Source organism: Streptomyces sp. NPDC047079 (assembly GCF_040643755.1).
Lineage (GTDB): Bacteria > Actinomycetota > Actinomycetes > Streptomycetales > Streptomycetaceae > Streptomyces.
Genome location: NZ_JBEYUZ010000011.1, coordinates 1 through 115343, shown reverse-complemented (window position 1 = coordinate 115343; position 115343 = coordinate 1). Strand labels below are relative to the sequence as shown.

At 71.3% G+C, this 115343-nt stretch carries 100 protein-coding genes, 2 tRNA genes, 2 pseudogenes and 1 riboswitch (1 of these 105 running past the window's edge); of the genes and pseudogenes, 43 read left to right on the top strand and 61 right to left on the bottom strand.

Going from position 1 to position 115343, the window contains the following annotated elements:
• From ABZ823_RS17090 to ABZ823_RS17035, 12 genes are all read right to left on the bottom strand, one after another.
• Positions 1-680, bottom strand: the 5' portion of a protein-coding gene (locus ABZ823_RS17090) for a Ppx/GppA phosphatase family protein (RefSeq protein WP_361660143.1). 262 nt of this gene lie to the left of the window's left edge; 680 of the gene's 942 nt are visible here — the first part of the coding sequence; its start codon is at positions 678-680; its stop codon lies off the left edge, out of view.
• The gene (locus tag ABZ823_RS17085) at positions 677-1375 is read right to left on the bottom strand and encodes a DUF501 domain-containing protein (protein ID WP_361660140.1); all 699 of its coding nucleotides are present in this window, start codon (positions 1373-1375) and stop codon (positions 677-679) included. The genes ABZ823_RS17090 and ABZ823_RS17085 overlap by 4 nt, the downstream gene beginning before the upstream one ends.
• Positions 1376-1409: 34 nt before the next feature.
• Entirely contained in the window at positions 1410-1886 is a 477-nt protein-coding gene (locus tag ABZ823_RS17080) for a septum formation initiator family protein (RefSeq protein WP_361660138.1), read from the bottom strand.
• A gap of 97 nt (positions 1887-1983) precedes the next feature.
• Positions 1984-3270 (bottom strand): phosphopyruvate hydratase, encoded by a 1287-nt coding sequence (gene eno / locus ABZ823_RS17075; RefSeq protein ID WP_361660136.1) that lies wholly within the window; start codon positions 3268-3270, stop codon positions 1984-1986.
• A gap of 299 nt (positions 3271-3569) precedes the next feature.
• The gene (locus ABZ823_RS17070) at positions 3570-4268 is read right to left on the bottom strand and encodes a transglycosylase family protein (RefSeq protein ID WP_361660133.1); all 699 of its coding nucleotides are present in this window, start codon (positions 4266-4268) and stop codon (positions 3570-3572) included.
• 4 nt (positions 4269-4272) lie between these two features.
• Positions 4273-4439: riboswitch (cyclic di-AMP (ydaO/yuaA leader) on the bottom strand.
• 198 nt (positions 4440-4637) lie between these two features.
• Complete coding sequence (locus tag ABZ823_RS17065) at positions 4638-5657, bottom strand: transglycosylase family protein (RefSeq protein ID WP_361660131.1); 1020 nt, start codon at positions 5655-5657, stop codon at positions 4638-4640.
• Between the two features lie 178 nt (positions 5658-5835).
• A complete protein-coding gene (locus tag ABZ823_RS17060; RefSeq protein ID WP_361660128.1) occupies positions 5836-7155 on the bottom strand; it encodes a cytochrome P450 in 1320 nt (439 codons plus the stop codon).
• A gap of 57 nt (positions 7156-7212) precedes the next feature.
• Positions 7213-8250, bottom strand: coding sequence for a nucleoside triphosphate pyrophosphohydrolase (locus ABZ823_RS17055; protein WP_361660126.1), 1038 nt, complete (start codon positions 8248-8250; stop codon positions 7213-7215).
• A 91-nt stretch (positions 8251-8341) separates the two neighbouring features.
• Positions 8342-8995 carry a SurA N-terminal domain-containing protein gene (locus ABZ823_RS17050; protein WP_361660124.1) on the bottom strand — a complete coding sequence of 218 codons (654 nt, stop codon included), beginning with the start codon at positions 8993-8995 and terminating at the stop codon, positions 8342-8344.
• A gap of 137 nt (positions 8996-9132) precedes the next feature.
• Complete coding sequence (locus ABZ823_RS17045) at positions 9133-9960, bottom strand: glycoside hydrolase domain-containing protein (protein ID WP_361660122.1); 828 nt, start codon at positions 9958-9960, stop codon at positions 9133-9135.
• 272 nt (positions 9961-10232) lie between these two features.
• On the bottom strand, positions 10233-11975 hold the full coding sequence (locus tag ABZ823_RS17040; RefSeq protein ID WP_361660119.1) for an insulinase family protein: 1743 nt from the start codon (positions 11973-11975) through the stop codon (positions 10233-10235).
• Positions 11976-12012: 37 nt separating this feature from the next.
• On the bottom strand, positions 12013-12969 hold the full coding sequence (locus ABZ823_RS17035; RefSeq protein ID WP_361660116.1) for a hypothetical protein: 957 nt from the start codon (positions 12967-12969) through the stop codon (positions 12013-12015).
• 271 nt (positions 12970-13240) lie between these two features.
• On the opposite strand from ABZ823_RS17035, the gene ABZ823_RS17030 reads away from it, so the two are divergent.
• A complete protein-coding gene (locus ABZ823_RS17030; RefSeq protein ID WP_361660113.1) occupies positions 13241-13684 on the top strand; it encodes a hypothetical protein in 444 nt (147 codons plus the stop codon).
• A 15-nt stretch (positions 13685-13699) separates the two neighbouring features.
• Here ABZ823_RS17030 and ABZ823_RS17025 read toward each other — a convergent pair whose 3' ends face one another.
• The 3 genes from ABZ823_RS17025 to ABZ823_RS17015 all read right to left on the bottom strand — a co-directional run bounded on the left by ABZ823_RS17025 (position 13700) and on the right by ABZ823_RS17015 (position 17997).
• The gene (locus ABZ823_RS17025) at positions 13700-15223 is read right to left on the bottom strand and encodes a protein kinase (RefSeq protein ID WP_361660110.1); all 1524 of its coding nucleotides are present in this window, start codon (positions 15221-15223) and stop codon (positions 13700-13702) included.
• A complete protein-coding gene (locus ABZ823_RS17020) occupies positions 15220-15801 on the bottom strand; it encodes a hypothetical protein (RefSeq protein ID WP_361660107.1) in 582 nt (193 codons plus the stop codon). The genes ABZ823_RS17025 and ABZ823_RS17020 overlap by 4 nt, the downstream gene beginning before the upstream one ends.
• Before the next feature lie 171 nt (positions 15802-15972).
• Positions 15973-17997 (bottom strand): N-6 DNA methylase, encoded by a 2025-nt coding sequence (locus ABZ823_RS17015; protein ID WP_361660104.1) that lies wholly within the window; start codon positions 17995-17997, stop codon positions 15973-15975.
• Between the two features lie 201 nt (positions 17998-18198).
• Here ABZ823_RS17015 and ABZ823_RS17010 point away from each other — a divergent pair, with 201 nt between their 5' ends.
• Together ABZ823_RS17010 and ABZ823_RS17005 are read left to right on the top strand one after the other, a co-directional pair.
• Positions 18199-18411 carry a hypothetical protein gene (locus ABZ823_RS17010; protein ID WP_361660101.1) on the top strand — a complete coding sequence of 71 codons (213 nt, stop codon included), beginning with the start codon at positions 18199-18201 and terminating at the stop codon, positions 18409-18411.
• A gap of 98 nt (positions 18412-18509) precedes the next feature.
• Entirely contained in the window at positions 18510-19259 is a 750-nt protein-coding gene (locus ABZ823_RS17005; RefSeq protein ID WP_361660098.1) for a hypothetical protein, read from the top strand.
• A gap of 33 nt (positions 19260-19292) precedes the next feature.
• Here the strand turns inward: ABZ823_RS17005 and ABZ823_RS17000 are convergent, their stop codons facing one another.
• The 4 genes from ABZ823_RS17000 to ABZ823_RS16985 form a co-directional block, all read right to left on the bottom strand.
• On the bottom strand, positions 19293-20057 hold the full coding sequence (locus ABZ823_RS17000; protein ID WP_361660096.1) for an HNH endonuclease family protein: 765 nt from the start codon (positions 20055-20057) through the stop codon (positions 19293-19295).
• 164 nt (positions 20058-20221) lie between these two features.
• A complete protein-coding gene (mfd, locus tag ABZ823_RS16995) occupies positions 20222-23767 on the bottom strand; it encodes a transcription-repair coupling factor (protein ID WP_361660093.1) in 3546 nt (1181 codons plus the stop codon).
• Between the two features lie 409 nt (positions 23768-24176).
• Entirely contained in the window at positions 24177-26756 is a 2580-nt protein-coding gene (locus ABZ823_RS16990) for an FtsX-like permease family protein (RefSeq protein WP_361660090.1), read from the bottom strand.
• Positions 26753-27541, bottom strand: a complete 789-nt coding sequence (locus tag ABZ823_RS16985; protein ID WP_361660087.1) for an ABC transporter ATP-binding protein — start codon at positions 27539-27541, stop codon at positions 26753-26755. The genes ABZ823_RS16990 and ABZ823_RS16985 overlap by 4 nt, the downstream gene beginning before the upstream one ends.
• A 457-nt stretch (positions 27542-27998) precedes the next feature.
• Between ABZ823_RS16985 and ABZ823_RS16980 the strand changes: the two genes are divergently transcribed.
• Positions 27999-29501 (top strand): MFS transporter, encoded by a 1503-nt coding sequence (locus ABZ823_RS16980; RefSeq protein WP_361660084.1) that lies wholly within the window; start codon positions 27999-28001, stop codon positions 29499-29501.
• 282 nt (positions 29502-29783) lie between these two features.
• Here ABZ823_RS16980 and ABZ823_RS16975 read toward each other — a convergent pair whose 3' ends face one another.
• The 3 genes from ABZ823_RS16975 to ABZ823_RS16965 all read right to left on the bottom strand — a co-directional run bounded on the left by ABZ823_RS16975 (position 29784) and on the right by ABZ823_RS16965 (position 34550).
• Positions 29784-30668 (bottom strand): cellulose-binding protein, encoded by an 885-nt coding sequence (locus tag ABZ823_RS16975; RefSeq protein WP_361660082.1) that lies wholly within the window; start codon positions 30666-30668, stop codon positions 29784-29786.
• Positions 30669-30950: 282 nt separating this feature from the next.
• Complete coding sequence (locus ABZ823_RS16970; protein ID WP_361660079.1) at positions 30951-33512, bottom strand: SUKH-4 family immunity protein; 2562 nt, start codon at positions 33510-33512, stop codon at positions 30951-30953.
• A gap of 9 nt (positions 33513-33521) precedes the next feature.
• On the bottom strand, positions 33522-34550 hold the full coding sequence (locus ABZ823_RS16965; RefSeq protein ID WP_361660076.1) for an SMI1/KNR4 family protein: 1029 nt from the start codon (positions 34548-34550) through the stop codon (positions 33522-33524).
• Between the two features lie 254 nt (positions 34551-34804).
• Between ABZ823_RS16965 and ABZ823_RS16960 the strand changes: the two genes are divergently transcribed.
• A complete protein-coding gene (locus tag ABZ823_RS16960) occupies positions 34805-35305 on the top strand; it encodes a YwqJ-related putative deaminase (protein ID WP_361660074.1) in 501 nt (166 codons plus the stop codon).
• A gap of 78 nt (positions 35306-35383) precedes the next feature.
• Positions 35384-35917 carry an SUKH-3 domain-containing protein gene (locus tag ABZ823_RS16955; protein ID WP_361660071.1) on the top strand — a complete coding sequence of 178 codons (534 nt, stop codon included), beginning with the start codon at positions 35384-35386 and terminating at the stop codon, positions 35915-35917.
• A 43-nt stretch (positions 35918-35960) separates the two neighbouring features.
• Here ABZ823_RS16955 and ABZ823_RS16950 read toward each other — a convergent pair whose 3' ends face one another.
• Positions 35961-37277, bottom strand: coding sequence for a histidine kinase (locus tag ABZ823_RS16950; protein ID WP_361660068.1), 1317 nt, complete (start codon positions 37275-37277; stop codon positions 35961-35963).
• A gap of 166 nt (positions 37278-37443) precedes the next feature.
• On the opposite strand from ABZ823_RS16950, the gene ABZ823_RS16945 reads away from it, so the two are divergent.
• The 7 genes from ABZ823_RS16945 to ABZ823_RS16915 all read left to right on the top strand — a co-directional run bounded on the left by ABZ823_RS16945 (position 37444) and on the right by ABZ823_RS16915 (position 43119).
• Positions 37444-38304, top strand: a complete 861-nt coding sequence (locus ABZ823_RS16945) for a hypothetical protein (RefSeq protein WP_361660066.1) — start codon at positions 37444-37446, stop codon at positions 38302-38304.
• 14 nt (positions 38305-38318) lie between these two features.
• Positions 38319-38394: transfer RNA gene (locus ABZ823_RS16940), tRNA-Gln, on the top strand.
• A gap of 122 nt (positions 38395-38516) precedes the next feature.
• Positions 38517-39962: a bifunctional UDP-N-acetylglucosamine diphosphorylase/glucosamine-1-phosphate N-acetyltransferase GlmU gene (gene glmU, locus ABZ823_RS16935; protein WP_361660063.1), complete on the top strand. Its 1446-nt coding sequence runs from the start codon at positions 38517-38519 to the stop codon at positions 39960-39962.
• A 147-nt stretch (positions 39963-40109) separates the two neighbouring features.
• Positions 40110-41084 carry a ribose-phosphate diphosphokinase gene (locus tag ABZ823_RS16930; protein WP_361660060.1) on the top strand — a complete coding sequence of 325 codons (975 nt, stop codon included), beginning with the start codon at positions 40110-40112 and terminating at the stop codon, positions 41082-41084.
• A gap of 210 nt (positions 41085-41294) precedes the next feature.
• Complete coding sequence (locus tag ABZ823_RS16925; RefSeq protein WP_361660057.1) at positions 41295-41891, top strand: 50S ribosomal protein L25/general stress protein Ctc; 597 nt, start codon at positions 41295-41297, stop codon at positions 41889-41891.
• Positions 41892-41960: 69 nt separating this feature from the next.
• Positions 41961-42563: an aminoacyl-tRNA hydrolase gene (gene pth, locus ABZ823_RS16920; RefSeq protein WP_361660054.1), complete on the top strand. Its 603-nt coding sequence runs from the start codon at positions 41961-41963 to the stop codon at positions 42561-42563.
• Positions 42564-42627: 64 nt separating this feature from the next.
• A complete protein-coding gene (locus ABZ823_RS16915; protein WP_361660051.1) occupies positions 42628-43119 on the top strand; it encodes a hypothetical protein in 492 nt (163 codons plus the stop codon).
• Between the two features lie 99 nt (positions 43120-43218).
• Here ABZ823_RS16915 and ppc read toward each other — a convergent pair whose 3' ends face one another.
• Positions 43219-45951: a phosphoenolpyruvate carboxylase gene (ppc, locus tag ABZ823_RS16910; protein ID WP_361660048.1), complete on the bottom strand. Its 2733-nt coding sequence runs from the start codon at positions 45949-45951 to the stop codon at positions 43219-43221.
• 359 nt (positions 45952-46310) lie between these two features.
• Here ppc and ABZ823_RS16905 point away from each other — a divergent pair, with 359 nt between their 5' ends.
• Positions 46311-47321, top strand: a complete 1011-nt coding sequence (locus tag ABZ823_RS16905; RefSeq protein ID WP_361660045.1) for an acyl-CoA desaturase — start codon at positions 46311-46313, stop codon at positions 47319-47321.
• Positions 47318-47995: a TetR/AcrR family transcriptional regulator gene (locus tag ABZ823_RS16900; RefSeq protein WP_361660042.1), complete on the top strand. Its 678-nt coding sequence runs from the start codon at positions 47318-47320 to the stop codon at positions 47993-47995. The genes ABZ823_RS16905 and ABZ823_RS16900 overlap by 4 nt, the downstream gene beginning before the upstream one ends.
• A gap of 112 nt (positions 47996-48107) precedes the next feature.
• On the opposite strand, the gene ABZ823_RS16895 is transcribed toward ABZ823_RS16900, so the two are convergent.
• Together ABZ823_RS16895 and ABZ823_RS16890 are read right to left on the bottom strand one after the other, a co-directional pair.
• A complete protein-coding gene (locus tag ABZ823_RS16895) occupies positions 48108-48479 on the bottom strand; it encodes a VOC family protein (RefSeq protein WP_361660040.1) in 372 nt (123 codons plus the stop codon).
• Positions 48480-48482: 3 nt separating this feature from the next.
• Positions 48483-49289: a trans-aconitate 2-methyltransferase gene (locus ABZ823_RS16890; protein WP_361660037.1), complete on the bottom strand. Its 807-nt coding sequence runs from the start codon at positions 49287-49289 to the stop codon at positions 48483-48485.
• Positions 49290-49455: 166 nt separating this feature from the next.
• Between ABZ823_RS16890 and tamR the strand changes: the two genes are divergently transcribed.
• Entirely contained in the window at positions 49456-49953 is a 498-nt protein-coding gene (gene tamR / locus ABZ823_RS16885; protein WP_234511630.1) for a MarR family transcriptional regulator TamR, read from the top strand.
• Here tamR and ABZ823_RS16880 read toward each other — a convergent pair.
• Positions 49912-50700, bottom strand: coding sequence for a response regulator transcription factor (locus ABZ823_RS16880; protein WP_361660033.1), 789 nt, complete (start codon positions 50698-50700; stop codon positions 49912-49914). The two genes, tamR and ABZ823_RS16880, sit on opposite strands and share 42 nt — an antisense overlap.
• 250 nt (positions 50701-50950) lie before the next feature.
• On the opposite strand from ABZ823_RS16880, the gene ABZ823_RS16875 reads away from it, so the two are divergent.
• The gene (locus tag ABZ823_RS16875; RefSeq protein WP_361660341.1) at positions 50951-51457 is read left to right on the top strand and encodes a bifunctional GNAT family N-acetyltransferase/serine/threonine-protein kinase; all 507 of its coding nucleotides are present in this window, start codon (positions 50951-50953) and stop codon (positions 51455-51457) included.
• On the opposite strand, the gene galK is transcribed toward ABZ823_RS16875, so the two are convergent.
• From galK to galT, 3 genes are read right to left on the bottom strand one after another with little or no spacing between them, the layout of a single operon-like run.
• Entirely contained in the window at positions 51399-52541 is a 1143-nt protein-coding gene (galK, locus tag ABZ823_RS16870; protein WP_361660030.1) for a galactokinase, read from the bottom strand. The genes ABZ823_RS16875 and galK overlap by 59 nt on opposite strands.
• A complete protein-coding gene (galE, locus tag ABZ823_RS16865) occupies positions 52542-53510 on the bottom strand; it encodes a UDP-glucose 4-epimerase GalE (protein WP_361660027.1) in 969 nt (322 codons plus the stop codon).
• Positions 53507-54577 (bottom strand): galactose-1-phosphate uridylyltransferase, encoded by a 1071-nt coding sequence (gene galT, locus ABZ823_RS16860; RefSeq protein WP_361660024.1) that lies wholly within the window; start codon positions 54575-54577, stop codon positions 53507-53509. The genes galE and galT overlap by 4 nt, the downstream gene beginning before the upstream one ends.
• A gap of 202 nt (positions 54578-54779) precedes the next feature.
• On the opposite strand from galT, the gene ABZ823_RS16855 reads away from it, so the two are divergent.
• Both ABZ823_RS16855 and ABZ823_RS16850 read left to right on the top strand, forming a co-directional pair.
• The gene (locus tag ABZ823_RS16855) at positions 54780-56516 is read left to right on the top strand and encodes a sodium:solute symporter family protein (RefSeq protein WP_361660021.1); all 1737 of its coding nucleotides are present in this window, start codon (positions 54780-54782) and stop codon (positions 56514-56516) included.
• A 21-nt stretch (positions 56517-56537) separates the two neighbouring features.
• On the top strand, positions 56538-56846 hold the full coding sequence (locus ABZ823_RS16850) for a hypothetical protein (protein ID WP_361660018.1): 309 nt from the start codon (positions 56538-56540) through the stop codon (positions 56844-56846).
• A gap of 65 nt (positions 56847-56911) precedes the next feature.
• On the opposite strand, the gene ABZ823_RS16845 is transcribed toward ABZ823_RS16850, so the two are convergent.
• The 8 genes from ABZ823_RS16845 to rsmI form a co-directional block, all read right to left on the bottom strand.
• Positions 56912-57619 (bottom strand): LuxR C-terminal-related transcriptional regulator, encoded by a 708-nt coding sequence (locus ABZ823_RS16845; protein ID WP_361660015.1) that lies wholly within the window; start codon positions 57617-57619, stop codon positions 56912-56914.
• 271 nt (positions 57620-57890) lie between these two features.
• Positions 57891-59693 (bottom strand): ABC-F family ATP-binding cassette domain-containing protein, encoded by a 1803-nt coding sequence (locus ABZ823_RS16840; RefSeq protein ID WP_361660013.1) that lies wholly within the window; start codon positions 59691-59693, stop codon positions 57891-57893.
• 156 nt (positions 59694-59849) lie between these two features.
• The gene (locus tag ABZ823_RS16835) at positions 59850-60743 is read right to left on the bottom strand and encodes a 4-(cytidine 5'-diphospho)-2-C-methyl-D-erythritol kinase (protein ID WP_361660010.1); all 894 of its coding nucleotides are present in this window, start codon (positions 60741-60743) and stop codon (positions 59850-59852) included.
• Positions 60744-61670: a 16S rRNA (adenine(1518)-N(6)/adenine(1519)-N(6))-dimethyltransferase RsmA gene (gene rsmA / locus ABZ823_RS16830; protein ID WP_361660007.1), complete on the bottom strand. Its 927-nt coding sequence runs from the start codon at positions 61668-61670 to the stop codon at positions 60744-60746.
• A 60-nt stretch (positions 61671-61730) separates the two neighbouring features.
• A complete protein-coding gene (locus tag ABZ823_RS16825) occupies positions 61731-63098 on the bottom strand; it encodes a ubiquitin-like domain-containing protein (RefSeq protein ID WP_361660004.1) in 1368 nt (455 codons plus the stop codon).
• A 148-nt stretch (positions 63099-63246) separates the two neighbouring features.
• Positions 63247-64158, bottom strand: a complete 912-nt coding sequence (locus ABZ823_RS16820; RefSeq protein WP_361660001.1) for a TatD family hydrolase — start codon at positions 64156-64158, stop codon at positions 63247-63249.
• A 76-nt stretch (positions 64159-64234) separates the two neighbouring features.
• The gene (locus ABZ823_RS16815; RefSeq protein WP_361659999.1) at positions 64235-64693 is read right to left on the bottom strand and encodes a hypothetical protein; all 459 of its coding nucleotides are present in this window, start codon (positions 64691-64693) and stop codon (positions 64235-64237) included.
• 326 nt (positions 64694-65019) lie between these two features.
• Positions 65020-65892 carry a 16S rRNA (cytidine(1402)-2'-O)-methyltransferase gene (rsmI, locus tag ABZ823_RS16810; protein ID WP_361659996.1) on the bottom strand — a complete coding sequence of 291 codons (873 nt, stop codon included), beginning with the start codon at positions 65890-65892 and terminating at the stop codon, positions 65020-65022.
• 62 nt (positions 65893-65954) lie between these two features.
• Between rsmI and ABZ823_RS16805 the strand changes: the two genes are divergently transcribed.
• Together ABZ823_RS16805 and ABZ823_RS16800 are read left to right on the top strand one after the other, a co-directional pair.
• A complete protein-coding gene (locus ABZ823_RS16805; protein ID WP_361659993.1) occupies positions 65955-67694 on the top strand; it encodes a phospholipid carrier-dependent glycosyltransferase in 1740 nt (579 codons plus the stop codon).
• A gap of 326 nt (positions 67695-68020) precedes the next feature.
• Positions 68021-68213, top strand: a pseudogene (locus tag ABZ823_RS16800) (IS1380 family transposase); the annotation flags it as partial.
• Positions 68214-68365: 152 nt separating this feature from the next.
• Here the strand turns inward: ABZ823_RS16800 and ABZ823_RS16795 are convergent.
• Positions 68366-68491 carry a hypothetical protein gene (locus ABZ823_RS16795; RefSeq protein ID WP_361659990.1) on the bottom strand — a complete coding sequence of 42 codons (126 nt, stop codon included), beginning with the start codon at positions 68489-68491 and terminating at the stop codon, positions 68366-68368.
• 77 nt (positions 68492-68568) lie between these two features.
• Between ABZ823_RS16795 and ABZ823_RS16790 the strand changes: the two genes are divergently transcribed.
• From ABZ823_RS16790 to ABZ823_RS16770, 5 genes are all read left to right on the top strand, one after another.
• Positions 68569-69036, top strand: a complete 468-nt coding sequence (locus tag ABZ823_RS16790) for a hypothetical protein (RefSeq protein WP_361659987.1) — start codon at positions 68569-68571, stop codon at positions 69034-69036.
• Entirely contained in the window at positions 69033-69644 is a 612-nt protein-coding gene (locus tag ABZ823_RS16785; RefSeq protein WP_361659984.1) for a hypothetical protein, read from the top strand. The genes ABZ823_RS16790 and ABZ823_RS16785 overlap by 4 nt, the downstream gene beginning before the upstream one ends.
• Before the next feature lie 192 nt (positions 69645-69836).
• On the top strand, positions 69837-71471 hold the full coding sequence (locus ABZ823_RS16780) for a penicillin-binding transpeptidase domain-containing protein (RefSeq protein WP_361659981.1): 1635 nt from the start codon (positions 69837-69839) through the stop codon (positions 71469-71471).
• A 95-nt stretch (positions 71472-71566) separates the two neighbouring features.
• A complete protein-coding gene (locus tag ABZ823_RS16775) occupies positions 71567-73234 on the top strand; it encodes a penicillin-binding transpeptidase domain-containing protein (RefSeq protein ID WP_361659977.1) in 1668 nt (555 codons plus the stop codon).
• Between the two features lie 72 nt (positions 73235-73306).
• Positions 73307-73849 carry a YbaK/EbsC family protein gene (locus ABZ823_RS16770; protein WP_361659974.1) on the top strand — a complete coding sequence of 181 codons (543 nt, stop codon included), beginning with the start codon at positions 73307-73309 and terminating at the stop codon, positions 73847-73849.
• 341 nt (positions 73850-74190) lie between these two features.
• Here ABZ823_RS16770 and ABZ823_RS16765 read toward each other — a convergent pair whose 3' ends face one another.
• Positions 74191-75342: a hypothetical protein gene (locus ABZ823_RS16765; protein ID WP_361659971.1), complete on the bottom strand. Its 1152-nt coding sequence runs from the start codon at positions 75340-75342 to the stop codon at positions 74191-74193.
• Positions 75343-75774: 432 nt separating this feature from the next.
• Here ABZ823_RS16765 and ABZ823_RS16760 point away from each other — a divergent pair, with 432 nt between their 5' ends.
• The 3 genes from ABZ823_RS16760 to ABZ823_RS16750 all read left to right on the top strand — a co-directional run bounded on the left by ABZ823_RS16760 (position 75775) and on the right by ABZ823_RS16750 (position 77490).
• Positions 75775-76665 carry an NAD(P)-dependent oxidoreductase gene (locus ABZ823_RS16760; RefSeq protein WP_361659968.1) on the top strand — a complete coding sequence of 297 codons (891 nt, stop codon included), beginning with the start codon at positions 75775-75777 and terminating at the stop codon, positions 76663-76665.
• 31 nt (positions 76666-76696) lie between these two features.
• Positions 76697-77113 carry a PPOX class F420-dependent oxidoreductase gene (locus ABZ823_RS16755; RefSeq protein ID WP_361659965.1) on the top strand — a complete coding sequence of 139 codons (417 nt, stop codon included), beginning with the start codon at positions 76697-76699 and terminating at the stop codon, positions 77111-77113.
• Positions 77114-77214: 101 nt separating this feature from the next.
• A complete protein-coding gene (locus tag ABZ823_RS16750; protein ID WP_361659962.1) occupies positions 77215-77490 on the top strand; it encodes a DUF1876 domain-containing protein in 276 nt (91 codons plus the stop codon).
• Positions 77491-77569: 79 nt separating this feature from the next.
• Here ABZ823_RS16750 and ABZ823_RS16745 read toward each other — a convergent pair whose 3' ends face one another.
• From ABZ823_RS16745 to ABZ823_RS16725, 5 genes and pseudogenes are all read right to left on the bottom strand, one after another.
• Positions 77570-78727 (bottom strand): serine hydrolase domain-containing protein, encoded by a 1158-nt coding sequence (locus ABZ823_RS16745; protein WP_361659959.1) that lies wholly within the window; start codon positions 78725-78727, stop codon positions 77570-77572.
• A 77-nt stretch (positions 78728-78804) separates the two neighbouring features.
• Positions 78805-79056 (bottom strand): annotated as a pseudogene (locus ABZ823_RS16740) (OsmC family protein); the annotation flags it as partial.
• A 42-nt stretch (positions 79057-79098) separates the two neighbouring features.
• Positions 79099-79866 carry an ABC transporter ATP-binding protein gene (locus tag ABZ823_RS16735; protein WP_361659956.1) on the bottom strand — a complete coding sequence of 256 codons (768 nt, stop codon included), beginning with the start codon at positions 79864-79866 and terminating at the stop codon, positions 79099-79101.
• On the bottom strand, positions 79854-80615 hold the full coding sequence (gene cbiQ, locus ABZ823_RS16730) for a cobalt ECF transporter T component CbiQ (RefSeq protein WP_361659953.1): 762 nt from the start codon (positions 80613-80615) through the stop codon (positions 79854-79856). Before cbiQ ends, ABZ823_RS16735 begins: the two co-directional genes overlap by 13 nt.
• Before the next feature lies 1 nt (position 80616).
• Positions 80617-81690 carry an energy-coupling factor ABC transporter permease gene (locus tag ABZ823_RS16725; RefSeq protein WP_361659950.1) on the bottom strand — a complete coding sequence of 358 codons (1074 nt, stop codon included), beginning with the start codon at positions 81688-81690 and terminating at the stop codon, positions 80617-80619.
• Positions 81691-81850: 160 nt separating this feature from the next.
• Between ABZ823_RS16725 and ABZ823_RS16720 the strand changes: the two genes are divergently transcribed.
• Positions 81851-82195 carry an SsgA family sporulation/cell division regulator gene (locus tag ABZ823_RS16720; RefSeq protein WP_361659947.1) on the top strand — a complete coding sequence of 115 codons (345 nt, stop codon included), beginning with the start codon at positions 81851-81853 and terminating at the stop codon, positions 82193-82195.
• Between the two features lie 82 nt (positions 82196-82277).
• Here the strand turns inward: ABZ823_RS16720 and ABZ823_RS16715 are convergent, their stop codons facing one another.
• Complete coding sequence (locus ABZ823_RS16715; protein ID WP_361659944.1) at positions 82278-84500, bottom strand: MMPL family transporter; 2223 nt, start codon at positions 84498-84500, stop codon at positions 82278-82280.
• A gap of 101 nt (positions 84501-84601) precedes the next feature.
• The gene (locus ABZ823_RS16710; RefSeq protein ID WP_361659941.1) at positions 84602-85201 is read right to left on the bottom strand and encodes a TetR/AcrR family transcriptional regulator; all 600 of its coding nucleotides are present in this window, start codon (positions 85199-85201) and stop codon (positions 84602-84604) included.
• Between the two features lie 261 nt (positions 85202-85462).
• Between ABZ823_RS16710 and ABZ823_RS16705 the strand changes: the two genes are divergently transcribed.
• Positions 85463-88927, top strand: coding sequence for a S41 family peptidase (locus ABZ823_RS16705; protein WP_361659939.1), 3465 nt, complete (start codon positions 85463-85465; stop codon positions 88925-88927).
• Positions 88928-89032: 105 nt separating this feature from the next.
• Here ABZ823_RS16705 and ABZ823_RS16700 read toward each other — a convergent pair whose 3' ends face one another.
• From ABZ823_RS16700 to ABZ823_RS16685, 4 genes are all read right to left on the bottom strand, one after another.
• A complete protein-coding gene (locus tag ABZ823_RS16700) occupies positions 89033-89284 on the bottom strand; it encodes a hypothetical protein (protein WP_361659937.1) in 252 nt (83 codons plus the stop codon).
• Positions 89285-89361: 77 nt separating this feature from the next.
• Positions 89362-90246: an SDR family oxidoreductase gene (locus ABZ823_RS16695; protein ID WP_361659934.1), complete on the bottom strand. Its 885-nt coding sequence runs from the start codon at positions 90244-90246 to the stop codon at positions 89362-89364.
• On the bottom strand, positions 90243-91169 hold the full coding sequence (locus ABZ823_RS16690) for an alpha/beta hydrolase (protein ID WP_361659931.1): 927 nt from the start codon (positions 91167-91169) through the stop codon (positions 90243-90245). The genes ABZ823_RS16695 and ABZ823_RS16690 overlap by 4 nt, the downstream gene beginning before the upstream one ends.
• Positions 91166-92701 carry an NAD(P)/FAD-dependent oxidoreductase gene (locus tag ABZ823_RS16685; protein ID WP_361659928.1) on the bottom strand — a complete coding sequence of 512 codons (1536 nt, stop codon included), beginning with the start codon at positions 92699-92701 and terminating at the stop codon, positions 91166-91168. Before ABZ823_RS16685 ends, ABZ823_RS16690 begins: the two co-directional genes overlap by 4 nt.
• A 169-nt stretch (positions 92702-92870) precedes the next feature.
• Here ABZ823_RS16685 and ABZ823_RS16680 point away from each other — a divergent pair, with 169 nt between their 5' ends.
• Positions 92871-93524, top strand: a complete 654-nt coding sequence (locus ABZ823_RS16680) for a MerR family transcriptional regulator (protein ID WP_361659925.1) — start codon at positions 92871-92873, stop codon at positions 93522-93524.
• Positions 93525-93556: 32 nt separating this feature from the next.
• Here ABZ823_RS16680 and ABZ823_RS16675 read toward each other — a convergent pair whose 3' ends face one another.
• Positions 93557-94348, bottom strand: coding sequence for an exodeoxyribonuclease III (locus ABZ823_RS16675; RefSeq protein WP_361660338.1), 792 nt, complete (start codon positions 94346-94348; stop codon positions 93557-93559).
• A gap of 76 nt (positions 94349-94424) precedes the next feature.
• Here ABZ823_RS16675 and ABZ823_RS16670 point away from each other — a divergent pair, with 76 nt between their 5' ends.
• Positions 94425-94901, top strand: coding sequence for a GNAT family N-acetyltransferase (locus tag ABZ823_RS16670; protein ID WP_361659922.1), 477 nt, complete (start codon positions 94425-94427; stop codon positions 94899-94901).
• Positions 94902-95232: 331 nt separating this feature from the next.
• Here ABZ823_RS16670 and ABZ823_RS16665 read toward each other — a convergent pair.
• The 7 genes from ABZ823_RS16665 to galU form a co-directional block, all read right to left on the bottom strand.
• A tRNA-Ala gene (locus ABZ823_RS16665) sits at positions 95233-95306 on the bottom strand.
• Positions 95307-95406: 100 nt separating this feature from the next.
• Positions 95407-96636: a gephyrin-like molybdotransferase receptor GlpR gene (gene glpR, locus ABZ823_RS16660; protein ID WP_361659919.1), complete on the bottom strand. Its 1230-nt coding sequence runs from the start codon at positions 96634-96636 to the stop codon at positions 95407-95409.
• Positions 96637-96808: 172 nt separating this feature from the next.
• Entirely contained in the window at positions 96809-97441 is a 633-nt protein-coding gene (locus ABZ823_RS16655) for a GNAT family protein (RefSeq protein ID WP_361660335.1), read from the bottom strand.
• Positions 97438-98079 (bottom strand): MogA/MoaB family molybdenum cofactor biosynthesis protein, encoded by a 642-nt coding sequence (locus ABZ823_RS16650; RefSeq protein WP_361659916.1) that lies wholly within the window; start codon positions 98077-98079, stop codon positions 97438-97440. The genes ABZ823_RS16655 and ABZ823_RS16650 overlap by 4 nt, the downstream gene beginning before the upstream one ends.
• Positions 98076-98555, bottom strand: a complete 480-nt coding sequence (moaC, locus tag ABZ823_RS16645; protein WP_361659913.1) for a cyclic pyranopterin monophosphate synthase MoaC — start codon at positions 98553-98555, stop codon at positions 98076-98078. Before moaC ends, ABZ823_RS16650 begins: the two co-directional genes overlap by 4 nt.
• Before the next feature lie 175 nt (positions 98556-98730).
• Positions 98731-100053, bottom strand: a complete 1323-nt coding sequence (gene glp / locus ABZ823_RS16640; protein ID WP_361659910.1) for a gephyrin-like molybdotransferase Glp — start codon at positions 100051-100053, stop codon at positions 98731-98733.
• A 4-nt stretch (positions 100054-100057) separates the two neighbouring features.
• Positions 100058-100960: a UTP--glucose-1-phosphate uridylyltransferase GalU gene (gene galU, locus ABZ823_RS16635; protein ID WP_361659907.1), complete on the bottom strand. Its 903-nt coding sequence runs from the start codon at positions 100958-100960 to the stop codon at positions 100058-100060.
• A gap of 104 nt (positions 100961-101064) precedes the next feature.
• Here galU and ABZ823_RS16630 point away from each other — a divergent pair, with 104 nt between their 5' ends.
• Complete coding sequence (locus ABZ823_RS16630; protein WP_361659904.1) at positions 101065-101670, top strand: 5-formyltetrahydrofolate cyclo-ligase; 606 nt, start codon at positions 101065-101067, stop codon at positions 101668-101670.
• Between the two features lie 97 nt (positions 101671-101767).
• On the opposite strand, the gene ABZ823_RS16625 is transcribed toward ABZ823_RS16630, so the two are convergent.
• A complete protein-coding gene (locus tag ABZ823_RS16625; RefSeq protein ID WP_361659901.1) occupies positions 101768-104593 on the bottom strand; it encodes a penicillin acylase family protein in 2826 nt (941 codons plus the stop codon).
• A gap of 256 nt (positions 104594-104849) precedes the next feature.
• Between ABZ823_RS16625 and ABZ823_RS16620 the strand changes: the two genes are divergently transcribed.
• The 6 genes from ABZ823_RS16620 to ABZ823_RS16595 all read left to right on the top strand — a co-directional run bounded on the left by ABZ823_RS16620 (position 104850) and on the right by ABZ823_RS16595 (position 110832).
• The gene (locus ABZ823_RS16620) at positions 104850-106376 is read left to right on the top strand and encodes a potassium/proton antiporter (protein WP_361659898.1); all 1527 of its coding nucleotides are present in this window, start codon (positions 104850-104852) and stop codon (positions 106374-106376) included.
• Between the two features lie 309 nt (positions 106377-106685).
• Positions 106686-107954, top strand: coding sequence for an MFS transporter (locus ABZ823_RS16615; protein WP_361659894.1), 1269 nt, complete (start codon positions 106686-106688; stop codon positions 107952-107954).
• 68 nt (positions 107955-108022) lie between these two features.
• Positions 108023-108307 (top strand): FmdB family zinc ribbon protein, encoded by a 285-nt coding sequence (locus ABZ823_RS16610; protein WP_361659890.1) that lies wholly within the window; start codon positions 108023-108025, stop codon positions 108305-108307.
• Between the two features lie 174 nt (positions 108308-108481).
• Entirely contained in the window at positions 108482-109315 is an 834-nt protein-coding gene (locus ABZ823_RS16605; protein ID WP_361659887.1) for an S-methyl-5'-thioadenosine phosphorylase, read from the top strand.
• Between the two features lie 403 nt (positions 109316-109718).
• Positions 109719-110225 carry a hypothetical protein gene (locus tag ABZ823_RS16600; RefSeq protein WP_361660332.1) on the top strand — a complete coding sequence of 169 codons (507 nt, stop codon included), beginning with the start codon at positions 109719-109721 and terminating at the stop codon, positions 110223-110225.
• Positions 110226-110361: 136 nt separating this feature from the next.
• Positions 110362-110832: an MscL family protein gene (locus ABZ823_RS16595; RefSeq protein WP_361659884.1), complete on the top strand. Its 471-nt coding sequence runs from the start codon at positions 110362-110364 to the stop codon at positions 110830-110832.
• A gap of 57 nt (positions 110833-110889) precedes the next feature.
• Here the strand turns inward: ABZ823_RS16595 and ABZ823_RS16590 are convergent, their stop codons facing one another.
• Complete coding sequence (locus tag ABZ823_RS16590) at positions 110890-111084, bottom strand: hypothetical protein (RefSeq protein ID WP_361659881.1); 195 nt, start codon at positions 111082-111084, stop codon at positions 110890-110892.
• Positions 111085-111665: 581 nt separating this feature from the next.
• On the opposite strand from ABZ823_RS16590, the gene ABZ823_RS16585 reads away from it, so the two are divergent.
• From ABZ823_RS16585 to ABZ823_RS16575, 3 genes are all read left to right on the top strand, one after another.
• Entirely contained in the window at positions 111666-112721 is a 1056-nt protein-coding gene (locus ABZ823_RS16585; RefSeq protein ID WP_361659878.1) for a P1 family peptidase, read from the top strand.
• A 164-nt stretch (positions 112722-112885) separates the two neighbouring features.
• A complete protein-coding gene (locus ABZ823_RS16580; protein ID WP_361659875.1) occupies positions 112886-114106 on the top strand; it encodes an Ig-like domain-containing protein in 1221 nt (406 codons plus the stop codon).
• Positions 114107-114263: 157 nt separating this feature from the next.
• Positions 114264-115022 (top strand): DUF6227 family protein, encoded by a 759-nt coding sequence (locus ABZ823_RS16575; protein WP_361659872.1) that lies wholly within the window; start codon positions 114264-114266, stop codon positions 115020-115022.
• Positions 115023-115343 lie beyond the last annotated feature (321 nt).

Here is a 115343-nt window from a genome sequence, read left to right as displayed (position 1 = left end):
ATCGCCGAGACGGTGGTGACGGAGCCTGCGAGGCCGACCAGCGTGTGCGCCTCGTGCAGCGGCACCGTCTGCTCCACCAGGTCCAGCGCCGCCTCGACGTCGGCCCGTATGGCGGCGATCCGGTCCTCGGTGGGCGGGTCGCCGACCACCCCGTGGTGCACGAGGTGACGCTCCGTCATACGGACGCAGCCGATGTCGACGGACCGGGCACCGCGCACCCGGTCGTCACCGACGACGAACTCCGTGGAGCCGCCGCCGATGTCCACGACCAGATAGGGCCGGGTGAGGTCCTCCCGGCCGGCCAGCTCCTTGGTCGCGCCGGTGAAGGAGAACTCCGCCTCCTGGTCGCCCGAGATGACCTCGGGCTCGACGCCGAGGATGTCGAGCACCCCGCGCACGAACTCGTCCCTGTTCTCGGCGTCCCGGGAGGCGGACGTGGCGACGAAACGCAGCCGCTCGGCGCCGTATCCCTTGATGATCTCCGCGTACTGACGGCAGGCGGCGAAGGTGCGCTCGAGTGCCTCCGGGGCGAGGCGCCCGGTCCGGTCCACGCCCTGCCCGAGCCGGACGATGGTCATCCGGCGTTCCAGCTCGACGAGTTCACCGGTGCGGGGGTCGGCGTCCGCGACCAGGAGCCGGATGGAGTTCGTACCGCAGTCGACGGCGGCGACGCGTGTCACTTGCCCTGCTCCTTCCGCCCGGACTCCTGCTCCCCGGACTCCTGCTCCCCGGACTCCTGCTCCCCGGACTCCTGCTTGCCGGACCGCTTCTCCCCGGAGTCGGCGAGGTGGACGGGGTTGACGGCGAACCAGCCGGTGTCGGTCGTCTCCACCACCTCCCACTCCTCGTCCGGCGGCGGCCCCGCGGATGTCACGCACGACCCCTTGCGCCACCACTCCGGCAGCATCGCGAGGGCCTCGTCGCCGAGCGGGTTGACGCCCGGGCCGGCGGCCAGCGAGTGGGCCACGAGCACATGCAGGCACTTCACCCGGTCCGGCATGCCACCCGCGCTCGGGAAGCCCTCCAGGACCTCGATGGCGTCGCGGCGGGCGATGTAGTCCTCGTGCGCGGCACGGTAGGCGGCGGCCAGCTCCGGGTCGGTCGCCAGGCGCTCCGTCATCTCCTTCATGACGCCGTTGGCCTCCAGCGTGCCGATCGCGGAGGCGGCCCGCGGACACGTCAGGTAGTACGTCGTCGGGAACGGGGTGCCGTCGGGGAGCCGCGGCGCCGTCTCCACGACGTCCGGCTGCCCGCACGGGCAGCGGTGCGCGATCGCGCGCAGCCCGCGCGGCGCGCGGCCGAGCTGCTGCTGGACGGCCTCGACGTCCGCGTCCGTGGGCTCGGTGGGCGGGGTGGGCGGCGGGGGCGTTTCCATGCGGTACGAAGTCTCTCCTGTGTCTCTGTTCTGTTCACTGCTCGGACGCGTCCGACCTGTCCACCCCGTCCCAGACGCCCGCGTACCAGGGGCGGGTGGACGTCGTCCGGTTCACGCGGGACTGCCTGGCCGGGTCCGGGTCGACCACGATGTACCCGGTCTCCCCCGGCATCACGTAGTGCAGCCGCTGCCGGATCTGCTGCTTCGCGTACGCGTCGTCCTGCCAGCGCGCCTTGAGGTCGCGCAGCTGCTCGACCCGGTTGCGGGCCTCCTGCCGCTGCCGCTCCATCTCGGCGATCTCGGCGCGCTGCGAGACGTACTGCCTTATCGGGTACGCGAGCGCCACGATCAGCGAGCAGAGGACGAGCGCGAGCAGGGCGGCCCGGCCCGTGAGCCGGGAACGGCGGGCCTGCCGTCTGGTCTGGGAGCGGTACACCCGGGCCGCCGTCTGCTCCCCGAGCAGCCGCAGCCTGGTCGCGGTGGAGAACCGGTCACGGTCCTTCACTGCCATGTCTCCCGCCTCCCCTGCACACGTGCGTACGTCCCCGCACACGGTACGGGACCGCGTACGGGGACGTACGGACGACTGGCTCGGCGGCCCTTGGCGCTCAGCCCTTGAAACGCGGGAACGCGCTGCGGCCGGCGTACACCGCGGCGTCGTCGAGGATCTCCTCGATGCGCAGCAGCTGGTTGTACTTGGCGACACGCTCGGAGCGGGCCGGGGCACCGGTCTTGATCTGGCCGCAGTTGGTGGCGACGGCCAGGTCGGCGATGGTGACGTCCTCGGTCTCGCCGGAGCGGTGGGACATCATGCACTTGAAGCCGTTGCGCTGGGCCAGCTCGACGGCGTCCAGGGTCTCGGTCAGCGAGCCGATCTGGTTGACCTTGACCAGCAGGGCGTTGGCGGCGCCCTCCTCGATGCCGCGGGCGAGGCGCTCGGGGTTGGTGACGAACAGGTCGTCGCCGACCAGCTGGACCTTGTCGCCGAGCTTGTCGGTGATGACCTTCCAGCCTGCCCAGTCGTCCTCGAACAGCGGGTCCTCGATGGAGACGAGCGGGTAGGCCGCGACGAGCTCCTCGTAGTACTCCGTCATCTCGGCGGCGGAGCGCTCCTTGCCCTCGAAGAGGTACTTGCCGTCCTTGTAGAACTCGGAGGCGGCGACGTCGAGGGCGAGGGCGATCTGCTCGCCGGGGACGTACCCGGCCTGCTTGATGGCCTCGAGGATGAGGTCGAGCGCCTCGCGGTTGGAGCCGAGGTTCGGGGCGAAGCCGCCCTCGTCGCCGAGGCCGGTGGACAGGCCCTTGCCCTTCAGCACCTTCTTGAGGGTGTGGTAGACCTCGGTGCCCCAGCGCAGGGCCTCGGAGAAGGACTCCGCACCGATCGGGGCGATCATGAACTCCTGGATGTCCACATTGGAGTCGGCGTGCGAGCCGCCGTTCAGGATGTTCATCATCGGCACCGGCAGCAGGTGCGCGTTCGGGCCGCCCAGGTAGCGGAAGAGCGGGAGGTCGCTGGCCTCGGAGGCGGCGTGGGCGACGGCGAGGGAGACGCCGAGGATGGCGTTGGCGCCGAGGGAGCCCTTGTTGTCGGTGGCGTCCAGGTCGAACATCGCCTGGTCGATCAGGCGCTGCTCGGTGGCGTCGTAACCGACCAGCTCCGGGCCGATCTGCTCGATGACCGCGAGGACGGCCTTCTCGACACCCTTGCCCTGGTAGCGGTTCGGGTCTCCGTCACGGAGCTCGATGGCCTCGAAGGCGCCGGTGGAGGCGCCGGACGGAACGGCGGCACGACCCGTGCTGCCGTCGTCGAGGCCGACCTCGACCTCGACCGTGGGGTTGCCTCGGGAGTCCAGGATTTCCCGGGCTACGACGACGTCGATGGACGGCACGAGCATCTCCTTCTTGGATGTGACGCTGGAAGTGCGGGGCTGGTGTGCCTTGCGACTAGAGCCTAACCGTCCCGGGGCATCGGCCAGCCGACCGACCGTCCCGTGGACAGGGTGACGGCACACATTGTTCCAGCACGGAACAAAGGGCGGATGGCCAAGAAACGGCGCGGAAGCAAAAAGCCCCGCTCCGGCGCGTACGGGGGAACACGCACCGGAGCGGGGAGCCCGTGGGGACGGGGGCGGCCCTCAGGCGGCCCCCACCAGGAGGGCCACGGCCGTGAGGAGACTCAGGGCCGGCCGCCGGGTCACTTCAGGTGCAGCTGCTGGCCCGGGTAGATGAGGTCGGCGTCCTCGACGATGTCCTTGTTCAGCTCGAACAGCTTCTCCCAGCCGCCCCGGACGTGGTGCCGCTCGGCGATCGAGCCGAGGGTGTCGCCCTTGACCACCTTGTACTCGCCGTCGCCCTTCTTGACCTTCTTGCCGGTCGGGGTGGTGACGGTCTTCCGGGGGGCCGGGCGGTGGGTGGAGCGGGTGGCCGCCTGCTGCTCGGTCGAGCGGGTGGTGGTGGTGCTCTTCGCGGAGCCGCCGGAGCTGCCGGAGCCGCCCGCGGAGGCCGGGGCGCCGTTGTAGGCGGCGCCGGACAGGCCCTTGCCGCAGACCGGCCAGGCACCCTTGCCCTGGCCCGCGAGGACCTTCTCGGCCACGGCGATCTGCTGCCCCTTGGAGGCCATGTCGGCCCGCGAGGCGTAGGCGGTGCCGCCGTACGCGGCCCAGGTGGAGTTGGTGAACTGAAGACCGCCGTAGAAGCCGTTGCCCGTGTTGATGGACCAGTTGCCGCCGGACTCGCACTGGGCGACGGCGTCCCACTCGGAGGCGGTGGCGGCGGAGGCGTTGCCGGCCGCCATCAGCGGGGCGGCGACGGCGGCGCCGGTGACACCGGCGAGCGCGATGGCGCGGACGGCCTTGGACGGACGGCGGTGCTTGCCCTTGCCGGAACACAGCATGGTTCGATCCCCTCACCGACGCCTGCGAGGTGAGCTGTCGGGTTCGGGCCGGTTGAGTTGCCCGGCCGCGCACCTCTCGGCGCGCGGCTCCACCCCAAGCCGCTCCCGGGCAACTCCCGGGCGCGGCACCTACCTTGGGTCCCCCGCTCCTGCCTACGGCGCTTGACGCGACGACTGTTCCCGTACGGCCGCTGGCAGGATTCGGCGTTGCGACCGTCGGGGCCCGCTGTGGCGAGCGATCACGACCGTAAGCAGTCGATCCGCCGAATTTCAAAGACGATCAGGGCTTATGAGACTCATATCTCACTCTCGCCAAACCGGACATTCGACGCGAAGCGGGGCGTGAAGTGGCCGTGTTCGGGCGGTAGTTCAGGACTCGTCCCCGGACGGCTCGGTCCGGAGCTCAAGGCTCTGACCGGGGAGGATGAGGTCCGGGTCGGCGCCGACCGTCTCCTTGTTCGCGTCATAGAGGGCGGCCCATCCGCCGCGCAGGTCAAGGGAGTCGGCGATGGACGACAGATTGTCTCCGGGGCGGACGGTGTACGAGCCGCCGGCGGTGTCGCGGGCGGCGGCGGAGCCGCGCGAGGCATGACGGCCGGCGGAGCCGTCGTCGCCACCGTCCGCGACGCTCTCGTCGGCACTGCCGCCACGGTGGCGGCCGGCACCCGAGACCTCCTCCGCACCCGCAGCCGAAAGCACTCCACTCTGCCCGGACTTGTCCGACTCGTCGCTCTTCGCCGTACCCCTGGGCGCGTCGGCCGAGCCGGCGTCGGCACGAACCCCGGCCGAGTCGGTGCCCGCCGCGGATGAAGGGGAAGAGGAGGGCGAGGGGGACGCGGAGGAAGGCGCCGAAGAGGGCGACGACGCACCCGGGTCGGAAGACCCGGACGAGCGCCATGAATCGGAAGAGCTGGACGAGTCGGACAGTCCCAAGTCCATACCGGAGCCCCGGGAGGAGGCGGATCCGCCGGAGGAGTCGCCGGCCACGCCCGTGTCGACGTTCGCGGCACTCGAGTCCTTGCTCAGACCGGAGACCAGGCCGCAGGCGCTCCAGGTGGACACGCCCCGCTGGTCGAGGATCCTCTCGGCGACGGCGATCTGCTGCGAGCGGCTCGCCTGGTCCGGGCTCGGGGCGTAGTCGAGACCGCCGTACCTCTCCCAGTCCTGCTGCGTCAACTGGAGTCCGCCGTAGCGCCCGTTGCCGGTGTCGGCGCTCCAGGATCCGCCACTCTCGCACTCCGCGACCCGGTCCCAGGTCGTACCGTCGGCCGCGCTCGCACCGGTGGCACCGAGGAGAGGGATCGCGATCGCCGACCCGGTCACGCCTGCCGCGACGAGGAGGGCCGGAGCCTGGCGGGGGCGACGGTGACGGCCGGTCCCGGAGAGCATGCGATTGCCTTTCACACGACAGCAGTGACCAACGCGGCGGCTGTGGCGTACCGCCGCGTTGCTGCGTGAACGTATAACCAGTCGATCACTTGTCACAAGTTAATGCAGCGCAGATCACGTGAAGATCACGGAGTTGAGAAAATGTCACCTCCCTGTGACGGTCGGCGTGTCCGCCACCTCACTCCGCGGCGCCGGCGGTACCGCGGTGATCTTTCTTCGGAACCGGGGCGAACTCCACGGGAAGCGTGCGCAATCCGCGCATAATGAGCCCTCCACGCCAGCGTAAATCCGCTGAATCCACCGCGAGTCGCAGGTCCGGAAGACGGGTGAGAAGGGTGGCGAGCGCGGTCTGCCCCTCCAGCCGAGCAAGGGGGGCACCGAGGCAGTAGTGGATGCCGTGGCCGTAGCCGAGGTGCTGGTTGTCGCGGCGGGAGAGGTCGAGGACATCGGGGTCGGCGAACCGCTCGGGATCCCGGTCCGCGGCGGCGAGCACCACGAGGACCGGGTCACCGGCGGCGATGTCCTGCCCGCCGATGGTGAGCGGCCGGGTGGCGAACCGCCAGGTGGCCAGCTCGACCGGGCCGTCGTAGCGCAGGAGTTCCTCGACACCGGTCTCGAGGAGATCGCTCTCGCCGCGAGCGAGGGAGGTCTTCAGGCGCGCCCGCTGGTCGGGGTGGGTGAGCAGGGCGTACATGCCGTTGCCGATGAGGTTGACGGTGGTCTCGAACCCGGCGAAGAGCAGGATGAACGCCATGGCGGCGGCCTCGTTCTCGGTGAGGTGCTCACCGTGGTCGGAGGCGCGGATGAGCCCGGAGATGAGATCCTCGCCGGGACCGGGCACGTCGGTCAGGGCCTCGCGCTTGCGGTGGATGAGGTCGGCGAGGTACCCCCGCATCTTCTTCACGGACCGCGCGACCCCGCCCCGGGGCCCTCCCCCGTGCCGGATCATCATGCCCGCCCAGTCCCGGAAGTCGTCCTGGTCCTCGCGGGGGACGCCGAGCATGTCGCAGATCGCGTAGATGGGGAGCGGGAAGGCGAACTCGTGGATGAGGTCGGCCGAGCCGCGCTCCGCGAACCCGTCGATGAGCTGATCGGCCAGCTCCCGCACGCGGGGCGCGAACTCGGCGACGCGGCGGGGCGTGAACGCCTTGGAGACCAGCCGGCGCAGCCGGGTGTGGTCCGGCGGGTCGATGTTGAGCAGGTGCGTCATCAGCTCGGCCTTGCGCTCGCCGGGGATGCCGGTCTTCCCCTTGGCGTGCGCGGGCTCGTCGTGATGCGCCGGGTTCTTGCTGAGCCGCTGGTCGGCGAGGGCCTCTTTGGCGTCGGCGTAACGGGTGACCAGCCAGGCCTCCACACCGCTCGGCAGCTTCGTCCGGTGCACGGGGGCGTGCTCGCGGAGCCAGGCGTACGCGGGGTAGGGGTCGGCGGCGAACTCCCAGGTGAAGAGTTCCGGTGCGGGTGTGGAGGCGGGGCGGGCGGGCTGGTGCTGGTCGGTCACTCCTCGACCGTATCCACGGCTGCGCCCTACCGCCCCGCCAGGTCCCAGAACCCTCTCTCAGTCCGTCCCGGGCCCCTCGTCGTCCGGCCCGAGCCCCTCGGCGGCCCGTACGGCGTCGCGGTAGGCCCGGGCGGCGGCTCTCAGGGCCGCCTCCGGGTCCACTCCCGCCGCCTCCGCGCGCGCGGCCAGCGCAAGCAGTTCGTAGCCGATCCCCTCGCCCTGGGGGAGCGGCACGTCGAGGCCGGCCGAGCGCACCCGGGACGACAGCTTCGCCGCCAGGGCCAGGCCCGGCTGCCCCAGAGGGACGCCTTCCGTCACCGACGTGCGCTGCTTCTCGATCGCCTTGGTGCGCAGCCAGTGCTCCTTGACCTCCTCCGGCGTCGTCGCGGTCTCGTCGCCGAAGACGTGCGGGTGGCGGTGGATCAGCTTGGCGACGATGCCGCCCGCCACATCGTCGATGGAGAAGGGGGCGTCCGGATCCTCCTCGGCTATCCGGGAGTGGAAGACGACCTGGAGCAGGACGTCGCCCAGTTCCTCGCGCAGTTCCTCCCGGTCGCCCGCCTCGATCGCCTCGACCAGCTCGTACGCCTCCTCGATGCCGTACTTGGCGAGGCCCTGGTGGGTCTGCTGCGAGGACCACGGGCACTCGGCGCGGATGCGGTCCATGACCTGCACCAGGTCCAGGAAGCGGGAGCCCGGGAGGTCGTACGACGCGGGGAGCAGCTCCAGCTCCGGCATCCGCACCCGTCCCGAGCCCGCCAGGCGGGCCAGTCCGTCGGTGAGCTGCGGCTCGCCCTCGCCCGTCGCGACGACCACCACCGTACGGCCGCCGGCACAGGCGTCGACCAGCTGCTGCGCGGTCGGGACGCCCTCCTCCACGGTGACGCCCGCCTGACGCAGATACGGCAGCTGCGGGTGCGCGCCGTCCGCGCACAGGACCCGGTCGGCGTCGCGCAGCGCCTGCCACGCGGGCCAGGACAGCAGCCCGGGCGCGACCCGGTGGCTGGTGGTGAGCAGGACGACCCGGCCGGGAGCGGCGGATGCCTCCGCGTCCCGGGGCCGGTCGGGGGCGCCTTCGAAGCTGGTTGCGTTCACCCTTCGAACGTAACCCACGGCGCCCACGCTCCCGAGGTTTTCCACAGGCCGGTGGAAGGGCCTGCCGGGCTCCGGCTCCGCGCGACCCCCGCTATGCCGCCTGGCGCGCTCCGGCCGCCGTGACCTCCTTGACCCAGGGCGTCTTCGCGTCCACCCGGCTGCTCTTCTGCACGTCCCAGCTGCCGTAGCGCGGATTGAGGTCGACGTTCAGTTCCTTGGACGCCTGCGCCATCGCCTTCCAGAACACGGCCTTGCCCTCGGTCGTGTTCATGTCTGCGCCGAGCGCGGCGGCCAGCTTCTGGGCCTCGACCTCCGTGCGGAGGTTGTCGTCGATGCGCCGGGGAGCCACCCCGTACTGGTCCAGCCACGCCGACTGGAGCGCCTTCGCGCCGCCCGCCTGCTGCTCGAGGCCGATCCGCAGCCGGCCGACGTCGCGGCGGGTGACGGACACGCCCGCGTCCTTGGCGGCGCGGTCCAGGACCCGGTCCAGGACCATGCTGTGGAGCGTGTCGCGGGTGAGGCTGCTGGTGCGGGCGATCGTCTGCTGGTACTGGGCGTCGTCCGGGATGGCGGCGCGCTGGGCCGCGCGCACCTCCTTCACCCGGCCCTCCAGCTGGGCGACCGTGATCCGGTCCGCACCGACGACGGCGGCGGTACCCGGGTGCTCGGTGCCACCGCACGCGGTGAGTACAGGGGCCGCGACGAGGGCGGCGCTGACGGCGATCGCGGTGCGACGGCGGTGCAAGGTGGCCTCCCGAGGAGATTGTGCGACGGTGCACAAGGTCTTGCGATGATCGATGGTAGGCAGTGGCCCAGCTCTGGCCAACCCGTACGACCAACGATTCACCGGGACTTCGGGCACCGTCGCACGCCCGCCCCTCGTCAGCCGGTGATGGCGACCGGTGCGTCCCAGGCGTCGCGGTCCACGGTGAGCGTGTAACCGCCGCGTGTCTCCTTGCTGTTGACCATGTACTGGTGACCGCGGCTGTGGCTGGTGTACTGGGTGGAGCCGAACGGCCAGTCCGTGGTGGTGGTGTACTTCTTGTCCCACAGGGCGTACCAGAGGTTGCCCGGCAGGTCCGTCTTGTTCGTCGCGTTCGCGATGGCCTTGGCGCTGGAGCTGGTGAAGCCGTAGTAGCCGGCCCGGTACGTCTTGGCGCGCAGCTGCTTGTCGAAGGCGCGCACGTACGCCAGCACGGCGTCGTTGCACGACTTGTCGGCGATGTCGTACGGCTCCATGTCGAGGTAGATCGGGCTGCCGGCCTTGAGGCCGAGCGCCGACGCCTTGGCCACCGCGTCCGAGGCGTCGCTCGTGCCGAGGGAGGTGGCGGTGGAGGCGGTGAGCTTCTCGGGGTTGGATCCGGTCTGGCAGGGCGGCTGGGCGCCGACGTAGATCGGGATCAGCTTCCAGCCGACGGAGCTGACCGACTTCACCCAGGAGGCGGTCAGGTTGGGCTGAGCGCAGCCTCGGTTCTTGCCGCCGACGTACACGGCGGCGGCACCGTAGAAGCCGTCGTGCCAGGCCTTCATGGCGGCGAGCGACGGCGCGGTGCAGGTGTCGAAGGCGTGTCCGGTGAACGTCTTCTGCGCGGGCCAGGTCGTCGCGGCCATGGAGCTCTGCGCCGCGATCCCGGCGCCCGCCACCACGGCGGCACCGGCCACCGCCCACGAGATGTACCTGACCTTCTTGGACTGCCGATGACCGGCCATCCCCACCCCTGATTCACGACAGGCGGCACGCGCGGGCGTCCGCCGGAAGAGAGTTCCTAGGCCCCGGAGGCGGTGCGCGACCGGCCCGCCCTGTCCGTGACGGCGTCCGCACGGATGTCCGAGGATGACTGAAACCTACACCTGGGCGCGAAGCTTCGGCACCCGGGCCCGGCGCTTCCGCACGCAACGGAGGGCGCCGGCGCACCGGGCGGCCGGCGTCCAGCGGCATATGCCCGAAGTGCCTCAGGCCCGCCGGGCCCTCCGGGTCCGCCTCACGCCCGCCGGGTGCGTCGCAGGATCCGAGCGGCGGGCCAGGCCAGCAGAGCGGCGACGCCCCACAGGAAACCCGCGATGGCCGCCCATTCGCCGGTGCTGGTCTCCGGATCGCCGGCGCCGAACACCGTGAACATCAGGGCGACGAAGGCGAAGAAGCCGCCGAGGACCCCGAAAACGACGACCGCGGCCGTCTGCCGCCCGGTGCGCCGGGCGGGGGCGGGGGCGGTCCGCGCGGACGTCCCGGCCCCGGCGTCTTCCCCGGGCGCCCCGGCCGTCTGCGGTGCCGGCCGCTGCTGCCTCGGCGGCAGCCACACCACCGCGTTCGGCGGGACGGCGGCGTCGACGGCCGCCATGGTGTGCGCGTCCACGCCGTACGCTCCCGGCTCCACCTCGACGACCAGGCCGTCGGTGCCGACCAGCCGACGGCCGCCGTCGGGCCAGCTCAGCATCGCGGCGCAGGCACGGTAGAGCACGGTGGCAGCGCTCTGGGTCCCGTCCTTCGCCCGGGCCGTCACGCTGATTCCGTCCTGCCCCACCACGAGCGCCGTCCCGTCACCGCCCACCGAGTCGAACCGGCGCCCGGTCACCGCATACGACGAACTGGTGGGGGCCTCCGTGTACCCGGCCCAGTCCGCGCGGTGGCCCGCGGGCACCTGCATCAGGGCCGTCTCGGCCGCCTCCAGAGCCACCGCGTGCAGATCGCGAGGCGTCACCGCCCACAGCTCGGACCTGAGTTCGTCCAGGCCGCGCACCGGCCGCCCGGCGAGCAGGTCCTCCGCCGCACCGGGCAGCCGTCGCGCGGCCGCGTCGGGCGCGGTCAGCCCCCCGTCGGCCCGAGTGCGCACCGCCTCCAGGTCGGCCTGGCCGATCCGGCCCACCTGGAGCCCGGCGAGGACGTCGACGAAGCCGCCGAGCACCGCGTCCTGCTTGGCGGGCAGGGCATCCGCGAAGGCGGTCACCAGGGCCATGCCGTCGCGGCGGGAGGCGTAGTCGGTGGCCGCCGTGTAGGAGTAGCCGCCCTCCTGGCGCAGCGCTCGGGAGAGTTCGCGCTCCAGGACGCCCGCGTACACCCGTGCGGCGGTGGTGTCCCTGACCACGGCGTCCAGCAGAACGCCCCCCTTGCCGTCGGAGAAGTAGGCGGGGCCGCCGGGCAGCGCGGAGGTGACGGCGGGCATGGGGCGTCGCGCCCCGGCGGGCAGCTTGAGGGACAGCCCGGCCGGCAGGCGTTCCCCGGCGACCCACAGCACGGCGTTGCCCTGCGTGAACCAGGTCCCCGCCCACGCCCGCACGTCGTCCGGGCCGAGGTTCCTGACGCCCCACTCCGGATAGCTGACCAGGCCGTATCCCTGGGCCCCGTAGCGCCACAGCGGAAGCCCGCCGACATCGCGCCGGGCCTCCTCGGTGCGCAGGATCTCCTTCTCGGTCTCCAGGCGCTCCATGGGCAGGTCGGCCAGGGAGGCGCAGACACCCTGGAGGTAGGCGACGACCTCGTGCTCCGCGCCCTCCACGTGGAAGTGGGTGAATGCGGCCTTGGTCGCGCCGTTGAAGTGGTAGTCGGCCAGGCCCTGGCGGTGCAGGGCGAGGTGCTCGACGAGGTGGGTGACCCCGGCACGGCCGAGCGTCTCGTCGGCGACCCCGACGCGGAAGACGAGTCCGGCGCGCACGGGTCCGTTGGCGTACGCGAAGAGGGTGGGGATGCCGTCGACCTCGGTGGGGTGGATGGCGGCCTGGGGGTTCATCTTCGGCCTCTGTTCGGCGGGTTCGTCGTCATGGCGGTCATCCTCGGGCGAGGGCGGCGTCGCGGTGTTCGGCGTAGGCCGCCGCGGCGTCGCCGCCCAGATAGGCCCACGGGTACTCGGAGGCGAGGTTGCCGAGCGCGCGGAAGCAGGCGGCGGCCCGTGCCAGGTCTCCCATGAGGGAGAACATCGCGGCGAAATGGCCCTGGACGGTGACCCAGCCGTAGTCGCGCCGGAAGCCGGGATGCAGCGCGGACCGCTCGGCGGCCTCGAGGAGTTCGGCCCGCACATGGCCCTGGCGCAGGTACTCCTCGCGCTCGCGGCCCCGCAGGGCGAGCCAGTGCTCCATGTGCACCTCGGCCACGAGTCCGCCGTTCAGGGCGCCTTCGGGGGCGCCCAGCAGACATTCCCGGGCGAAGGCGTGGGCCGCCTCCCAGCTCCCGCCCCACTTGGGGCACAGCTGCTGGAGCAGCCGGCCCTGGGCACTGAAGTGGTGCGGATGGTGCGCGGCCAGCCGGTCGTACCGGCGCCGCGCCTCGTTCTGCCCGAGTTGCAGCCCCCTGGCAGTGGTGAGGCGTTCGGCCCAGGCGGCGTCGGACGACGGGTCGAGCGCGGTGGCCCGGATCAGCAGTTGCTCGGCCTGGCGCAGATGCGCGTGCAGCCCGGCGAACTGCTCCCGGCTGACCTGCCGGGCGGGCGCCGCGGTCCTGATCTCCCAGCCGATGCGCACCTCGCGGCTGCCGAGGACGGTGAGGGCGAGCACGTCGTCGGGCGCGGCGGCGAGGATCTCGCGCATCCACCCCTCCACTCCGGCCACCTCGGAGAGCACACCGACGGCGAAGCTGCGGTTCGTCTCCCGCGGCAGCCCGTCGACGTACTGCCGTAGGGACGCCCAGTCCCACGCGGTGGCCGCCTGCCGCAGCCAGGTGACCTCGGGGAAGGCGGAGGCGAGCTCGAAGTCGGGAGGCGGCGGGGAGGAGGTGGAGACTTGCGACATGCGGCGGATCCTAGGCGAGGCCCCGAAGCCCGCCTGCCGCGGGGGAAACCCCGCCGCGAGCAGGGCGAATCACAACCGTGCCTTGACCGTCTCCCTATCACTCGTTCACTGTTCGTTAACTGTTCATCCATAGCGTCCGCCCGTCTCGATCACGTGTCGTGATCCGCGCGCCGCTCTCGTCAGCCCTGCTACCGATGCCCCGCCGAGCGCCCTCGCGCGCGCCCGGGCAGCCCGCGCGACCCCACGTCTCCACTCACACCCGGGAGTCCTCATGGCCCTCAACGCCCGCCGTGCCAGGCAGCTTCAGGAAGCCGCCGCCCCCCTGCTGCTCCAGGACGAGCAGGTGCAGATGACGACCCTCGCGGGTGTCGGCTCGGTCTCCGTGCGCAAGCAGGCACTCACCGCGGCCGTGGTCGGTGTGCTCAGCGCGGGTACGGTGATGGCCACGGTCACGCCCCGCCCGATGTACGTCGTTCTGACCGACCAGCGCCTGCTCTTCTTCGACGGCAACCGCGGCGGCAAGCCCGGCCGGCTCGTCCTCAACCTGCCGCGCCCGTACGTCTCCGCGGGCGGCTCGAAGAAGGCGTTCCTGGGCCTGCAGTACGTCACCCATCTGTCCTTGGCCGGGCAGGACAAGGGCCTGAAGGTGACGTTCCCGGTGCAGCACCGCTCGGACGGGCCGCGGTTCGTGTCGGAGCTGCCGGTCACGCGCTGAGGGACCCCGGCGGCCTCAGCCGCGGACCTGTCCCAGCCACTGGAGGGTCCGCCGGATGTCCACGGCCAGCGGATGCCCCGGGCCGCGCAGGCGGTCGACGTCATGCAGCAGCCGTACGAGGGTGTCGTGGGCGGCGGCGCGGTCGCCGAGGGCCAGCAGCAGGTGGCCGATGCGGCGGCGGACGTCGTGGGCGAGTTCAGGGTCGCCCGCGACGTACTGGTTCTCGTAGTAGGGCAGCAGCGCCCGGTACTCGGCGAGCGCTGCCGTCGGTTCACCGAGTTGCTCCAGGCACTGCGCGACCTCGTAGCGGAAGCGCAGGGCCTGGGGGTCGGCCTGGCCGGCCTCGGCCGCGCGTTCGTCGGCGAGACGGCGCAGTTCGGGCAGCGCACGCCGGTACTGGCCGTCGTCCATGAGGGTGGCCGCGTACTGCTTGCGCAGGGTGCGGACGACCGGTGAGTGCTCGCCGTGGCGGGCGGCCGCCGCCGGGAGGATCGCGCCGAGGATGTCCACCGCCTGGGTGATGCGGCCCTCGCCGAGGAGGCGCTTGACCTCGTCCACGGCGCCCGCGACATCGGATTGCCCGACCGCCGGCGCGGCCTGCGGCTGGGACGCCGGAGTGCGCGCCCGGTCCGGCCACGGGGCATGCGGGCGCAGAAAGGGGCGCGTGGGGTCGAGGGGGGCTCCCGAGGGCATGCCGCGTGCCGGGAGAAGCGGGAGCAGCTGCTCGTAGGTCTCCTGCGCCGAGGCCGGGCGGTGCTGCGGGTCCTTGGCGAGCAGACGCAGGACGAGCGCCTCGAGCGCCTCCGGCACTTCGGGGCGCAGTCGGCGTACCGGCAGCGGGGGCTCGTAGAGATGGCGGTGCAGCACGCCGAGCGCGGTCGAGCCCGCGAACGGCACGTCACCGCTGAGGAGTTCGTGCATGAGCACGCCGAGCGCGTAGAGATCGGTGTACGGGCCGACCGTGCCGCCCATCGCCTGCTCGGGTGCCATATAGGCGGGCGAGCCGATCGGGGAGCCGGTGTGGGTGAGGCGGGTCGTGTCCGTGTCCATCACCGATGCCACACCGAGGTCGAGGACGGTGACCGTGCCGTCCTGCTTGACCATGACGTTGCGCGGCTTCAGATCACGGTGGACGATCGGCACCGCGTGCACGGCGGACAGCACGGCGCACAGCTGCGCGGCGACGGCCACCACCCACGGCCAGGGATACGGGTCGTGCTCGGCGAGGTGGTCGGCCAGGTCGGCCCCGTCGACGTACTGCATCACGAGGTACAGCTCCTCGCCCTCGCTGCCCGCGTCGTGGACCGTGACCAGACCGGGGTGGTCGACCTGGGCCGTGACACGGCACTCGCGCAGGAACCGGCGGCGCAGTTCGTCGGCCTCCTGGCCCGCGACCTTGTCCGGCCGCAGCAGTTTGACGGCCACACGCCTGTCCAGGCGCTGGTCGTACGCCGTCCAGACCTGGCCCATGCCGCCCTGGCCGATGAGCGTGGACAACTCGTAGCGGTGGGCGACGATGCATCCGGTCGTCGCGCTCATCGGCCGTCCTCCTGCTTACGCAGGTAGTCGCTCAACTCGTCGAGCTCGGCCCGGACCTGGTCGATACGGGCGGGCGCGGGGCGCTGGGGCTGCGGGGGCGGAGGCGCCGGTGTGTACGGAGGTGGCGACGCCGGCGTGTACGGAGGTGGCGGGGTCTGCGACGGTGGGGTGGCGGGGTAGGGATGGACGGCGGGGTAGCCGTAGCCCGGCGGCACATAGGCGGAGGGTCCCGGGGGCGTCGGGCCGGTGGGCGGCAGGCCGCGGTGGTGACGTATGTCGAACACCAGGAAGTACGCCCCGCTGACGGCGCCGAGGACGAGCACGGCGGCGAGCGCGATGTCGCTCCGGTGGTCGCCTTCCGGGACCGAGCCGACGACCGCGAGGCACCCGATGGACACGGGGATGCTCATCCAGGCCAGGAGCCAGTCGACCCACCGGCCCCGCAGCAGCGCGACCCGGAACAGCGGGAGGCACGCGAGCAGTCCGCAGCTGAGGAAGCCGGCGATGGGGAACAGCACCCGCAGGGTGATGACCATGCCCGAACTGCGGGTGGGTGGCGCCGCGCCGTGGCCGTACATGACTGCTCCTGGGACCGGATGAGGACGGACGTACGAGTGTCGAGGTCCGAGCGTATAGCCCGACCCCGACAGACGGTTTCGGGTTGTGCGGAACCGTAGTCGTACCGGGTCCGAGCAGCGGGCGGGGGCCTCGCGACGGCGGCGACGCGGCGGCCTGGGCTTCTGGTGCCGTCAGTCCGGTGCCACCGTGCCGTCCGTCAGTCCGTCGTACAGGCCGCGGACGAATTGCTCGCCGAGGCGGCCGGCGAGGCGCAGGGCGTCCTCGAACCCGGCGAGCGCCCGGAAGCGCTCACCGTAGTGGCGTTGCTGCTCCAGCGGGAGCCGGGGCAGCTGGAGACGGCGTACGTCGAGCCGGGTCGCGGTGGAGGCATAGCTGCTGGCCTGGCGGTTGTTGGCGGTGCCGCGCAGGAAGCCGGCGAGGAACCAGGGGTCGAGCGCCGCCGGGTCCGGGCGCAGCAACGTCAGATTGCGTCCGAGCGCGGCTCCCGCGGTCGCCGCGTCGATCACGCGCGCGACCGCGCCGCCACCGAGGACGGGCACGACCACATCGCCCTCCGCGACGAGGACCGGTTCCTCCCCGGCTCCGGGCAGGGTTCCGGAGGGTGCGGTGCCGGCGAGCACGTCGTGGTCGGTGAGCACGCGCGCGTGGGGGCCGTTTCCCCCGGTGCGCATCACCAGGGCGCCGCCCCGGGCGAGTTCACCGACGGTCGTCAGGGGCCAGCGGGTCCGGTCGGCGGTGTCGTGCGCGCGCGGGTTGAGGTCGACGGTGAGCCGGAGGGTCTCGTCGAGACGTGCGCGCAGGGCCGTGAGCTCCTGGGGGCCGCCGCCGGCAGCGGGCGGCGGGAGATGGCGGGCGGGGGCCAGGTCGACGTCGTCGTCGAGGAGTTCGATGACCGGTACGGACCGGCTCACCCCCGGCACCTCCGGCGCGGTTCCGGTCCGCGCGAACAGGCGCCAGGCCCCGAGAACGGCGTCGCGCACGGCCGCCCAGTCCGGGCCGCCGCGGTCCTCGGGGACGGACGCGCCGGCGTCCGTGAGCAGCAACTCGGGCTGCGCGGGCGCCTTCTCGGGGCGCCGCAGCACCCACAGGTGCAGTGGGATGTTGTACGGGGGCGCCGCGCCCACCGGCAGGGCGATCACGGCGCGCAGGGCGCCTCGGCGCAGCAGATCGGCGCGGATGCGGCGGCCCGAGCGCCGGGAGGCGGCGGCGGGTGGCATCAGCAGCACGGCGGTGCCGCCGTCCCTCAGGCGGGCCAGCGCATGCTGCACCCAGGCCAGTTCGGACTCCGTTCGAGCCGGGAAGCCGTACTCCCAGCGGGGATCGTAGGCGAGTTCGTCGTGGCCCCAGTTGCGCTCGTTGAACGGCGGATGGCACAGCACGGCGTCCGCCCTGAGGGTGTCGAACGCGTCGGACATGAGACTGTCGCCCGCGGCCATGCGGACGACGCCCTTCGTCTGCAGCGCGAGGCGCAGGCCGGTGAGCGCGGCGAGCCCGGGGTCGCTGTCCTGGCCGTGCAGCTCCTGGCCGGTCGCGGGGGCGACGGCACGCAGCAGGGCGCCGGTGCCGCAGGCCGGATCGAGGACGCTGCGGGCGGGCCCCGCGAGGTCGGCCATCAGCGCGGCCAGGTCGGCCGGGGTGAGCGTGTACTGCCGGGGGTTGGCGTCGAGGTGTCGGCCGAGCAGGAACTCGTACGCCTGCTGGGGGCCCAGTTCCTCGGCGAGGTCGGCGGCGCCGCGCAGCAGCGGGGCCGACGGGAGCAGCTCCGTCGGCGTCGGGAAGGGCACGGCGGTCCCCCGGAGCATGCCGAGGCGGGGGGTGAGCACCTGCTCCAGGGCTGTGGGCAGCAGCTCGGCCAGGCGGGCGTCGGAGCCTGCGCTAGCCTCCTGCCAGAGCGTGGGGCGGTCGTGGACGAGCACCAGGGCGCAGCCCGCGTGGACGAGGGCCGTGACGGGTCCCTCCGGGTGGCCGGCGACCTGCTGCCACACGCGCTCCCGCAGGGGCACCTCGGCGAGCTTGCCCTGCCGACGCAGCCAGTCCTCGACCTCGGTGAGCGCGAAGGAGGGGCTGGTCTCCGTGCCCCCTACCGGCTTGGGGAAGTCGGCGTGGCGCCGGCGCCAGTTGCTGACGGCGGCACGGCCGACCCCCGCGAGCCGGGCGATTCCGGCGGCGGTCACCTCTGTCCCGTTGTCCTGCACCCGCCCGGCTCCCCTCTACCCTGTCGGTCTGTGGCGTCGAGCATACCGAGATACGCAAGATCCACCCCTTCACACCCGTGTATCGAACCATTCACTAAATCCTGGTTGACTCGGTTCACAGGCTCTGCTGTGATGGATCCCGAGCGAGCGACTTCGCCGTAAGGGCGAGCGCCTCGACCAGGGGAGGGAACAGCCGTGGCCATGAAGGGCAGGCTCGCGCTCGGGGCCGTCGTCGGTCTCGTCGTCATCGGCACGGTGTCGGCCAACGCGGACAGAGCGGACAGAGGGGCGGCACGGGAACACCACGGCGGGATCCCGTCCGTGTCCGCCGGGCAGCACCCGGGAGCCACGTCCGGCCGTACGGGCGGGGACGGCAGCGCCCCGCGGACGCCCCAGGCGAGAGCGACCCCCTGACCGCCCTCCTCCTCACCGCGCGTCACCTCACCGCAGTCACCGCACGTCACCTCGCAGCAGTCACTTCACCGCAGGTCACCTCACCTCAAGGAACTCTCATGCGTCGCACCGCACTTGCCGCTCTCTGCCTCGCCGCCGTGGCCACCGCGGGACTCACCGGCTGCCTGCCCGGCCAGAACTCGGCGGACGACAAGCCCAAGGGGCCGTTCGCCGGACTCACCGGCGGCGAGATCGCCGACCGGTCCATGAAGGCCACCACCGGCGCCACCTCGCTGCGTATGAAGGGGGACATCCCCGACGACCAGAGCAACGGCACCATCCGGATCGACATGGCCCTGAACAAGAAGGGTGAGTGCGCCGGAACCCTGGGCGTGGGCGGGCAGGGCAAGGCCGACCTGATCAAGACCGGCGACACCGTCTACATGAAGTACGACGAGGCGTTCCTGCGTGCGCAGGGCAAGGGCGATCCCAAGGCGGACACCGACGCGGTCGTGTCCATGATGGCCGGCAAGTGGACCAAGATGTCGGCGAAGGGTCAGGACGCCAAGGACGTCGCGGGCTTCTGCGACCTGGACTCGGTGCTGGGCGGAGCCGAGGCGGGGAACTCCGCCGCGAAGCGGGGGGCGACGACCACGGTCGACGGCACCCCGGCCATCATCCTGCACGAGAAGGACGGCAAGGACCGTTACACGCTCTACGTCGCCACGCAGGGCAAGCCGTACCTCCTGAAGGTCATCAGCAGCTCCGAGAAGGACCCGGGCACGATCACCTTCACCGACTACGAGAAGCGGGTCCCGGCCGACGCGCCCAAGGGCAAGGTCCTGGACCTGGACAAGCTGGGCGGATGACCCGCATCGGCGACGGGCCCTTGGGCGAGCGGGTCAACCGCCGCACTGCTCCAGCATCATCCGCTTGTCGGACGCCGTCACGGGAAGCTCGTACTTCAGTGACACCTGGGCGAAACGCACCGCGTAGGAGCAGCGGATCCGCTTGTTCGGGGGCAGCCAGGTCGCCGGACCGGAATCGCCCTTGGCCCCGTTGGTCGGTCCGTCCACCGGGATCAGGTTGAGCGGGTCGTTGGCGATGTCCTCCCGCTTGCCCTTCGTCCAGTGGGAGGCGCCCATCTGCCAGTCGTAGGACAGCGGCATGACATGGTCGATCTGAACGGTGGCGGCACGGGACTTCGCCCACACGATCGTCTTCGTGGTGTACGGGTCGTGCAGCGTCATGGAGACCACGACACAGTCCGAACCGGACCGGAACCGGACCTTCTCCCCATCACGCTTGAGGAGATCGTTCCGCGAGTCGCACCCGTTGTGGGCGAACGGGATGCCGCCGGGCGCCGAGTCCATCCATGCGTACCCGAACTCGTCCCGGTCATAGCCCGTCTTCGGGCCACGTCCCTTGGTCGTCACCTTCCCGATCAGCCCCCGCGCCTTCGCCCGGTCGGCCTCCGAGGTGATGGCCGCAAGTCCGGGTTTCGTGCCGTCCGGGTTGTCGAGCGGACTGACGGCACGGCCGTCACCGGCGGTCGCCGCCGAAGAGCCGGAAGGCGAGCCGTCCCCGGGCACATCGACACCCTGGCAGCCGGTCACGGTGACGACGACCAGGGCGGCGGCGACGACCCCACCCCTCACATGCAGCACGCGAAGCCCTCCCCTTGCCCACACCGCTCGTCCGGTCCGCCCGCACGGCGCGAACCGACCGGTCTCACGGTAGCCGCCGGAACGTCATGCTCCTACAACTGCCCCGTGAGCAACGGATGCACGCCGGGGGTGGCCGGTGGTGAGCCGGAACTGATCCCCGCGCCCTACGACCCCAGGATCGACGTCAGGAACTCGCCGACCCAGCCCAGCAGTTCCCGCCCGACCAGCGGCTTCCCGCCCACCTTCGCGGTCTTGGGGCGGGGCACCAGGACCTGGTGCAGCGCCGGCTTGATGACGGTCCCCGGGTACAGGCGCTTGAGCCGCAGTTCCTGGGACTCCCTCAGCTCCACCGGCGCGAACCGGATGTTGTTGCCCTGCAGGACGACCTCGCCGACGCCGCACGCACGGGCGAGCATGCGCAGGCCCGCCACCAGGAGGAGGTTCTCGACCGGCTCCGGGAGCTTGCCGTAGCGGTCGACCAGTTCCTCGCGCACGGACTTGATGTCCTCCTCCGAGTTCACGGAGGCGATCGCGCGGTAGGCCTGGAGACGCAGCCGCTCGCCGGGCGCGTAGTCGTGCGGGACGTGCGCGTCGACCGGCAGCTCGATCTTGACCTCGAGCGGCGGCTCCTCCTCCACGCCGCCCTCCAGGGACGCGCGGTAGTCCGCGACCGCCTCGCCGACCATCCTCACGTACAGGTCGAAGCCGACGCCCGCGATATGGCCCGACTGCTCGCCGCCGAGCAGATTGCCCGCGCCGCGGATCTCCAGGTCCTTCATCGCCACGTACATGCCCGCGCCCATCTCCGTGTGCTGGGCGATGGTCGCCAGGCGCTCGTGGGCCGTCTCCGTCAGCGGCTTCTCCGGCGGGTACAGGAAGTAGGCGTAGCCCCGCTCGCGGCTGCGGCCGACACGGCCGCGGAGCTGGTGCAGCTGCGAGAGGCCGAAGTTGTCGCCGCGCTCCACGATCAGTGTGTTGGCGTTGGAGATGTCGATGCCCGACTCGACGATCGTGGTGGAGACCAGGACGTCGTACCTCTTCTCCCAGAAGTCCACGACCACCTGCTCCAGTGCCTGCTCCGACATCTGGCCGTGGGCCGTGGCGATGCGCGCCTCCGGCACGACCTCGCGCAGCCGCGCCGCGGCCCGGTCGATCGACTCCACCCGGTTGTGGATGTAGAAGACCTGGCCCTCGCGCAGCAGCTCGCGGCGGATGGCCGCGCCGATCTGCTTCTCCTCGTACGGCCCGACGAACGTGAGCACCGGGTGGCGCTCCTCCGGCGGGGTGGTGATCGTGGACATCTCACGGATGCCCGTCACCGCCATCTCCAGGGTCCTGGGGATGGGGGTCGCGGACATGGTCAGCACGTCGACGTTCGCGCGCAGCTTCTTCAGCTGCTCCTTGTGCTCGACGCCGAAGCGCTGCTCCTCGTCGACGACGACGAGGCCCAGGTCCTTGAACTTCGTCTCCGACGAGAACAGCCGGTGCGTACCGATCACGACGTCCACCGAGCCCTCGCGCAGGCCCTCCAGGACGGCCTTCGCCTCCGTGTCCGTCTGGAAACGGGACAGCGCCTTCACCTTGACCGGGAACTGGGAGTACCGCTCGGAGAACGTGCCGAAGTGCTGCTGCACCAGCAGCGTCGTGGGCACGAGGACCGCGACCTGCTTGCCGTCCTGCACCGCCTTGAAGGCGGCCCGCACCGCGATCTCCGTCTTGCCGTAGCCCACGTCGCCGCAGATCAGGCGGTCCATCGGGACCGACTTCTCCATGTCCTCCTTGACCTCGGCGATCGTGGTCAGCTGGTCGGGCGTCTCCACGTACGGGAACGCGTCCTCCAGCTCCCGCTGCCACGGCGTGTCCTGGCCGAAGGCATGGCCGGGCGCCGCCATCCGCGCGCTGTACAGCTTGATCAGGTCCGCGGCGATCTCCTTGACCGCCTTCTTCGCGCGTGCCTTCGTCTTCGTCCAGTCGGCGCCGCCCAGGCGGTGCAGGGTCGGGGCCTCGCCGCCCACGTACTTGGTGATCTGCTCCAGCTGGTCGGTCGGGATGTACAGCCGGTCACCGGGCTGGCCGCGCTTGGCCGGCGCGTACTCCACCACCAGGTACTCGCGGGTCGCGCCCTGGACCGTGCGCTGCACCATCTCGATGTAGCGGCCCACGCCGTGCTGCTCGTGGACGATGTAGTCGCCGGACTCCAGGGTCAGCGGGTCGATCGTCTTGCGGCGGCGGGCCGGCATCCGGGCGCCGTCGCGTCCGGCGGTCCTCTGGCCGGTGAGATCGGTCTCCGTGAGGACGGAGAGCTTGAGGGCCGGGTCCACGAAGCCGTACTCGATCGAGCCGCACGCCACGTGCACCACCGACGGGGACAGTTCCTCCAGGTCGGCGTCCAGGCGGGCCGCGATGCCCTCGTTGCCCAGCACCTCCACCGTGCGGGACGCCGGGCCGTGGCCCTCCGTCACGAACACCGTGCGCCAGCCGTCGGCGAGCCAGCCCTTGGTGTCGGCGAGCGCCTTCGCGGTGTCACCGCGGTAGGTCTCCGGGGCGTGCATGCCCAGCTTGAGGGTGTCCCCGTCCAGGGCGTCCAGGTCGTCGTCGGCGCCCGCCGCGAACGGCGACACCGACCACCACATCATGCCCAGCTCACGGGCCCGCTCGCGGACGTCCGCGATGGACCACAGGGAGGCCGCGCCGACGTCGATCGGCGCCTCCCCTCCGCCCGCCGTGGCCGCCCAGGACGCCTGGAGGAACTCCTGGCTGGTCGCCACCAGGTCCGCCGCCCGCGTCCGCACCCGCTCCGGGTCGCACACGACGGCCATGGCGCCTTGGGGCAGCACGTCCAGCAGCAGCTCCATGTCGTCGACCAGGACGGGGGCGAGGGACTCCATGCCCTCCACGGCGATGCCCTCGGCGATCTTGCCGAGCAGCTCGCCCAGCTCGGGGTGCTGTTCCGCGAGTGCGGCGGCCCGCCCGCGCACCTCTTCCGTGAGCAGCAGCTCACGGCAGGGAGGTGCCCACAGGCCGTGCTCGGCGACTTCCAGGGAGCGCTGGTCGGCGACCTTGAAGTAACGGATCTCCTCGACGTCGTCGCCCCAGAACTCGATGCGCAGGGGGTGTTCCTCGGTGGGCGGGAACACGTCCAGGATGCCGCCGCGCACGGCGAACTCGCCGCGCTTCTCGACCAGCTCCACCCGGGAGTACGCGGCCGCCGCCAGGGCGTCCACGACCTCGTTCAGATCGGCCTGCTGCCCGGTGCGCAGGGCGACGGGCTCCAGGTCACCCAGGCCTTTGACCTGGGGCTGAAGCACGGAGCGGACGGGTGCGACGACGACGGAGACCGGGCCGGTCTCCGGGTCGTCCTGGCTCGGGTGGGCGAGGCGTCTGAGGACGGCGAGACGCCGGCCCACGGTGTCGCTGCGCGGGCTGAGCCGCTCATGCGGGAGGGTCTCCCAGGACGGGTACTCCACGACGCGGTCCGGCGGAAGCAGGGAGCGCAGCGCGGCGGCGAGGTCCTCGGCCTCGCGGCCCGTCGCGGTGACGGCGAGGACGGGCCTGCCCGCGTCCCGGGCGAGCGCGGCCACGGCGAAGGGCCGCGCCGCCGGGGGGCCGACCAGGTCGACGGGCATCCGGTTGCCGTCGGTGGCGGCGGTGACCGCTTCCGCGAGTGCGGCGTCCTTGACGACGGCGTCGAGAAGAGCGTGCAGACTCATGAGGGGGTATCCCGTCCCGGGTGGGCAACACGAACACCCGGCCACGAGGATTTCGGGGGCCGGGGGTGTCCAGAGTACGACGCCCGGTTCGCCGACGCCGGGGGCTGTGGACAACCCCTGCCCGGAGTCGCGGGCCGAGTGAGGAGGCGGTCCCCCGCAAGCACCCGGAGTCGGGGGCTGTGTGAGCCGCGCTCCGGCCGGAAGGCAGAGCGGAGGCGGGGGCCGGTGAGCCCCGCTCCGGCCGGAAGGCAGAGCGGAGGCGGGGGCCGGTGAACCCCGCTCCGGCCGAAGGGCAGAGCGGAGGCGGGGGCCGGTGAACCCCGCTCCGGCCGGAAGGCAGAGCGGAGCCCGGTGCCGTAGAGCCGCTGCTCCCCGGCACCGGGCCGCCCCCGTGCCCCCGTCGCGCGGGCTACTCCGTGGCGATCGCGTTCAGTACGTTCATCCGGCCCGCCCGGAACGCCGGGACCAGGGCGGCGAGCAGGCCCACGAACGCCGATCCGACGAACACCGCGATGATCGTGGACCACGGGATCTCCAGGACCTTGAGGCCCTGAAGGGCCAGGAGCTTCTGGGCCGTCGCGCCCCAGACCATGCCCAGACCCAGACCCAGCAGGGCGCCGAAGAGGGCGATCACCACCGACTCCAAGCGGATCATCCGGCGCAGCTGGCGGCGAGAGAGGCCGATCGCGCGCATCAGGCCTATCTCCCGTGTGCGCTCCACCACCGACAGCGCCAGCGTGTTCACCACACCCAGCACCGCCACGATGATCGCGAGGGCCAGCAGGCCGTAGATCATGTTCAGCAGCTGGCCGATCTGGTCCTTCAGTGCCTGCTTGTAGTCCGTCTGGTCACGGACCGTGTACTGCGGATAGTCGTGCAGCGCCGACTTCAGCGACTTGTACGCGGCGGCCTGCCTCCCGTCCTCGGCGGAGGCGAAGACCAGTACGTCGAGCGGCATCCTGTCGGCCGGCACATACGTCGCCGCCGTCGCGATCGACACATACATCGCGCCCTTGTCGATCACCACGTCGTCGCTCGTGATCGCGCGGACCGTCAGCCGGGCCGTCCTGCCGTCCTGGAAGCGGACCGCGATCTTCGAGCCGAGCCGGACACCGTGCTTCTTGGCGAAGTCCGCGAAGACGGACATCGAGTCGGGTCGGTAGGCGTCCGCCAGGTTGCCCTCGACGGTCTCGGTGCGCAGGTCCTGCGCGTACGTCGGGTCGGCGGCGTTGACGGTCTCCTTCGTGGTGGTGCGGCCGTCGGGCGTGGTCAGCGAGACGTCCAGCATCTTGTACTCGGTGACCCGCTTCAGGCCCGGAGTCGACTTCACCGCCCGCACCGCCTGTGGAGTGATCAGCTGGCCGCTGTCGGACTGCACGATGAAATCGGTGCCGACCGTCTTGTCGAGCTGGTCCGTCGCCGAGGCCACCATCGAGGAGCCGACCACGGACAGGCAGGCGACCAGCGCCAGACCGATCATCAGCGCGGCGCCCGTCGCGCCGGTGCGGCGCGGGTTGCGCAGGGCGTTGCGCTCGGCCATGCGTCCGACCGGACCGAAGATCCGCAGAAGGACCGCGCTGAGCGCCCGGACCACCCCGCCCGCGAGCAGCGGGCCCACGACGACGAAGCCGATGAGCGAGAGGACCACACCGAGGCCGAGCCACAGCGAACCGCGCTTGGCCTGGTCGTCCGCGGCGGCCAGATACAGGGCACAGCCGCCGGCGCCGGTGAGGACCACTCCGAACACCGCCCGCACTCGGCCGGCCCTCGCGTCGACGGGAGCCCCCGCGTCGCGCAGCGCGGCCATCGGGGAGACCTTCCCGGCACGCCGGGCGGGGAGGTACGCGGCCAGGACCGTGACCACGACGCCCAGCACGAGGCCGACCACCGGAGTCGTCCAGGCGACCGTCAGGTCGTCGGTCGACAGATGCATGCCCATGGACCCCATGAGCTTCATCAGACCGACCGCGATGCCGACGCCCGCGCCGACGCCGAGCACCGAGCCGAACACCCCGAGCAGGAGCGCCTCGACCAGTACCGAGCGGTTGACCTGCCGGCGCGAGGAGCCGATGGCCCGCATCAGGCCGATCTCGCGGGTGCGCTGGGCGACCAGCATGGAGAAGGTGTTGATGATCAGGAAGATGCCGACGAGGAAGGCGATCCCGGCGAAGCCGAGCATCGCGTACTTCATCACGTTCAGGAAGCTTCCGATGCTCTTCTGGTTGGCGTCCGCGATCTCCTTGGCGGTCTGCACCTTGTAGCCGCCGCCGAGTCGGGCCGCCACGTCCCGCTTCAGCTGCGCGTCGCTGACGCCGGAGGCGGCGGTGAGATTGACGTTCGTGTAGACGCCCGTCTTGCCGACCAGGGTCTGCTGTGCGGTGCTCGTGTCCAGGTAGAAGATCGCGGCGCCGGGGTTGGTGACCGTGAACGCGGCGATGCCCGAGATCTTCGCGCTGTGCGTGCCGACCGCGCTGATCACGCCGATCTCGTCGCCGAGCCGGAGGTGGTGCTTTTCGGCGGTGTCCGCGTCGACCATGACCTGGCCGGAGCCGTGCGGTGCCGCACCGGAGGTGATCTTCATGGTGCGGGCGTCGTTGCCGTTCCAGCTGCCGACGATGGTCGGCGCGCCGCTCTTCGGGGACAGGTTCCGCTTGCCGGCGTCGACGACGGTCACCGAGGTGGAGAACACCGTGCCCTCCGCCGACTTCACGCCCTCGATCCGGCGCACCTCGCCGAGCACGGAGGCGGGCATGGTGGGCGGCCTGCCGTTGCCGGAGCGGGTCTCGCCGGTGTCCGAGGCGCCCTTCGCGCTGACGGTGACGTCGGACGCGGTCGCCGTGAAGAGCTTGTCGAACGTGGTGTTCATCGTGTCGGTGAACACGAGCGTGCCGCACACGAACGCCACCGACAGCAGGACCGCGACGGCCGACAGGGCCATGCGTCCCTTGTGCGCGAAGAAGTTGCGCATCGACGTCTTCAGCACCGTCATGACGTGCGCCCCCGGGCGTCGAAGTCCTTCATGCGGTCCAGGACCTGGTCCGCGGTGGGCTGGTGCATCTCGTCGACGATCCGGCCGTCGGCGAGATACAGCACCCGGTCCGCGTAGGACGCGGCGACCGGGTCGTGGGTGACCATGACGATGGTCTGGCCCAGCTCGTCCACCGAGCGCCGCAGGAAGCCGAGCACCTCCGCGCCGGCCCGCGAGTCGAGGTTCCCGGTGGGCTCGTCGCCGAAGATGATCTCGGGGCGGGCGGCCAGTGCCCGGGCCACGGCGACGCGCTGCTGCTGGCCGCCGGAGAGCTGCGCGGGCCGGTGCTTGACTCGGCCCGCCAGGCCGACGGTCTCCACGACCCGCTCCAGCCAGGCGCGGTCGGGCCTGCGGCCTGCTATGTCCATGGGCAGCGTGATGTTCTCTATCGCGTTCAGCGTCGGCAGCAGATTGAACGCCTGGAAGATGAAGCCGATCCGGTCCCGGCGCAGCTGGGTGAGCTTCTTGTCCTTCAGGCCGGTGATCTCGGTCTCGTCGATGAAGATCTGACCGCTCGTCACGGTGTCGAGGCCTGCGAGGCAGTGCATCAGCGTGGACTTGCCGGACCCGGAGGGGCCCATGATGGCGGTGAACTGGCCGCGGGCGATGTCCACGTCGACGTGGTCGAGCGCGACGACCCGGGTCTCCCCGGCCCCGTACGCCTTGACGACCTGTCGCGCTCGCGCGGCAACGGCCGTGCGCCCTCCGGTGCCCCCGTGCCTGGGAATGGTCACGGCCGATGTCATGACAAATCTCCTCTTGAGCTTATGAATGGATCTGCGCGGTGCCGCGCGGAATGACATGAGACGAGACACGCGCAACCGCGCCCCGTGAGTGAATGACTGGCTACGTCGACGAGTCTCGCTGCGGAGGCGTCCGGTCCGCGCTGGTGCCCGGCCCCCTCTTCCCCTGGGGAAAACCCCACCCCTTCCGCTGCGGCCGACACGACCCCCGTGCGTCCCGGCCGCTCCCCAGCGGCGTAAACCCAGGTTAAGGACGCCCCGCCGCCCACTCGTCCTCCGTCGGGACGAACCGTCCCCGAGCCCTTGTACGGAGGTACCCCTAGGTGCCGTCCACCGACGGGTGGACCCTTTCCGGGGGCCGGCTCCACCCTCCGGCGGACCGAGCTTCCGCCCTCCCGTCGCGTCAAGGTCAAGTGGGAAGCTTGCGTGCGGCGGACAACAGGCACGGGGAGGGAAACCTGTGGACCGTACGAAACCCGCGATACGCGACACAGCGCGGCACACCGGAACCGAGCGGCGCGGGGCCGTGGTCGCCGCGCTGATGCTGGCGATGGCGCTCGCCGCGCTCGACTCGACGATCGTGTCGACCGCCGTACCGCAGATCGTCGGCGACCTCGGCGGCTTCTCCGTCTTCTCCTGGCTGTTCTCCGGGTATCTGCTGGCCGTGACGGTGACGCTGCCCGTCTACGGCAAGCTCTCCGACACCTTCGGCCGCAAGCCGGTCCTGATCGCGGGCGCCTCGGTCTTCCTGCTCGGCTCGCTGTTGTGCGGCCTCGCCTGGAACATGGGGGCTCTGATCGCCTTCCGCATCGTGCAGGGCCTGGGCGGCGGCGCGCTCCAGGGCACGGTCCAGACGCTCGCCGCCGATCTGTACCCGCTCGAGGAACGCCCGAAGATCCAGGCCAAGCTGTCCACGGTGTGGGCGGTGTCCGCGATCGCGGGCCCGGCACTCGGCGGGATCCTCGCCGCGTACGCGGACTGGCGTTGGATCTTCCTCGTCAACCTGCCGATCGGGGCGCTCGCGCTGTGGCTGATCGTCCGCCATCTGCACGAAGCGCAGCGCGCGGCGCGCACCCGGCCCCGTGTCGACTGGGCGGGCGCGCTCGCGGTGTTCGCCTGCGGAGGTGTGCTGCTGACGGCGCTGGTGCAGGGCGGGGTGGCCTGGCCCTGGCTGTCGGCGCCCTCACTCGCGCTCTTCGGCACGGGGCTCGCGCTGATCGCGGTGGTGGTGGCGGTCGAGCGCCGTGCGGCGGAACCCGTCATCCCCGGGTGGGTGTGGCGGCGCCGTACGATCGCCGCGGTCAATCTGGCCCTCGGCGCGCTGGGGTTGCTGATGGTGGCACCGACGGTCTTCCTGCCGACGTACGCACAGGCGGTACTCGGCCTCGCCCCGGTCACGGCCGGATTCGTGCTGTCCGTCTGGACGGTGAGCTGGCCGTTGTCCGCGGCGCTGAGCCAGCACGTGTACCGGCGCATCGGCTTCCGCGACACGGCGATGCTCGGCATCGGCGCGGCGGCGCTGCTCCTGCTGGCCTTCCCCTTCCTGCCGTATCCGGGCGAGGCATGGCAACCGGCCCTGCTGATGCTGTTGCTGGGCGGTGCGCTCGGTCTGTTCCAGCTTCCGCTGATCGTCGGCGTCCAGTCGACGGTGGGCTGGGCGGAACGCGGCACGACGACCGCCTCGGTCCTGTTCTGCCGTCAGACCGGCCAGACCGTGGGGGCGTCGGTGTTCGGCGCGGTGGCCAACGGCGTGCTGTCCGCACGCCTGGGCGGCGTGGGCGACCTGGATTCGATCACGCGGGGCCTCGGCACCGGCGCTACGACCGAGACGACACGCCGCGCGATCGCGGCCGCGGTGCACACGGTGTACCTGGGCGCCTCGTGCGCGGCCGCGCTGGCCTTCGCGGTCCTGCTGTGCGTGGCACCGCGCCGCTTTCCGGTGCTGAAGAACACCGGGGACTGAAGAACACCAGAAGCATCCGGGGAAGGGAACCCCAGGGACGAGATCCCCGCGGGCGCACCCGAGTGCAACCCCTGTTCACGCTGATTCCCGTTCACCACCACCGGCATGGTCCCCATCCCGCTGGGCCTCGCCTACCGCTGGCCGGGCACGGTCGCCTCCGGCCGCCGCCAGGCCGCCGAGCAGCGCCGGCAGTACGAGGCGGTGGAGGGCTGGATCCTGGCGGGGGCGGTCCGCCGAAACGGCCGACCGGAAAGGACGGCTCCCGCCGGGTCCTCGTGGGCCCTACTCCGCGGCAGCCCGGCCGGTCAGCATGGCGAGGCTGTTGCGCACATGGTCCATCTGCGCCTGTACGCAGTCCCATGTCTCGCCGTGCTCCCGCAGCACCCGTTCCGTCTCCCGCGCGATACGGTCCTCCCGCAGCCGCGCCTCGGCGAGCAGCTCCGCGGCGCGCGCCTGGGCGTCCCGCTGCACTCTCCGGGACGACTCCCCGGCCTCGGCGAGCGCTCGTTCCGCCTCCGCCAGGGCGGCCTCCGCCTGCGCCACCCGCTGCGCCTCCCACGCCTGAAGCTCCGCGAGCCGTTCGGCCTCCGCGCGCTCCTCGCCCGCCCACTGTTCGCCGTGTTCCCGCTCCTGCTCGACGAGCAGGGACTCGGTGCGCTGCCGCACCTCCCGCAGCGCGGCGAGCGCCTCCGCACGCCCCTCCTTGACCTCGCGCCGCGCCGCGACCCGTACGTCGTCGGCCTTGGCCCGGGCCGCCAGCAGCCGGGTACGGATCCGCTCCTCGGCCTCACCGCGCACCTCGTCGGCGTACGCCTGCGCGGCCTCCCGTACCCGCCGCCCCTCCTCCTCCGCCTCCGCGACAAGGCGCGCCGCGTCCCGCCGGGCGCCCTCCCGTACAGCCTGGGCCTCCTCCTGCGCCAGGCCGAACACCCGCCGGGCCCCGTCGCCGAGCGCCTCATAGGTCTGCGGGGGCAGCTGCGCCACCGTCTCGCACAGCCGCGCCAGTTGGGCCTCCATGTCCCTGGCCAGCACGGTCAGCCGGGCGGCCCGCTCCCACGCGGCGTCACGCTCCCGCGAGAGGGCCGCGGTATACGCGTCGGCCTGGTCGGGACGGTAGCCGCGCCGCACGGACACAAAGCCGTGCGGCGACCCCGATGCGCTGCTCATCGTGGAACCCCTCTCCACCTGACCCACACGAAGCGACGATTCGCGCACATCCTTATGGATCAGACGGAAGCGTTCATAACACGACACTCCGTGCATAAGCAATGGACAAGGATGGGTCAGGAGGTGCTCGCGCGGTAGCGCGCGCGGTCGCACCGCAGGCCCCACACGCCGTCGCGCACCACAGCGCGCACAGGAACGCAACAGCCAAAAGGGCCGGGCCCGGTCGCACGAAGGAGTACGACGACCGGTCCCGGCCCTTGACGAGGCGTCAGCGGTGGTTTGTCACAGCAGACCGTCCCACATCTGCTCGAGCAGCACCGACCACCAGCTGTCCGGCGAAGCCAGCGCCGGCGGATCGAGGGAGGCCAGCTGGGCCTGGAAGTCGACGGTCCAGCGACCCGCCTGCTCCTGGTTGAGCCCGTACCTCAGCCGCCACATCCGGCCGAGCAGCGCCAGACAGCGCACGAACTCGGGCAGCCCCGTGTTCACGTACTGCGGCGGTACGGAAGCACCGCCCGGCCCGGCCTCCACCGGCACCGCGACGATGTTCGCCGTGCCGTACTGCACACAGATCGCCTTGCCGAAGTCGCTGCCGAGGACGAGGTACGAGCCCGCGTCCGAAGCCGGCTGCAACCCGCGCTCCTGCGCCAGTTCGGCCAGCGTCGGCACCGGACGGCCCGGCTGGGCCTGCGCCCAGAAGAACGGGCCCATGTCGAGCGGCAGTCCTGCCGCCACCAGGAGGTGCGCCACGATCGGCGGCACGCCCTGCCGGGAGACCGCCGCCTGTTCGAACCGGAAGACCCCCGGTCCGAAAGCCGCGGCCAGCTCCTGCGCGATGCCCTCCGGCGGGATCGGCGGCGCGGGCTGCACGGGCGGCAACGGCGCACGCACCGGACCCGGGCGGGCCGGGCCGTCCGCGACCTGGTGCAACTCGCCCTGGTGCACGAGCAGTTGCCGCATGCCCTGCTGACGCGAGGCATGGTCGGTGCCGTACGGGGCGATACTGGCGATCCGGGCCTGCGGCCAGTTCTCCCGGATCATGCGCGCGCAGTAGGCACCCGGCAGCTCGCACGACTCCAACTCCGTGTGCAGCTCCAGCACCTGGTCCGGCGGGACGTTCATGGCGCGCAGCTCGTGGAAGATCTGCCACTCCGGATGCGGGGTGCCCGGCGCGGAACGCCGGATCAGCTGCTGCTCGGAACCGTCCTGCGCGCGGTAGCGCAGCACGGCCTGATAGCCGGCGCCGACCGTAGGCGTGTTGCCCGGATAACCGTACGACGGCTGCTGCCCGGGCACCGACTGCGGAGCCCCCGGCGGCACACCCGGGACCACCAGGGGCGGGGGCGCACCCGGACCCCCCACAGGAGGTCCGGCCGGCACGGTCTCCGCGTGGTGCACGGCACCGGGGACGGCGGGAGCACCCGGCACACCGGGAGAGTTGGGCGCGCCCGGGACCACGGGAGCCGCGGGAGCACCCGGGCCACCCGCAGCGTCGGGCACGCCCGGAGCGCCCGAGCGCACGCCCGGACCGACGGGCGGACCTGCCAGCATCGTGGCCGCGTGGTCCTCACCGGTCGGCGTACCGGCCGACGGAGCCGGGGCGCCCGTCGGATGCGGCGCACCACCAGCGCGCGCGGCCCGCGGCGGCGGCGCCTTGCCGGTCGCCGCGTCGGCGATGTCCTCGGCGTTCGGCGCAAGCCCCCGCCCGGGCGCGGACGAACCGACCGGGGCCTGCGGCACACCCGGCGCCGAAACCCCCGGCACACCCGGAGCCTGCGGCCCACCAGCCGGAGGCGGCCCCGGAGGCGGAGGCGGCCCCTGCGGTACACCCGGCGCCGTAGCCACACCAGAAGCCACAGGCACACCCGGAGCCTGCGGCCCACCAGCCGGAGGCGGCCCCGGAGGCGGAGGCGGCCCCTGCGGCACATCCGGCGCCGCAGGCACACCGGGAACTCCCGGCACACCCGGAGCCTGCGGCCCACCAGCCGGAGGCGGCCCCGGAGGCGGAGGCGGCCCCTGCGGCACATCCGGCGCGGTAGCCACACCAGAAGCCATAGGCACACCCGGCCCGCTCTGACCACCGAGGCCACCTGAGCCGCCGGACCCACCCGACCCACCTCGAGGCGCATCACGCAGCGCGGTCTGCGCGTCCGACGCGGACGCGGGCGGCGGCGAACCGTCGTCGGCGTCGCTCAGCGACGGCGCGAACACGGTCGCCGGAAGCGGCACCGAACCGTCCTCGCCCACCCCGGCGTTGGTGTCCGTCCCCGTCCACGGCGTCGCCCCCTCGGGCACGCCGGGCGCCGCGTCGCGCACCTCGTCACCGCCCCCGGCCGCGGGCCACGCCGTCGCAGGCGCCGCACCCCCGCCCCCCGAGGACCCGGAAGAGGCGGCCTGAGACGAACCCCCACCCGCCGACGCCCCCGAGGCCGCACCGGACGGCACCCCGCCGCCCCGCGTCTGCCCCGGAACCCCCGCCCGGTCCGCCGCCTCCTGGAGCCACTCCGGCGGAGTCAACAGGAAGGACGTCTGATTCAGATCGGCCCGGGCAGCGGGCGCCGGCACCTGCTGCGCCGCCGCATCCCCCGTCCCGTACTCCTCCTCGTAACGGCGGATCACCTCACCCACCGGCAGGCCCGGCCACAGCGTCGCCTCACCGCTGTCACGGGCGATGACGAGCCGCTGCGCGCCCCCGTCCGACCGCGGCCCCTCGGCCCTGTCCTCCGCCCACACCACGAACCCGAGCCCGAACTCCCGTACCCGCACCTCACGATGCTGGTACGACGGAACGTCCCCGTTGATCCACTCTTCCGCGCGCTCCTGCGCCTGCGCGAACGTCACCATCGCCCGTACTCACTCCCCTGCCCCGGACGCCGGCGACACCGGCACCGCACGCGCGAACCCGCCGTCCACCATCAGATTCGCCACGGCCTCCAACTCCGGCGGACTGCCCGCGAGCCGGGACAGGAACCGGTCGAAGTCGTCACCGCACGGCAGCAGCAGCCGCTCCACCCGCTCGGCCGGCGTCCACGACGCATCCACGTCACGCGCATCGTCGTAGGCGCAGAACCAGACCGAACCGATCCGGTCGCCCTTCACCTTCACGGCCAGCAGACCGCCCTGCACGAAACCGACGCCCAGGTAGTCCTTCGTCAGATGGTCCCTCAGGCACTTGTTCACATACACCAGGTCGTTGACCGCCGCCTCGTCGCGCACCGTGAAGAACGGCTGGTCGACCAGCAGCCCCAACTCGGCGTCCAGCGCCGCCCCCACCGGCGCACACCCACCCGCCGCCTTCAAAAACGACCGGTACGCACCCGGCAGCCGGTAGCCGAGATCCTCTTCCACACCCTGGACCTGCTGCTCCGTCACCGCCACCGACGACTTCGGCAGCCCGAAGTGCGCCGGACGCGTCTCCTGCAACGGCCGCGTCCCCCGCTTACCCTGGTCGACGGCCGCCGTCGCGATCCCACCGTGGTGCCGCAGCAACGCCTTCACCTCGACCGGCACCAGCTCCAGCCGCCGGGACCCGCGAACGTGATGCCACGTCCAGCCATGCGGCGTCGCCACCGCCTGAACCGTGTCCCACAACTCGTGCCCGGACGCCGCCAGCGCCGCGTTCGCCGACACATAGTCCGTCAGCCGCAACTCGTCCACACCGAAACCCTCCGGCGGCTCCGCGATCTCCGCCGCCGCCCGGGCGTACGGCGAGAAGTCCGGGTAGCCGTACTCGTCCACCCGCACCCCCCTCGGATGGCGAGCGGCCCGGACCGGATCCGGAAAGTGCACGACCTGGCCCGCGTAGGCCGCGTTGGGCGGCGCGGCGCGTCCCCCGGCCTGGCGGCCGGGAGGTACCCCCAGCCCGAGCCGACCTGTCGTCATGGCGGTTGCCCCCTGCGGCATTCTGTCTGGCCTCTACGGCGGTGTCGTTGGCGGACGTCGACAGCCTATGCGGTACCTCGACACCGGTCACCGGGCCACCGAATCCACCCCCGCCGGTACCGTGACCAGCGGTCACCCGGACGTGACCGTACGCCGAAGCCCTGGCGTGTCGCGGTGCCCCAGCTTCCGCACCGGCCACGGCATTTGGCAGTCTGTGTCCCGCCCGGGGGATGCAAGGGAGGGGAAGACGAACCATGAACGCGACACAAACAGACACGTCGGGCGACCCGCGCATCGGCTGGAGCACCACCGAGACCGGCCCCACCCCCACCCTCCGCCACCGCCGCGACGGCATACTCCCCACCGTCGCCGCCGCCCTCTCCGTCCGCGGCGCCACCCTCACCGGCACCGCCGCACGCGGCGACCAGCCACCCGCCCTGCACCCGCTCGTCCAGGACTTCCTCGACAGCCTCACCAGCGGCCAGCGCGACCGCTTCACCGGGCGGTGCGCCGAAGCGATCCTCATCTCCCGCCACATCACCGCCGCCGACGCCACCCGCAGCAAACGCGCCGCCCGCAAACCGATGACCAACGGCGAGGCCCGCAAAGCCCTCAAGCAGGCCAAACTCACCGCCCGCCGCATCCGTGAGGACGGCGACCCACTGCACGGCAGCTTCGCCGAGCCCTGCCGCGCCTGCACCGCACTCAGCAACCACTTCGGCGTACGCATCGTCGACCCCACTGCGCAGGACTGACACTCCCCGCCCCAAACCACCGCACACCGCACGACGGCGCACGCAGCCCGTCCACGGCACTCGACGAACGAAGGGCAGATGCACGCCGACCGCTCCTCCTCCCCCAAGCTCTCGACTCCGCTCGAGCAGGGGGGAACCCCCTCACGCTTCCCCGCACCCGTGGACGCGGCCCTGCGCGCCGCCGGCTGGCAACCGGGCCGCTGGAACATAAAACAGGCGGAACTCTGGGCCGACACCCTGCGCGGCCACACCTCACCGGCGGGCCACCGGCACGCGGTGTTCCCCGCCGCCGTCGAGGCGTGGGCGGAATTCGGGGACCTACGCATCACCGCACAGGGCCCCGGCCGCCAGCTCGCCCCCGCCACCCTCCACCTGGACCCCCTGCACGGCCTCCACATGGCCCGCACCCTCGGCGACCTCGGCCGCGCCCTCGACACCGACGTCTGCCCCCTCGGCGAGGAATCCGACAGCCGCACCCTGCTCGCCATCGACACCGAAGGCCGCGTCTACGCCCTCGACCACACCGGCGACTGGTACCTCGGCCCCGACATCGACCACGGCCTCACCACCCTGCTGACGGGCCTCGAACCGGTACGCCTCACCGCCGGATGACAGCACAAGCCGCGCGCCGTACGGCCGGCCGTACGACGCCCCGCTACGCCGCCACCGCCGGAATCACCGCCGACACCCGGAACCCGCCCGCATCCGTCGGCCCCGACACGAACACCCCGCCCAGCGCGCTGACCCGCTCCTTCATCCCCACCAGGCCATTGCCCCCACTGGGCAGCCGCGCGGCCTGAGCCGACCCCGGCTCCGGCGGCGGCTCGTTCTCCACCTGCATCGCGATCTCCGCCGCACGATGCGCGAGCCGCACATGCGTCTTCGCGCCCGCCGCATGCTTGTGCACGTTGGTCAGCGCCTCCTGCACCACCCGGTACGCGGTCTGCTCGACCTCCCGCGCGTACGACCGCACCTCGCCCTCGACCGACAGGTTCACGACCATCCCGGCCGCGGCCGACTGCCCGATCAACTCCTCCAGCTCCGCCAGACACGGACCCTCGGAGGACTCCTCGACGAGCCGCGACGCCACCGCGGCCGCCGCCCCCACCGCCGCCAAGGGCATCGCGGGTCGGTCAGGCCGCCCCACGGCCCCCTCCCCCGTCCGCAGCACCCCGAGCATCTCCCGCAACTCGGTCAGCGCCTGCCGCCCCATGTCCCCGACCAGCGCCGCGTTCTTCACCGCCTTCTCGGGATCCTTCCGCGCCACCGCCTGGAGCGCGGCGGCGTGCACGACCATGAGGCTCACCCGGTGCGCCACGACGTCGTGCATCTCCCGGGCGATCCGGGTCCGCTCCTCGTTCCTCGCCCACTCGGCCCGCTCCTCCGCCCGCTCCGCGAGCAGCATCAGCTCCCGCTCCAGCGAGTCGGCCCGCTCCCGCAGACTCTCCATCAGCCGCCGCCGGGCGCCGATGTAGAGCCCGAGCAGTACCGGCGGCGCCGTCATGCCCAGCGCCGTGGTGACGGACAGGAAGGGAATGAACCCCCCGGCGATCGACAGATCCCCCCGCACCAGACCCTGATGGGCCCGCACGTACGTCACGACGAACATCCCGACGAACGACATGCCCGCGAGGGCGGCGGTGATCCGCCGGGGCAGCTCCGAGGCGGCCAGGGTGTACAGCCCGACCACACCCATCAGAAACCCCATCTGGGCGGGCGTGATCGCGATGGACACCAGCACGACGGCGATCGGCCACCGGCGCCGAAGCAGCAGGGTGACACCGGCGAACAACCCGAACACCGTCCCCACGGGGACGGGCAGGCCGGCGTCCCGCGAGAACTGGATCCCCTCGACCGCGCACTCCAAGGCGGACAGCGCGGCGAGTGAGATGTCGAGCACGGCACTGCGCCACCGCACCCACCACCAGGGGCCTTCCCCGGCCCCGGCGTGGACTTCCCCCGTCGTGGTCATGGCTCCAGCCTACGGGCGCGGGGCGGGGGTTTTCCGGTGAGTTTCCACTGCCGCGTCACACCACACTCCGTAATCGAACAGAAGCGAAACCGTCCGGAATCCCTCGAACTGCTGAATCGCACACCGTTCGACCCCGGAAGCCGGGATTCCACCCGAGGTTATGCCTATGGCACGAGCAGAGGGCAGGTACGCGGACGTCGAGGCGCTACGGGAGCGGGCGATGTCGCTGCGACGAGCCGGCCACAGCCTTCGGCAGATCCGCGACGAACTGAAGATCTTCAACAACGACCTCCTCAGCCGGCTGGTGCGGGGCGAGCCCCCACCGGCCTGGACGAAGCGCCCGAACGCCAAGGACGACCTGCGCGAGAGGGCGAGGGAGCTGCGACTCCAGGGCTGGACGTACGACCGCATCGAGGCGGAGCTCGGATGCTCCAGGAGTTCGGTCTCACTGTGGGTACGGGACCTGCCGAGGCCCGAACCTCGCCATACCCCGGAGGAACAGCAGGCCCTGATGCGCGAGGGGCTGGCGAGGCGCCGCGCCGCAGAGCACGACGACCGCAGGAAAGCCAAGTTCGCAGCGTATGGCGAGATCGCAGAGCTGACGGACCGCGAACTCTTCATGGCGGGAGTCGCGCTGTACTGGGCCGAAGGCGCGAAGAGCAAGCCGTACGACCGACGCGAGCGGGCCATCTTCGTCAACAGCGACCCGGGAGTGATCCAGACCTACCTCGCGTGGCTCGACCTGCTCGAGGTGGACCGGAAGCGCCTGGGCTTCCGAGTACTCATCCACGAATCCGCCGATGTCGAGGCGGCGCATCGTCACTGGGCCGCTGTCGCCGACGTCGACGTGTCGGACTTCGCGAAACCGACGCTCAAGAAGCACAACCCGAAGACGGTCCGCAAGAACACCGGCGACGACTACCACGGCTGCCTGGCCATCTCTGTAGCCAAGAGCGCCCATCTGTACAACCGCATCGAGGGCTGGTGGGAGGGAATCGTGGCCCAAGCGCAGGCACGTCTCCGGTAAGGTCTGAAGCGCTGTCCCCCGTGGTGTAACTGGCAGCACACTGGTTTTTGGTACCAGCAGGACAAGGTTCGAATCCTTGCGGGGGAGCCACAGCACACAAGACCCAGGTTCGGGCCCTGACAGCACCGTCAGGGCCCGCTCTCATGTCACCCCAGGAACACCCCGGTATCCTGCGGATGTCCACCCCACCCCATGAAGCCGAAGGGCATCCCGTGAGCGCCATCCGCCCGGCCGCCGTCGTCGTTCTCGCAGCGGGTGAGGGCACCCGTATGAAGTCGGCCACACCCAAGGTCCTGCACGACATCTGCGGCCGTTCCCTCGTCGGGCATGTGCTCGCCGCCGCACGCGAGTTGAATCCCGAGAACCTCGTCGTCGTCGTGGGCCACGCCCGGGAGCAGGTCGGCGCCCATCTCGCCGAGATCGACGCGGGCGCCCGCACGGCCGTCCAGGCGGAGCAGAACGGCACCGGCCACGCCGTGCGTATGGCTCTGGAGGAGCTGGGCGGGTCCGTCGACGGGACCGTGGTCGTCGTGTGCGGCGACACCCCGCTGCTCACCGGCGAAACGCTCCGCCGCCTGGCCGGCGCGCACGAGGAGGACGGCAACGCGGTCACGGTGCTGACCGCGGAGGTCCCCGACGCCACCGGCTACGGCCGTATCGTCCGGGACGACACGGGTGCTGTCACCGCCATCGTCGAGCACAAGGACGCCTCCGACGCCCAGCGCGCGATCCGTGAGATCAACTCCGGGGTCTTCGCCTTCGACGGGCAGCTCCTCGCCGAGGCCCTGAAGAAGGTCAGGACCGACAACAGCCAGGGTGAGGAGTACCTGACGGATGTGCTCGGGATCCTGCGGTCGGCCGGGCACCGGGTCGGCGCGTCCGTCGCGGGCGACCACCGGGAGATCGCCGGTATCAACAACCGGGTGCAGCTGGCCGAGGCTCGCCGGATTCTCAACGACCGGCTGCTGACCGAGGCGATGCTGTCGGGGGTCACGATCGTCGACCCGGCGACCACGTGGGTCGATGTGACGGTCACCTTCGAGCAGGACGCGGTGGTGCAGCCGGGGACGCAGCTGACCGGGGCGACGCACCTCGGCGAGGGTGCCGAGGTGGGACCGAACTCGCGGCTGAAGGACACCCGGGTGGGTGCGGGGGCGCGGGTGGACAACACGGTCTCCGACGGTGCGGTCGTGGGGCCGCAGGCGTCGGTGGGCCCGTACGCGTATCTGCGGCCCGGTACGCGTCTTGGTGTGAGGTCCAAGGTCGGTACGTATGTGGAGACCAAGAACGCCTCGATCGGCGAGGGCACGAAGGTGCCGCATCTGTCGTATGTGGGGGACGCGACGATCGGTGAGTACACGAACATCGGTGCGGCGAGCGTCTTCGTGAACTATGACGGAAAGGACAAACACCACACCACGGTGGGGTCCCACTGCCGTACCGGTTCGGACAACATGTTTGTGGCTCCTGTCACGGTCGGGGACGGTGCGTACACCGCCGCGGGGTCCGTGATCACGAAGGATGTGCCGCCCGGTTCGCTGGCCGTGGCCCGTGGCCAGCAGCGGAATATCGAGGGTTGGGTGGCTCGTAAGCGTCCGGGGAGCGCGGCCGCGAAGGCTGCCGAGGCGGCTTCCCGGGAGCCGGATGGAGAAGACTGAGCGGAAACAGGTGCGTCTGACACGGCGTACCGTGATAAGTGCATACCCGCACCCCCACCAGCCGAGACGGTCGCTCGCTTCCCGCGGACGCGGGCTGCGCGAGGCCTCTTTGCACCGAGCTGAGAACACCTCTGAGGAGACAGTGCTGTGACCGGGATCAAGACGACCGGCAAGAAGAAGTTGATGTTCTTCTCCGGCCGCGCCCACCCCGAGCTTGCCGAGGAGGTCGCCCACCAGCTGGGTGTCGGGGTCGTCCCGACGAAGGCCTTCGACTTCGCGAACGGTGAGATCTACGTTCGTTATCAGGAGTCGGCGCGCGGTGCCGACTGCTTCCTGATCCAGAGCCACACGGCTCCGATCAACAAGTGGATCATGGAGCAGTTGATCATGATCGACGCGCTGAAGCGCGCGTCGGCCCGTTCCATCACGGTGATCGTGCCCTTCTACGGTTACGCGCGGCAGGACAAGAAGCACCGGGGACGTGAACCGATTTCGGCGCGTCTGATCGCGGACCTGATGAAGACGGCCGGTGCGGACCGCATCCTCACGGTGGATCTGCACACGGACCAGATCCAGGGTTTCTTCGACGGCCCGGTGGACCACCTGTTCGCACTGCCGCTGCTGGCGGACTACGTGGGCCAGAAGGTGGACCGCGACAAGCTGACCGTGGTGTCGCCGGACGCGGGCCGGGTGCGGGTCGCCGACCGTTGGTGCGACCGTCTGGGTGCGCCACTGGCGATCGTGCACAAGCGGCGTGACAAGGACGTGGCGAACCAGGTGACGGTGCACGAGGTCGTCGGTGATGTGAAGGGCCGTATCTGTGTCCTGGTCGACGACATGATCGACACGGGTGGCACGATCTGTGCGGCTGCGGATGCGCTGTTCGCGCACGGCGCGGAGGACGTGATCGTGACGGCCACGCACGGTGTGCTGTCCGGTCCGGCCGCGGACCGTCTGAAGAACTCGAAGGTGAGCGAGTTCGTGTTCACGAACACGCTGCCGACGCCGGGTGAGCTGGAGCTGGACAAGATCACGGTGCTGTCGATCGCGCCGACGATCGCGAGTGCGGTGCGTGAGGTGTTCGAGGATGGCTCGGTGACGAGCCTGTTCGACGAGCAGTGAGGACGCCCGGCGCCGCTGTGCGGCCGGTGATCCTGCCCGGCCGGTGATCCTTTTGGGTGCGGCCTCCCCTCCGAGTAGACTGCTCGAGTTGCTCGGCGAGGGAGGCCGTACTCATTGCGGTACGGCGGTCCGTAATCGACGCGCTCTTCGTAGCAGGCCGTTCGTGGCCGGGTGACCACGTCCGTCCACTGATTTCTACGAGGAGTGAAGATGTCCGAGGTCAAGATCGCCGCGCAGACGCGCACCGAGTTCGGTAAGGGTGCCGCGCGCCGTGTCCGTCGTGAGAACAAGGTTCCCGGTGTGCTGTACGGCCACGGTTCGGACCCGCTTCACCTGACGCTGCCGGGTCACGAGCTGCTGATGGCGCTGCGTACGCCGAACGTCCTGATCTCGCTGGACATCGACGGCAAGACCAGCGAGCTGGCGATCCCGAAGGCCGTGCAGCGTGACCCGCTGAAGGGCTTCCTGGAGCACGTCGACCTGCAGCTGGTCAAGCGCGGCGAGAAGGTCACCGTCGAGATCCCGGTCCACACCGAGGGCGAGCTCGCCGCGGGTGGCAACCTGCTGGAGCACGTCCTGAACGCGCTGCCGGTCGAGGCCGAGGCCACGCACATCCCGGAGGCGCTCACCGTCTCGGTCGAGGGTCTGGCGGCCGGCGCCTCGGTCCACGCCAAGGACATCACCCTGCCGAGCGGTGTGACGCTGGCCGTCGACGAGGACGCCGTGGTGCTCCAGGTCCTGGCCGCGCAGGCCGAGGAGGCCCCGGAGGGTGCGGAGGCCGAGGGCGAAGAGGCCGCCGAGGCCTGATCCTCACCGTCATCGTTTCGTCAGCCGCTGTTCCCGGGAGGGGCAGCGGCTGGCGCGTATCAAGGAGACATGGACGTGACGACCGACGCGGGCGGTCCCTGGCTGGTGGTGGGTCTCGGCAATCCGGGGCCCGATTACGCGATGAACCGGCACAATGTCGGGTTCATGGTGGCCGATCTGCTGGCGGAGCGGATCGGGGGGAAGTTCAAGCGGGCCGGCAAGGCGCAGGCGCAGGTCGTGGAGGGCCGGATCGGTCCGCCGGGTCCGGCGAACCGCCGGGTGATCCTGGCGAAGCCGATGTCGTACATGAATCTGTCGGGTGGCCCGGTGAACGCGCTGCGGGACTTCTACAAGGTGCCGGTGGGGAATGTCGTGGCGGTGCACGACGAGCTGGACATCGACTACGGGACGCTGCGTCTGAAGCTGGGCGGCGGCGACAACGGGCACAACGGGCTGAAGTCGATCACGAAGGCGATAGGTGCGGACTATCACCGGGTGCGGTTCGGGATCGGGCGTCCTCCGGGGCGTATGCAGGTCGCGGATTTCGTGCTGAAGGACTTTTCGTCGGCGGAGCGCAAGGAGCTGGACTACTTCGTGGACCGTGCGGCGGACGCGGTGGAGTGTCTGGTGATCGAGGGGCTTGAGCGGGCGCAAAGCACGTACAACTCCTGACTTGTCCGTCCGCCGTGCGGCGCGGAGTTGACCGGGCGTGCGGGCATGACCAAGGATCGCCGCCATGCCTTCTGCCGTCTCCTCCTCTCAGGGTGCCGTCGCGGTCGTGCGGTTCGGGCGGCTCGCGGCGATGGGTGCGGTCGCCGCGCTGATCCTCGTGGCCGGTGTCTGGGGTTCGTGGGACACCGCGCAGTACGCGATGCTGACCAAGGGCCGCGAGCAGGGCACGATGACGGTGGCCGGGTGTTCCGGCGGTGTGTGCAGCGGCCCGTATGTGCCGTCGTCCGAGGGGTCGACGGCTCGGAAGCGTGTGGTGATCGGCGACTCGGTGGCCGTGCGGCGGGGTGAGGTCCTCGCGGTGGTGGTGAAGTCGGGTTCCGACGAGGTGGTGCGGACGGGTCCGGCGGGCGTGCTGTATGCCTGGCTTCCGCTGGCCGGTTCGCTGCTCCTGGCTTCGGTGGTGGTGGCGGGGGGGTTGCGGATGACGCGTACGGCCTGGGTGATGGCGGGGTCGGGGGTCGCGTTGCTGACGGCGACGTTCTTCGCCTTGCAGTAGGTCCGGCGCCCCTCATGGTGCAGGCCCTCATGGGGCCGGTGCACAGGACGGTGCCCCCGTACGACGTACGGGGGCACCGTCCTGTGCGGCGGTGGGGGTTCAGCCGGTGTTGCGCAGGCCGGCCGCCACGCCGTTGACCGTCAGCAGCAGGGCTCGGGCGAGCAGCGGGTCGGGTTCGCCGCCGCTTGCGGCGGCGTCGCGCTGGCGCTTGAGCAGGGCGACCTGGAGGTAGGAGATCGGGTCGAGGTAGGCGTCGCGGATGGCGAAGGTCTGCTTGAGGACGGGCTGGGCGTCCAGCAGTTCCCTCTCACCGGTGATCCGCAGGATCTCGCGGACGGTCAGCTCGTGTTCGGCCTGGATCGTCTCGTAGACGTGCTTGAGTTCGTCCGGGACGAGGGTGTCCACGTAGTGGCGCGCGATCCGCAGGTCGGTCTTCGCGAGGGTCATCTCGACGTTGGAGATGAAGTTGCGGAAGAAGTGCCACTGTTCGTGCATCTCGTCGAGCACGGTGTCGAGGCCGGCCTCGCGCAGTGCCTTGAGGCCGGAGCCGACGCCGTACCAGCCGGGGACGATCTGCCGGGACTGGGTCCAGCCGAACACCCACGGGATGGCGCGCAGCCCGTCGAGGCCGGCGCCGGAGTCGGGGCGGCGGGAGGGGCGGGAGCCGAGGTGGAGGTCGGCGAGCTGGTCGACGGGGGTGGAGGCGAAGAAGTAGGCGGGCAGGTCGGGGTCCTCGACCAGCCCACGGTAGGCGGCGTGGGCGGCGTCGGAGACGACGTCCATGGCGGCGTCCCAGCGGGCGAGGGCCTCGTCGGACTGGCGGGGTGCGGTGTGCAGGGCGGAGGCCTGGAGGGTGGCGGCGACCGTGAGTTCCAGGTTCTCCCGGGCGAGGGAGGGGATGAGGTACTTGTCGGAGATGACCTCGCCCTGTTCGGTGACCTTGATCTCGCCTTCGAGGGTGCCCCAGGGCTGGGCGAGGATCGCGTCGTGGGTGGGGCCGCCGCCCCGGCCGACGGTGCCGCCGCGGCCGTGGAAGAGGCGCAGGCGTACGCCGTAGCGGTGGGCGACGTCGCGCAGGCGGCGCTGGGCGCGGTGGATCTCCCACTGGCTGGTGGTGATCCCACCGAACTTGGAGGAGTCGCTGTAGCCGAGCATGACCTCCTGGACGTCGCCGCGCAGGGCGACGAGGCGCCGGTAGGAGGGGTCGGCGAGCATGTCCTCGAGGATGGTGTCGGCGGCCTTGAGCTCGTCGGTGGTCTCCAGGAGGGGGACGATGCCGATCTTCGCCCAGCCGGCGTGCAGGTCGACGAGGCCGGCCTCGCGGGCGAGGACGGCGGCGGCGAACACGTCGTCGGCGCCCTGGCACATGGAGATGATGTAGGACTCGACGACCTCGGGGCCGAAGACGTCCAGGGCCCGCTTGACCGTCTCGAAGACGCCGAGGGTCTTGGCGCCGGCTGCGTCGAGGGGGGCCGGGGTGGGGGCGAGGGGGCGCCGGGAGCGCAGTTCCTTGGCGAGCAGCTTGTACCGGTACTCGCGGGGCATGTCGTCGTAGCGCCAGGATTCCTCGCCGAGCCGGTCGAAGAGCTGGCCGAGGGCGTGGTGGTGGGCGTCGGCGTGCTCGCGGACGTCCATGGTGGCGAGCTGGAGGCCGAAGGCGGCGAGGGTGCGGATGGTGCGGGCGAGGTGGCCGTCGGCGAAGAGGTGGCCGCGGTGGGCGCGCAGTGAGGTCTGGATGACCCGCAGGTCGTTCAGGAGCTCGGTGGTGCCGAGGTAGTCGCGTCCGGGCTGGTGCGCGGTGCCCTTTGCGAGGCGCTTCTTGGTGTTGGCGAGCTTCTGGCGGATGCAGGTCGCCTTGAGGCGGTAGGGCTCTTCGGCGTTGAGGCGCTTGTAGCGGGGGCTGATGCCGGGCAGCCGGTCCAGGTCGGCCTTGAGGGAGTCGAGGAGTTCCTCGGTGGCGCCGGTGTAGCGGATGGACTGGGAGAGCAGGCCGCGCAGCTCGTCGATCATCTCCAGCGCGTCGTTGATGCCGTGCTCGTGCTGGAGGATGAGCACGTCCCAGGTGACCTCGGGGGTCACGTTGGGGTTGCCGTCGCGGTCGCCGCCGATCCAGGTGCCGAAGGTGAGGGGGCGGGTGTCGTCGGGCAGCTTGACGCCGACGCGCTCCAGTTCGGCGGTGAGGTCCTCCAGGACGTCGCCGACGGCGCCGGCGTGCAGTTCGTCCAGGTAGTAGATGGCGTTGCGGGCCTCGTCGGCGGGTTCCGGCCGGACGACTCTGAGTTCGTCGGTCTGCCAGACGAGGTCGATGTTCTCGGCGAGCCGGGTGTCGTGGCGGCGGCGGTCGCTGTCCAGGACCGGGGTCTCCAGGAGCGCGGCGACGCGCCGGAGCTTGTTGAGGACGGACCGGCGGGCGGCCTCGGTGGGGTGCGCCGTGAAGACCGGGCGTACGTTGAGGTGGCGGACGGTGTCGCGGAGGTGCTCGGCGTCGGCGTCCTTGAGCCGGTCGGCGGTGCGGGCGAGGAGTCCGCCCTCGGCGGCGCGCTTGGCGCGCAGTTCGCGGCCCCGGTGCACCTGCTCGGCGACGTTCGCCAGGTGGAAGTAGATGGAGAAGGCGCGCACCAGCTTGGCTGCGGTCTCCAGTTCGGTGCCGCGCAGTAGTTCCGCGGCGGCTTCCCCGTCCTCGCGGGTCAGCCGGCGGACCCGCTCGACCAGCTCCAGGAGCTCGGGGCCCTCCTGTCGGACGAGGGTCTCGCCGAGCAGATCACCCAGTCGGCGGATGTCGGCGCGCAGCTCGCTGCTGGTCGTGGTGGTCTGGTCGTCGGCACTGCTCACAGGTGCGGCTCCTTGCGGTAATCAGGAGGTGCGTCGCGTCAGCGACTCCCTGGAAGGGCGGTGGTGGGCGACGGGTGTGGGTCGTCTGGGAGGGGACCCGGACGGGTGCCGCGCGGCGCATGCCGCATACGGACCGGGCATCCGGGAAGAAAACAGAGCGGACCGCGCTGTCCGACCAACTCCAAGGATAGGTGTCCACGCGGACGCGCAGGCCCACGGGCTCTTGCCGCGGGCATCGCACTGCCATACTTACGACGCCGTAGGTTACGGAACCGTAGGGTCTCCCGTCAGATCCGGGGAGCACTCTGGGCCCGTTTCCCGGCCACCCGCCTCGACCCTCGACCCCCCAGGGGACGCCCATGACCACAAGCTCCGATGTGATCGAAGACGCGCCGGAGGCGAACGACGACTCTCTGCTGCCCTCGGCGACGCTGGGTGGCGAGAAGAAGGGCTCGATCGAGCAGATCACCCTGCTGCTGTTCATCACCGTCCCGTTCCTGGCGCTCGTCGCGGCGGTGCCGCTGGCCTGGGGATGGGGTGTGAGCTGGCTCGATCTGGGCCTGCTGGTCTTCTTCTACTATCTGGGCTGCCACGGCATCACGATCGGTTTCCACCGCCACTTCACCCATGGCTCGTTCAAGGCGAAGCGGCCTCTGAAGATCGCTCTGGCGATCGCGGGGTCGATGGCCGTGGAGGGGCCGCTGGTGCGCTGGGTCGCCGATCACCGCAAGCACCACAAGTTCTCGGACGCCGAGGGCGACCCTCATTCTCCGTGGCGTTACGGGGAGACGGTCCCGGCGCTGATGAAGGGCCTGTGGTGGGCTCACATCGGCTGGATGTTCGACGAGGAGCAGACCCCGCAGGACAAGTACGCGCCTGACCTGATCAAGGACCCGGCGCTGCGGACGGTCTCCCGCCAGTTCGTGCTGTGGACGGCCCTGTCGCTGCTGCTGCCGCCGCTGATCGGCGGTCTGGTGACGATGTCCTGGTGGGGCGCGTTCACGGCGCTCTTCTGGGGGTCCCTCGTCCGGGTGGCGCTGCTGCACCATGTGACCTGGTCGATCAACTCGATCTGCCACGCGGTGGGCAAGCGCCCGTTCAAGTCGCGGGACCGCTCGGGGAATGTCTGGTGGCTGGCGGTCCTGTCGTGCGGCGAGTCGTGGCACAACCTGCACCACGCGGATCCGACCTCGGCGCGGCACGGTGTGGAGCGGGGCCAGCTGGACTCCTCCGCGCGGATCATCCGCTGGTTCGAGCAGCTGGGATGGGCGTACGACGTGCGGTGGCCGTCACGCTCGCGTATCGATTCCCGCCGCAGCGCCGACAGGGAAGGCTCCCGGGACGGGAGGGCGACCGCCGGCACGGCATGATTGACGGTGTGGTGACCGACTCCTCCAGCACTCCCAGCACCGACAAGCCGCGGCGGACCCGCCGTACCCGGATGACGGGGGCGGAGCGTCGCCAGCAGCTGCTGGAGATCGGTCGCACGCTGTTCGCCGCGAAGGGGTTCGAGGGCACGTCGGTGGAGGAGATCGCGGCGAAGGCCGGGGTCTCCAAGCCGGTGGTCTACGAGCACTTCGGCGGCAAGGAGGGCCTGTACGCGGTGGTGGTGGACCGCGAGATGCGGCGCCTGCTGGACATGGTGACGAGTTCGCTGACGGCGGGGCACCCGCGGGAGCTGTGCGAGCAGGCGGCGTTCGCGCTCCTCGACTACATCGAGGAGTACACGGACGGCTTCCGCATCCTGGTCCGCGACTCGCCGATCCCGCAGTCGACAGGCTCCTTCGCGTCCCTGATCTCGGACATCGCCACGCAGGTGGAGGACATCCTCGGCCGCGAGTTCAAGAGCCGCGGCTTCGACCCGAAGCTCGCCCCGCTGTACGCGCAGGCGCTCGTCGGCATGGTGGCGCTGACGGGCCAGTGGTGGCTGGATGTGCGCCGCCCGAAGAAGGCCGAGGTGGCGGCGCATCTGGTGAATCTGGCGTGGCACGGGCTGGACGGTCTTGAGCCGAAGCCTCGGCTGATAGGTCATCGCAAGAGCTGAGGGCTCCGGCCGCGTGGTCACCCGTGGACGTACGCCGTCACCGGCATCCATCACGACAAGCTCGAACTCTCGGTGCCGTTCGACATCGGCATCGACATCACCCTGAACGCGCTCAGAGAGCTGTAGCCAGCGGCTCCAGGAACTCCAGCCGGTTTCCCACGGGGTCCTGCGAATAGAACCGGCGGTGGCCCGGCAGGGCGTCGTCCCAGGCCACCACCGCCCCGCGCGCCGTGAGCCGCTCCGCGTACGCCTCGATCCCGGTCACCCGCAGCCCCGGGTGCGCCTTCCGCGCGGGCCGGAAGTCCTCCTCGATGCCCAGGTGCAGCCGCACGGCGCCCGCCTCGAACCAGCAGCCGCCGCGCGCGGCGAGGACCGGCGGCTTGGGGATCTCGGTCATGCCGAGGACGTCGGAGTAGTACGCCCGCAGCAGGTCCTCGGAGCCGGGCGGGGCCGCCAGCTGGACATGGTCGACGGCGGTCAGCACGGCTCACGCCTCCTTCGTGGCGACGGCGAAGACACGGCGGAACGGGAACACCGTGCCGTGGTCGCCGGCCGGGTACGCCTCGCGCAGAGCCGTGCGGTAGTCGGTGAGGAACTCCTCCGCGTCGTCGCCCAGCTCGGTGAGGACCGGCCGCAGTCCGGTGCCCTTTACCCAGTCCAGGACCGGGTCCTCGCCCTCGAGCAGATGCAGATACGTCGTCTCCCAGACGTCCGCCGCGCAGCCGAGGCCGGTGAGGTGCTCGAGATAGGCGCGGGGCGTGAGCACGGCCTCCTCGTGGCGCAGGGTGCCGGCGAGACGGTCCTTCCAGCGGGCGGAGTGGGCGAGTTCCCGCATGAGCCGGTGGCTGGGGGAGTCGAAGTTCCCGGGGACCTGGAAGGCGAAGGTGCCGCCCGGCTTGAGGGCCGCCACCCAGTCGGGGAAGCGCCCGGCGTGTCCGGGCACCCATTGCAGGGTGGCGTTGCTGATGATCAGGTCGTACGGCTCCGGAGGCGTCCAGGTGCGGGCGTCGGCGTGGGCGAAGTCGAGGCGGCCGCCGGCCTCGGTCGGGCCTTCGTGGTGGGTGTGGGCCCGGTCCAGCATCTCGGGCGAGTTGTCGTAGCCGGTGATGTGGGCGGTGGGCCAGCGGTCGGCGAGCAGGGCGGTGGCGTTGCCGGGGCCGCAGCCGAGGTCGGCGATGCGGGGCGGGTGGCCGGGCAGTGAGGGGACGCGGGCGAGCAGGTCGACGAAGGGGCGGGCGCGGTGGCCGGCGTGGCGCAGGTACTGGGCGGGGTCCCAAGTGGGCGCGACAGGCATGGGGGGGCCTCCTCGTGGTGAACGGCTCGACGTCCTCGTACGGAGGCGTCGCCCCCGTTTGACGACGCCTCCGTACGCAGGCTCATCCTCGTACCTCGACTATCTCGACGTCAAGAGACTCCACATCAAGAGACTTCATGTCGACACAACCACTACACTGATCGTCATGGAGGACGAGGTCGATCGGCTGGTCGCGGCATGGCGCCGGGAGCGCCCGGACCTCGACGTGGAACCGCTCGAGGTCCTCAGCCGGGTGAGCAGGCTGGCACGGCATCTCGACCGTGCGCGCCGGCTGGCGTTCTCCGAGCACAGCCTGGAGCCCTGGGAGTTCGACGTCCTCACCGCGCTCCGCCGGGCCGGTACCCCCTATCAGCTCTCCCCCGGCCAGCTGCTGACCCAGACCCTGGTCACCTCGGGCACGATGACCAACCGCATCGACCGCCTGGCGAAGAAGGGACTGGTCGAGCGGTTGCCCGATCCCAGCGACCGCCGCGGCGTCCTGGTGCGCCTGACCGACGAGGGCCGGGACCGGGCGGACCAGGCGCTCGCCGGGCTGCTCGACCAGGAGCGCGCGATCCTGTCGGAGCTGAGCTCGGCCCAGCGCGGTGAACTGGCCGCGCTGCTACGCCAGCTGACCGCCCCGTTCGACAACATCCCCGGCTAGGTCGGTCACATCCCCGGCCAGGTCGGCGGGCCCGACCCCGGCGCGGCGGGCGAGGGCGACGGCTGCGAGGGTGGAGTGCACGCCCAGCTTCCCCAGCACGTTCTGCATATGGGTGCGGACGGTGTGCGGGGAGAGGAACAGCCGCTCGGCGACGGCCTTGCGGCCGAGCCCGGCGACCATGCACCGCAGCACTTCCCGCTCCCGCGGCGTCAGGGACTCCACCAGCCGCTCGCTCTCGGTGCGGTGCTTGCGGGCCGCGGTCAGCTCGCGCAGGACGCCGGTGAGCAGGGCGGGCGGAAGGTGTGTCTCGTCCCGCAGCACACCCCGGATGACGGTGAGCAGCCGGGACAGCGAGCAGTCCTTGGCGACCCAGCCGGAGGCGCCCGCCTGGAGGGCGACGGCGGCCCGGCGCGGGTCGTCCTTCTCGGCGAGGACGACGATCCGCACACCCGGCTGCCCGGAGCGGACGCCGGCGACGAGGGATATGCCGTCGACGAGCCCGTCCTCGTTGGCCTCCTGGACGGGGACCGCCGGACGCGAGCCCGGGACATTGCCGCCGAGGTCCGCGTCGACGAGCATCACGTCGAATCTGCGGCCCTCCGCGGCCGCCCGGTCCAGGCAGCGCAGGGCGGCCGGACCGCTGCCGGCCGCGGACACGTCGACATCCGGCTCGGCGGCCAGGGCGGCCGCGAGCGACTCGGCGAAGATGCGGTGGTCGTCGACGACCAGAACACGGATGCGCACCACTGAAACCCCCACTGCTCGGGGGACGCCCGGCACGAGTACGGCGCCCGGAATGCTCCCCGGTTGTCCGCCTGGGACGAGGCACCGCAGCCGCACGGCCGCCGCCATGCTGGAACTGCTACCCCCACCCCGGGCGTCGTACCCGACTGTTTCGCCCCCTGATCAGCACCGGCCCCCACCGGTGCTGTTCACAGGGTAGGGCCGTCGGCCTTGAGGGGAAGGAATTTTGCAGAACTGGTTGGCCAGGGCGTTTATGGTGTGCCGCATGTTTCGTATCGAGACAGAAGTCGACAAGGAACGGCGGGATCTGCTCCGCGCTCGGCTGCTGGAGGCGAACACGGCGGCCTCGCCGGTGCTGCGCGCGCTGCGCGGAACGCCGGGGGAGCGCGAAGTCCCGCTGCACGTCTGGGCGCTCGACACGGCGGGGGATCTGGCGGGCGGACTGGTCGGCCACACCTGGGCGAGCTGGCTGTACGTGGCCTATCTGTGGGTGGACGGCCGCCACCGCGGCACGGGCCTTGGCACGCGTCTGCTCGCTCGGGCGGAGCGCGTTGCGCGCGAGGAGCGCGGCTGCATGGCCGCGCGCCTGGAGACCTGGGACTTCCAGGCCCCGGAGTTCTACAAGAAGCAGGGCTATGAGGTGGTGTGCGTGATCCCCGACTATCCGCCGGGGATCACGGAGTACACGCTGACCAAGAGGCTCAGCCGAGCTGCCGGGCCCCTGCCGACGGCACCGCCGGGAACACCCGGGGCGCCGTGAAACCGGCGGTGCCGAACGCCTCCTCGATCGCCTTCGTGACCGTGTCCGCGTCAGCGGCCTCCATCAGGACGATCGCCGAGCCGCCGAAGCCGCCGCCCGTCATCCGGGCGCCCAGCGCGCCGGACGCGTTCGCGGTGTCCACCACCAGGTCCAGCTCCGGGCAGGAGATGCGCAGGTCGTCCCGCAGGGAGACATGGCCCTCCGTCAGCACCGGTCCGATCGCCCGGACGTCCCCCGCGTCCAGCAGGGCGACTACCCGGCCGACGCGGTGGTCGTCCGAGACCACATGGCGCACATAGCGGCGCACCCGCTCGTCCGACAGGCGGGCGAGCGCGCCCTGAAGGTCCTCGTATGCGACGTCCCGCAGATGCGAGACCCCGAGCTGCCGTGCGCCCTCCTCGCACCCCTCGCGCCGCTCGGCGTACGCCCCGTCGCCCAGCGCGTGCTTCACGCGGGTGTCGACGACGAGCAGCGCGAGGTCCTGGGCGGCGAGGTCGAAGGGAATCTGACGGAGAGCCAGGTCGCGGCAGTCCAGGTGCAGGGCGTGGCCCTCCGTGGAGCACGCCGACGCCATCTGGTCCATGACGCCGCACGGCACGCCCACGAAGTCGTTCTCGGCGCGCTGGGCGAGCTTCGCCAGCTCGGGGCGCGTCAGGCCGAGCCCGTACAGGTCGTTCAGCGCGAGGGCGGTGACCACCTCCAGCGCCGCCGACGACGACAGTCCCGCGCCCGTCGGCACCGTGGAGGACAGATGGAGGTCGGCGCCGGTGATCGGGTGGCCCGCCTCGCGCAGCACCCAGACGACACCCGCCGGGTAGGCGGCCCAGCCGGTGTCCGTCAGCGGCCGGAGCTCGTCGACGTGCAGTTCGACGACCGGGCCCTCGATGTCCGCCGAGTGCAGCCGCAGCACGCCGTCGGTGCGGCGCGAGACCGCCGCGACCGCGGTGTGCGGGAGGGCGAACGGCATCACGAACCCCTCGTTGAAGTCCGTGTACTCGCCGATCAGGTTGACCCGGCCGGGTGCCGACCAGACGCCCTCGGGAGCCGTCCCGTACAGCTGCGCGAAGCCCTCGCGTACGCCCACCTACTGCTCCCTTGCGATGTTCTGTGCGAACTCCCAGGCATCCGCGACGATGCCCGCGAGGTCCGCGCGGGACGGGTTCCAGCCGAGCCGCTCGCGGGCCGTGGCCGCGGAGGCGACCAGGACCGCCGGGTCGCCGCCCCGGCGGGGGGCCACCACCTCGGGGATCGGGTGTCCGGTGACCTGGCGCACGGTCTCGATGACCTCCCGCACGGAGAAGCCGTTGCCGTTGCCGAGGTTGCAGATCAGGTGCTCGCCGGGGGTGGCGGCGTCCAGGGCCAGCAGGTGGGCCTCGGCGAGGTCCGCGACGTGGATGTAGTCGCGGACGCAGGTGCCGTCCGGGGTCGGGTAGTCGTCGCCGAAGACCGAGATGGCCTCCCGCCTGCCCTGCGCGACCTGGAGGACGAGCGGGATCAGGTGGGACTCCGGGTCGTGGCGCTCGCCGCAGCTGCCGTAGGCGCCCGCCACGTTGAAGTAGCGCAGGGAGACCGCGCCCAGGCCGTGCGCGGCCGCCTCACCGCTGATCATGTGGTCGACGGCGAGCTTGGAGGCGCCGTAGGGGGAGGTCGGCGCGGTCGGGTCGGTCTCGGTGATCGGGGTGCTGACCGGCTCGCCGTAGGTCGCCGCGGTGGAGGAGAAGACGAGCTTGCGCACGCCCGCCTCGCGCATCGCGGCGAGCAGCGCCATGGTGCCGCCGACGTTGTTGTCCCAGTACTTCTCCGGCTTCACGACGGACTCGCCGACCTGCGAGAACGCGGCGAAGTGCAGGACCGCGTCGAAGGAGGGGTCCAGCCACTTGGCGGCGTCGCGGATGTCGCCCTCGATGAAGGAAGCGCCCGCCGGCACGCCCTCGCGGAAGCCGGTGGAGAGGTTGTCGAGAACGACGACCTCGTGGCCCGCCTCCAGCAGGTGCTGCGCGACCACGCTGCCGACATAGCCCGCGCCGCCGGTGACCAGATACTTCCCGCTCATGAACTCGCTACCTCTCGCAGTCGCTGGGCCGCAGCTTCCGGCGGCACGTCGTTGATGAACACGTTCATGCCGGACTCGGAACCTGCGAGGAACTTCAGCTTGCCGGAAGTGCGGCGAATGGTGAAAAGCTCGAGGTGGAGAGCGAAGTCGTCACGGCTGAGGGCTGCGCCTTCGTCGAACTTCTCCATCGCGCCGAACGGCGCCTGGTGCCAGGCGGCGATGTAGGGCGTCGGAGCCTCCCGGTCACCGAAGATCCGGTCGAAGCGCCTCAAGAGTTCCAGATAGACCTGGGGGAACTCTGTGCGGGCGGCCTCGTCCAGTGCGAGCAGGTCCGGTACGCGGCGCCGGGGATAGAGGTGGACCTCGTACGGCCAGTGTGCCGCGTAGGGGACGAAGGCGACCCAGTGTTCGGCACGCAGGACGACCCGCCGGCCGGCCAGCTCGCGCTCCAGGACGGCGTCGAACAGGTTCTCGCCGCCGTTGGCCTCCTTGTGGGCGGCCAGCGAACGGAGCATGAGGGCGGTGCGCGGAGTGGTGAAGGGGTACGCGTAGATCTGGCCGTGCGGGTGGCCGAGGGTCACGCCGATCTCCTGGCCGCGGTTCTCGAAGCAGAAGACCTGCTCGACCGCGGGCAGGTGGGACAGCTCCGCGGTGCGGTCGGTCCAGGCGTCCAGGACCAGCCGCGCCTGCTCCTCGGACAGGTCGGCGAAGGAGGCGTTGTGGTCGGAGGTGAAGCAGACGACCTCGCAGCGCCCGGAGTCGCCGGCCAGCGAGGGGAAGCGGTTCTCGAAGACGACGACGTCGTACGAGGAGTCCGGGATCTCGCTCAGCCGGTCTCCCCGCGAGGGGCACAGGGGGCACTCGTCGGCCGGGGGGAGGTAGGTGCGGCCCTGGCGGTGCGAGGCGACGGCGACCGAGTCGCCGAGCAGCACGTCGCGGCGGATCTCGGAGGTCGTGACGGTCCGCTCCAGCGGGCGGCGGTCCACCGCGTCGCGCACGGCGTCGTCGCGCAGGTCGTAGTAGATGAGTTCACGACCGTCGGCCAGCCGGGTCGGGGTCTTCTTCACGACGCCTTGCCTTTCTGCTGCACTGCCGGACTCCTCATCCACTCCGGATCCGCCCTTCAAACATAACCCAACACAACAAACCACGACCGACCACGGCAGTCAACATCACAATCCAACAAAGAGCATCACCACAACTGTTCAAATATCGAACGCCGAGGCGTAGGTTCCGCACTGATTGGTTCACGCAACGAAGCGAGTGATCATGCAGACCCCCACACCCGCGGCCGTAGGCCCCACAGTCCTCGCGGCCGGTCTACGGCTCCCGACCAACGGCCTCGACTACACGATCCTCGGGATCTACTTCGCCGTCGTCCTGGGCATCGGCTTCGCCGCCCGCCGCTCCGTGAAGACCAGCCTCGACTTCTTCCTCTCCGGGCGCTCCCTGCCCGCCTGGATCACCGGTCTGGCGTTCATCTCGGCGAACCTGGCCGCCACCGAGATCCTCGGCATGGCCGCCAACAGCGCCCAGTACGGCGCCTACACCGTGCACTGGTACTGGATCGGCGCCATCCCCGCCATGGTGTTCCTGGGCCTGGTGATGATGCCCTTCTACTACGGCTCCAAGGTCCGCTCGGTCCCCGAGTTCCTGCTGCTCCGCTTCGACAGGTCGGCCCACCTGCTCAGTTCCGTGCTGTTCGCGTTCGCCGCCATCCTGATCGCCGGTGTGAACCTCTACGCCCTCGCGATCGTCGTCGAGGCCCTGCTCGGCTGGCCCCAGTGGGTGGCGATCGTGGTCGCCGGCTTCTTCGTCCTCGCCTACATCACCCTCGGCGGCCTGTCGTCCGCGATCTACAACGAGGTACTCCAGTTCTTCGTGATCCTCGCGGCCCTCATCCCCATCACCGTGCTCGGCCTGAAGAAGGTCGGCGGCTGGGGCGGACTGACCGACAAGCTCAGCGCGACCCATGGCCACGACTTCGTCACCGCATGGGGCGGCACGGGCATCGGCCACGCCAACCCGCTCGGCGCGAACTGGCTGACGATCGTCCTCGGCCTCGGCTTCGTGCTGTCCTTCGGCTACTGGACGACCAACTTCGCCGAGGTGCAGCGCGCCCTGTCCGCGAAGAACCTCTCCGCCGCCCAGCGCACCCCGCTGATCGCCGCGTACCCGAAGATCTTCATCGTGTTCCTGGTGATGATCCCGGGCCTGGTCGCCGCCGCCCTCGTCCCCAAGATCGGCACCCCCGGCTCCGGCCTCCAGTACAACGACGCGATTCCCTACCTGATGCAGGAGCTGCTGCCCAACGGCGTGCTCGGCATCGCGGTCACCGGCCTGCTCGCCGCCTTCATGGCCGGCATGGCGGCCAACGTCTCGTCCTTCAACACGGTGTTCACCAACGACATCTGGGCGAAGTACGTGGTCAAGGACCGTGAGGACGCGTACTACGTGCGGTTCGGCCGCCTGATCACGGCGATCGGCGTGCTGGCGTCGGTCGGCACGGCGTTCCTGGCGTCCTCGTTCTCGAACATCATGAGCTACCTTCAGACGCTGTTCTCCTTCTTCAACGTGCCGATGTTCGCCGTCTTCATCGTCGGCATGTTCTGGAAGCGCGCGTCCGCCAAGTCCGGCTTCTGGGGCCTGCTCGCCGGCACGGTGACCGCGATGGTGAACTACTTCGTCGTCTACAAGCACGGCATCATCGGCATCCCCTCCGACCAGGGCGCCAACTTCGTCTCCGCGATCGCCGGTTTCGTGGCCGGTGGAGTCGTCATGGTGGCGGTGTCGCTGTTCACCGCGCCCAAGCCGGAGCAGAGCCTCCAGGGACTGGTGTACGGCACCCTCCCCCAGTCTCGGTCTCGCTCGACCGGGGGGACCCCGATCCCCGGCATGGCCGAGCCCCCCGCCACGGGCGACGACGCCTGGTACCGCAAGCCGGCCCTGCTGGGCTGGGGCGCGGTCGTCCTCGCCGCCGCCTGCTACATCCCGTTCTCGTTCTGACCGCGGGAGGATGGAGAGACCATGTCCGAGTACTCCGAGCACGAGGTCCAGCGCGAAGTCACCGAGCTGGAGTCCAAGTCCGCGACCGCGGCCCGCATCTTCGACCTGCGCCGCATCATCGGCGGCCTGTTCGTCGTCTACGGCGTCATCGTCATGATCGCGGGCTTCACGGCCTCCGACGCCGAGATCGCCAAGGCTCAGGGCGTCAACATCAACCTGTGGACCGGCCTGGGCATGCTGCTGCTCGGCCTGCTCTTCCTGCTCTGGCTCAAGCTGCGCCCGGCGGCCCCGCCGACCCCGCCGCCGGCCCAGGAGAAGACGTCCGAGTGACAGGGGCGGCCGGCCGGGGTTCCTTCGGGACCCCGGCCCCGTCCGCTCCTGTCCAGGGGCCCGTACTACTGAGGGGCCCCGGAACCCGTCTGCGGTGAGGCGGGCGGCCGGGGGCCCGCCCGGTCCAGCAGGCCGGTTCGCGCCGCGAGGGCCGCCGCCTCCAGACGGGAGCCGACGCCCAGTTTCATCAGGACCCGCTGAACGTGGGTGCGGGCCGTCGAGGGAGCTATGCCCATACCGGCCGCGATCAGCCGGGTGTCCTCACCGTCCGCGACCCGCACCAGCACCTCCACCTCGCGCGGGGTGAGCATCTGCAACAGGCGCTGACCCTCGTCGTCCGGCTGCGCCGCCGGGTTGAGCAGCTCGCTGAACGCGCCCTGCAGCAGCTGCGGCGCCACTGCCGCCTCCCCCGCCCGCGCCTTCATGATCGCCCGCTCGACGCCCTCGATGCGCTCGTCGTGGCGTACGTAGCCCGCGGCGCCGGCGGCGAACGCCGCCGCGATGCCCCGCGGGTTCGGTACCGGCCCGAGCACCAGCACCGCCACCTGCGGACGCTCCCGCTTGATGCGCACCACCGGGTCGAAGACCCCGGGCTCGGCGGGTGTCGCCGTGCCCAGCAGGCACACCTCGGGTGCCCTGGTGATCACCAGTTCCGCCGCGCCCGCGGCGGGTGCCGCCGCGGCGAGGACCCGGTGCCCCCGCAGTTTCAGCGCCGAGGCCAGTGCCTCGGCGAGCAGTCGGTGGTCGTCGACCACCATGAGCCGCACTCCCATCGAGCAACCCCCCAGTCCCCCCCATGGATGCCCACTATGGATGCCCACCGGCCCGCACGGACAGAGGTCCCCCGGCGCACCCCCGCCCTCCATGCCCCCGGAAGCTACACGCTTGTTCGACGTCGCGCTTCCCTTACTGGTGAGAAGCGCCCCGCATTTCCGAAATCCAGCGCATTCGCGCCTGATGAGGGGTACGTGCAAGGCCCCGCCCCTGAACAGGAGCGAGGCCCTGACCGAGCGCGCCCGCGCGCTCCTTCGCGCCTGAAACCCCCTAGGCGTCCTCGGCGAGTTCCAGCCAGCGCAGCTCCAGCTCCTCGCGCTCGCCGACGATCTCCCGCAGTTCGGCGTCCAGCCCGGCCACCTTCCCGAAGTCCGTCGCATGCTCGGCGATCTGCGCGTGGAGCTTGGCCTCGCGCTCGGAGAGCTTGTCCAACTGCCGCTCGATCCGCTGGAGTTCCTTCTTGGCCGCGCGTGCGTCGGCGGCCGAGACGGCGGGCTTCGCGGCTACGGGCGCCGGGGCCGCCGCCGCGGCGGCTTCCTCCATACGGTGACGCCGCTCCAGGTACTCGTCGATGCCGCGCGGCAGCATCCGCAGCGTGGAGTCGCCGAGGAGGGCGTACACCCTGTCGGTCGTGCGCTCCACGAAGAACCGGTCGTGAGAGATCACGATCATGGAGCCGGGCCAGCCGTCGAGCACGTCCTCGAGCTGGGTGAGGGTCTCGATGTCGAGGTCGTTGGTGGGCTCGTCGAGGAACAGCACGTTCGGCTCGCTCATGAGCAGGCGCAGCAGTTGCAGCCGCCTGCGCTCACCGCCGGACAGGTCCCCCACCGGCGTCCACTGCTTCTCCTTGGTGAAGCCGAAGGTCTCGCAGAGCTGCCCCGCGGTCATCTCGCGCCCCTTGCCGAGATCGACCCGCTCCCGCACGCGCTGCACGGCCTCCAGGACCCGCCAGCTCGGGTCGAGCTCGGCGACCTCCTGCGACAGATAGGCGAGCTTGACGGTCTTTCCTACGACGATCCGGCCGCCGGCGGGCTGCTCCTCCCCCTGGCTGCGCGAGGCGTCGGCCAGCGCACGCAGCAGGGAGGTCTTGCCGGCGCCGTTCACCCCGACCAGGCCGATGCGGTCGCCGGGGCCGAGCTGCCAGGTGACGTGCTTGAGCAGCACCTTGGGTCCGGCCTGCACCGTGACGTCCTCGAGGTCGAAGACGGTCTTCCCGAGCCGGGACGAGGCGAACTTCATCAGCTCGCTGCTGTCCCGGGGCGGCGGCACGTCCTTGATCAGATCGTTGGCGGCCTCGACACGGAAGCGGGGCTTGGAGGTCCGGGCGGGCGCGCCGCGCCGCAGCCAGGCCAGCTCCTTCCTGACCAGGTTCTGCCGCTTGGCCTCCTCGGAGGCGGCGATGCGCTCACGCTCGGCACGGGCGAAGACGTAGTCGGAGTAGCCGCCCTCGTACTCGTGGACCGTGCCCCGCTGGACGTCCCACATCCGGGTGCACACCTGGTCCAGGAACCACCGGTCGTGGGTGACGCACACCAGCGCGGAGCGGCGCTCGCGCAGGTGGTTCGCGAGCCAGGCGATGCCCTCGACGTCGAGGTGGTTGGTGGGCTCGTCGAGGACGATCAGGTCCTGCTCGGCGATCAGCAGCTTGGCCAGCGCGATACGGCGCCGCTCGCCGCCGGACAGGGGGCCGATGACGGTGTCGAGTCCCTGCGGGAAGCCGGGCAGGTCGAGCCCGCCGAACAGACCGGTGAGCACGTCCCGGATCTTGGCGTTGCCCGCCCACTCGTGGTCGGCCATGTCCCGGATGACCTCGTGCCGGACGGTGGCGGCGGGGTCGAGGGAGTCGTGCTGGGTGAGCACGCCGAGGCGCAGCCCGCCGGAGTGGGTGACACGGCCGGAATCGGCCTCCTCCAGCTTGGCCAGCATCCGGATCAGGGTGGTCTTGCCGTCGCCGTTGCGCCCGACGACTCCGATCCGGTCCCCTTCGGACACGCCGAGCGAGACACCGTCGAGCAGGGCACGGGTGCCGTACACCTTGCTGACGTTCTCGACATTGACCAGGTTGACGGCCATTTCACTCCTGCGCACGGGGGACGGTCAGCCTTCAAGCGTAGGGCCTCCGCGGGAGGTGGCGACGCGCGAGGGGTCGTCACTCCTTGTGATGCCACGATCGGGGAACGGCCGCACGGGGACCGAGTACCGGGACTTGGCCGGCTGCGAGCAGCCGGGTCAGAGCACGGTCGCCCCCGGCACCGGTGACACGGCCACCCGCGCCGACCCGCATGTGCCGGAGGCCGTCAGCGCCTGCGCGATCTCCTGCGCACCGGAGGCGTCCCGCGCGAGGAACGCCGTCGTCGGCCCCGACCCCGACACCAGCCCCGCGAGCGCGCCCGCCGCCCGGCCCGCGGCCAGGGTGTCCGCCAGCTCCGGGAACAGCGACAGCGCTGCGGGCTGGAGATCGTTGGAGACTGCCGCCGCGAGCGCGTCCGCGTCACCCTTCGCCAGCGCGTCGAGCAGATCCTGCGAGGCGACGGGCTCCGGGATCCCTACGCCCTCGTTCAGACGGTCGAACTCCCGGAACACCGCCGGAGTCGACAGCCCCCGGCCCGCCCTCGCGAACACCCAGTGAAACGTCCCGCCGACCTCCAGCGCCGTGAGTCTCTCGCCCCGCCCGGTGCCCAGCGCCGCCCCGCCCACCAGGCTGAACGGCACATCGCTGCCCAGCTCGGCGCAGATGCCGAGGAGTTCCTCGCGCGAGGCGCCCGTGCCCCACAGCGCGTCGCACGCCACCAGCGCCCCGGCGCCGTCCGCGCTGCCGCCCGCCATACCGCCCGCGACCGGGATGTCCTTGGCGATGTGGAGGTGGACATCAGGCCTGCGGCCGTACCGCTCGGCGAGCGCCAGCGCCGCCCGCGCCGCCAGGTTCGTGACGTCCAGGGGCACCTGCGCGGCGTCCGGCCCCGAGCAGGTGAGACGCAGTTCGTCGGCCGGGGCCACCGTGATCTCGTCGTACAGGCCGACGGCCAGGAAGACATTGGCCAGGTCGTGGAAGCCGTCGGGGCGGGCGGCGCCCACCGCGAGCTGGACGTTGACCTTGGCGGGGACGCGTACCGTCACGCTCACTTACTCGGACTCCTCCGTGGGGGATGCGGCCCGCCGCGCAGCGGCCGTCTGATGCTGTGCCGCCCGCGGTGCGGCGGCCTCCGCGATGCGCGCGAAGTCCTCGACCGTCAGGGACTCGCCGCGCGCCTGCGGCGAGATGCCGGCGGCGACGAGCGCGGCCTCGGCCGCGGCGGCCGAACCCGCCCAGCCGGCGAGCGCCGCCCGCAGCGTCTTGCGCCGCTGCGCGAACGCCGCGTCCACCACCGTGAACACCTCCGCCTTGGACGCGGTGGTCTTGACCGGCTCCGCCCGCCGGACCAGCGAGACGAGCCCACTGTCGACGTTGGGCGCGGGCCAGAAGACATTGCGCCCGATGGCTCCGGCGCGTTTGACGTCGGCGTACCAGTTGGCCTTCACGGACGGCACTCCGTACACCTTGTTGCCGGGCGCGGCGGCCAGCCGGTCCGCGACCTCGGACTGCACCATCACGAGCGTCCGCTCGATGCTCGGGAAGGTGTCGAGCATGTGCAGGAGCACGGGGACGGCGACGTTGTACGGCAGGTTCGCGACGAGCGCGGTGGGCGCGGGGCCCGGCAGCTCCCGCACATGCAGCGCGTCGGAGTGCACCAGCGCGAACCGCTCGGCGCGCCCGGGCATCCGCGAGGCGATCGTCGCGGGCAGCGCCCCGGCCAGCACGTCGTCGATCTCGACGGCGGTGACCCGCTCGGCGACCTCCAGCAGCGCGAGTGTGAGGGAGCCGAGACCCGGCCCCACCTCCACCACCACGTCGTCGGTGCGCACGTCGGCGGTGCGCACGATGCGCCGCACCGTGTTGGCGTCGATGACGAAGTTCTGGCCGCGTTGTTTGGTGGGGCGTACGCCGAGGGCCGCCGCCAGCTCACGGATGTCGGCGGGGCCCAGCAGGGCGTCGGGGGTGGAGCTGCTCACGGACCAAGGGTACGGGGCGGCGCGGGGCGCCCGTGTCCGCGTCGGCCCCACCCGCCCCGCTCACCTGTACAGCCGTGACCCGCAGTGCGGCCAGGGACTGGTGCCGTGGCGCACGTACAGCTTCTTCGCGCGGTAGGTCTGCTCCTCCGCCGGGGCGTCCTGCGGTCGGCCGGAGCCGCCGACGCTGCGCCAGGTGCGCCGGTCGAACTGGTAGAGGCCCCCGTAGGTGCCGGACGGGTCCACCGCGCGCGCCCGGCCCCTGGACTCGCAGTGCGCGAGCCCGTTCCAGTCGAGGCCCTCCGCGCCCGCCACCGACTCCGGGCGCGGCCTGGTGCCCACCCGGACCAGCTGGGCCGTGGGCCGCTGCACCACCTCGGCCCTGATGCGGCGGGGCCTTTGCTGGACGCCGTTGACGGAGCGCAGGGCGTAGGTGACCCGGCGGGTGCCCGGCTGTCCGGCGCGCGCCACGAGCACGGTGCCCCGGAGCAGGGTCGGGTCCTTGGTGCGGCGCACGGCGAACGGGATCGCCTCCTCGCGGACCTCCTTCGAGCCCCGCACCCGCAGCACGGTCACCGTCTGCCCGTCGACGGGGAAGCTGTCCGGGGCCACGGACGTCGTGTCCTCCCCGCGCAGGGTGATCCCGGCCTGTTCGACGGCCTCTTCGACGGTCGCCGCGTTCGTGCGGATCGTGCGCGGCCGCCCGTCCGCCATGACCGTCACCGTGCGCTCGGTGCGGACGTCCAGCGCGAGCCCTTCGCGACGGATGTGCAGCGAACGCGAGGCCGAGACGTACGCTCCTTCGGCGCGCACCCCGAGCTGCTGGAGCGCGCCGTCCACCGTGCGCGCCGTCGTCCACACCACCCGCCGGTGCCCGTCGAGGGTGAGGCGCACCGGGCGTCCGTAGTGCACCGCGACCTCTTCGCCGCTGGTGAGCCGTGTGCCGGGCGAGGGCGCGACGACATCGTGTGCGCCCACCGCCACCCCCTCCTGCGCGAGCAGTTCACCCACGTCGTCGGCGAACGTGTGCAGGGTGCGGTGCCTGCCCTCCACGGTCAGCTCGATGGCCTTGTCCTTGGCGATGAACGCGGTGGTGCCCCCGGCGAGGAAGGCGACCACCAGCGCCTGCGGGAGGAGACGGCGCACCGGGTGAGTGCGCGCGCCGCCTTTGCGGCGGCGCGCCGCGTGTCGGGCCCGGGTGCGGCCCCAGGCACGCGGGGCGTCCTCCGTCTGCCGGCGCGGCAGCGGACCCGGGGCCTCCGTCTGCCGGCGCGGCAGCGGTGCCGGGGCCTGTCTGGCGCGGGCCGCGCGGGCCCGCGCCTCGTACGCGGGCCGGTAGGTGTCCTGGTACATCCGGCCGTACGGCTCGTGGTCCTCGTACTCCGGTCTCGGGCCGTACGTCCCGTACGGCGGGTACTGCCGGTTGCTCACGACGACACGCTCCAGAGAAGGTCCGAAACGGGCGACCAACCTAGCGGCCGGCCGTCACTCTCCAAAGCAACGCCGTCACGCGGTGTCGCGACACGCCCACGGGCGGGGCCCTGCGAACCGCCGTGCGGCCCTCGCCGGGGGCCGGGAGTCAGTAGCCGAAGGCGCGTGCCGTGTTGTCCGCGAGGGCCAGGGCCAGCGCGTCCTCCTCGATGCCCCGCACCGCGGCCATCGCCCGGACCGTGACCGGAACGAGATACGGCGCGTTGGGCCGACCGCGGTACGGCGCGGGCGTCAGGAAGGGCGCGTCGGTCTCCACCAGGACGAGATCCAGAGGGGCCACGGCGAGCGCGTCGCGCAGCGGCTGTGCGTTCTTGAAGGTCACATTGCCGGCGAACGACATGAAGTACCCGGCGCGCGCGCAGACCTCGGCCATCGCCGCGTCGCCCGAGTAGCAGTGGAAGACGGTCCGCTCCGGCGCGCCCTCCTCCTTGAGGATGCGCAGCACGTCGGCGTGCGCGTCCCGGTCGTGGATGACCAGCGCCTTGCCGTGCCGCTTGGCGATCTCGATGTGGGCGCGGAAGGACCGCTCCTGGGCGTCCTTGCCCTCGGCCCCGGTGCGGAAGTAGTCGAGGCCGGTCTCCCCGACGCCCTTGACCTGCGGCAGCGCGGCGAGGCGGTCGATCTCGGCGAGGGCCTCGTCCAGGGCGGCGTCCCCGCCCGGCTCACGCGTGCCGTGCCGGGACCGGCCTCCCCCCGTCCCAGAGGGCTGGGAGGTGCCCTCGGGATCGCCGTGCACGATCCGGGGGGCCTCGTTCGGGTGCAGGGCCACGGCCGCGTGCACGGCTTCGTACGCCGCTGCCGTCTCGGCGGCCCAGCGGGAGCCCCGCACGTCGCAGCCGACCTGGACGACCGTCGTCACGCCGACCGCCGCCGCCTTGGCGAGGCTCTCCTCGACGGTGCCGGACTGCATGTCGAGGTGGGTGTGCGAGTCGGCGACGGAGACGCCGAGGGGCTCGGGAAGCGGGGGCGGGGCGTGCTTGTCGGACGCGGGGGAAGGCATGCCCCGATCCTACGAAAGGGGCACGCCACCCCGGAAAGGGCCGCCCGCCCGGACTCGCCCGCCGTGCGGCGTCGGCTCACACCGCCTTGCGGTGGTGGAACGGGTGCAGCAGGTCGGACAGGTGCCAGTGGTGCTGGTGGCGCTCCTCGCGCTCCGCCGGCTGCGTCCGGGGCTCGTCGAGGTCCTTCCCGACCGCCCGCGACGCCGGGCGGTGGTGCCGGTGCAGGGAGTTCTGCGCGGAGGACACCTGGCCGGGGCGCATGATGCGCACCACATGGCTGTCGCAGTTCAGGCAGGCGGGACGGCTCAGCGGCGAAGGCACCACGCGGCCGCCCGCCACGTATACGACGAACTCCTTGCCGTCGCCGTCAAGGTGGTGCTCTATCTCGTACGACTGCTCCCAGCCGTGTCCGCACCGCATACAGGCGAACGAATAGGACTCGTGGACGACGGCGCTCGCCGCGACCCGGTCGTACTGCCCGGTGACGTCACCGGCCGCCGCTACCTGGCCGGTCCGCCCTGCGATCTCACTCATGCCAGCTCCTCTTGTCCGCTGGACAAGCGCCCCGGTGGGGCGGGATTCCCCCCGGAACCCCGCGGGTTCCCACGGTGGGCGAGGGACGGGTACGTCCCTGCCCCCAGTGGACGCCTCCGCCCGCGCGAAGGCATCAAGGCCTGTCGAGTGTTGGAAGCGATTTTGGACGGTGCTTGCCAAAGTGCCCCGGATGGTGGCGTTACGGCTTTGCCTTCGACGACAGCCCTTTGCCCGGCCATGGGGCAAGGCTCACGGGAGATGATCCCTGCTCAGAAAGGGTGCGAGCGCTCAGGGACCACCGTCTTCGGCCTCCCGGGGGCGACCGCTCACCGGGCGGGTGGCGCCCCGCCCGCGTTCTTCGCGGCCACCACCGCGTCGAAGACCTCCCGCTTCGGCAGGCCCGCCGCGGCGGCCACCGCCGCGATCGCGTCCTTGCGGCGCTCCCCCGCCTCCTCCCGCACCCGGACCCGGCGCACCAGCTCGGCGGCGTCCAGTTCCTCGGTGGCCTGCTCGCCGGCGCCCTCCACGACGACGGTGATCTCGCCCCGGACGCCCTCGGCGGCCCACTGCGCCAGCTCGCCCAGCGGACCGCGCCTGACCTCCTCGTAGGTCTTCGTCAGCTCACGGCAGACGGCGGCCCTGCGCCCGGCGCCGAACGCCTCGGCCATGGCGGCGAGGGTGGCCTCGAGCCGGTGCGGTGCCTCGAAGTAGACGAGGGTGCGCCGCTCGCCGGCCACCTCGCGCAGCCGCGACAGCCGCTCGCCCGCCTTGCGCGGCAGGAATCCCTCGAAGCAGAAGCGGTCCACGGGCAGCCCGGACAGCGCGAGCGCGGTGAGCACGGCGGAGGGACCGGGCACGGCGGTGACCCGGACGTCCTTCTCCACGGCGGCCGCGACCAGCCGGTAGCCGGGGTCGGACACCGAGGGCATCCCCGCGTCCGTGACGAGCAGCACACGCGCCCCGCCGGTCAGCGCCTCGACCAGCTCCGGGGTGCGGGCGGACTCGTTGCCCTCGAAGTAGGAAACGACGCGCCCGGCGGGCTGCACCCCCAGCGCCTGGGTGAGCCGGCGCAGCCGCCGGGTGTCCTCGGCGGCGATCACATCGGCGGTGGCCAGCTCCTCGGCGAGCCGCGGCGGCGCGTCCGCGATGTCCCCGATCGGGGTGCCGGCGAGGACCAGGGTTCCGGGCGTTACTGTCACGTTTCCATCCTCGCAGGCGCCATGCGCGGGACTCACACAGACGTGTTCCCTACGATGGCGCGGTGACCAGTACCGCGTCCTCCACGGACACCCGGCAGGGCCAGGCCACCGCAGACCAGCGGCCGACATGGCAGCAGCGGCTGCGCCGTTTCGGATACGCGGCGCCCCCGACAAGCGACGTCCGCGACCGGCTGGTGCCGCCGTACAGCGAGCCCAGCCCGCGCATCCGGGCGGCGCTCGGCCTGCGCGGGGAGGTCGTCGACCGCGTCGTGCGCTGGTCGGCGTGGGGCGGACCGCTGCTGGTGACGCTCATGGCCGGGCTGATGCGCTTCTGGAACCTGGGCAGTCCCAGGGCGGTGATATTCGACGAGACGTACTACGCCAAGGACGCCTGGGCGCTCGTCCACAACGGGTACGAGGCGAACTGGGCCAAGGACGCCAACGACCTGATCCTCCAGCACAGCGGCCATGTGACAGTGCCCACGGACGCCGCGTACGTGGTGCATCCGCCGGTCGGCAAGTACGTCATCGGCCTCGGTGAGCTGATCTTCGGGTTCGATCCCTTCGGCTGGCGCTTCATGACAGCGCTGCTGGGCACGCTGTCGGTGCTGCTGCTGTGCCGCATCGGCCGCCGCCTGTTCCGCTCGACCTTCCTCGGCTGCCTGGCGGGTGCGCTGATGGCGGTGGACGGACTGCAGTTCGTGATGAGCCGCACCTCGCTCCTCGACGGCGTCCTGGAGTTCTTCGTCCTCGCGGCCTTCGGCTGTCTGCTCGTCGACCGCGACCGGGCGCGCGCGAAACTGGCGGCCGCGCTCCCAGGGGACTCCGACGGCCGGGTGCGTCCCGACGCGCACACCGCCGAGAGCACCCGCCTGGGATGGCGCCCCTGGCGCTGGGCGGCGGGCCTGCTGCTCGGCCTCGCCATCGGCACCAAGTGGAACGGCCTCTACATCCTGGCGGCCTTCTGCGTGATGGCGGTGCTGTGGGACGTGGGCGCGCGCCGGGTGGCGGGCGCCCGGCGCCCGTACACCACGGTCCTGAAGCGCGACACGGGCATCACGTTCCTGGCGACGGTCCCGGTGGCGTTGGTGGTGTACGTGACCTCGTGGATCGGCTGGATCCTCTCCCCCACCGACGGCTCGGGCGGCTACTTCCGCAACTGGGCGGCGACCGACGGCAAGGGCGGCACCTGGACGTTCCTGCCTGACTGGCTGCGCAGCCTGTGGCACTACGAGCACGAGGTCTACCTCTTCCACGTCGGCCTGTCGTCCCCGCACACGTACCAGTCGAACCCGTGGAGCTGGATCGTGGTGGGCCGCCCGGTCTCGTACTTCTACGAGTCCCCCTCGCCCGGCCGGTCCGGCTGCCCCTCGGACGCGGGCGGGAAGTGCGCCCGCGAGGTCCTCGCGCTCGGCACCCCGCTGCTGTGGTGGGCGGCCTGCTTCGCGATCCTGTACGTGCTGTGGCGCTGGGTGTTCCGCCGCGACTGGCGGGCCGGCGCGATCGCCTGCGGCATCGCGGCCGGCTACCTGCCCTGGTTCCTGTACCAGGAGCGCACGATCTTCTACTTCTACGCGGTCGTCTTCGTCCCGTTCCTGTGCCTGGCGGTGGCCATGATGATCGGCGCCATCCTCGGCCCGCCCGGCTCGGACGAACGCCGCCGTGTCGTGGGAGCGGCGGGCGCGGGCGTCCTGGTGCTGCTGATCGCCTGGAACTTCATCTACTTCTGGCCCATCTACACCGGCACGGCCATCCCGATCGACTCGTGGCGGTCGCGGATGTGGCTGGACACCTGGGTCTAGCTGGGAAGACGCACGACGAGGGCGCGGCGGTCGGCGGCGCCCTCGTGGTCGTTGTTGGTCGTTAGCGGGTGCTGTTGGCCGCCCTCGGACGGCCCAGAGACGGCCCGGCTCCGGCGGCCGGCAGAGCCTCGACTTGCCACGCGCCAACCGGTCTCGGACCGAGGCCGGGATCGGGTGGGGTCTAGGGCGTCCGACGGGTCGGCACAGTCCCTGCGACTCATGTTGCGCCGTTCAGGTGACATGGCTGTCGGGAGCGGGGCCTCTGACCCGGCCCGCCCAAGGCGGAGGGGTGCCCGCCCTCGCTCCCAGGTACCAAGCGACCAACGCTGGACCTCTTGGCCTGGATGCCGATGCTCGCGCTGACCGGCAAGGCCAGATGCTGGAAGCCCCGCCGCCTGCGGCTCCGCCTGTTCACCGCTGCCGGACAACTCGCCACCACCGGCCACCGGCGGATTCTCCGCCTCGCCCGTCAGCCACATCACCGCCGCCCCCGACCGGCGCGCCCAACTCCCCAACCCCCGGCTGACCAGCAGACTCCCCGTCCCAACGAGCAGCACCACCGACCCGGAGCAGTGGAACCCGGCGCCCACCCGACACGTCAGCCGGGCCACCCGCCTGCCCCTCACCCACCGGCCATCGCAAAAGGGTCTGCCGACCCCGTCGACAGACCGTCACGCAAGATCGAGGCTGGTAGTCCAGAGCAGCGTCTGGTCGGGGGCACTGCTGGACAACGCGATCTTGTTCGCGTACGAGACACGTTCGCGGCTTCCGAGCGCCGTGCCCCGAGCAAGGTTCATCCACTGACTCATACGGAACGCTAGTTCGTCTCAGAGTCACCTGTTCGAGAGATTCCCACCATGGTGTGATCGCCATCGTGAAGAAGGTCACCGCGTTAGCAGCCACAGTCCTGACCACTGCGACCCTGCTGTCCGGCACCGCGCAGGCCCGGCCGCTTCCGGTCCAACCACACCCCTGGGACAAGAGAGTCCACTGCCAGTCGACCGACCGTGACGGACGCAAGATAGTCACCCGGTACGGCAATAGCGAGTTCGGCTGGAACCACTTCACCCACCGCCACAACATCCGCAAATGTTCGATCCTTGACGCGGCCCTCCGGGACAAAGTCGACCGCGACGACCACCACGGGCGTCTGGAGTACGATGGCGTCGCCATCAGGACCGGCCCTCGACCGGCGCAGGTCAAGTTCGTCGTCATCGTCCAGTACGCGCGCAAGACCAAGGACGGAAGATACGACGCCGGCAGGGGACAGAAGATCGGCGTCATCAACGCCTTCTGCCGCAATCAACCGCAGAACAAGTGCCCCGCGTGGATGAACCAGTGACGGATCTTGAAGACCGAGAACAGCAGGCGGCCGTCAGCCGCCTGCTGTTGTACTACCTGAACGCACCCATCGCCGAAGGCTGCCCCCTGCGCGGAGTCCTGCCCGCCCCCGGCGCCGTACGGATCGCCATCCATGCCGGAGACGACGAGACCGGCATGACCTTCCTCTACGAAATCCCCAACGACACGGTGGCTCCCGCCTACGTTCCCGGCATCCTGCGCACCGTCCTGGCCGGAACCCAGATCTACGGCAGCGGCGACGTCAGCGAAGCCATGGGGATGACGCTCATCCGCCTACGCCCAGAGGAGATCACCTGGGATCCGGAGCCCGAACAGGGTCAGGCGCTGACCGTCCTACGCGCCCTGTCTGACCCCGGTGACCACGAGAACCCCTTCCTGATCGGCTTCCTGATGCAAGGCAACAGCCTCCTGCGCCTGTACGTACAGCGCCCCGGCCACTCAGGCATCATCGGCGCCGACATCCGCCTGACCGACACGCCTACCGCGCTGATCGCCTCGCTCCCCACCCTCATCGAGGAAGAGGAGCGCCACCAGCCGGCCCCGGACGACCCGCACTGCGATGTCCTGGTAGACCTGACCGACTGGTAGAGCTGTACCTCAACGACAGCGCCGTCCGGCAATCGACTCCTGGCGTTCACGGATGTGGCTGGATACCTGGGTTTAGGTCGGATTCGGGCAGGCTTCTGATCACTCTTCGGACAACAAACGAACACATCGGTCCCAGCCGTCCCCTGGAGTGCCTACAGTGCGGCATACACGGGGAAAAAGGGGGAGCGCGCCATGCGCAAGGGGGCCAAAGCCGCCATAGTCGGCGGGGTGTTCGTGGTGATGGTGGGGGGCGCCGGGTACGGGGCGTACAACGTGCTGTCCGCGCTTGACGGAAGTTCGGCGAGCCACGTCGGCTCGCCCGCGGCCGTGAAGACCGGTCCTCCGTCCGCGGACGAGGTCAAGGAGGCGAGTGCCAAGTTCCTCGCCGCCTGGGCGAAGGGCGACGCGTCCACCGCGGCCTCGTACACCAACGACGCGCAGAGCGCCGGGCAGTTGCTGGCCGCGTACGGCGGCGGCGCGCACATCACCGCGGTGCACATCACGCCGGGGCGGCGCAGCGGGGACTCGGTGCCGTTCTCCGTCAGGGCGACGGTGTCGTACGGGGGGGTGTCCAAGCCGCTCGCCTACGACAGTGAGCTGACCGTCGTCCGCGGGGTGACCACCGGCCGCGCGCTGGTCGACTGGCAGCCGTCGCTCGTGTACCCCGCCCTGGAGAAGGGCGACACACTCGTCACCGGTGAGGCCAAGGTCCCGCCGATCGAGGCGGTGGACCGTGACGGCGTGGTGCTGACCGCGGAGAAGTACCCGTCCCTCGGCCCGGTCCTGGACGCGCTGCGCGAGAAGTACGGGGACAAGGTCGGCGGGAAGCCGGGCATCGAACTCTCCGTGGAGCGCGCCGACGCGGCCACGCCCGGCAAGACCCTGCTCACGCTCGCCAAGGGCACTCCCGGCAAGCTGCACACCACGCTCCGCGCAAGCGCGCAGGCGGCGGCCGAACGGGCCGTGCGGCAGTACCCGGAGTCCTCGGTGGTGGCGGTGCAGCCGAGCACCGGCGAGGTACTCGCGGTCGCCAACCACCGCCAGGACGAGTTCAACGCGGCCTTCGAAGGGCGACTCGCACCCGGCTCCACCATGAAGATCATCACGTCGGCGATGCTCATCGACAACGGTGTCACCACGATGAACGGTCCGGCACCCTGTACTTCGACGGCCACCTGGCAGAGCCAGACGTTCTCCAACCTCAAGGGCCTGACAGCCAATGAGCACGCGAGCCTCGCCGACAGCTTCATGCGGTCGTGCAACACGGCGTTCGTGAAGCTGATCGACGAGAAGCCGCTCACGGACGCCTCCCTGACGGCCGAGGCGGAGCAGCGCTTCGGTCTCGGGCGGAACAACTGGAAGACCGGCGTCGTCTCGTTCGACGGCAGCATCCCCGCCTCCACCGGCCCGGACCGCGCGGCCAACGCCATCGGCCAGGGCCAGGTCCAGATGAGCCCGCTGAACATGGCGTCGGTCACGGCCACCGCCATCACGGGTACGTTCCGCCAGCCCTACCTCGTCTCCCCGAAGCTGGACGGCCGTCAACTCGCCACCGCCAGGGGCCTGTCGTCGGGCACGGTGGCCCAACTGCGGACGATGATGCGGCTGACGGCGACCCAGGGCACGGCCGCGCCCGCGATGTCCGGGCTCGGCGGGGACATCGGCGCGAAGACGGGGTCCGCGGAGGTCGACGGGCAGACGAAGTCCAACAGCTGGTTCACCGGCTACCGGGGCGACATCGCGGCGGCGGCCATGACCCAGGAGGGCGGGCACGGCGGCGACGCGGCGGGGCCGATCGTCGCAGCTGTGCTACGAACCGGAGGCTGACGTCACCCTTGTCACCCCGGAGCTCTAGTGTGGTTGTCCTCGTTGGGGAGCGTGAGGGCACGGGGGGACCCGGGGACTGCGGAGGATCGGGAGCAGTGGGCAAGAGAAGACGCGTCACCGAGCGGAGGAATGGCCGTCCGCTGGTGATCGGAGCACTGATCGCCGTCGCCGGTGTGGGCGGGGCGGTCGGCGCCTACAGCCTGCTGGGCGGCGGCGCCGCGGCCGACGACCGTACGACGGCGTCCCACCACAAGCCTGTGAAGAGCGGCCCGTTGTCCGCGTCCGAGGTCCGGACGACGGCCAGGGCGTTCCTCACGGCCTGGCAGCAGGGCGACGTCACCAAGGCGGCGGCCGCCACGGACGACGCGTCGGCCGCGACAAAAACCCTGACGGGCTACCGCAAGGACGCCCACATCACCGGCGTGACGCTGACCCCCGGCACACCGTCCGGGGCGTCGGTCCCCTTCTCCGTCAAGGCGACGGTGTCGTACCAGGGAAAGAGCAAGCCCCTGGCGTACGCGACGAAGCTGACGGTCGTACGCCGGACCGAGGACGGCGCGCCCCGGGTGCGGTGGCAGTCGTCGGTGGTGCACCCGGACCTGGCCGAGGGCGACAGCCTGGTGACGGGTGAGGCGGGCACGCCGCCCATCAAGGCACTGGACCGCGACGGCGGCGAGCTGACGACCGCGGAGTACCCCTCGCTGGGCACCGTGCTGGACGGCCTGCGGGAGAAGTACGGCGAGAAGGCCGGGGGGAAGGCGGGCATCGAGCTGCGCATCGTGCGCAAGCCGGCGGCCAAGGGCACCCAGAAGACCCCCGACAAGACCGTGGTGACGCTGAGCGAGGGCACACCGGGCACCGTGAAGACCACGCTGAGCCCGACGCTCCAGGCCAAGGCCGAGCAGCAGGTGGCGGACAAGTCCAAGGCGTCCGTCGTCGTCATGCGCCCCTCCACGGGCGAGATCCTGGCGGTGGCGAACTCGGGCCATGGCTTCAACGTGGCCTTCCAGGGCTCGCTCGCCCCGGGCTCCACGATGAAGATCGTGACGTCGACGCTGCTGTTCGAGAAGGACCTGGCGAAGGCTGACAAGCCGCACCCGTGCCCCAAGTACGTGACGTACGGCGGCTGGAAGTTCCAGAACGACAACAAGTTCGAGATCAAGAACGGCACGTTCAAGGCGAGTTTCGCGGCGTCCTGCAACACGGCCTTCATCAGCCAGGCGAAGAAGCTGCACAACGACGACCTCACCCGGGTGGCCCAGCAGATCTACGGCCTGAGCATGAACAACTGGGCGATCGGCGTCCCGTCCTTCGACGGCACGGTCCCGGTGCAGAGCGCGGCCCAGATGGCGGCATCGCTGATCGGCCAGGGCGGCGTGCGGATGAACCCGCTGAACATGGCCTCGGTGGTCTCGACGGCGAAGACGGGCGCGTTCCACCAGCCGTACCTGGTCTCCCCGTCGGTGGACAACCGCACGACGGCGAAGGCGACCCGCACCATGTCGGCTTCCACGCAGGCCCAGTTGAAGGAGGTCCTGCAGTACACCGCCTCGGCGGGTACGGCCGCCAAGGCGATGGCGGGCCTGGGCCCGGACTTCGGCGCGAAGACGGGGTCGGCGGAGGTCGACGGCCAGAAGGAGCCCAACGGCTGGTTCACCGCCTGGAAGGGCGACCTGGCGGCCGCGGGCGTGGTCCAGGCCGGCGGCCACGGCGGTGACTCGGCGGGCCCGATCGTGGCGACGCTGCTGCGGGCGGGGAGCTGACGCACGGCAGTCGACCGGGTCGCCGCGTAACCCGGTCGCCTGTGACGTACACGCGCCGCTAGCGTTCCGTTCATGACGACGACCACAGACGGCTCCGGGGCCCACCCCCGTTTCGCCGCAGCCCTCGAAACGCTGGGGCTCGGTGACCTCCACACCGAGATCCGCCGCTTCCCTGACGCGACCCGTACCGCGGCCGAGGCCGCCGCCGCGATCGGCTGCCGGCTCAGCCAGATCTGCAAGTCGTTGATCTTCGCGGCATGGGGGTCGCCCCTGCTGGAGGGGGATGGGGGGCCCGGGGACGGCGTGCCGGTGCTGGTGCTCATGGACGGCGCCTCCCGGGTGGACGTAGAGCGCGTCCGGGAGGAGCTTGGGGCGGAGAAGGTCACCCGGGCGGGAGCCGACGTCGTGCGGGAGACCACCGGGTACGCGATCGGCGGTGTGCCGCCGTTCGGGCACCGTACGAGGACGCACGTGCTCGCCGACCGTGCGCTGCTCGCCCACGACACCGTCTGGGCCGCCGCCGGCACCCCGCACACCGTGTTCCCGATGGACCCGAAGACCCTGATCGCCCACGCGGGCGCCACCCTGGTGGACGTGCGCGAGCGATCCGCGTGACGCCCGCCGTCACCGCAGCGGTCCTGCGAAACCGCGTCCGTCACCGCGCTGGGTGACGCTCGATCATCGTCGGCGCGGTGTTCTTCGAGGAGCGGTTCGGCCTCCCGCGGATCGCGGCGGCCGGGCTGCTCGCCGGTCGAGCCAGGTCATGGCCCGTGGAGGTGTCCGTAGGCACAGGCGGTCCCCGGAAAGTCCCGATCAACACTTTCGCATCTCTCAGAAATCGCCGGGGACCTGGCCGGTGCCCGACAGGTACTCCGCGGAGGAGCCCTGTCGTGGTTGACCGGTCCTATTTGCCACCATTGTCGCCTTTTACGGCATAGTCAAGAGAGTCGGGCGAATTATGACGCGGCAGTCGGCTGCGGGGGGAGTTCGAACCGCAGCAAGGCCCCGGCCTGCTGCGTGCGCAGCTCCGTCTCCGCGTCCACGTGCCGTACCTCGCCCCCGTCATCGATGACGCTCTCGGCCAGCTCGTCGATCACGTCGGGCACCTCGCGCAACGGCTCCCCGCAGAGCGGGCAGGTCTTCCCCGACCGCGACAGCAGTCCGTCCCGGTCGCAGACGCCGCCGGGAACGGCGGCCTGCCCGTCCACCGCCAGCGTCCGGATCGCGGCCAGGGTCGCCGCCCACAGTGTCTCGTCGAGCCCCACGGCGGCGGGCCTCCCGGCCGCCTTGGCCTCCAGAATCTCGCCGACGAGCCGCCGCTGCTCCTGGTCCGCGTGCTCGGAGACGAGCTCCCCCACCTTCTGCCGGATGTCCTCGGGCGTCGCGCTCTCCCGGTCGAGGGTGAAGGTCCCGACGAGCCGGTCCTTCAGCTCACGCGGCAGGAAGTCGACGAAGGCCGGCACCTCGTGCGCCTGACCGCCGACGGCGAGCAGGTCGTAGCCCCCGCTCGCGAACAGTTGCTTGAGTTCGCCGACCAGCCGCCGGTAGTGCTTCTTGCTCAGCTCGTCCGCCTTGTTGCGGACGCGGTACTCGGCGTACTCGTCGGCGTAGCCGTGTTTGGGCAGCACACGGTCGCGGATCGCCTCGAGCTCGCGGACCTCGTCGAGGTAGTACTCCCAAACCTGGCCCACTCTCCTGTCCACGACCGCGGCGCAGCAGCGGTAGTACTCGTCGAGCACGCCCAGCAGGGGCCGGACGTAGGGATCGGCGTCCACCACGACGCGATCGTGCGTCCTGCGGGGCAGCCACACCTGTTCGTAGATGTCGCGGCCGCCGCAGGAGAAGACCGCGACGGCGCCCGGCCGGAGGGGCTCCTCACCGAGGGTCTTCTCGATCCTCGCGATGTCCTCGCGCAGCGAGAGCCTCACGTCGTGCCCGGCCGAACGGTCTTCCGCGAGCGGCCGGATGCGGTCCAGCAGGCTCGATACGCGGCTGTCGAACTCGCGGCGATCGGGCCTGCCGGGGTTCACCGGGACGTACAGGGAGACCAATGGGATTCCGTTGCCACTCAGCCGCAGGATTCGCTCGAGCTGCTCTTGCGTGATCATCGCCGCTCCTCGCCGCTCCATGAGCCTCGCCGCCCGATGGGCCTCGCCGCCCGATGGGCCTCGGCCTTCGTTCCAGCTAACGAGGTGGGCGAGGCAGCGGCAACCGCAGCGCGACGGCCGTGGGCCGACCCGGGAAGCGCGCCCGCCCGACGGCGGGCGAAAAGCGGCCCGTGGCGACCGGGGCTCCGCGGTGGCAGGGTCGTGAGGCGGACTCCCGTGAGCGTTCGCGGGGACGTCAGGGGATCGTGGGTGATGAGCTGCAAGCCGTTTCGGGTGCGCTCGTGCAGGTGGTCGGCGTTGGCGTACGGGTAGGCGCGCCACTGTCGGCCGATGCCCTCTTCGGGCTTGTCCGCGCCGCCTCCGGGAAGGTTCGGGCCTGAAAGAGCATGCTGAGTCGCACTGTCCCACCGTACGGATCAGGAAGTTGAGGTCATGACCGACAAGCTCACCGTGAGCGTCCTGGGCACCGGGATCATGGGGGCCGCGATGGCCCGCAACATCGCCCGCGCCGGACACACCGTCCGCGCCTGGAACCGGACCCGCGCCAAGGCCGAACCACTGGCCGCCGACGGCGCACAGGTCGTCGGCACCCCCGCCGAGGCCGTACAGGGCGCGGACGTCGTGCTGACCATGCTCTACGACGGTCCCGCGGTGCTTCAGGTGATGCGCGAGGCCGCCCCCGCCCTGGGCCCCGGCACCGTCTGGGCCCAGTCGACGACCGTGGGGCTCGACTCCGTCGGCGAGCTGGCCGGTTTCGCCCGGGAGCACGATCTCGTGTTCTACGACGCCCCGGTGCTCGGCACCCGCCAGCCCGCGGAGGCCGGACAGCTGACCGTGCTGGCAGCGGGCCCCGCCGAGGGCCGGGACACGGTCACACCCGTCTTCGAGGCGGTCGGCGCCCGCACCATGTGGATCGGCGAGGACGGTGCCGAGGCCGGTGCCACCCGCCTGAAGCTGGTGACCAACAGCTGGGTTCTCGCGGTGACCGCGGCGGGCGGTGAGGTGCTGGCCCTGGCCCGGGCCCTGGACGTGGACCCGAACAGTTTCTTCGAGCTCATCGAGGGCGGCCCGCTCGACATGGGCTATCTGCGCGCCAAGGGCGACGTCATCCTCAACGAGAGGTTCACCCCGGCCAGTTTCGCGGTGGCGACCGCGGAGAAGGACGCCCGCCTGATCGTCCGGGCCGGGGAGGCCAACGGTGTCCGCCTCGACGTGGCCGCCGCGACCGCCGAACGGATGCGTCGCGCGGCCGACCAGAGCCACGCGGACGAGGACATGGCCGCCGCCTACTTCGCCAGCTTCGACGACAGCCCCCGTTCCTGACGACAACCCCCGTTCCCGCCCAGGAGACCCCATGTCCAAACCGCCCCTGCCCGCCGAGGCCGTCGCGCTCCTGCGCCGCCCCAATCCCAGCGTCATCGCCACCCTGCGCGCGGACGGCGCGCCCGTCTCCGCCCCCACCTGGTACCTGTGGGAGGACGGCCGGGTGCTGGTCAACATGGACGAGGGCCGGGTTCGCCTGAAGCATCTGCGCCGGGACCCGCGCGTGACCCTCACCGTCCTCGACGAGGGCGACTGGTACACGCATGTCACGCTCATCGGCCGGGTCACGGAGATGTACGACGACGAGGGCCTCGCCGACATCGACCGCCTCTCCCGGCACTACACCGGCAAGCCCTACCCGAACCGGGAGCGGCGCCGGGTCAGTGCCTGGATCGAGGTCGACCGGTGGCACGGCTGGGGCGAGTTGAAGGACAACGACCAGGCGTGAGCCGTGTGCCGGGTGGCCGCGCCGTGCCGGGGCCCGCTCAGACCGTGCGTCCGAGGGCGAGGAGGAGCACCCTGGAATCAGCGGTTCCGGAGGTGATCGTCATGATGCACACCGCAGTCGGATGGCATGTCGAACTGGAATTCCAGGAGGACGACCAGCGGACGCGGGCGGCGGCACTCGTACGGCTTCCCGACGGGAACGAGGTACGGTCCCATGGGTACGCCAGCCGCCACCACACCGACTCCAATCAGCCCCGTGTAGGGGAGGAGATCGCGGGGGCGCGCGCGCTGAACGAGCTTGCGATGCAGCTCCTCACGAAGGCGCACGAAGAGATCGACGAGGCGTCGGGCAGGACGTCCAGCCCGCTGACGCACTGAGTCCCCGGGCGATGCCCGTACGCGACCGCGCGTCCGGGCATCGCCCCACCTGCCCCGGGCACGTCCCCCGTCGCACCGGCTACGCCAGCGACGTACGCACCGCGCGTACCAGTGCCTGCGCCCTCGGGTCCGCCGTCACGCTCGTGCGGAAGCCGTTCGTGACGTAGCCGAACGCCACGCCCGTCTCGGGATCCGCGAAACCGAGCGCGCCACCACGGCCCGGGTGGCCGAAGGAGCCGGGGCCGAGCAGCGGGGACGCGCTGCCGTGCAGCATGTAGCCGAGGCCGAAGCGGGTGGTGACCACCAGCACCCGGTCGGGGCCCGCGGATGCCTCCGCGCGGGCCCGCTCCAGCGCTTGGGGGGCGAACAGCCGTACGCCGTCGATCCCGCCGCTGAGCGCCGCGTAGAAGCGTGCGAGACCGTCCGCTGTCGCGATGCCGTTCGACGCGGGCAGGACCGCGGCACGGTAGGCGGCGTCGTTCTCGTCGGGCCCCGGGGTGATGGCGGCGAACGCGCGGCGGGTGAGGCTCGCGGGGTCGGCGTACGCCTCGGCGATCGCGCGCTTGGGGCGGGCGCGCAGCGCGCCGTCCTGCGCCGGCACCTCGACGGAACCGACCCGCCCCACCCGGTGCGCCTGTGCCTCGGGCAGGCCCACCCACAGGTCCAGGCCCAGCGGTCCGACGATCTCGGCGGCGATCCACTCGCCGATCGAACGGCCGGTGGTCCGCCTCACCAGCTCGCCCGTCAGCCAGCTGTACGTCTGCGCGTGGTAGCCGTGGTCCGTGCCGGGCTCCCAGGTGGGTGCCTGAGCGGCCAGCACGGCGGCGGCGAGATCCGGGTCGGCGGCCTCGGCGGGCGTGAGCGGACGGTCGAGCGCCGGCACTCCGGCGCGGTGCGCCAGTGCGTGCCACACCAGCGTGCGCTCCTTGCCCTGCGCCTTGAACTCGGGCCAGTAGTGGCCGACCGGCGCGTCCAGGTCCAGTTCCCCGCGTTCGGCGAGCATCAGCAGGACGGCCGCGGCGACCCCCTTGGTCGCCGAGCGCACGATCTGCGCGGTGCCCCGCTCCCAGGGCCGCGTACCGTCGACGTCCCGGGTGCCGCCCCACAGGTCCACGACCTTGCGCCCGTCCCGGTACACGGCCACGGCCGCCCCGCGCTCCCCCAGCGTCTCGAAGTTCCGTACGAACGCTTCCCTGACCGGCTCGAAGCCCCCGGCCACCACGCCGTTCACGTCCACGTCCGCGTTCCCTTCACTCGCCTGCGACAGTGAGTGAAACACGGCCCTGCCGCCTTCGATTCCTCGTCTCCGGGGTGTCAGCCCAGCACGATCGACACGTCGATGTTGCCGCGGGTGGCGTTCGAGTACGGGCAGACCTCGTGGGCCGCGTCCACGAGCTGCGCCGCGACCTCCTGGTCGAGCACGGGCAGCGAGACGCTCAGGGCGGCCGAGAGGCCGTACCCGCGGTGCCGGTTGGGTCCGATGCCGACCTTCGCGGCGACCGTCGAGCCGGTCAGGTCGTAGCCCGCGCGGTTGCCGACGAGGATCAGCGCGTTGTGGAAGCAGGCGAGCCCTCGCTTCGATCGTCCTCGTTCGTCACCCGCCCACTGTCACGGACGGCCCGCGCCCGTCGGGGCGGATCGGGGATCGAAGCCGAAGGGCAGTTCCAGACGGTGTGCCCGCATGAGGGCGTCGTCGGCGAGCAGCCCGGCCGTCGTCCCGTCCGCCGCGATCACGCCCTCGCTCAGGATCAGGGAGCGCGGACACAGCTCCAGCGCGTACGGCAGGTCGTGCGTGACCATGAGGACCGTGACGTCGAGCGACCGCAGGATGTCGGCGAGTTCGCGCCGCGAGGCGGGGTCGAGGTTCGACGACGGTTCGTCCAGGACGAGGATCTCGGGTTCCATGGCGAGGACGGTCGCCACCGCCACCCGGCGGCGCTGGCCGAAGGAGAGGTGGTGCGGGGGACGGTCCTTGAAGTCCGCCATGCCGACCTGCGCGAGGGCACGGTCGACACGGGCCTCGAGTTCGGCGCCCTTCAGGCCGGCCGTCGCGGGCCCGAAGGCCACGTCCTCACGGACCGTGGGCATGAACAGCTGGTCGTCCGGGTCCTGGAAGACGATGCCGACCTTGCGGCGGATCTCGGCCATGTGCCGCTTGCCGACGGGCAGCCCGGCGACCTTCACCGTGCCCGTGCCGCCGGTCAGAATGCCGTTGAGGTGCAGCACGAGCGTGGTCTTCCCGGCGCCGTTCGGCCCGAGCAGCGCGACCCGCTCGCCGCGCGCGATCGAGAAGTCGACGCCGAAGAGGGCCTGGTGCCCGTCGGGATACGCGAAGGCCAGTCGGGCCACTTCCAGCGAAGGTGTCACAGGGTCCATCCCAGCAGGCAGACGACGAGGGCGGAGAGGGGCAGGGCCAGGGCGTGGGTCCACTGGGCCCGGGACGCGGTCACCTCGTCGATGACCGGCATGGAACCTGCGTAGCCACGGCTGACCATCGCGAGGTGCACGCGCTCGCCGCGCTCGTAGGAGCGGATGAACAGCGCCCCCGCTGACTTGGCGAGCACCCCCCACTGCCGAACGCCCCTCGCCTCGAAGCCGCGCGACTCCCGCGCGATCCGCATCCGCCGCATCTCGTCGGTGATGACATCGCCGTAACGGATCATGAAGGACGCGATCTGCACGAGGAGCGCCGGGAGTCTGAGCCGTTGCAGCCCGAGGAGCAGTGCGCGCAGTTCGGTGGTGGCGGCGAGCAGCACGGAGGCGGCGACGCCGAGGGTGCCCTTGGCGAGGACGTTCCAGGCGCCCCACAGTCCGTTGACGCTCAGCGACAGGCCGAGGACGTCGACGCGCTCACCGTCGGCCACGAACGGCATGAGCACGGCGAAGGCGACGAACGGTATCTCGATCAGCAGCCGCCGCAGCAGGAACCCGGCCGGGACGCGGGCCGCGTACGCGACGACGCCGAGAAGACCGGCGTACAGCGCGAACGCCCACATCGCATCGCGCGGTGTCGACACCACGACCACCACGAACGCGAAGGCCGCCGCGATCTTGGCGTGGGGCGGCAGGGTGTGCACGGGCGAGTGTCCGTGCCGGTAGAGCCGGTGTGTGTGCCCCGCACCCATGTCAGCCGGCCTCGGCGGGTTCGCCGGTACGGCGCCTGCGGACGGCCCAGAAGACCGCGCTGCCCGCGACGACGGTGGCACCGACACCGATCACGCCCGCCAGGCCGCCGGAGAGGCGTGCGTCGCGGACGTCCTTCACGGAGTAGTCGGCGAGTGGGGAGCCGGCGCTCGCGTGCCGCTCGGCCTTCTTGTCGATGCCCTGGTCGATGGCGACCTTCTCCAGGCCGTCGGGGCTGGCGGAGGCGTAGAAGCTGACCACGCCGGCGAGGACGAGGGAGGTGAGGAGACCGGCGATCCAGAGCGGACGGTGGCGGGGGTACCGCCCTGCTCGAGCGGAGCCGAGAGCTTGGGGGACGGCGGCGACGGGTGCGGGCGCCTCGGCGGGCGCGTCGACCAGTTCGCCGTCGACGCGCAGCTTGAGGCGCTGTCCGAGGCCCCGGGCCCCGTACACGAGGTCGGGCCGTACGGCGATGACGGCGCCGATCGTGAGGGCGGTGATGGTGGCCTCGCCGATGCCGATCAGGACATGGACACCGATCATCGCGGTGGCGACCTTGCCGATCGAGACGTCGGTGGTGCCGCCGATCGCGTAGATCAGCGTGAAGACGACGGCGGCGGCCGGGACGGAGACGAGGGCCGCGAGGAAGGAGGCGACGGTGACCGAGCGACGCGTGCGGGGCAGGACCTTGACCAGCCCGCGGAAGACGGCGTACGAGACCACGGTCGTCACGATGGCCATGTCGGTGACGTTGACACCCAGGGCGGTGAGGCCGCCGTCGGCGAAGAGGATGCCCTGCATGAGCAGCACGACGGAGACGCACAGGATGCCGGTGAACGGCCCGACCAGGATGGCGGCGAGCGCGCCGCCGAGCAGATGACCGCTGGTGCCGGCGGCCACCGGGAAGTTCAGCATCTGCACGGCGAAGATGAAGGCGGCCACCAGGCCGGCCAGGGGGGCGGTCCGTTCGTCGAGTTCGCGTCGGGCGCCCTTGAGGCTGACCGCCAGGGCACCCGCGGCCAGGACGCCGGTCGCGGCGGACGTGGGAGCGTTGATGAATCCGTCGGGCACATGCACGCAGGGAGGATACCCGCTTATTGCGAACGCCTTGCAAGAGCTGAGGGCGAACGAAAGCCCGCTTGCAGGCGACAAGTGCCGGTTTCGTCCCACTATGCGACATTGGAGGGGAAGCGGTTTCCCCGTCCCGCTCGGGTGACTCGGCGTGAGGAGTGGTCCGATGTCCGTGGTGGAACAGTACGCACGAGCCCATGTCGTCACCGACTCCCCGGAAGCGCCGGACGCGGTCCCCGTGATCCTCCGCTACGACCCGGACCGGGACCCCCGCTCGGTCCGCATCGGCCTCCCCGGCCCCCATGAGTGGGCCTTCTCCCGGGACATCCTGGAAAAGGGGCTCCGCGCCCCGGCGGGCCGCGGAGACGTCCGCATCTGGCCCTGCGGCCGGGTCCAGGCGGTGATGGAGCTGCACTCGTCACGGGGCGTCGAGGTGGTCCAGTTCGAGTCGAAGGAACTGGTGCACTTCCTCCAGCGGACCTACCTGGCGGGCATGGCCGCGGTCCGCTGAACAGACCCCTCTGAACAGACCCCTCGCGGACAGGGCGCCCCACCCGTGGCGGGGCGCCCTGTCCGGGTTCGGGGGCCGGGGATCAGACCCCTACCAGTTGCCGGTCCTGGTCCGCGTCCGGGTCCCTGTGGTCGGCGCCGGCCGGGGCGCGCAGGCCCTCGCCCTCGACGTCCACGTTGGGCAGGACACGGTCCAGCCACTTCGGCAGCCACCAGGCCCTGCGGCCGAGCAGCGCCAGGACCGCCGGGACGAGCGCCATGCGGACCACGAACGCGTCGAAGAAGACCGCGATCGCGAGGCCGAAGCCGATCATCTTGATCATCGACTCGCTGGAGCCGATGAATCCGGAGAAGACGGCGATCATGATGACCGCGGCCGCGGTGACGACCCGGGCACCGTGCCTGAAGCCGGTCACGATCGCCTGGCCGGGGGTCTCCCCGTGGACGTACGCCTCGCGCATCCGGGTCACCAGGAAGACCTCGTAGTCCATCGCCAGGCCGAAGACCACGCCCACCATGAAGATCGGCATCATCGACATGATCGGGCCCGTCTCCTCGACGCCCATCAGGCCGGACAGCCACCCCCACTGGAAGACCGCGACCACCGCGCCGAGCGCCGCCGTCACCGAGAGCAGGAAGCCGAGCGCCGCCTTCAGCGGGACCAGGATCGAGCGGAAGACCACGATCAGGAGGAGGAAGGCGAGGCCGACCACCAGCGCCAGATACGGGACCAGCGCGTCGTTCAGCTTCTGCGAGACGTCGATGTTCATCGCCGTCGAGCCCGTGACCAGCAGCTTCGCGTCCGTGTCCGCCTTGATGCCGGCGCCCGCGTCCCTGATGCCGTGCACCAGGTCCTCGGTGGTCGTAGAGGACGGCTTGGAGCCGGGGATCACCGTGATCATCGCGGTGTCACCGGACTTGTTGTACGTCGCCGGCGTCACCGTGACGACGTCCTTCATGCGCTTGATGTCACTGGTCACCGTGGTGACGGCCGCCTCCGGGTCGTCGCTCGCCTTCGCGTCGACCACGACCATCAGCGGCCCGTTGAAACCGGGGCCGAAGCCCTCGGAGAGCAGGTCGTACGCCCGGCGCTGTGTGGTGGACGTCGGCTGCGAACCGTCGTCCGGCAGGCCCAGTTGCAGCTGGGACGCCGGCACGGCCGCGGCGCCGAGTCCCACGACACCGAGCAGCAGGACGGCCAGCGGGCGGCGGACGACGAAGCTCGCCCAGCGCGTGCCCATGTTCGGGCGGCCCTTCCCGGCGGCCCGGCGCCCACCCAGCAGCCTGCTCTTCTCGCCCGCCGGCTTGACCTTGCGGCCCGCGTAGCCCAGCAGCGCGGGGATCATCGTCAGCGCGATCAGGACGGCGATGGCGACCGTGCCTGCCGCGGCGACGCCCATCTTCGTCAGCATCGGGATGTTGACCACGGCCAGGCCCACCAGCGCGATCACGACCGTCAGACCGGCGAAGACCACCGCCGAGCCCGCCGTGCCGACCGCCCGGCCCGCCGCTTCCTCCCGCTCGCGGCCCTCGGCCAGCTCCGCCCGGTAGCGGGAGACGATGAACAGCGCGTAGTCGATGCCCACCGCCAGGCCGATCATCATCGCCAGCGTGGAGGTGGTCGAGCCGAGGTCCAGGGCATTCGCCAGAGCCGTGATCGTCGAGACGCCGATGCCCACCCCGATCAGGGCGGTGAGCAGAGGGAGTCCGGCGGCCACCAGCGAGCCGAAGGTGATGACGAGGACGACCGCGGCGACCGCGATGCCGATGACCTCACTCGCTCCGGTCTCGGGCACGGCCGACAGCGCGTCGCCGCCGATCTCGACGGTCAGCCCGCCGTCCCGGGCGCCCTGCGCGGCCTCCTTCAGGGCGTCCTTGGAGGCGTCCTTCAGCTGCATGCCGGAGACCTTGTACTTCACCTGCGCATAGGCGACCGTGCCGTCCTTGCTGACGGCGTGCGCGGCGAACGGGTCGGCCACGGAGGCGACTTCGGAGCCGTCGCGCAGCTCCTTGACGGTCTTCTCGACAACCGCCTTGTTGTCCTTCGCCGTCACTTTCTCCCCGCCGGGCGCCTTGAAGACGACGCGTGCGGTCGCCCCGTCGGCACTCATCCCGGGGAAGCGCTGTTCGAGCAGATCGAAGGCCTTCTGGGCCTCGGTGCCGGGGATGGAGAAGGAGGAGGAGCCCGCTACGGGGGCGCTGGCGGCGCCGACGCCCGCGAGCGTCAGCAGCGCCACCCAGATCAGGGCGACGAAGTGCCGTCGCCGGAAGGCGAGTCGGCCGAGTCGGTAGAGAAACGTGGCCACGAGGGCGTACTCCCGGTCAGGTCGTGAGGTGTTCAGGGCAGGGGGGATCGGCCCGGCGACGTGAGCGGTGACGTCAGGTGGGGGCTGGCTGATGGGACTGGTCAGGTGGTGGGCACGCCGAGGGCGGGGAGGACCACGGCGTCGAGGTACGACTTCAGGAAGGCCTGGGTCGGGGGCTGATTGTCGATCAGCGTGCGGGTGGCGAAGCCGCCGACCAGCATGTGCACCAGGAAGTCCAGCGCCGGGCAGTCCGGCCGGATCTCGCCCCGCTCGACGGCGCGTTGCAGCAACCGCCTGAACTCCGCCATCTCCGGTTCGACGAGCTGCTCCCGGAACGCCTGGCGCAGATCGTCGTTGTGGTGCATCGCCATGGCGACGCCCCGCATCAGAGCGGAGTTCTGCTCCATGACGCAGTCGTCCTCGCGTGTGACGAGGGCGTGCAGATCACCCCGCAGCGAGCCGGTGTCGATCTCACCGGCGGGGCCCGGCTTGCCGTGCCGGATGGCCTTCACGACCAGCTCGGCCTTGCCGCCCCACTGGCGGTAGAGGGTGGCCTTGCTGGATCGGGTGCGGGCGGCCACGGCGTCCATTGTCAGGGCGTCGTAGCCGACCTTCCGGAGCAGGTCGAGCACGGCCTCGTACAGCTCGGCCTCGCGCTCGGGGGTGATCCGACTGCGCCGCGCCGTTGCGATCTCAGTCATGCGACTCACCTTCCTGCTCCGCGCCCGGAGCATCGGCGCTCCGAACGACACGGTTTCGTACCTCCACGAAGATACCCCCACCCTCTAACGAAACGAAACCGTTTCGTACGTGTCGTGTATCACGGAACCGCCGCTCAACCGATGCGGCCCTGGCGCAGACACCGCGACACCGCACCGCTGCGGCCCCGCGGGGCGTGCGCACCGAGCACCCGAACGGCCTACGAGTTGCCACGGCCCGTCAGCAGGAAAAGCATGGGGTAGGTGAGCGACACGAGCGACGTGCGCGAGAACGCCCCCGGCTATCTCCGCTTCCCGCATCTGCACGGCGACCGACTCTGCTTCGCCGCCGAGGACGACCTGTGGGTGGCCCCGCTGGAAGGGCCCGGCCGCGCCTGGCGGCTCACCGTCGACCGCACGAAGATCGGACACCCCCGCTTCTCGCCCGACGGACGCCACATCGCGTACACGAGCTGGCGCAGCCTCGTCCCGGAGATCCATCTGGTGCCGGTGGACGGCGGTCCCGCCCGGCGGCTCACCTACTGGGGCAGCGCCGACACCCGGGTCTGCGGCTGGACACCCCCCGACCCGGACGGAACCACCCACATCCTCGCCGTCGCCTCGCACGGCGAGCCCTTCACCCATTTCACCTGGGCCTACAAGGTCCCCACCGACGGCGCCCCCGGCGGCAAGCTCCCCTGGGGCCCCGTCTCGCACATCGCCGTCGCCGACACCGCCGGCGAGCACATGACCCTGCTGCTCACCGGCACCCCGCCGCATGAACCGGCTTCCTGGAAGCGCTACCGCGGCGGCGCGACGGGCCGGCTCTGGCTGCACGGACAGCGGCTGCTCGCCGACCTCGACGGCCACCTCGACTCCCCGATGTTCGTGGCGGGGCGTATCGCGTTCCTCTCCGACCACGAGGGTGTCGGCAACCTGTACTCGTGCGCCTACGACGGCTCCGACCTGCGCCGCCACACCGACCACGACGCGTTCTACGCCCGGCACGCCTCCAGCGACGGCTCGCGGGTGGTGTACCAGTGCGCGGGTGACCTGTGGATCGTCGACGACCTGGCCCCCGACTCGGTCCCGCGCCGCCTCGACGTACGCCTGGGCGGGCAGCGCGCGGGCCGCCGCAGGTACCAGGTGCCGGCCGCGCAGCACCTGGACGGCATCTCGGTCGACGAGACCGGGCGGGCCAGCGCGGTCGTCGTGCGCGGCAGCCTGTACTGGCTCACCCATCGCGACGGCCCCGCCCGTACGATCACGGACACGCCCGGCGTCCGGGTGCGGCTGCCCGAGATGCTGGGAGTCGGCGGGCAGGTCGCGTACGTCACCGACGCGGAGGGCGAGGACGCGATCGAGATCGCGTATCTGCCACGGGCCTCCGGCGCCCGCGCGCCACGGCGGCTGGCCTCCGGGCAGATGGGCCGCGTCCTGGAGATGGTGTCGGACCCGCAGGGCGAGCGGCTGGCGGTCTCCTCCAACGACGGGCGGCTGCTGCTGATCGACGTGGAGGAGCCGGAGGAGGCCGGTGGGTCCGCGGCGGGCCTTGAGGCCTCAGCGGAGGCCCCCGAGGGTTCAGCCGCTGAGGCCCCAGAGGGTGAATCCGCGGAAGCCACTGAGGCCGCGGGGACCGATGAAGCCCCTGCGCCACCAGAGGGCGCCGCCACGGAGCGGACCACCGCGGCAGCGCAGGACACCTCGGCGACGGCGGGCGAGGTCAGCGAGCTGATCCGGTCGGACAACGGCCCGGTCCGGGACCTGGCGTTCTCCCCGGACGGGCACTGGCTGACGTGGTCGCACCCGGGAATAGGCCGGTCGCTGCGGCACATCAAGATGGCACGGATCAAGGACCGGCTCGTCGTCGACGTCACCAACGGCCGCTTCGAGGACGAGAACCCGGTGTTCACCCGCGACGGCCGCTATCTGGCGTTCCTGTCGTGGCGCGGCTTCGACCCGGTGTACGACGTGCACACCGGGGACCTGTCCTTCCCCCTCGGCTGCCGCCCGTACCTGGTTCCGCTGTCCTCGGCGACCCCTTCTCCCTTCGCGCTGAACCCGGAGGGACGCCCCGCGGCCGGAGGCCTGGACCCGCTGGAGGAAGAAGAGGGCGACGGGGTGGTGACCGTCGAGATCGAGGGCCTGGCGAACCGGGTGACGCCCTTCCCGGTCACGGCGTCGAAGTACTCGGCGCTGTACCCGGTCGCGGGCGGCGGTCTGGTCTGGCTGCGCTGGCCGATCTCCGGCGCGCTCGGCGAGACGTTCGTGAACCCGGACGACACCTCCGGCCGACCCACCCTCGAGCACTTCAGCATCAGCAAGGCCAAGAGGTCCGAACTGGTCGGCCATCTGGACTGGTTCGCGGTGAGCGGGGACGGGACACGGCTGGTCGTCGTCGACGAGGGCGAGCTGCGCGCGGTTCCCTCGACGGAGCCCGGCGACAGCGACACGACGGTCTGGATAGACACGCGCCGCATCATGCACGAGGTGGACCCGGGGGCGGAGTGGCGGCAGGCGTACGCGGAGGCGGGCCGGCTGACACGGGCGTACTTCTGGGAACCGCACATGTGCGGGATCGACTGGGACGGGGTTCTGGAGCAGTACCGCCCGCTGGTCGAACGGGTCGCGTCACCGGACGAGTTCGCGGACCTGCTGCGGGAGGTGCTGGGCGAGCTGGGCACCTCGCACGCGTACGTGGCGGCGGCACGGCGCAACGAGGGGCCGCCCCACTACCAGCGCTACCAGGGCCTGCTCGGCGCCAACTTCGTGCGCCGCGACGGCTGCTGGACGGTCAAGCGCATCCTGCCGGGCGAGTCCTCGGACTCCAAGGCGCGCTCGCCACTGGCGGGCACGGGCATCCGGGAGGGAGCCGTCCTGACCCATGTGGACGGACGGCCGGTGGATCCGGTGACGGGACCGTATCCGCTGCTGGCGGGCGCGGGCGGTACGACGGTGGAGCTGACGTTCCGGCCGGCCGAGGACGCGGGGCTCGCGCGCAGGGTCGCCGTGGTTCCGCTGATCGACGAGCGGCCGTTGCGCTATCAGGACTGGGTGGCCAAACGCCGGACCGTCGTACGCGAGTTGAGCGGCGGGCGCTGCGGCTATCTGCATATCCCGGACATGGGGGGCTCGGGATGGGCCCAGTTCAACCGGGACCTGCGGATGGAGGTCTCGCGGCCGGCCCTCATCGTGGACGTACGGGGCAACGCGGGCGGCCACATCAGCGAACTGGTCATCGAGAAGCTGACGCGCACGATCCTGGGGTGGGACCTGACGCGCAACGCCCAGCCGGTGTCGTACACCTCGAACGCGCCACGCGGGCCGATCGTGGCGCTGGCCGACGAGGCCACGGCCTCCGATGGCGACATGATCACGGCGGCGTTCAAGCTGCTGAAGCTCGGCCCGGTGGTGGGCCAGCGAACCTGGGGCGGTGTGGTCGGCATGACCGGACGCCACCGTCTGGGCGACGGCACGGTGATCACGGTCCCGATGAACGCGGCCTGGTTCAAGGAGTACGGCTGGTCGGTCGAGAACCACGGGGTCGATCCGGACGTGGAGATTCTGCGCACCCCGCTGGACTGGGCGGAGGGCCGTCAGAAGCAGTTGGACGACGCCGTCCGGCTCGCCCTGGACCTTCTGGAGACCCATCCGGCGGCCACTCCGCCGGACTACAGCGAGGTCCCGGACAGAAGCCGCCCGAAACTGCCGCCGCGGCGGACTGATTAGCCGTTTCCCCTCGCACGTGCGCGTGGCCGACCGGCTCACGGCACGCGCACGTGGGGCGTCCCCTTCGAAGGGGACGCCCCACGCGGGTCAAGGCCGTTCGGCGAACTACATGTCGTAGTCCTGGTTGAAGCGGTCCTCCGCGTCGTCCTGCAGCCGTCGCGTGTCGTCTTCGCGCTGACGGCCGCTCTGCTGAGCCTGCTGGCCGGCCTGCTTGCCGCGCTCCTGGCCGCGCTCCTGGCCGCGCTCCTGTGCCTGCCGGCCGCGCTCCTGTCCCTGCTGCTTGGCCTGCTGCGTCTTCTGCTTGGCCTGCTGCTTCATCTGCTCGGCCTTGTCCTGGAACTGGTCCTTCATGCCCATGTGGGTTCACTCCCGAAGTGGGTGAGGGGGATCGGGCTCGACCAGACTGACACGCACCGACACAGCACGCATTTCGATCAGTTACGCAGCGTATGCCGCTGCTGCTCATCGGCCTCCCCACCGGCTCCCACCAGCCCGGTGCGCACCTGCCGGAGCCGCGGCTCGAACCGCCGTATCTCCCGCTGTCCCACCGTGGCGATGAGCCCCGGCAGATACCCGCGCACGGCCTGCATCCCGCGCAGCCACGCCTGCCCGTAGACATGGCTCGACCGCCGCTCGATCCCGGCCACGATCCGGTCCACCGCCGGTCCCAGCGGATAGGTCTTGTTGGACGGCCACGGCAGCCGCTGCCGCAGCTCCCGCATCACATCGTCCCGGTCGGCGCCCCGCACCATGTCCGTGTCGGTCCAGGACAGGTACCCGACCCCGACGCCTACGCCGTGGTGGGCGACCTCGGCGCGCAGACTGTGCGCGTACGCCTCCACGCCCGACTTGGACGCACAGTAGGCCGTCATCATCGGCGCGGGCGTGATCGCCGCGAGTGAGGCGATCTGGAGCAGATAGCCACGGCTGTCGATCAGCGCGGGCAGGAAGGCGCGGGCCGTGACCGCCGAGCCGATCAGATTGACCTCGATCACCCGCCGCCAGGCCTCGGGATCGGACGCGGTGAACGGCCCTCCGTTGGCCACGCCCGCGTTGGCGACCACGATGTCGACCTTCCCGAACCGCTCCTCGACCTCCCCGGCGACCCGCGTCATCGCCTCCTGGTCGCTGACGTCGGCGTACCAGTGGCCGCTGTCCCCGTACAGCCCCTCCGCGACCCGCTTGAGGGCGTCCGCCTCGAGACCGACGAGCGCGACCCTCACCCCGCGCACCGACAGCTTGCGGGCCAGCAGTTCGCCGACACCCCGCGCGGCGCCGGTGACGACCGCCACCCGGCCCTCCAGGTTCACCCTGCTCATGCGCCCTCCTTGACCTGTGCGTCTCCCGCGTATGCCGCGACGAGTTCTCGGATCTTCCCGGTCACGAGCTCCGGAGCCTCCACCGGAGTCATATGGCCGAGCCCCGGCAGTTCCGTGCTGCCGACGCAGTGGGGCAGCGCGGCGACCAGCGCCCGTGTGTGCACCGGCGGGGTGAGCCGGTCGGCGGTGCCGACCACGACCTCCGTGGGTACGGTCAACTCCCTTACGCCACGCTCCAGATCCAGCGCCTGAAGCATGCGCGACCAGGCGTGGCGCACCTCGCGCGGGCAGCCGTGCACCACCCGGGCGCACGCCTCCACCATGAGGGGTGTCGAGCCGGCGCCCATCGTGGCGTACTTGAGGATGCGCAGGGACACCGGCGTGACCGGCCCGAGCGGGGCGCGGGAGCCCAGCACGCGCGTGGTGAGCCAGGTACGCACGGGCCCGGCGCGCATCGGCAGCACACGAGCCTCGGCGACCAGGCGCGCACTCCCCGTGCTGCACAACAGGACGGCCGCCGTGTGCGCCTGGAAGCGGGGGCGCGCGGCGGCGGCCAGCACCGTCATCCCGCCCATGGAGTGCCCTACGACCACGGCCTTCTCGCCCGGCACGAGCGTGGCGGAGAACACCGCTTCCAGGTCGTCGGCGAGCGCCTCCACGGTGCATGTGGGGCTCGAGGGACTACGCCCGTGCCCCCGCTGGTCGTAGGCGATCACCCGGTGGTCGGCGGCGAGGTCCCGGATCTGCGCCGCCCAGAAGGCGGTGGAGCAGGTCCAGCCATGGGCGAGGACCACCGGGGGCGCGCCCTCGGGTCCGTGGACCTCGACGTGCAACCGGGCGCCGTCGGCGGAGCGGACGGTCAGCTCCCGGGCGGCGGCGGGCGGCGCGTACGGCCCGCTCGTGACATACGCCGGCCGGCTCATGCGCGGGCCTCCGTCCTCGTCCCGTCGGAGCGCTCGCCCTGCCGTGGTGCCCGGGGGGCCCGGACCACCTCGTACTCTCCCAGGTCGACCCGACGGGTCGCGCTGCGGAACTCCGTTGTCGTACCGGGCCAGATGGTGGTGTTCCGGCCGCTCGCGTCGAGGTACCAGCTGGTGCAGCCGCCGGTGTTCCAGACCGTGCGCTTCATCCGCTCCTGCACCTTGTGGTTCCAGGCGTCGACGGCCTCCGGCCGGGCGTCGAGCGCGACCCGGCCGCCGAGCACGTCCAACTGCCGCAGGAAGTCGGCCATGTAGTTCAGCTGCGACTCGATCATCAGGATCATGGAGGAGTTCCCGAGACCGGTGTTGGGCCCGATGATCGTCATCCAGTTGGGGAATCCGGCGGCGGTCGCGCCACGCAGCGCCTTCATGCCGCCGCTCCACGCCCGGGCGAGTGTCCGTCCCCCGGCGCCGACCACCCGTTCGGCGATCGGCATGTCCGTGACGTGGAAGCCGGTGCCGAAGATGATCACGTCGGCCTCGGTCTCGGTGCCGTCCGCGGCGACCAGGGTGGAACCGCGGACCTCGCTCAGCCCGGAGGCGACGACGTCCACATTGGGGCGGGTCAGCGCCGGATAGTAGGTGTTGGAGAGCAGGATCCGCTTGCACCCGATGCGGTAGTCCGGGGTCAGCCTGGCCCGCAGTGCCGGGTCCTTGACCGCCCGTGCGATGTTGCGCCGGGCCATCCGCTCGACGAGGCCGAGTTCGTCGGGACGTTTGGTGAACGCCTGGACCTGTAGTTCCCGGATGCCCCACAGGAACCCGCGGCGCAGCCGCGCGGTGAACGGCAGCGCGCGGTGCAGCCGGCGCTCCAGGGGGCTGATCCCGCGGTCGACGCGGGGCATCACCCACGGCGGGGTGCGCTGGAAGAGGGTGAGTCTGCCGACGACCGGCTGGATCTCGGGAACGATCTGGATCGCGGAGGCGCCCGTGCCGATCATGGCGACGCGCTTGCCGCGCAGGTCGTGGTCGTGGTCCCAGCGGGCGGAGTGGAAGATCTTCCCGGGGAAGCCGTCGAGGCCCGAAACGTCCGGGATCCTCGGATCGGACAGGGGCCCGGTGGCGGAGACGACGACGTCGGCGGTGAGCGGCCCGCTGCTGGTCTCGATCGCCCAGTGCAGTTTCTCGCCGTCCCAGGTCATCAGCTTCACTTCGGAGTCGAAGCGCAGGTGGGGCCGCAGCCCGAAGACGTCCGCCAGGTGTTCCAGATAGGCGCGGATGTGCTCCTGCCCGGAGAAGGTGCGCGGCCAGTCGGGGTTGGGCGCGAACGAGAACGAGTACAGATGCGAGGGGACGTCACAGGCGCAGCCCGGGTAGCTGTTGTCGCGCCAGGTGCCGCCCAAGCCGCTCGCCCGCTCCAGGACGACGAAGTCGGTGACGCCCTCCCGGCGCAGCCGCACGGCGGCCCCGAGCCCCCCGAACCCGGACCCGATCACCGCCACCCGTACATGAGGCACATGCTCGTGCTGGGCCATCCCGAAGCCTCCCGGTCCCTGCGGCCGGCTCACCTGGCACCTGGACAGGAAAGCCGGTAAGACTCTGCCAGTGAACACTGGCGCAATGGGGAGAGTAGGGCAGCGGCGTGCCGATGGGTAGAGGGCGCGCACGAGGAAAGTTACCGGCGGTACGACGTAGGGTGCGGGCGTGGCACAGGACGGGGAGCGGCGCGAGTACCGCATGGAGGAGCTGGCCAAGGAGGCCGGTATCACGGTGCGTACCCTGCGCTTCTACCGCGAGCGCAAGCTGATCCAGCCGCCGCGCCGCGAGGGCCGTATCGCCTGGTACGACGACACCCATCTGGCCCGGCTGCGCACGATCTCGGGGCTCCTGGAGCGGGGCCACACCCTCAGCGGCATCGCGGAACTGGCCGAGGCGTTCGACCACGGACGCGACGTCGGCGATCTGCTGGGCCTCGGCGCGCCCACCGAGGAGACCCCGGTACGCCTCACCCCGGAGGCCCTGGCCGACGTGTTCGGCGCCGAGGCGACCCCGGAGAACCTCGCCGCGGCCCTCGATCTCGGCTACCTCGGCACGGACGGCGGCGAGATCGTTCACATCAGCCGCAGGCTCCTCGACGTCTCGGCGGCCCTGGTCCGCGAGGGCATCCCGCTCGCGGACGTCCTGGCCGCCGCCCGCCGCGTCCGCGAGCACACCGAGGCCCTGGCGGACGTCTTCGCGGATCTGCTGACCGCCCACCACCGCTCCCCCGAGGACGCGCAGCGTCTGCGCCCGCTGGCCAAGAGCGTGGTGGAGGCGGAGCTCTCCCTGGCCCTGGACCGCCGCCTGCGCGAGCCGTAGGTACGCCGCGAGGCGCGCCGACCTCGCTCAGGTCACTCGAAGACCACCGTCACGGGAGCGTGGTCGGACCATCGCTCGCCATGCGTGGCCGCACGCTCCACCACGGCCTTGACGGCCCGGCCCGCCAGCCCGGGGGTCGCCACGGCCAGGTCGATGCGCCATCCCGAGTCGTTGTCGAAGGCGCGCCCCCGGTAGGACCACCAGGTGTACGGCCCCTCCGCGTCCGGGTGCAGTGCCCGCACCACGTCGACGTATCCGCCGTCCTCGGGAGCGAAGACCCGGCCCAGCCAGGCCCGCTCTTCCGGCAGGAAACCGGAGCTCTTCCGGTTGCCGCGCCAGTTCTTGAGATCGGCCTCGCGGTGGGCGATGTTCCAGTCACCGGACACGAGGACCTCGCGCCCGTCGGAGGCCGCCCGCTCCCGCAGCTCCTTGAGATAGCCGAGGAACTCGGTCATGAACCGGGCCTTCTCGTCCTGCCGTTCGGTCCCGACCTCGCCGGAGGGCAGATAGAGGCTGGCGACGGTGACACCGGGCAGGTCCGCCTCGACATACCGCCCGCTGCCGTCGAACTCGGCCGATCCGAACCCGACGCGCACACGGTCGGGCTCGCGGCGCGTGTAGAGCGACACCCCGGCACGCCCCTTCACGGCGGCGGGCGCGTGCACGACGTGCCACCCGTCGGGCGTCCTCACATCCGCGGGAATCTGTCCCGCCTCGGCCCGCACCTCCTGGAGGCACAGCACATCGGCGGAGGTCCCGGCCAGCCACTCCACGAAGCCCTTCTTCGCGGCGGCCCGGATCCCGTTCACGTTCACGGAGGTCACAGTCAGCACGCCGGAACCCTACCGGCACACTGGGAGGGGCCCGTGCACCGTTATGCATACTCGTACGATTGGCAGCATGAATATTCGTCCGGTCTCCTTCGACCACCCCGACGCCGTCAAGCTCAGCGACCAGGTCCAGGCCGAGTACCACCTGCGCTACGGCGACGGCGGCGACGCCACCCACCTGGACCCGGCGATGTTCGACCCCCCGTCCGGCCTGTATCTGATCGCCTACGACGACCGGGAACGCCCCGTCGCCACGGGCGGCTGGCGCGGCCAGCAGAAGAACGACGAGGGGTATCTCGACGGGGACGCCGAGGTCAAGCGGATGTTCGTCATCGCCGAGATGCGGGGCCGCGGCCTGGCGCGCCGCATCCTGGCCGCGCTGGAGGAGGACGCCCGCGCGGCGGGCCGCACCCGCATGGTCCTGGAGACGGGCACCAAGCAGCCGGAGGCGGTGGCCCTCTACACCTCCAGCGGCTACGAGCCGTGCGCCAAGTTCGGCTACTACCGCTACCACGACCTCAGCCTCTGCTTCGCGAAGCCGCTGTAGGACGCCCCGCGGGCTCCGGCACGCGAGCGGTGCTGTGGGCCCCGCTCGCGTGCGGCACCCGTGGGCCCCGCACGTGAGCGGCACCGCGGGCTCCCACACACGGGCAGCACCAGTGGGCTCCCATCCACGAGCAGCACCCGTGGGCTCCCACAGCGACCGGGGCCTGTGGGCTCCCTCACGCCGCGCCCATCCCGAACTCCGCGGCGCGCGGACCACGTTGGAGGTGCGCTTGATCGAACTCGGCGGCGCGTCAGCACAACAAAAATCCCGCCCGATCTTCCGATCGGACGGGATCTCCTCAACTGCCCTGAGCTTCAGGGAGTTGTTGCGGTGGACCTGAGGGGATTTGAACCCCTGGCCCCCTCGATGCGAACGAGGTGCGCTACCGGACTGCGCCACAGGCCCTTGCAACGAGTGAAACTCTAGCATCCCCATCGGCCGGTCTGGAAATCCGTTCCGCCCAGGTCAACCACGGGGGTGCGGCCAGGCCGCGGCCCGCCCGCCCCTACTCGTTGGCGGCCCGCGGACGTTCTCCGTCCTCGTACTGGTCGAACAACGGAGTGCACCCGCGCTCGCGGGACCGTCGCGCCGAGGCCGCCCTGCGGGCGTCGCTCCGGCCGCCGTCACCGGCTCCCGGCGGTTCCTGGGCCCCGGCGCCGGGATCCTCCTCCGGGTCCGGCTCGTCGCGGTCGGCGGCGGAGGCCCCGGGCACGGGCGCCGCCGCCTCCGCCGCGCTGGACCGGGCGGAGCTCCAGGCGTCAGGCGCCCCGAGGTCCACGCTCGGCGTCGCGCGCGGCGCGACCGGCGCGGTCACATACGTCGGGAGCGGTACCGGCACGGGGTCCCAGCTGTCTCCGTGCCCGGGCCTGCGCTGCCGCTCGCGCTGCTGGTCCACCCACTCGGCGTGGTCGGTCTGCTCGACCAGGGCCCGGCGGTCGGCGGCGAGCGCGGACAGTCCGGGGTCGCCCCCGGGTTCGGATCCGTCCTCCGGCTGCTCGTCCGGGGCGGAGGGGGCCGGAGGCCGCCGCCGGGGCTGCCGCTCCCGCAGTCGCTGCGCCGCCGCCTCGGCCTGGCGCCGGTCCATCGTGTAGACGAACCGCTTGCGCTCCTGGGACCGCAGATAGGCGATGTACGCGCTCAGCAGCACGGCGGGCACGCCAGGCGCCCACAGGAACGCCAGCCCGCCGACCGCGGCGACGATCGCGCCGAGCGTGAACGCGAGGAAGAGCATCACGGTGGTGCGCCTGCGCCGCGCGAGCACCTTCGAGCGCCGGGCGCGCGCCCTGGCCTCCGCCGAGGGCGCCTTCCGGGCCCGGGGCGCGCCTCGGCGCGCCGGAGGGCCGGCGGCCGGCTCCGGCACGGGGCCGGCCTTGGGCTGGGCGCCGGACCTGGCCGCCTCCTGGCCCTCCGGCTCCCGCCGGGCCGGGTCCTCCGGCTCCACCCGCGCGCGCTCCTGCCGACCGCTCGGAGGCATGGCGAAAGCCCGGACGTCCACCGAGCCGGTGACACCGTCCGGGCGACCACTGGGCTCCCCCTCCTCGGTGGAGCGCGCCCGCAGGTCCTTGGCGTATCGACGCTCCATACCCGCCCGTCCGGACAGCAGCCGGATGGCGGTGCTGAAGCGTTCCGTCGGACGAGACTCGTTCAGCTCGTCCTGCCTACGGAGCCACATCGGCACCAAGTAGGCGGCCCAGGCCCCGACAATGACTGCGTAGATGAGGCCGCTGCTGCTCACGCCTCACACGGTAGAGGGGTTTGCGTGAGGCCATCTGCCAATTGGGCCGGTGTGTCGCACGATCTGGCTGATATTTCGAACTTTTTTTGGGACCGATGCGATCAGCAGGACGACGGGACCGCTAATGCATTGGCCAAGCCGATCGCGACCCGATCAATTTCGAACACATTTTTTATTTCCCGTGGTGGGTCTGCTGAGAGCGCGCACGGCGCCAGCGTGCGAGCAGCCCCTCGGGCACCTCTTCGGCGGTCAGCGCGAAGACGAGGTGGTCCCGCCAGGCGCCGTCGATGTGCAGATAACGCGGCCGCAGCCCCTCCTCGCGGAATCCGAGTTTCTCCACCACCCGGCGGCTCGGCCCGTTCTCGGGGCGAATGCAGACTTCGATGCGGTGCAGCCCGACGGCCCGGAAGCAGTGGTCGACGACGAGTGCCACGGCCGTGGGCATCACCCCGCGGCCCGCGACCGCCTCGTCCACCCAGTAGCCGACGTGCCCCGAGCACATCGAGCCCCAGGTGATCCCGGCCACCGTCAACTGACCCACGAGGCGTCCCTGGTACTCGATGACGAAGGGCAGCATCCGGCCCGCGCCCGCTTCCCTGCGCAGATGCCGGACCATCTGGCGATAGGTCGGCCGGTGCGCGATCGGGCCGCTCGGCGTGGGCGGCGGAATAGTCGCCTCCCACGGCCGCAGCCAATCCCGGTTGCGGCGGTTGACCTCGCGCCAGATCCGCTGGTCGCGCAGCCGTATCGGCCGGAGGACGACATCGCCCTCCGCCAGCTCGACTGGCCAGGATGGGCTGTTCAGCTCGCACCCCCACTCGGTCTGGAGCGGTCCTCACCGGCCGCCGGCTCGCCCGCGCCGGCCCTCGGGGCGGCCGGTGCGCCCGTGTCGGGCCTTGGGGCGGCCGGTGCGGCCGTGCCGGGTCTCGGGTGGTCGCCGCCGCGGATCTGATCGACGGCGTGCACCAACAGGGGTTCCAGGACGGCCAGTCCGTCCTTCACCCCGCCGCTGGATCCCGGAAGGTTGACGATCAGCGTCCGGTCGGCGACCCCGGCGGCCCCTCGGGAGAGTGCCGCCGTCGGCACCTTCTCCCTTCCGAACGCCCTGATGGCCTCGGGAATGCCCGGCACCTCGTAGTCGATCACCGCGCGGGTCGCCTCGGGGGTGCGGTCCGTGGGCGAGATTCCGGTGCCCCCGGTCGTCACGATCACGTCGTAGCCGGCGCGGACACCGGTGCGCAGCGCCTGCTTCACCGGGTGCCCGTCCGGGACGACCCACGGCCCGTCCGCGGCGAAGCCGAACCGGATGAGCGCCTCCGCGATCAGGGGGCCGCCCTTGTCCTCGTACACGCCGGCGGCCGCGCGGTTCGACGCGGTCACCACCAGGGCCGAGTACGTCGCCGACAGGGCGTCGCCGGCCGGCTGCCCGGCCGGTGCCGTCACGCCCGGCTCCAGTCGCCCGACTTTCCGCCCGTCTTCTCCTCCACACGCACGTCCGTGATCACCGCTTTCTTGTCGACCGCCTTGACCATGTCGATCACGGTCAGCGCCGCGACGCTGACCGCCGTGAGCGCCTCCATCTCGACGCCCGTGCGGTCGGTGGTCTTCACGGTCGCCGTGATCTCGACGGCGTCGTCCGCGACCGACAGATCCAGCTTCACACCCGACACCGACAACGGGTGGCACAGCGGGATCAGGTCAGGGGTGCGCTTGGCGCCCATGATGCCCGCGATGCGCGCGGTGGCGAGCGCGTCGCCCTTGGGGACGCCCTCGCCGCGCAGCAGCGCCACCACGCGGGGCGAGACCAGCACGCGTCCGCTGGCGCGGGCGGTGCGCTCGGTCACGTCCTTCCCGGAGACGTCGACCATGCGGGCTGCCCCGGCGTCGTCGATGTGGCTCAGTCGGTCCTGCGTACTCATCTGCTGCGATGCTCCCGGTCCCGGCCCGGCGGTTGCGGCGCGCGGGCCTGTTGTGCGCGACACGGTACCGCCAAGCCGGCGGGCCCGGCCGGGCAAGGTCCCGGACCGGGCGGCCCGGCGGACACACCCCTCCCGACGCCCGGACGAAACCCCCGACCCGGGCAGCGCCCGGAGGTCAGCCGAGGAGGACCACCTCGACCTCGGCGCCCGGCTCGACGGATGTGTCCTCCTCGGGGACGACGATCAGCGCGTCGGCCTGCGCGAGGGCGGCGATCAGGTGCGATCCCGCGCCGCCTACCGGGGTCACCGTGCCGTCGGTGTGTCTGCCGCGCAGGAACTGCCGCCGTCCTGCGGGTGAGGTCAGCGCCTTGTCCGCCCGCAGGACGGCCCTGGTCCTGGGGCGGTGCACGTCCTCCAGGCCCATCAGCGTGCGGATCACGGGGCGTACGAACAGCTCGAAGGAGACGTACGACGACACCGGGTTGCCGGGCAGCGCCAGCAGCGGCGTGTGGTCGGGGCCGACGACGCCGAACCCCTGGGGCTTGCCGGGCTGCATGGCGAGCTTGCGGAACTCGACGCCGCTGCCGCCGTCCTCCGCGTCGCCGACGGCCGAGAGGGCCTCCTTGACGACGTCGTACGCCCCCACGCTCACCCCTCCGGTGGTGACCATGAGGTCGGCGCGGACGAGCTGGTCCTCGATGGTGGCGCGCAGCGTGTCCGCGTCGTCGGCGACCGCGCCCACCCGGTATCCGATCGCCCCGGCGTCCCGGGCGGCGGCGGTGAGGGCGAAGCTGTTGGAGTCGTAGATCTGGCCGTTCGCCAGTTCCTCGTCGGGCTGGACGAGTTCGCTGCCGGTGGACAGGACGACCACACGCGGGCGCGGACGCACCCGGACCGTGCCGCGGCCGATCGCTGCGAGCAGCGCGATCTGCGGCGGTCCGAGGACCGTGCCCGCCTCGAGGGCGAGGTCGCCGGCCTGCACATCGCTGCCCTTCGCGCGCACATGCGCGCGCGCCTCGGCCGGGCGGTGCACCCGCACCTGCCCGGAGGCGCCCTCGGGCGAGAGGCTGCGGGCACGCATCCCGGAGACGGGGCCGCCGCCCAGTCCGCCGTCGGTCCACTCCACGGGGACGACGGCCTCGGCGTCGGGCGGCAGCGGAGCGCCGGTCATGATGCGCGCCGCCTGGCCGGGCCCCACACGGAGCGGGTCGGCCGCCCCGGCCGCGACATCGCCGATCACCGTGAGGACGGCCGGGAACTCCTCGCTCGCGCCCGCGACGTCCGCGACCCGTACCGCATAGCCGTCCATGGAGCTGTTGTCGAACGGCGGCAGGGAGACGGGCACCGTTACGTCCTCGACCAGCACACAGCCCAGGGCGTCGAGCAACTGCAGCTCGATGGGGTCCAGCGGGCGGACGGTGGCGAGGATGTCCTCCAGGTGCTCGTCCACCGACCAGAGGCGGTCCTGGCCGGTGGCGGGGGTCGCGGCGGCGCTCAAATCGCTACATCTCCTCGGATACGTAACTGCGAAGCCAGGCCCGGAAGTCCGGCCCCAGGTCTTCACGTTCGCACGCGAGTCTGACAATGGCACGCAGATAGTCGCCACGGTCGCCGGTGTCATATCGGCGGCCCTTGAAGACGACACCGTGCACGGGGCCGCCCACCTTCTCGTCCTCGGCGAGCTGCTGGAGGGCGTCGGTCAGCTGGATCTCGCCGCCCCGGCCCGGCTCGGTCTTGCGCAGTATGTCGAAGATGTGGGGGTCGAGGACATAGCGGCCGATGACCGCGAAGTTCGACGGGGCGTCCGCGGCGTCCGGCTTCTCGACCAGCCCGGTCACCTTCACCACGTCGCCGTCCTCGGTGGCCTCGACGGCCGCACAGCCGTAGAGGTGGATCTGCTCCGGCGCGACCTCCATGAGCGCGATGACGCTGCCGCCGCGCCGCTCCTGGACCTCGACCATGCGGGCCAGCAGGGGGTCGCGCGGGTCGATGAGGTCGTCGCCGAGGAGGACGGCGAAAGGCTCGTGGCCGACATGCGGGGCGGCGCACAGCACGGCGTGCCCGAGGCCCCTGGGGTCACCCTGGCGGACGTAGTGCATGGTGGCGAGGTCGCTGGACTCCTGGACCTTCGCGAGCCGCTCGGCGTCGCCCTTCTTCTCCAGGGCCGACTCGAGTTCGTAGTTGCGGTCGAAGTGGTCCTCGAGGGGGCGCTTGTTGCGACCGGTGATCATGAGAACGTCATCGAGCCCCGCTGAGACAGCCTCCTCGACCACGTACTGGATCGCGGGCTTGTCCACGACCGGCAGCATTTCCTTGGGGGTGGCCTTGGTGGCCGGCAGGAACCGGGTACCGAGGCCTGCCGCGGGGATGACAGCCTTGGTGATCCTGGGGTTCGACTCAGTCATGCCCGCCACCTTATCGGGTGGCTTTGTGCGGGTATCTGTGACTCCGGTTAATTCGCTCTCATATGAGCAGATCAAGGAAGGCAGGGCGCTGACCAGTGGTTCCCATGGAACACGAGGGCGAGCCTGACAAAGGAATGTTACGGCGAGGGCTCCTCTCGGTGAGAAGCAGGTTGACCCCGGATGACGTGGACGCTGCGGCCGCCGAGCTCGCCGAGCGGGCGCGGGAGCTGCCCGAACTCGCGCACGCGCGCACGGTCGCGGCGTACGTCTCCGTGGGGTCGGAACCGGGCACCCTCGCCCTCCTGGACGCGCTGCACGCGCGCGGTGTGCGCGTCCTGCTGCCGGTGCTGCTGCCGGACAACGACCTCGACTGGGGCGCGTACACCGGACCGGACTGCCTGGTCCGTGTCCGGCGCGGCTCCAGGATGGCCCTCCTGGAGCCCGCGGGTGAACGTCTGGGCCCCGAGGCCGTCCTGCAAGCCGACGCGGTACTTCTGCCCGGCCTGGCCGTGGACGCCCGCGGCATGCGCCTCGGCCGCGGCGGGGGCTCGTACGACCGCGTGCTGGCCCGCCTGGAGCGCGCGGGAGCCGATCCGGCGCTGGTGGTGCTCCTGTACGACCGGGAGGTCGTCGAACGCGTCCCGGAAGAGGCGCACGACCGTCCGGTGCACGCGGTGGTGACTCCCTCGGGCGTGCGCCGCTTCCGCTAGGGGGGTGCGGTTCGGATCAGCCCCCTCATGCCGAAACGGCCCTCCACGCGCGCGTGGAGGGCCGTATTCATTGGGCGCGTTCAGCGGGCGCCGGAGGTCAGGGCTTGAGCTCCAGCGTGTCGGTCGTGCTCTTGTCGACCGCGCCCTTCGAGAAGCGCCACGGCAGCAGTTCGCCCTGGGCCCACTTGTCCGTCTGGTCGGTGTAGTGGGCGCTGTAGGCGTGTCCCGAGGCGCCGGACAGGTTGATCCACTTGGACTTGTCGAGGTCGTCCAGGTTGACCACCATGCGCATCGACGGCACCCAGACGGCGCCGTAGCCGCCCGCCGCGTTCCAGCCGGTGGCGTTCACGGTCGCCTCGCCGCCGTCGAGCTTCCAGGGCCCGCGGTTGAGCATGTACTGGATTATGCCGGGGCCGTCGGCGCCCAGGGTCTGGTTCTTCAGGAACAGCCGGTGCAGCCGGCCCCAGCTCCAGGTGTCCAGGTCCTTGCCGAGCTTGGCGGTCAGCTCCCAGCGAGCGTCCTTCAGGGCCCGCGCGAACAGCTCGTCACGCGTGGTGGCGGCCTTGTCGGTGCGCGTCTTGGGCGTCTGCCACCAGTCGTTCTTCTCGTCGTCGACGATGCTGCGCACCACCTCGAACCAGCGGTCGCCGCCGTCGGGCTGTGCCTGGTCCGCGTCGCGCTGGCCGCACTCGCGCACCTTCTGGTCCGCGTCGGCGGGGCCGGTGGTGTCGGCCGGCTCGACCCACAGGCACTGGCCCTTGACCCGCAGTTCCTTGGGCAGCTTGTTGCCGAACGCGAGCTTGAGGATGTTGCGCCACACGGCGTTGAAGTAGGCGGCGGCCGCCGAGTCGGCGTCCTGGGTGTAGTCCCAGCCCTCCAGCAGCTTCTGCGCCTCGCGGACCTGCTTGTCGGACACGTCGATCTTGAGCAGCTTGGGCACCAGGAGCTTGGCGATCTCGCTGCTGTTGTCGAGCTGCATCTGCCGCATGTCGTCGGTCGAGATCTTGCCGCCGCCCTTGATCTTCGACTCGATCAGGTCGGTGATCCGCTGGCTGCGGGCGCCGTAGCCCCAGTCCGTGGTGAGGGTGTAGGGGTACTTGTCCTTGTCGACCACGGCCTGGTTGGCGGTGACGATGTAACCGCGCTTGGGGTTGTACTCGTACGGCAGCTCGCTCTTCGGGATGTAGCCGGTCCACCGGTACTTGGGGTCCCAGCCGGGTGCCGGGATCGAGCCCTCGACACCCGACGCCCGCGTGGGGATCTTGCCCGGCAGCTGGTAGCCGATGTTGCCCTTGGTGTCGGCGTAGATCAGGTTCTGCGAGGGCACGTCGAAGGACCGGGCCGCCGCGCGGAACCCGTCCCAGTCCGACGCCTTGTCGATGTCGAAGACGGCGTCCATGGAGGTGCCGGGGTCCAGGGCGGTCCAGCGCAGCGCCATGGCGTAGCCGTCGCCGCGGTCGGGCGCCGCGGTGTCGACGGCGGCCTTCTTGCCGACCTTGACCAGCTCGTCGTCGCGGTCGGACAGCAGCGGACCGTTGTTCGTCTCACGGACGACGATCTTCTTGGAGTCCCCTCCGGCAACCTTGATGGTCTCGGTGCGGGTGGTGAACGGCTTCACCTTGCCGTCGTAGAGATACCCGTCGCCGGACAGCTTCTCCAGGTAGAGGTCGGTGACGTCGACGCCGGAGTTGGTCATGCCCCAGGCGATGTTCTGGTTGTGACCGATGACCACGCCGGGCATGCCGGCGAAGGTGTACCCGGTCACGTCGTACTGGCAGGAGCGGGACAGGGTCGTGCAGTGCAGGCCCATCTGGTACCAGACCGACGGCAGCGAGGCCGACAGGTGCGGGTCGTTGGCCAGCAGGGGCTTGCCCGTGATGGTGTGGCTGCCGGCGACGACCCAGGAGTTGGAGCCGATGCCGTTGCCGTTCACGCCCACGGCCGTCGGGACGTGGTCCAGGGCCTCGGACAGACTCGCCAGCTGACTCTGCAGGCCCGAGGAGGCCGAGCCCCCGGACGTCGTCCCGGAGGTCGATGCGCCGGACGTCGAAGTGCCGGAGGCCCCGGTGCCGGACGTCGAGGTCCCGGATGTCGAGGCCGAGGTCCCGGTCGTCGACTGGGTGCCCGTCGCGCCCGTCTGCTCGAACGCCTTGGCGAGGGCGTTGTACTGGCCCTCCTGCACGATCGGCTTGTTACGGCCGTACGGGTACTCCGGGTAGAGGTCCGCGATCTGCTTCGGGCCGAGCCGGCTGGTCATCAGCGAGCGGTCGATCTCTTCCTGCATGTTGCCGCGCAGGTCCCACGCCATCGCCTTGAGCCAGGACACCGAGTCCACCGGCGTCCACGCCGCGGGCCTGTAGTCGTTGGTGAGGGCCAGCGCCGCGTACTCCAGGGAGATGTTCTTGCCGTCCTTGCCCTTCAGATAGGCGTTGACTCCCTTGGCGTACGCCTGGAGGTACTTCTTCGTGGCGGCCGACAGCTTGGTGTCGTATTCCTTCCGCGCCACCCGGTCCCAGCCGAGGGTGCGCAGGAACTCGTCGTTCTTGACCTGGCTCTTGCCGAACATCTCGGACAGGCGTCCGGATGTCATATGGCGGCGCACGTCCATCTCGTAGAACCGGTCCTGCGCCTGGACGTATCCCTGCGCCATGAACAGGTCCTCGTCGGAGGAGGCGTAGATCTGCGGGATCCCGTAACCGTCACGCTTGACCTGGACGGGACCCGACAGGCCCTCGAGCGTGAGCGAACCCTTGGTCTGCGGGAAGGAGGCGCGGAGGGTGCTGACGGACCAGTACCCGCCGTAGCCGAAACCTCCCACAAGGGCCACAACCAGGACGATCACGAGCAGACGGGCTCTGCGCCCCTTCTTCCTGCCGGACTTGCCGGGCTTCTGGCCGGAAGAGGCGGTGGTGTTGGGGGGCATCGCTGTCCTTGCTGTCCTAACACGAGCGGCAGGGCGGGCTGTGCTTTCTACTGAGCGCTGGAGCAACCATAGGCGCAGGGCCCGCGCCGCCTTGACGCGGAGTCGGGAACGCGCCCGGACGAGAGTTCGATCACGTAGCCCGGAACGTCAAGAAAGCGTCAAGAGTTAGGTAAGGTAATGAAGTACCTGCCCTGAAGATCCAGGCACAGCCGGATTCATCTGCCGGGGCCGTGGCATCCACACCGCGGCGCCCGGATTGGCGAGAAGGGAACGGCCGCTGACTGTCCACCACCTCAACCAGCTCCTGCTCGTCTGCTCGCTCGTCCTGCTCGTCGCGGTGGCAGCGGTACGCATCTCCTCACGCAGCGGGCTTCCCAGCCTGCTCGTCTACCTGGGCATCGGCATCGCCATGGGGCAGGACGGGGTCGGCGGCATCCACTTCGACAACGCCGTGCTGACCCAGATCTTCGGCTACGCGGCCCTGGTGGTGATCCTGGCCGAGGGTGGTCTCGGCACGAAGTGGAAGGAGGTCAGGCCCGCCCTCCCAGCGGCCTCCTCCCTGGCGCTCATCGGCGTCGCGGTGAGCGTGGGGGTCACGGCCGCCGGCGCGCACTACCTGAGCGGCCTGCCCTGGCGGCAGTCGCTCATCATCGGAGCGGTGGTGTCCTCGACCGATGCGGCTGCCGTCTTCTCGGTGCTGCGGAAACTCCCGCTCCCCACGCGCGTGACGGGCGTCCTGGAGGCAGAGTCCGGCTTCAACGACGCCCCGGTGGTCATCCTCGTCGTCGCCTTCTCCTCCGCCGGCCCGGTGGAGCACTGGTACACCCTGCTGCTGGAGATATGCGCGGAGCTGGCCGTCGGCGCCGCCATCGGCCTCGCGGTGGGCTGGCTCGGCTCCTGGGGCCTGCGGCATGTGGCGCTCCCCGCGTCCGGCCTCTACCCGATCGCCGTCATGGCCATCGCGGTCATGGCCTACGCGGGCGGCGCGCTCGCCCACGGCAGCGGATTCCTCGCCGTGTACCTCGCGTCGATGATCCTCGGCAACGCCAAGCTGCCACACTGGCCCGCCACGCGCGGTTTCGCGGAGGGGCTCGGCTGGATCGCCCAGATCGGCATGTTCGTCCTGCTCGGCCTGCTGGTCACCCCGCACGAGCTGGGCGACGACGTGCTGCCCGCCCTCGTCATCGGCCTGGTGCTGACCATGGTGGCGCGCCCCCTGAGCGTGGTGCTGAGCCTGCTGCCGTTCCGGGTGCCATGGCAGGAGCAGACGCTGCTGTCGTGGGCCGGACTGCGCGGTGCGGTCCCCATCATCCTGGCGACGATCCCCATGGTGAACGGCGTCGACGGCAGCCGCCGCATCTTCAACATCGTCTTCGTCCTCGTCGTCGTCTACACCCTCGTCCAGGGCCCGACCCTGCCGTGGCTGGCCCGGACCCTGCACCTGGGCAAGGGCACCGAGGCCGCCGACCTCGGCATCGAGTCGGCACCCCTGGAGCGGCTGCGCGGGCATCTGCTGTCCGTCGCGATCCCCGAGGGCTCGCGGATGCACGGTGTGGAGGTCAGCGAGCTGCGGCTGCCGCCCGGGGCCGCGGTCACCCTCGTCGTCCGGGACGGCACCTCGTTCGTGCCCCTGCCCACGACGGTGCTGCGGCGCGGGGACGAACTCCTGGTCGTCGCCACGGACGAGGTGCGCGACGCGGCGGAGAAGCGCCTGAGGGCCGTCGGCCAGGGCGGCAAGCTGGCGGGCTGGCTGGGCCTGGGGAACGGCTCGGCCGGCTCCTGACCCTGCGGAAGCGGACGTGACGGGCATGTTTCGGCCGGTTCACACCTCTGGCAATCACAGGTGACGGATCCAGCGGTGCCCTTTTTCACAGGCCTGTCCCTGCGCCACCTCTGTACAATCAAGGCGACCTTGATCGAACCAACTCTGCCTGACGCAGAGCTGGCGCGACCGTATGGCGGCCGGGCACCCCGAGCAGTGGGCACCGGTATCTACCGCAGTCCGCGCAAGAGGACAGCTCTCGGCGCGCCCTCACACGGCGAACGGGCCCACCAAAGGGCCGCGCTACCAGGCGGCAGAAAGGCACGGGCCGTGGTGTCCACGGTCACCTCGAAGTCGTCCCGTCCGGGCTACGGCCGGCTGCTGCGCACCCGCGGCGCCTGGACGTTCCTGCTCCCGGGCTTCGCGGCACGCCAGCCGTTCGCGATGCTCACCCTGTCCATCGTGCTGCTGGTCCAGCACACGACCGGCTCGTACGGGGCCGCGGGCGCCGTCGCAGCGGCCACCGGCGTATCCATGGCGCTGTTCGCGCCCTACAGCGGGCGTCTCGCCGACCGCCACGGCCAGCGGGCGGTGCTGCTCCCCGGCGTCCTGGCGCATACCCTCGCGGCCACCGCCCTCACCGCGCTCGCCCTGGCCCACGCTCCCCTGTGGGCGCTGTTCGCGGCGGCCGTCCCCACCGGCGCCTCGGTGCCGCAGATCGGCCCCATGGTGCGTGCCCGCTGGGGTGTGAAGCTCAAGGACTCGCCCCTGATGCCGACGGCGGCGGCCTTCGAGTCCGTCACCGACGAGCTGACCTTCGTGCTCGGACCGCTGCTGGCGACGGCCCTGTGCACCGCCGTGGACCCGGCCGCGGGCCTGCTGACCGAGGCGGCCCTGACGCTGGTCGGCGGTGTCCTGTTCGCCGCACAGAAGGGCACAGAGCCGGCCGCCGCCGCGGCGCACGCGCGCGTGAAGCACGCCTCCGCGCTGAGCGTCCCCGGGGTGCGGGTGCTGATCGTGACCTTCCTGGGCATCGGTTCCGTCTTCGGCGGCATGCAGGTCTCGCTGGCCGCGTTCAGCGAGTCGATCGGCTCGCCCGGTCTGAACGGCGTCCTGTACGGCGTCTTCGCGGCCGGCAACATGCTCTCGGGCATCGTCTGCGGCGCCGTCGCCTGGAAAGCCGCCCCGCAGCGTCGCCTCGTCATCGGCTACGCCGCCCTGGCGCTGGCCGCCTCCGCCCTGTGGACCGCGCACTCCGTGGCCCTCCTGGGCGGTCTCGGCCTCCTGGTCGGCATGTGCATCGCGCCTGCCCTGATCACCGGCTACACGCTTGTGGAGGGCCTGGTCCCGGCAGGCGCCCGCACCGAGGCCTTCACCTGGCTGACCGGCGCGGTCGCGCTCGGCCAGGCGGCCGCGGTCACCGTCGCCGGACAGTTGGAGGACCGCCTGTGGAACGGCGCCGGCTTCCTCGTCCCGATGGCCGGCACGGTGCTGGCGCTGGTGACCCTCGTGGCCCTGCGGTCACGGCTGGCGGGACGGCCTCGCGGACGCACCGTGGCACGTGGCGTCGGTCACCGCGCCCCCGTCACGGTGGACTGATCCCGAGGAATACGTCACTATGGATCGTCGTTAGCACTCACTGAGTCAGAGTGCCAGGAGGAAGACAAGTGCCGACCTACCAGTACCAGTGCACCGAGTGCGGCGAGGGCCTCGAGGCGGTGCAGAAGTTCAGCGATGACGCGCTGACCGAGTGCCCCAACTGCGGTGGCCGCCTGAAGAAGGTGTTTTCCGCGGTCGGCATCGTCTTCAAGGGCTCCGGCTTCTACCGCAACGACAGCCGCGGCTCCTCCTCGAGCAGCAGCCCGGCGTCCTCGAAGCCGTCGAGCTCTTCCTCTTCGTCGTCCGACTCCGGGTCGTCTTCGAAGAGCACCACGTCCAGCTCCGCCGCGTAAGGCTCCGCCTCAGCACAAGGCTCCGTCTGGGACCCTGCCGTCGCACCCGACAGCAGGGCCCCAGGCATTCTGCCGTGCCATGACGGCCGCGGGATAACGGTTGCCATTGCCTGCCTCCTGCTCTCTCAGGACGGCAGGGAATTCGCGTCGTCCGGGCCCGCTACTGTGCTCGACATGGCGAACGCAGAGATCGGTGTCATCGGAGGCTCGGGCTTCTACTCCTTCCTCGACGATGTCACCGAGATACAGGTCGACACTCCCTACGGGGCACCCAGCGACTCCCTCTTCCTCGGCGAGATCGCCGGACGGAAGGTGGCCTTCCTTCCCCGCCACGGCCGCGGCCACCATCTCCCTCCGCACCGGATCAACTACCGCGCCAATCTCTGGGCGCTGCGCTCCGTCGGCGTACGGCAGGTGCTCGGGCCCTGCGCCGTGGGCGGGCTGCGCCCCGAGTACGGCCCCGGGACGCTGCTTGTCCCCGACCAGATGGTGGACCGTACGAAGACCCGGACGGGGACCTACTTCGACGGCCTCCCCCTGCCCCACGGCACCGTGCCGAACGTGGTGCACGTCTCGCTCGCCGACCCCTACTGCCCCGTCGGCCGCAAGGCCGCGCTGGAGGCGGCGCGCGGGCGGGACTGGGAGCCGGTGGACGGCGGCACGCTGGTCGTGGTCGAGGGCCCGCGGTTCTCCACTCGTGCCGAATCGTTGTGGCACCAGGCGCAGGGCTGGTCCGTGGTCGGCATGACCGGCCACCCCGAGGCGGCGCTCGCCCGTGAACTTGAGCTGTGCTACACGTCCTTGACCCTCGTGACGGATCTGGACGCGGGGGCCGAGACCGGAGAGGGCGTCTCGCACGAAGAGGTGCTGAAAGTGTTCGCGGCCAACGTGGACCGGCTGCGAGGCGTGTTGTTCGACGCGGTCGCGGGGCTGCCCGCGAACGAGACGCGGGACTGCCTGTGCACGAGCGCGCTGGGCGGGATGGATCCGGGTTTCCAGCTGCCGTGATGTGCCGTGGGCATGCGGGACTTCCCGTGCGGAACGTCCCGTTCGGGTGAGCGAGTTGTCCACAATCGTCCGGTAGTCCACGGGCGTCGGCGAGCCGGGCCGCGAAGCCTCATCGTGGAGGCGTCCCGATCTCACGACGCAGGTGGTGACCACCATGGCTCGGCTTTCCCCGCCTCACCTCGGCCCTTCCGCGTACCGGCCGCACTTCGGCATCTCCGCACAGCCGCCGCACCCCGACGTCTCCCCACACCCGCCGCGCCTCGACGCTTCATCGCACGCCCTGGGCTCGGGCGCCTTCGGGCATCCGCCGGACCTCGACACCTCCGCACACCCACCACGCCTCGGCGTTGCGCCGCACACGCCGGGCTTGGGCGCCTTCGGGCATCCGCCGGACCTCGGTGCCGTGGACCGCTCGGGCGCGCCTGCGACACGCGTGGTGCCGCACTTCGCGCCCCTGCGTGTGCGCGGCGGGCGACATCGGCTGCGCCGTCTGCTGCGGCACCGAAGGCGGGCGATGGCCGTGGGCCTGGCAGTCACCGCTGCCGCGCTGTTCGCGGCGGGGCCGGGCGGCTCCGAGGGGCCACGGGGACATCCGGGAACCGGCAGGCACTCCACGGCGACGTTGAGGCCCCCGGGGGAGCCACGCCCCGCCGAGATGGTGACGGCGCCGGTGCGGATCGCGGACGGGCCCGCGGCACAGCTGTTGCGGCCGGGCGACCGGGTCGACGTGATCGCGGCCGACGGCGGCGGCAGCGCGAGGGTGGTCGCCCCCGGGGTCCGGGTGATCCGGGTGCCGGACGCCGAGCCCACGGAGAACGGCGCGCTGGTCCTGCTCTCCGTGCCGCGCGCCACGGCCACGCGCCTGGCCGGTGCCGGCGCGACGTCACGCCTGGCGGTGACGCTGTGCTGAGTCCTCCGGGGACGTCCGTCGGCCCTGCCCCGGGCCGCGGCTATCGACCCCCCGGGGTGGACAGCGGCGGGAGGCCCTGACGTAGGTTGCGGAGCTGTTCGTTCCGGAGCTTGTGCAATCGAGGAGGGGCCCACCGGTGAGCGAAAAGAAGGCGCCGAGCGTCTTTCAGGGGTTCAAGGCGTTCCTGACGCGGGGGAACGTCGTCGATCTGGCGGTCGCGGTGGTCATCGGCGCCGCCTTCTCCGGCATCGTGAACTCCGTGGTGAAGGGGATCATCAACCCGGTCGTCGGTGCCCTCGGCACCCAGAGCCTGGACAGCTACAGCTCCTGCATCAAGGGGCCCTGCACGGGCACCGGGGCGAGCGCGACCGGGGTCCGCATATTGTGGGGCTCGGTCCTCGGGTCCACGCTCAACTTCCTGATCACCGCGGCCGTCGTCTACTTCCTGATGGTCCTGCCCATGTCCAGGTTCCTGGCCCGGCAGGAGGCGCGCCGCAAGGCGAAGGAAGGCACGCAGGAGGTGACGGAGGTCACCGAGCTGGAGGTGCTCAAGGAGATTCGCGACGCGCTCGTCGCCCAGCACGGATCGGTCCGCACCAGGTCATAGCGGACCGAGAGCGGGAAGACACCGGCGGGTCGGCCGGCCTCCCGGGCCCAGGCGCGCTCACAGGTGGTGGGGCGGCTTCTCGTCGAGGAACCGCGCCAGGTCGGCCGCACTGTCGCCGGTCGGCCCGGGCCGCTCGCCCCACCCCTGGTCCGTGTCGTCCGAGGACGGCCGGCTCAGCGGGTCGTCGAAGACAAGAGCGTCCTTCGGGTCGGGCTTGGCATCGCGCGGCGCGCGGGCGGGGGTGGTGCTCATGCCTCCAGCGTACGTCCGCGCCGCCTGGGAGGACGGCGCCGGTCCTTGACGGGTGGTTGCCTGGCGTCCTTGCCGGACAGCCACTTGGCCCTGGTGCCGGGCACTCACGCACCGCCGCTGCCCGGCAGTGGCCCGGCACCGGCCTCGGGACCGGGTGACCGCCTGAGTGCCCTGGGGGCCATGGTCGTCCGGCGGGGCGCGGCGGCGGGCGGTTGCCCGGCGTTCTTACCGGACAGCCACCCGGCGCGGGTGCCGGGCACTCACGCACCGCCGCTGCCCGGCAGTGGCCCGGCACCGGCCTCAGGGCCGGATGACCGCCGAAGCGCCCCCGGGGCCACGCTCGCCCGGCGGGCCGCCGCGGGCGCGGCGCAGGCGGCGAGCGGCCAGCGCGACGTGCCTAGCGCGAACGCCGAGCGGGGAGCGGTCAGCGCTGAGCGCTGAGCGCCAAGCGGCAAGCGGCAAGCGGCGGGCGCCGAAGGCCGGCGGCAAGCGCGAAACGCCCAACGCCCAGCAGCCAAGCGCCCAGCATGAAGTGGCCAGCGGCCAGCGCCAAGTGCCGAGCGAGGACGGATCATGGGGGCATGACAGTTGACGCTCTGACAGATGTCGTGGGCCTGCGGGTGGGCCATGCCACACGGACCGGGGACGGCTGGCTGACCGGCACCACGGTCGTCCTGGCTCCCGAGGGCGGGGCCGTCGCGGCCGTGGATGTGCGCGGCGGCGGGCCCGGCACCAAGGAGACCGACGCGCTCGACCCGCGCAACCTGGTGCAGAAGGTCGAGGCGGTCGTCCTCACGGGAGGCAGCGCGTACGGACTGGACGCGGCGTCGGGTGTGATGGCCTGGCTGGAGGAGCGCGGGCGCGGGGTGCGGGTCGGCAGCGATCCGGCGCACGTGGTGCCGGTCGTACCCGCCGCCTGCGTCTTCGACCTGGGCCGCGGAGGGGACTTCAAGGCCCGTCCGGACGCGACGGTCGGCCGGGCCGCCGTCGAGGTGGCAGCGGCGAGCGAGCCGGGCGCGCCGGTGGCCGAGGGCTGTGTGGGTGCGGGCACGGGGGCGACGGTCGGCCCGCTCAAGGGCGGGGTCGGTACGGCGAGCACCGTGCTCGACTCCGGGATCACGGTGGGTGCCCTGGTCGTGTGCAACGCGGTGGGCTCGGTGGTGGAGCCCACGACCGGCGCCCTGTACGGGGAATTGGCCCAGGGCCGGGTCGACCTGCCGGCGCGGGAGGTGCACGAGGCCGCGCAGCGACGTCTCGCCGAGGCCGCCGCGAAATCCGGGCGCCCTCCGCTGAACACGACCCTCGCGGTCGTGGCGACCGATGCCGATCTCACCAAGGCGCAGGCGCAGAAACTCGCGGGCACGGCGCACGACGGCTTGGCGCGCGCCGTACGGCCTGTGCATCTCCTCAACGACGGGGACACGGTGTTCGCGCTGGCGACCGGCGCGCGTCCGCTCGCCCCGATGCGCCCCCTCGCGCTCAACGAGGTGCTCGCAGCGGGTGCGGACCTCATGACGCGCGCGATCGTTCGGGCCGTTCGCGCCGCCGGTTCGGTCGACGGGCCGGGCGGATCGTGGCCGTCGTACGGGGAGTTGTACGGGGAGCCGCGCGAAGGCAGGCAGGGGGCCGGTCGCTAGGGCGCGGGGCAGGGCAGGGCAGGGCAGGGCAGGGCAGGGGATTGTCCCGGTTCTGTCACATGGGGGTGTTCACCCGGGAGGGATGGGAACCCATGGCCGGGACCTTAGCTCTTTCTCCACGTACTCGAGCGGATCACCCACATCACAAAGACCTGGAGAAGCCCGTGACAACGCCGGACATGCGAGCGCGGCGCGTACTGGGGGCCAGTGCCGCCCTGATGGTCGGCACACTGACCCTCACCGCCTGCGGTGGCAGCGCCAACGCCCACAACGACAGCGCGAAGAACGCGAAGGACTCCGCCAAGACCTCCGCCGCGACGATCGACATCTCCGCCAAGGACGGTTCCACCGACGCGTCGATCAACGCGACCGGCGTGAAGGTCAGCGGTGGGAAGCTGACCGAGGTGAAGATGACGGTGGCGGGGACGAGCACCGTCGTTCCGGGGGAGATCTCCGCGGACGGGACGTCCTGGAAGCCGAAGGAGCAGCTGGAGCGCGGGACGAAGTACGCGATCGCGGCGACCGCCAAGGACGCGAACAACCGGGTCGCGGCCGCCAACTCCATCTTCACGACGGTCTCTCCCGCCAACAGCTTCATCGGTACGTACACGCCCGACAACGGCACGACGGTCGGCGTCGGGATGCCGGTGTCCTTCACCTTCAACAAGCCCATCACCGACAAGAAGGCCGTCCAGTCCCACATCTCGGTGACCTCCAGCAGCGGGCAGCAGGTCGTGGGGCACTGGTTCGGGGCGCAGCGGCTGGACTTCCGGCCCGAGGACTACTGGAAGGCCGGCTCCAAGGTCACGATGAAGATCGACCTGGACGGGGTCGAGGGCGCGAACGGTATATCCGGCGTGCAGAAGAAGACCGTGACCTTCACCGTCGGCCGCTCCCAGGTCTCCACCGTGGACGCGCGGACGCAGACCATGACGGTGGTGCGCGACGGACAGACGGTCAAGACGGTCCCGGTCTCGACCGGCAGTCCGCAGCACACCACGTACAACGGGCAGATGGTGATCTCCGAGAAGTTCACGCAGACCCGTATGAACAGCCAGACGGTCGGGCTGGGCGGCGAGTACGACATCCCGGACGTGCCGCACGCGATGCGGCTGACCGCCTCCGGGACGTTCATCCACGGCAACTACTGGTACAACAAGGGCAATCCGCCCTTCGGTCGCGAGGGCACCAGCCATGGCTGCGTGGGACTCGCGGACGTGCAGGGCGCGCAGGGGAACACGAACGCCCAGTGGTTCTACGACAACTCACTGGTCGGGGACATCGTGGTCGTCAAGAACTCCCCGGACACGACGGTCGCTCCGGACAACGGCCTCAACGGCTGGAACATGCCGTGGAGCGCCTGGACCGCGGGAAGCTCCGCCTGACCAGCGACTCCTGACGAACACTCGGGCCGCGCGGGAACCAACCGCGCGGCCCGGGCGTTTTCCCACCGTACGTTTTCTCGGTTCCCGGACATGATGTCCGACCGAGGGGCTACGGTATGCACCCACAAGGTGACATGCAGCAACGCCGGGAGAGACCTTGAGCGTTCCGTACGAGACGGCAGCGCACGAGCCAGCCGAGTCGCCCGAGTCTCCGGAGGAGCACCTCGAGCGGCTTCTCGGCCGCGCCCTGAACTCCTTCGAGCTGCCCGACGAGACGATAGGGATGCTGGACTGCTCGCTGGCCCACGACAGTTCACTGCACTCGGCGCACCACAGCGCGGGCCTGCACCGGGAGACATACCGGCACACCTGGCTGCTGGCGGACGGCTCGGCGGTCACCCTGTGGGAGCTGGTCCACAACACGGGACCCGGCGGTCACCTGGAACACGAGGTCTACGTGGACGAGGAGGAGCTGCGCGCCGCCACGGCCCGGCTTCCGCTGCCGGTGGACACCCCCGAGTTCGAGCTGCCCGTGCCGGTGTCGCTGTCCCCCGCCGGCGAACCCCGTCACGCGTACCGGCCCGACGGCTCGGCGGACCACGCCCGCCGGCTGCTGCGCCGGGCGGAGAACGCGGACCGTCCGGGCGCTGACCTGGAATCGCTACTGCTGCGCTCGGCCTTCGCGCACGAGATCACGCAGTCCTTCGGACGACCGGGCCTGGCCGCCCGGGCGGGGTTGACCTTCTCGCTCTACGAGCACGCGTTCCTGCTGCGCGACGGCCGGGAGCTGTCCCTGTGGGAGGTCGAGCACACGGCGACGCCGGATGGACGGCATATGTGCGAGGTGTACGCGACGGAGGACGCGGCCCGGAGCGCGATGGAGCGCCGGGCGGCGGCACCCGGCCGACAGCACTGACGACCCCTGACCGCGAAGTTCCCCGGACAGCACACCTAGGGGTTTTCGTTTGGATCAGCCCGGGGTCGCGACGCCCGGTGCGGCACCTCGCCGCGTTGTCGGACCACCCGAGTGCATCCAGTACGCGGGCGGCCCTCCGCCTTGCGATGTTCCCCCAGCTACCGCCGGGAGGTGCCCCCTGCACCGGACGCCGCGGCCTGATCCGAACCGATCCAGACGAAACCCCCTAGGGCCTGTACGGAGTCGTGATCACCATGCTGGTACAACTTTCGTGTGGCGAGGCGTGAACTGAGTGACGACGATTGGGCGTTGGTCGAGCCG

Bases quoted from the DNA above. Each gene is read 5' to 3' on its own strand.
- ABZ823_RS17040 (WP_361660119.1), bottom strand. From the start codon at position 11,975: ATGAACCCCCAGGCCGCCATCCACCCCACCGAGGTCGACGGCATCCCC.
- mfd (WP_361660093.1), bottom strand. From the start codon at position 23,767: ATGAGTCTGCACGCTCTTCTCGACGCCGTCGTCAAGGACGCCGCACTC.
- ABZ823_RS16760 (WP_361659968.1), top strand. From the start codon at position 75,775: ATGACCGACAAGCTCACCGTGAGCGTCCTGGGCACCGGGATCATGGGG.
- ABZ823_RS16735 (WP_361659956.1), bottom strand. From the start codon at position 79,866: ATGGACCCTGTGACACCTTCGCTGGAAGTGGCCCGACTGGCCTTCGCG.
- ABZ823_RS17080 (WP_361660138.1), bottom strand. From the start codon at position 1,886: ATGGCAGTGAAGGACCGTGACCGGTTCTCCACCGCGACCAGGCTGCGG.
- ABZ823_RS16780 (WP_361659981.1), top strand. From the start codon at position 69,837: ATGCGCAAGGGGGCCAAAGCCGCCATAGTCGGCGGGGTGTTCGTGGTG.
- ABZ823_RS16855 (WP_361660021.1), top strand. From the start codon at position 54,780: ATGCAGACCCCCACACCCGCGGCCGTAGGCCCCACAGTCCTCGCGGCC.
- ABZ823_RS16625 (WP_361659901.1), bottom strand. From the start codon at position 104,593: ATGCCCCCCAACACCACCGCCTCTTCCGGCCAGAAGCCCGGCAAGTCC.
- ABZ823_RS16695 (WP_361659934.1), bottom strand. From the start codon at position 90,246: ATGAGCAGGGTGAACCTGGAGGGCCGGGTGGCGGTCGTCACCGGCGCC.
- ABZ823_RS17010 (WP_361660101.1), top strand. From the start codon at position 18,199: ATGAAGGGCAGGCTCGCGCTCGGGGCCGTCGTCGGTCTCGTCGTCATC.
- ABZ823_RS16765 (WP_361659971.1), bottom strand. From the start codon at position 75,342: ATGATCACGCAAGAGCAGCTCGAGCGAATCCTGCGGCTGAGTGGCAAC.
- ABZ823_RS16755 (WP_361659965.1), top strand. From the start codon at position 76,697: ATGTCCAAACCGCCCCTGCCCGCCGAGGCCGTCGCGCTCCTGCGCCGC.
- ABZ823_RS16815 (WP_361659999.1), bottom strand. From the start codon at position 64,693: ATGAGTGAGATCGCAGGGCGGACCGGCCAGGTAGCGGCGGCCGGTGAC.
- ABZ823_RS16850 (WP_361660018.1), top strand. From the start codon at position 56,538: ATGTCCGAGTACTCCGAGCACGAGGTCCAGCGCGAAGTCACCGAGCTG.
- ABZ823_RS17035 (WP_361660116.1), bottom strand. From the start codon at position 12,969: ATGTCGCAAGTCTCCACCTCCTCCCCGCCGCCTCCCGACTTCGAGCTC.
- ABZ823_RS17030 (WP_361660113.1), top strand. From the start codon at position 13,241: ATGGCCCTCAACGCCCGCCGTGCCAGGCAGCTTCAGGAAGCCGCCGCC.
- ABZ823_RS17005 (WP_361660098.1), top strand. From the start codon at position 18,510: ATGCGTCGCACCGCACTTGCCGCTCTCTGCCTCGCCGCCGTGGCCACC.
- ABZ823_RS17070 (WP_361660133.1), bottom strand. From the start codon at position 4,268: ATGCTGTGTTCCGGCAAGGGCAAGCACCGCCGTCCGTCCAAGGCCGTC.
- ABZ823_RS16900 (WP_361660042.1), top strand. From the start codon at position 47,318: ATGATTGACGGTGTGGTGACCGACTCCTCCAGCACTCCCAGCACCGAC.
- ABZ823_RS16925 (WP_361660057.1), top strand. From the start codon at position 41,295: ATGTCCGAGGTCAAGATCGCCGCGCAGACGCGCACCGAGTTCGGTAAG.
- ABZ823_RS16905 (WP_361660045.1), top strand. From the start codon at position 46,311: ATGACCACAAGCTCCGATGTGATCGAAGACGCGCCGGAGGCGAACGAC.
- ABZ823_RS16630 (WP_361659904.1), top strand. From the start codon at position 101,065: ATGGAACACGAGGGCGAGCCTGACAAAGGAATGTTACGGCGAGGGCTC.
- ABZ823_RS16750 (WP_361659962.1), top strand. From the start codon at position 77,215: ATGATGCACACCGCAGTCGGATGGCATGTCGAACTGGAATTCCAGGAG.
- ABZ823_RS16975 (WP_361660082.1), bottom strand. From the start codon at position 30,668: ATGAGCAGCGCATCGGGGTCGCCGCACGGCTTTGTGTCCGTGCGGCGC.
- ABZ823_RS16685 (WP_361659928.1), bottom strand. From the start codon at position 92,701: ATGGCCCAGCACGAGCATGTGCCTCATGTACGGGTGGCGGTGATCGGG.
- galE (WP_361660027.1), bottom strand. From the start codon at position 53,510: ATGAGCGGGAAGTATCTGGTCACCGGCGGCGCGGGCTATGTCGGCAGC.
- ABZ823_RS17025 (WP_361660110.1), bottom strand. From the start codon at position 15,223: ATGAGCGCGACGACCGGATGCATCGTCGCCCACCGCTACGAGTTGTCC.
- ABZ823_RS16605 (WP_361659887.1), top strand. From the start codon at position 108,482: ATGGCGAACGCAGAGATCGGTGTCATCGGAGGCTCGGGCTTCTACTCC.
- ABZ823_RS16700 (WP_361659937.1), bottom strand. From the start codon at position 89,284: ATGGGCATGAAGGACCAGTTCCAGGACAAGGCCGAGCAGATGAAGCAG.
- tamR (WP_234511630.1), top strand. From the start codon at position 49,456: ATGGAGGACGAGGTCGATCGGCTGGTCGCGGCATGGCGCCGGGAGCGC.
- ABZ823_RS16985 (WP_361660087.1), bottom strand. From the start codon at position 27,541: ATGACATCGGCCGTGACCATTCCCAGGCACGGGGGCACCGGAGGGCGC.
- pth (WP_361660054.1), top strand. From the start codon at position 41,961: ATGGACGTGACGACCGACGCGGGCGGTCCCTGGCTGGTGGTGGGTCTC.
- ABZ823_RS16670 (WP_361659922.1), top strand. From the start codon at position 94,425: ATGAATATTCGTCCGGTCTCCTTCGACCACCCCGACGCCGTCAAGCTC.
- ABZ823_RS16590 (WP_361659881.1), bottom strand. From the start codon at position 111,084: ATGAGCACCACCCCCGCCCGCGCGCCGCGCGATGCCAAGCCCGACCCG.
- ABZ823_RS16950 (WP_361660068.1), bottom strand. From the start codon at position 37,277: ATGACCACGACGGGGGAAGTCCACGCCGGGGCCGGGGAAGGCCCCTGG.
- ABZ823_RS16915 (WP_361660051.1), top strand. From the start codon at position 42,628: ATGCCTTCTGCCGTCTCCTCCTCTCAGGGTGCCGTCGCGGTCGTGCGG.
- ABZ823_RS16990 (WP_361660090.1), bottom strand. From the start codon at position 26,756: ATGACGGTGCTGAAGACGTCGATGCGCAACTTCTTCGCGCACAAGGGA.
- ABZ823_RS16720 (WP_361659947.1), top strand. From the start codon at position 81,851: ATGTCCGTGGTGGAACAGTACGCACGAGCCCATGTCGTCACCGACTCC.
- ABZ823_RS16890 (WP_361660037.1), bottom strand. From the start codon at position 49,289: ATGCCTGTCGCGCCCACTTGGGACCCCGCCCAGTACCTGCGCCACGCC.
- ABZ823_RS17065 (WP_361660131.1), bottom strand. From the start codon at position 5,657: ATGCTCTCCGGGACCGGCCGTCACCGTCGCCCCCGCCAGGCTCCGGCC.
- ABZ823_RS16970 (WP_361660079.1), bottom strand. From the start codon at position 33,512: ATGGTGACGTTCGCGCAGGCGCAGGAGCGCGCGGAAGAGTGGATCAAC.
- ABZ823_RS16845 (WP_361660015.1), bottom strand. From the start codon at position 57,619: ATGGGAGTGCGGCTCATGGTGGTCGACGACCACCGACTGCTCGCCGAG.
- ABZ823_RS17020 (WP_361660107.1), bottom strand. From the start codon at position 15,801: ATGTACGGCCACGGCGCGGCGCCACCCACCCGCAGTTCGGGCATGGTC.
- ABZ823_RS17045 (WP_361660122.1), bottom strand. From the start codon at position 9,960: ATGGCCGGTCATCGGCAGTCCAAGAAGGTCAGGTACATCTCGTGGGCG.
- ABZ823_RS17085 (WP_361660140.1), bottom strand. From the start codon at position 1,375: ATGGAAACGCCCCCGCCGCCCACCCCGCCCACCGAGCCCACGGACGCG.
- ABZ823_RS16710 (WP_361659941.1), bottom strand. From the start codon at position 85,201: ATGACTGAGATCGCAACGGCGCGGCGCAGTCGGATCACCCCCGAGCGC.
- ABZ823_RS16945 (WP_361660066.1), top strand. From the start codon at position 37,444: ATGGCACGAGCAGAGGGCAGGTACGCGGACGTCGAGGCGCTACGGGAG.
- ABZ823_RS16795 (WP_361659990.1), bottom strand. From the start codon at position 68,491: ATGAACCTTGCTCGGGGCACGGCGCTCGGAAGCCGCGAACGTGTCTCG.
- cbiQ (WP_361659953.1), bottom strand. From the start codon at position 80,615: ATGGGTGCGGGGCACACACACCGGCTCTACCGGCACGGACACTCGCCC.
- ABZ823_RS16955 (WP_361660071.1), top strand. From the start codon at position 35,384: ATGCACGCCGACCGCTCCTCCTCCCCCAAGCTCTCGACTCCGCTCGAG.
- ABZ823_RS16770 (WP_361659974.1), top strand. From the start codon at position 73,307: ATGACGACGACCACAGACGGCTCCGGGGCCCACCCCCGTTTCGCCGCA.
- ABZ823_RS16840 (WP_361660013.1), bottom strand. From the start codon at position 59,693: ATGGCCGTCAACCTGGTCAATGTCGAGAACGTCAGCAAGGTGTACGGC.
- ABZ823_RS16960 (WP_361660074.1), top strand. From the start codon at position 34,805: ATGAACGCGACACAAACAGACACGTCGGGCGACCCGCGCATCGGCTGG.
- ABZ823_RS16690 (WP_361659931.1), bottom strand. From the start codon at position 91,169: ATGAGCCGGCCGGCGTATGTCACGAGCGGGCCGTACGCGCCGCCCGCC.
- ABZ823_RS16585 (WP_361659878.1), top strand. From the start codon at position 111,666: ATGACAGTTGACGCTCTGACAGATGTCGTGGGCCTGCGGGTGGGCCAT.
- ABZ823_RS16965 (WP_361660076.1), bottom strand. From the start codon at position 34,550: ATGACGACAGGTCGGCTCGGGCTGGGGGTACCTCCCGGCCGCCAGGCC.
- eno (WP_361660136.1), bottom strand. From the start codon at position 3,270: ATGCTCGTGCCGTCCATCGACGTCGTCGTAGCCCGGGAAATCCTGGAC.
- galU (WP_361659907.1), bottom strand. From the start codon at position 100,960: ATGACTGAGTCGAACCCCAGGATCACCAAGGCTGTCATCCCCGCGGCA.
- ABZ823_RS16875 (WP_361660341.1), top strand. From the start codon at position 50,951: ATGGTGTGCCGCATGTTTCGTATCGAGACAGAAGTCGACAAGGAACGG.
- ABZ823_RS16820 (WP_361660001.1), bottom strand. From the start codon at position 64,158: ATGCCTTCCCCCGCGTCCGACAAGCACGCCCCGCCCCCGCTTCCCGAG.
- moaC (WP_361659913.1), bottom strand. From the start codon at position 98,555: ATGAGTACGCAGGACCGACTGAGCCACATCGACGACGCCGGGGCAGCC.